Here is a 114,446-nt window from a genome sequence, read left to right as displayed (position 1 = left end):
CCGCCGCCCCCACGCGCCGCCGGCGGAGCGGTACCGGTCTGTCGGCGATGCTGCTGCCGGAGCTCCAGAGCCTGGCCGCTTCGCTCGGCATCTCGGGCACCGCTCGCATGCGCAAGGGCGAGCTGATCAGTGCCATCACCGAGCGGCAGCAGGGCGGCGCCGCGGCCGGAACCCCTCGACCGCGAGCCGAGGTGGCGGCTGCGTCCGCTCCCGCCCGTGAGGAGGTGCACGCGGAGGTCCGTGAGGAGCGGGCCGAGGCACGCCCCGCCGAGCAGGCGCCGGCCGCCGAGGTGACCGAGGGTCGCACCCGTGGTCGCCGCAGCCGGGCCGCCGCCGCGACCACCGAGGCGCGACCGGCTGAGGCGCCGGCGACCTCGCCGGCTACCGAGGCGCGGCCGGCCGAGACGACGCGCGCCGAGGAGGCGCCCGCCGAGACCGGCGACCGGGCCGAGCGCGGTGAGCGCAACGAGGGCCGGGGCCGTGAGCGCGGCGGTGACCGGGCCGAGCGTGGCGGCGAGCGGGCCGAGCGTGGCGGCGAGCGGGCCGAGCGTGGCGAGCGCGGCGGTGACCGGGGCGAGCGCGGTGAGCGCAACGACCGTGGTGACCGCAACGACCGTGGTGACCGCGCCGACCGCAACGACCGGGGCGACCGCAACGACCGGGGCGACCGCGCCGAGCGCAACGACCGGAACGAGCGCGGCGACCGGGGCGGCGACCGCAACGACCGCAACGACCGGGGTGACCGCAACGACCGTGGTCAGCGCGCCGAGCGGGACAACGACGGCGACGACGACGAGGGCGGCGGCCGGCGGGGCCGGCGCAGCCGGTTCCGGGACCGTCGTCGCGGTCGCGGCGAGCGGGGCGAGGGCGACAGCGGTGGCGGCCGCGAGCCGCAGGTCGGCGAGGACGACGTGCTCGTCCCGGTGGCCGGCATCATCGACGTGCTCGACAACTACGCCTTCGTCCGGACCACCGGCTACCTGGCCGGCCCGAACGACGTGTACGTCTCGATGTCCCAGATCAAGAAGTACGGCCTGCGCCGAGGTGACGCGATCACCGGCGCCGTGCGGGCCGCGCGGGACGGCGAGCAGCGGCGCGACAAGTACAACCCGCTGGTCCGGCTGGACACCATCAACGGGATGGAGCCGGACGAGGCGAAGCGCCGGCCGGAGTTCTACAAGCTCACGCCGCTCTACCCGCAGGAGCGCCTGCGGCTGGAGACCGAGCCGCACATCCTCACCACCCGGGTGATCGACCTGGTCATGCCGATCGGCAAGGGCCAGCGGGCGCTCATCGTGTCGCCGCCGAAGGCCGGTAAGACGATGGTGCTGCAGGCGATCGCGAACGCGATCACCCGCAACAACCCGGAGTGCCACCTGATGGTGGTGCTGGTCGACGAGCGGCCGGAAGAGGTCACCGACATGCAGCGGTCGGTGAAGGGCGAGGTCATCGCGGCCACGTTCGACCGTCCGCCGCAGGACCACACCACCGTGGCGGAGCTGGCGATCGAACGGGCGAAGCGCCTGGTCGAGCTGGGGCACGACGTGGTCGTGCTGCTCGACTCGGTGACCCGGCTCGGGCGGTCGTACAACCTGGCGGCGCCGGCCAGCGGCCGGATCATGTCGGGTGGTATCGACTCCACCGCGCTCTACCCGCCCAAGCGCTTCCTCGGCGCGGCGCGCAACATCGAGAACGGCGGCTCGCTGACCATTCTCGCCACCGCGCTGGTGGAGACCGGGTCCATGGCGGACACGGTCATCTTCGAGGAGTTCAAGGGCACGGGTAACGCCGAGCTGAAGCTGGACCGGAAGATCGCCGACAAGCGGGTCTTCCCGGCGATCGACATCAACCCCTCCGGCACCCGCAAGGAGGAGGTCCTGCTCGCGCCGGAGGAGCTGGCGATCATCCACAAGCTCCGCAAGGTGCTGCACTCGCTGGACTCGCAGGCGGCGCTCGACCTCCTGCTGGACCGGCTCAAGCAGTCCCGCACCAACATCGAGTTCCTGATGCAGATCGCGAAGTCCACTCCGGGCGAGTGAGCTGACGGATCCGGCGAACGAGGGGCACGGCCGCATCGGCCGTGCCCCTCGTCGCGTGCCGGGCGGCCGACCGTGAAGTTTTTCTACGGTTAAGCCGTGAGGTATTGAAACTTCTATTCACCCTCGGGTTGACTGTCGTCCATGCGAACCCGCAGTCGACCCGCCCAGCTCGCCGGCGTCCTGCTGCTGACGCCGTTGCTGACCCTCACCGCGTCGCCGCCCTCCGCCGCAACGGCCGCGCCGCCGGTCGTCGCACCGTCGGCCGCCACCGCCGCTGAGGACGCGCCACGCGCCTCGTCCCGCCCCGACTCCGCCGTCGCGCTCGCCGGTGTCGAACCGGCCGGCGGCCTGGAGACCGCCAAGACCACCCGGCCGGTCGCGCCCGGCCTCGACCTGACCTCCTTCGACAGGTACGACGCGGCCGGCTGGCTGCGCGCCGACGCCCTCACCGCCGACCTGGCCGGCGGGCTCACAGTGGACTACGTGAACTCCGGCGAGGTCACCAAGGACGAGCCGCTGCGCGCCGCGGTGGACCGGTCCCGTGCCGTCGCGGCGGTCAACGGCGACTTCTTCGACATCAACAACTCCGGTGCCGCCCAGGGCGTCGGCGTCCGCTCCGGCGAGCTGGTGCAGTCGCCGGTCGCCGGGCACCCCAACGCCGTCGGGATCAGTGCCCAGGGCATCGGCCGGATCGTCCAGGTCGGCTTCGAGGGCACCGCGGCGCTGCCCGCCGGGCCGGTGCCGCTCACCCAGTTCAACAACATGGTGCAGCGCGACGGCGTGGGCGTGTTCACGCCGCTCTGGGGGTCGTACACCCGCCAGCGGGCGGTGGAGGGCGCGGCCCGGACGGTCGAGGTGACACTGACCGGCGGCCGGGTGGCGAGCGTGGCCGCCACGGCGGGCGAGGGGCCGATCCCGGCCGGCAGCACCGTGCTGCTCGCCCGCGAGGCCGGCGCCGACGCGCTCGCCGCGCTGCGTCCCGGCGACGCGGTGGACCTGACCTGGCGGCCACGGGCCTCCGACGGCGGTGACCTGCGCGCCGCGGTGGGCGGCGGCAACGTCCTGGTCCGCGACGGCGTCGTGCAGAGCATCGCCGACCAGTCGCTCGCTCCGCGTACCGCTGTCGGTTTCTCCGCCGACGGCCGCAAGATGATCATGATGACGGTGGACGGGCGGCAGGTGGACAGCCGGGGCGTCACGCAGACCGAGATGGGCCGCATGATGGCCGAGCTGGGCGCCGCGAACGCGCTCAACCTCGACGGCGGCGGCTCCTCCACGCTGCTCGCCCGGGAGCCGGGCGCGGCCACGGTCCAGGTGGAGAACAGCCCCTCCGACGGCAGCGAGCGGCCGGTGCCCAACGGGCTCGCCGTCTACGCCCCGAAGGGCAGCGGCCGGCTCACCGGCTACTGGCTGGAGACCGCCAGCGACCCGACCGCCGCACCCGGTGTCGCGCCGGTGCGCGGCGGCCGGCCGGACCGGGTCTTCCCCGGCCTCACCCGCCGGCTCACCGCCGCCGGATACGACGAGACGTACGGCCCGGCCGCCGGCGAGCCGCGCTGGCACGCCACCCACGGCCGGGTGGACGGCGACGGCGTGTTCCGGGCCGTCGTCCCCGGCCGCAGCACGGTCACGGCCGCCCGCGGCCGGGCCCGGGGCAGCATCGAGCTGACAGTGCTCGGCCCGCTGGCGCGCATCGACGGCACCGTCGACCGGGTAGGCCTGGACCGGGCCGGTGACAGCGGTGTGTTCGGCGTCGTCGGCTACGACGCCGAGGGCAACACCGCACCGATCGAGCCGGCCGACCTGAAGCTGGAGTACGACAGCGACCTGCTCGCCGTCACCCCCACCGCCGACGGCAACCTGTCCGTCAAGGCGCTCGCCGCGACCGGCTCGGCGCTGGTCACCGCGCGGGTCGGCAACCGCAGCACGGTCCTGCCGGTGACGGTCGGGCTCACCGACGTTCCGGTGGCCGGATTCGACGACGCCGCGTCCTGGAAGTTCAGCCAGGCCCGAGCCTCCGGGTCGGTCGCCCCGGCCGAGGGGCACACCGGCGGCGGGCTGCTGATGTCGTACGACTTCAGCCAGTCCACCGGCACCCGGGCCGCGTACGCCGACCCGCCCGCCTGGATCGACGTCCCCGGCCAGCCGCAGGCGTTCGGCATGTGGATCAAGGCGAACGGCACCGGCGAGTGGCCCAGCCTGCACCTGCACGACGCGCAGGACACCCAGTTCGTGCTGCGCGGCCCGTACCTGGACTGGACCGGCTGGAAGTACGTCGAGTTCGCCGTGCCGCCGGGCGTGCAGTACCCGGTGCGGGTGCGCCGGTTCTACGTGGCCGAGACCGACCCGGCCGAGCAGTACCGCAGCGAGTTGGTGATCGACGACCTGGTGGCCCGGGTGCCGCCGGACGTGCAGGCGCCGCCGGAGCCCAACCGCACCGACCGGGTGGTGGTCCGGGACGGCACTGTGGACGGCGCGCCCTGGCGCTTCGCGGTGCTCTCCGACGCCCAGTTCGTCGCCGCGAACCCGGACAGCGACCTGGTCGCCCAGGCCCGCCGTACGCTGCGCGAGGTCCGCGCCGCCCGGCCGGACTTCCTGATCATCAACGGTGACTTCGTGGACACCGCCTACCCGGCGGACTTCGCGCTGGCCAAGCGCCTCCTGGACGAGGAGCTGGACGGCGAGGTGCCGTACCACTACGTGCCGGGCAACCACGAGATCATGGGTGCGCCGATCGACAACTTCCGCAGCGTCTTCGGGGACACCTCGCGCGTCTTCGACCACCGGGGCACCCGGTTCCTGACGCTGAGCACCGCCACCGGCTCGCTGCGCGGGGGCGGGTTCGACCAGGTGGAGCTGCTGCGCCGGACGCTCGACGAGGCCGCCGCCGACCGCTCGGTCGGTTCGGTGGCGGTGTTCTTCCACCACCCGCCGCGCGACCCGAGCCCGGCCAGGGCCAGCCAGCTGGGCGATCGCAAGGAGGCGGCACTGGTCGAGCAGTGGCTGGCGGACTTCCAGCACCGCACCGGCAAGGGCGCGCTGATGGTCAACGGCCACGTCGGCACGTTCCACGCCGACCGGGTGGACGGCGTGCCGTACGTGATCAACGGCAACTCGGGCAAGGACCCGTCCACGCCGGCCTCGCTCGGCGGGTTCACCGGCTGGACCGAGTTCGGCGTGGACCCGGTGACGCCGAGGGAGGCCGAGCGGGCCCGCCGTGACCCGCTGGCCGAAGGACCGCGGTGGGTCAGCGCGGAGATGCACGCCCACGTCGACCGGCTCGCGCTGACCGCGCCCGCGCAGGTGCGCCGGGGAGCGTCAGTCGGCGTCACGGCCACGCTCACCCAGCCCAGCGGCCGGCAGGTGCCGGTGGCGGCACCGGTCAGCGCCGACTGGTCCGGCTCGCCGAACCTGCACATCGGTGGCGTGACGGGCGTACGACCGTGGCACGCGGCCTGGTTCGACCCGGTCACCGGCAAGCTCACCGCGTTGCGTCCGGGTGCCCAGGTGCAGTTGACGGTGACGGTGAACGGCGTGAAGGCCGAGGTGACGGTGACCACCACCACCGCCGCGGTGCAGGCGCCCGCTTCCTGACCCCGGGGCCGGGGCTCCTCACCTTCGGAGGAGCCCCGCCTCCGCCGGCCTCCGCCGGCCTCCGCCGGCCTCCGCCGGCCTCCGCCGGCCTCCGCCGGCCTCCGCCGGCCTCCGCCGGCCTCCGCCGGCCTCCGCCGGTCCCACCCGCCCTACCAGCCTCACCGGGCACCCGCCCTACCCGGCCCGCCCACCCTCCCGGCCACCCGCTGTTCCGGCCCTCCCGCACTTCTGGGCCCTCCGGGCCTTCCAGGCGTCCCGCCCTCCCGGCGTCCCCGCGTGCGCCGCCCCGCGCCGCCCGCCCGAGTGGAGCGCCATGGGTGTCAAAACGGTCCGCAGACACCCACGGCGCTCCACTCACCCGCGAATCCGTGGCACGCCTTCCGGCCCACCTGAATGGCCTGGACCCCCTGACCCAGTTGATCATGAGGTTGGCTGGGACAAAGGGGGCAGGAAGTGCCGTCAACTTCATGATCGCCCGGCCCGGCCCGGCCCGGCCCGGCCCGGCCCGGCCCGGCCCGGCCCGGCCCGGCCCGGCCCGGCCGCGCCGCGCCGCGCCGCGCCGCGCCGGGCCGCGGCGGGCGGGCCGGTGGGGGAGTGGGTGGGGTGGGGGTGGGAATGCTGACGGGTGGGCCGGCGTTGGGGGTGGCGGACCTCCTGTGCCGGGTGGAAGACGCCCGTGGCAGACTGGTCAATCGGCCACCGGTTCCGGTTCACGCCCGAGCCCGTCGTGACGACGGGGCGCACCGACGGCGACCCGGCGACCACCGACGAAAGGACCGAGGCGACATGAAGCCCAACATCCACCCGGAGTACGTGACCACCGAGGTCCGCTGCTCCTGCGGTAACACGTTCACGACCCGCAGCACCGCCAAGGGCGGCGCCATCAGCGTCGAGACCTGCAGCGCCTGCCACCCGTTCTACACCGGTAAGCAGCGCGTGCTGGACACCGCCGGCCGGGTCGCGAAGTTCCAGCAGAAGTACGCCAAGGTTCAGGCCAAGAAGGCCAAGTAGCTCCGTCGACGACGCCCGTGTCCGGCTTCTGCCGGGCGCGGGCGTTCGTCCGTTTGTGCCGGGTTCCATCTCCAAGGAGCATCCGCAGCATGAGCAGTGAGCGCCTGGCCGCCCTCCTCGACGAGTACGCCGAGCTGGAGCGGCGGCTGGCCGACCCGGCCATCCACGCCGACCAGGGCACCGCCCGGCGGGTCGGTCGTCGGTACGCCGAACTGGTCCCGCTGCACAAGGCGGCCGGTGAGCTGGAGCAGGCCCGCGCCGATCTGGCCGCCGCCCGGGAGCTGGCCGCCGAGGACGCGTCCTTCGCCGCCGAGGCGGACACCATCGCCGATTCCCTGCCGGCGCTGGAGGAGCGGCTCGCGGAACTGCTCATCCCGCGCGACCCGCACGACGCCAAGGACGTGATCGTGGAGATCAAGGCCGGCGAGGGCGGCGAGGAGTCGGCGCTGTTCGCCGGTGACCTGCTGCGGATGTACACCCGGTACGCCGAGCGGCACGGCTGGGTCACCGAGGTGATCGACGCGCAGGACTCCGATCTCGGCGGCGTCAAGGACGTCTCGCTGGCGATCAAGAGCAAGGGTGTGCCGGAGGGCGGCAACGGCGTCTGGTCCCGGCTCAAGTGGGAGGGCGGCGTGCACCGGGTGCAGCGCGTCCCGGTCACCGAGTCGCAGGGCCGGATCCACACCAGCGCCGCCGGTGTGCTGGTGCTGCCCGAGGCGGAGGACGTGGACGTCACCATCGACCCGAACGAGCTGCGCATCGACGTGTTCCGCTCGTCCGGTCCCGGTGGGCAGTCGGTGAACACCACCGACTCGGCGGTACGGATCACCCACGTGCCGACCGGCATCGTGGTCTCCTGCCAGAACGAGAAGTCGCAGTTGCAGAACCGGGAGCAGGCCATGCGTATCCTGCGCGCCCGCCTGCTGGCCGCCGCCCAGGAGCAGGCGGACGCGGCGGCGTCGGACGCCCGCAAGGCGCAGGTCCGCACCGTAGACCGGTCCGAGCGGATCCGCACCTACAACTTCCCGCAGAACCGGATCACCGATCACCGCATCGGTTACACCGCGTACAACCTCGACCTGGCGCTGGCCGGCGAACTGGACGGGGTGCTCGACGCGCTGGCCGAGGCGGATCGCGCGGCCCGGCTGGCCGGCGAGACCGAGCTGTCCCGCCGCTGACCGCTGAGGTGTTAAGCGGGGGCCCCTCCTCTACCGGAGGCGTTAACAGGGGGCCCCTCCTTACCGCTCAGCTTGCCCGCAACCGCGCCTTGGCGCGCAGCATCTCCCGGTCGGCCAGCTCGAACGCGGCGCCCAGCGCCTCCCGGACGCTGACAGTGGTGCTGCCGTCGACCTCGGCGAAGCCGATCGTCACCCCGACCGGCGTGCCCGGCACCAGGGACTCCCAGTCCTCGGTGCGGACGGCCGCCTCGATCCGGCGGGCCACCTCGACCGCCTCCGCCATGCCGGTGTCGGGCAGCACCACGACGAACTCGTCGCCGCCGTAGCGGGCCACGAAGTCGCCCCGCCGCATCACCCGGTTGATCACCCCGGCGACCCGTTGCAACACGAGGTCACCGGAGTGGTGGCCGTGGCGGGTGTTCACCGCCTTGAACCCGTCGAGGTCGCAGACGCCGATCACCACCCGCTCACCCCGGGACACCACAGCGCCCAGGTAGCGCTCCAACCGGCGCCGGTTGGGCAGGCCGGTGAGCGGGTCGGTGAGCGCCTCGCCCTCGTACCGGGCCGCCTCGCGGCGCATCTCCTCGTGGTCGATCCGGGCGGCGATGCCGTCGATGTAGACGTCCCGCAGCCGGTCGCTGCGCCGCGCCGCCAGCCGGAACGCGTGCCGGTCGGCCCGGTGCGCGCCCGCGTGGTCACCGGCGCGCGCCAGCGCCACGCTGCGCAGCCGGGGCGCCTCCGCCGCGCCGAGCGTCTCGTCGGACACCCGCAGCGAGTCCAGCCGGGTGACCGCCTCGATCGGACGGCCGGCGGCCACCGCGAGGCAGACCTGACCGAGCTGGCGCAGGTCGCGGGCGCGGGCGCTGTCGCCGCCGTGGCCGAGCAACCGGTTCGGGTCGGCGTCCCCGGCGGACTCCACCCGGTCGCCGAGCGCGGCCCGCCGGGCGGCGGCATAGCCGTACGCGGCCAGGCTGCTCGGGCGCAGGTTGCCGGCCCCGCCACCCCGGAGGAACCGGGCCAGGTCGCCGGCGACGTCGCGCAGCACCCGCAGGCAGCCGTCACTGTCGCCGTTGTGGTCGAGCGCGACCGCGTTGCGCAATCGGATCCCGGGGGCGGCGAACGTCTCCTCGGGGATGCCGACGCTGAGCCCGACCTCCCGGGCCCGCTCGATCGCGCCCAGAGCGTGGCCGTGGAAGCTCAGGTACGAGTACGCCATCGCCAGGTCGTGCCAGCCCCAGGCGGTGTCCCGGTCGGGGGTGTCGTCGGCGCTGAGCGCGCGAGCGGCCCGGACCAGGTGCATCACGCACCTGTCCAGCGCGCCCTGGTGGTGGGCGGCGAGCGCGGCCAGCGCGTTGAGGTGCCCGTGCAGGTAGGGCTCGGTCAGGTCGCGTACGGCGGCGGAGGCGTCCTCGACGGCCCGGGTGAACTCGGCGGTGCGGCCGAGATTGATCAGCGCGGACAGGCGTTGCACCAGCGCGTCGGCGCGGGCGTACGGGTCGTCGGTGGTGCGGATGACGCGGTCGAGCAGGGCGCACGCCTCCGCGGACCGGCTGGCCTCCTGCAGTGACCGAGCGCGGCGGAGAGCGTCAACCTGGTCCTCGACCTGGTCGAGCCAGCCCACTCGCGACCTCCCTGCGGTGTGCGCCCGGACGCACCCGCTCGTGAGGTGGGCCGCGACGCCTCATGATTATTGCGTGACCGCACTCCCGCAACACCCGTCCGAAGGGACAGAACGCGAACGCCCCTCGCTGGTGATCGCCCGGACGGCGCGCGCGCTCGCGGCGGCCGGTGTCGAGGCGCCCCGCACCGAGGCCGAGCAGCTCGCCGCGTACGTCCTGGAAGTGCCGCGGGGTCGGCTGGCGCTCGCCGACGGTTTCACCGCGGCGCAGCGCGACCGTCTGGACGCGCTCGTCGGGCGGCGGGTGACCCGCGAGCCGTTGCAGCACCTGCTCGGCTCGGCCGGTTTCCGGCACCTGGAGCTGGCCGTCGGGCCGGGCGTGTTCGTGCCCCGGCCGGAGACCGAGCTGCTGGCCGGCTGGGGGATCGAGCGCGCCCGGGAGCACGCCGCGCCGCTCGTGGTCGACCTGTGCAGCGGCTCCGGCGCGATCGCCCTCGCGGTGGCGCAGGAGGTGCCCGCGGCCCGGGTGGTGGCGGTGGAGCGGTCCCCGGCCGCGCTGACCTGGCTGCGGCGCAACGCGGCCGGCCGGGCCGCCGCCGGGGACCGGCCGGTCGAGGTGGTGGCCGCCGACGTGACCGATCCGGACCTGCTGGCCGATTTGGCCGGACGGGTCGACGTGCTGCTCTGCAACCCGCCGTACGTGCCGAGGTCCGTCACCGTGCCGCCGGAGGTGGCCGGGCACGACCCGGACGAGGCGGTGTTCGGCGGCGCGGACGGACTGGACGTGATCCGGCCGGTGGTCAGCCGGGCCGCCGCGTTGCTGCGCCCGGGCGGCGCGATCGGCATCGAGCACGACGACACGCACGCGGCGGCGGTGCCGGCGCTGCTGCGCGGCGACGGCCGCTACGACCGGGTGCGGGAGCACCGGGACCTCGCCGGGCGGCCCCGCTGGGCGAGCGCGTCCCGGCGGGCGGACGGCACCCACGCCGAGCCCGCCCGGGCGTGGCAGACTGACTCCTCGTGATGCTCTACGACTGTCGGTCGCCCGCCGACCGGGACCGCGGCATCGCCGCTGCCATCGAGGCGGTCAAGAACGGGGAACTCGTCGTCCTGCCGACCGACACGGTCTACGGCATCGGGGCGGACGCCTTCACCCCGTACGCGGTGAAGGCCCTGGCGGACACCAAGGGTGGCGCCCGGCAGGCGCCCCCGGTGCTCATCGGTTCCCGGCACACGCTCGACGGCCTGGTCTTCTCGCTGCCCGGCGCGGCCCGCGACCTGGTCGAGGCGTTCTGGCCCGGTGCGCTGACCATCGTGGTGGAGCACTCGCCGAGCCTGGCCTGGGATCTGGGCGACAGCAGCGGCACGGTGGCGGTGCGGATGCCGCTGCACCCGGTCGCGCTGGAGGTGCTGCGGGAGACCGGGCCGATGGCCGTGGCCTCGGCCAACAAGATCGGCCAGCCCGCCGCGCTAACCGCCGAGGAGGCGCGCGACCAGCTCGGCTACGGAGTCCGGGCGTACCTGGAGGCCGGGCCTGCGGTCGACCCGGTGCCGAGCACAATCGTCGACCTGACCGGCGACGTGCCGCGGGTGCTGCGCGAGGGCGCGGTGACGCTGGCGAAGCTGCGCGAGGTCGTGCCGGACATCCTCGACGAGCGGGGGGTCTGAGTGCCGCCCTTCACCGTCCTGCACGTCTGCATGGGCAACATCTGCCGGTCACCGATGGCCGAGCGGCTGCTGCTGCTCGCGGTCCGGGAGCGGCTGGCCCGCCTCGACGTCGACCCGGCCGGGTCGGACGCGCTCGTGCACAGCCACAGCGCCGGCACCGGCGGCTGGCACGCGGGGGAGGAGATGAACCCGCCCGCCGCCCGGCAGGTGATCTCGCGCGGCGGTGACACCGAGGGCTTCGCCGCCCGGCGGCTGCGCTCCGACCTGATCGACGCCGCCGATTTGGTGCTCACCGCCACTGCCGACCAGCAGGAGTACGTGGTGGCGTTGCGGCCCGACGCCGCCGCGCGCACGTTCGTCCTCGGTGAGTTCGGCCGCCTGCTCGGCGGGCTGGACCGGTCCGCACTGCCGGCTGCCGAGCCGACGCCGGACGCCGTGTACGCGCGCGGCGTCGCCCTCGTCGCGGCCGCCGACGCGGCCCGGCAAGACGCCTCCGCGCTGCCCACCGACGACCTGGACGACCCGTGGGGCCGGGGCGACCAGTGCTTCAGCCGGGTCGCCGACGAGATCGAGGAGACGGTGCAGCCGCTGGCTGCCGTCCTGTTCCCCTGATCGTGGTTCATCCTTCCTCGCGAACTTCCTGCGCATTTCGCGGAAGGCGGGGGCGAAAGCGGCCGTTCCGGTCATTCTGAACTGGTCCGTACGGCCGGCTCCTGCGGGGAGAGCTGATGAACCGGGCCTATCTCGACAAGCTGTTCACCGTTGTGCTCGCCGGCGTGCTCGCCGGACTGGCCCTGGCCGCCGCCGCGCTGCCGGCCGCGCTGGTCTTCGGGCTCGGTGTGAAGAACCTGATGCCCTACACGGTGCTGCCGGAGGCGCTCAAGACGCCGCAGCCGGCGCAGCGCTCCAACCTGTACGCGAACGACGGGCGGACGCTGATCACCTCGTTCTACGTCGAGGACCGGGTGGACGTGCCGGTCGGCGAGGTGGCGCCGGTGATGCGCGACGCCATCGTGGCCGCCGAGGACGTGCGCTTCTACGAGCACCACGGCGTCGACGTGCGCGGCGTGGCGCGGGCGTTCACGGCCAATCGCCGCGAGGGCACCCGCCAGGGCGCGTCCACGCTGACCATGCAGTACGTGCGCAACGCGCTGGCCGGTGACCCCCGGCTGACCGAGGAGCAGCGGGCCGCCGCCACCGAGATCACCGTCGGGCGCAAGATCCGCGAGATGCGGTACGCGCTGACGCTGGAACGGCAGATCGGCAAGGACGAGATCCTCGGGCGCTACCTGAACATCGCCTACTTCGGCGCCGGGGCGTACGGCATCGCCGCCGCCAGCAAGCGTTACTTCTCCACCACGCCGGACCGCCTCACGCTGGCCCAGGCGGCGCTGCTCGCCGGGCTGGTCCGGTCCCCGGCCGACGACCCGATCAACGGCGACGCCGACGCGGCCCGGCAACGGCGGGCGTACGTGCTGGACCGGATGGTGGAGACCGGACGGGCGAGCGCCGCCGACGCCGAGGCGGCAAAGGCCACGGAACTGGCCCTCAAGCCCAACACCACACCGAACGACTGCGCCGCGGTGCCTGCCGACCACAACGACTGGGGCTTCTTCTGCGACTGGTTCACCCAGTGGTGGAACGCCCAGCCGGCGTTCGGCGAGAACGTCGACGAGCGGCAGCGGACGTTGCGCCGCGGCGGCTGGAAGATCGTGTCCTCGCTCGACCCGGATGTGCAGGCCAAGGCGAGCGAGCAGGTACGGGAGATCTATCCGGAGACGATCGCGCGGGCGGCGCCGACCGCCGTGGTGCAACCGGGCACCGGCCGGGTGCTGGCCATGGCGGTGAACCGCACCTACGGCACGGCCGCCAACCCGGCCGGGCAGCAGAACTACCCGAACACGGTCAACCAGCTGGTGGCCGGCGGTGGCGGCATCACCGGCTACCAGGCGGGCTCCACGTTCAAGCTGTTCGCGCTGCTGGCCGCGCTGGAGGCCGGGCTGCCGCTGGACACCGAGTTCGACGCCCCGCGCGTCTACGTGACGCAGTACCCGGTCGGCGCCGGCCCGGCGAGCTGCGGCGGCCGGTGGTGCCCGGAGAACGCCAACACCTACTGGATGGACGGCGACCGGGACATGTGGGACGCGTTCGGCCGGTCGGTGAACACGTACTTCGCGTGGCTGACCGAGCGCGTCGGCGCGGACCGGGTGGTCGAGATGGCCCAGCGGCTGGGCATCGTGTTCCGCGCCCCGGCGGACGCCCGGATGGCCCGCGAGGGCGCCGAGAGCTGGGGGCCGTTCACGCTCGGCGTCTCCGCCACCACGCCGCTGGACCTGGCCGGCGCGTACGCCGCCGTGGCCGCCGAGGGCACCTGGTGCCGGCCCACGCCGGTCACCTCGATCACCGACCCGGCCGGCCGGAAGGTGGCCGCCGGCAACACCGACTGCCGGCAGGTGCTCGACACCGAGGTCGCCCGCGCGGCGGCCGACGCCAGCCGCTGCCCGGTCGGCGACCAGTCGATGTACCGGCGCTGCGACGGCGGCACGGCCGAGGAACTGGCCCCGGGCCTGCGCCGGCCGGTGGCGGGCAAGACCGGCAGCTCGGAGCGGAACGCCACCGAGACGGTCGTCGCGTTCACCCCGCAGCTCTCCGTGGCGACGATCGCCGCGAACCCGGACGACCCCCGGGATGCGGTCGGCGGAGGCGTGCAGAAGCGGCAGATCGCCGCCGTGGGCCGTATCCTCGCGTGGTCGCTGCGCGACGAGCCGGTACGCGACTTCGTCCCGCCCGGCCAGGCCGTGGCCTTCCAGCGCACCAGTCCGCGAACCGGCAACTGACCTTCCTAACCGCCGGGGTGTTCGGCGCCTCGGGCTATGTTGCGGGCCATCCCGCCGAAGACGACCGCGTGGAACGGGGCGACCGAGGCCCAGTAGAGGTGGCCGGGCAGGCCGTGCGGGAGGAACACGGCGCGCTGGACGTAGCGGCTGCGGCCGTCCCCGGCCGGCTCGGCGCGCATCTCCAGCCAGGCCCGGCCGGGCAGCCGCATCTCGGCGCGCAGCCGCAGCAGCTCACCCGGGACGATCTCCTCGACCCGCCAGAAGTCCAGCGCCTCACCGACCTGGAGCCGGTGCGGGTCGCGCCGGCCCCGGCGCAGCCCGACGCCGCCGACCAGCCGGTCCATCCAGCCGCGCACCGACCAGGCCAGCGGGAACGAGTACCAGCCGTGCTCGCCGCCGACGCCCTCGATGACCCGCCACAGCGCGGACGGCGGCGCGTCCACCGTCCGCTCCCGCAAATCGGTGTAGGCGGTGCCGCCGGACCAGTGCGGGTCCGACGGCAGCGGCTCGGCGGGCGCGTCCGGCCCGCTCGCGTTCGACCAGCGCGTCTCCACCTGCGCGTCGCGCACCTTGTTCAGCGCCAGCGCGACCGCCTGGTCGAAGCCGATCAGACCGTCCGGCGGGTCCGGCACGTACTCGGCGATGTCGTGCTCGTGTGCCACCGCCTCGTGCACCAGGCTCTCCACCAGCGGCCTGGCGATCGCGTTCGGCACCGGCGTGATCAGGCCGACCCAGTGCGAGGAGAGCGACGGGGTGAGCGGACGTACCGGCAGGATGACCCGGCGCCGCAGCCCGGCGACCCGGGCGTAGCGCTGCATCATCTGCGCGAAGGTCAGCACGTCCGGACCGCCGATGTCGAAGGCCCGGTTGACGCCGGGCGGCAGGTGCGCGCAGCCGGCCAGGTAGCGCAGTACGTCCCGGACCGCGATCGGCTGGATCCGGTTGCGTACCCAGCGGGGGGTGACCATCGCCGGGAGCCGTTCGGTCAGGTAGCGCAGCATCTCGAACGAGGCCGAACCCGACCCGATGATCACGGCGGCGCGCAGCACCACCGTCGGCACGCCACTGTCCAGCAGGATCCGCGCCACCTCCGCCCGGGAGCGCAGGTGCGCCGAGGGCAGGCCGTCGCGCTCCGGCGGCTCCGGCCCGCCGAGATACACGATCCGGCGTACGCCCGCGGCGCGCGCCGCCTCGGCGAAGTTCGTCGCCGCCTCCCGGTCGGCCGTCTCGAAGCCGCGCTGGCCGAGCGAGTGGACCAGGTAGTACGCGACCTCCACGCCCTCGAACGCGGCCGGCAGCGTCTCCGGGCGGCGCAGGTCACCCTCGACGATCTCCGCCTCGGCCGCCCACGGCACGTCCCGCAGCCGCCCGGCGGTACGGGCCAGGCAGCGTACGGTGTGCCCCTCGGCCAGCAGCCGGGGCGCGAGGCGCCCGCCGATGTAGCCGGTCGCACCGGTGACGAGGCATCTCACGGCATCCAGTGTGCGGCTCCGTAGACTCCTTCGCTGTGGAGAACGCGAGGGACATCTTCTGGGGGCCGGACTTCCAGCAGCTCAGTACCGTCGACCCGGAGATCGCCGAGGTGGTGCTGGGTGAGCTGGACCGGCTGCGCGGCGGTCTGCAACTGATCGCCAGCGAGAACCTCACCTCACCGGCGGTGCTGGCCGCGCTCGGCTCCACGCTCACCAACAAGTACGCCGAGGGCTACCCGGGGCGGCGCTACTACGGCGGCTGCGCCGAGGTGGACCGGGCCGAGACGCTGGCCGTCTCCCGGGCGAAGGATCTGTTCGGCGCCGAGCACGCGAACGTCCAGCCGCACTCCGGGGCGAGCGCCAACCTGGCCGCGTACGCCGCCCTGGTGCAGCCGGGTGACACGGTGCTGGCCATGGACCTGCCGCACGGCGGGCACCTGACCCACGGCAGCCGGGTGAACTTCTCCGGCAAGTGGTTCCACCCGGTCGGCTACACGGTCCGGCCGGACAACGAGACGATCGACTACGACGAGGTACGCGACCTGGCCCGGGCGCACCGGCCCAAGCTGATCATCTGTGGCGCGACCGCGTACCCCCGGCTCATCGACTTCGCCCGGTTCCGGGAGATCGCCGACGAGGTCGGCGCGTACCTGATGGTGGACGCCGCGCACTTCATCGGCCTGGTCGCCGGTGGCGCGATCCCGTCCCCGGTGCCGTACGCCGACGTGGTCACCGCGACCACCCACAAGGTGCTGCGCGGCCCGCGCGGCGGCATGATCCTCTGCCGGGAGTCGCTCGCCGCGCGGATCGACAAGGCGGTCTTCCCGTTCACCCAGGGCGGTCCGCTGATGCACGCGGTCGCGGCCAAGGCGGTCGCGCTGCGCGAGGCCGCGCAGCCGGAGTTCCGCACGTACGCCGCCCAGGTGGTCACGAACGCGCGGGCGCTCGCCGACGGCCTGGCCGCCGACGGCCTGCGGCCGGTCTCCGGCGGCACCGACACCCACCTGGCGCTGCTGGACCTGCGGGAGGCGGGCGTGACCGGCGCCGAGGCCGAGGCCCGCTGCGAGGCCGCCGGCATCACCCTGAACAAGAACGCCATCCCGTACGACCCGCAGCCGCCGCTCGTCGCCTCCGGCATCCGGGTGGGTACGCCGAGCGTGACCACCCAGGGCATGCGCGAGGGGGAGATGGGCCGGATCGCGGGGCTGATCGCGCGTGCGGTACGCACCGATCCGGGTGCCCCCGGCGGCGCCGACACGCTGACCGCAGTGGCCCGTGAGGTCGCCGAGCTGGCCGCCGCCTTCCCGGCGTACCCCCGATGACCGCGCCACGGGCGGGTGAGCCCGGCGCGATCCGGGCCCGGCTGACCCACCTGCGGCTGCCGCTGCTGGCGTGCGCGGCGCTCGCGGTGGTGGGGGTGCCGGTGGCGGCGCTGCTGCGCGGGCCGACCGGTGCGGCCGGGTTCGCGGCCGGCGTGGCGCTGGTGATCGTCAGCTACCTGATCTCCAGCCTCTCGGTGGCCTGGGCGGACGCCGTCCACCCCAGGATGATCATGTCGGTCGGGCTGGTCACCTACGCCACCAAGATCGTGATTCTGGGCGTGGTGATGGCCGCCGTGGCGGCCACCGGCTGGCCCGGCCTGCCGGACATGGGCGTGGCCATCATCGCGGCCGTGGTGGTGTGGACCGGCGCCCACCTGACCTGGGCGATGAGGTCTCCACTGCCCACCTTCGAGCGTCGCGACGACATCGAGTGACTTCGCCGAATCGTGTCCGGTCCGGCGGGTGCCCTGACGGGCGCGACAGGAGTAACGTGGCGCGAGGTTGACGCGCCCGCAGCACGGCCCGCACGCTGTCCGCAGTGTGGGGGGTGCCGCACATCCCCGCGCGCCCCTGCTGATATTGTTCGCCACGTCATGGCCGATGACCCCCACTCCCACAAGTCCGACGAGCACTCGTCGGACGGCGTGGCGGGCGCCGTCGTGGGTTACCTTCTCGCCGGCATTCTGATGTGGGGTGGCCTCGGCTGGTTGGCGGAGCGGTTCCTCGGTCTGCCAGCCGGCATCGGGGTCGCCGTCGGCATGATGCTCGGCGCGGCCGGGGCGATCTACCTGATCATGAAGAGGCTCAGTGCCTGAGTTCCGGCACGCGCGGGTCTGTTGAGTGCGGAGGATGACACGGTGAGCGGACAGCTGGTCGTCGCCCAGGACCTTCCCTGGCCCCCCAGCGTCGGGGATTTCTACCCGCCGAACGTGGCCGGCCCCTGGGTCACCAAGTTCAGCATCATGATCTGGATCGCCGTCGCGCTGCTGATCATCTTCTTCGTGGCCGCGTACCGGAAGCCGAAGCTGGTGCCGGGCAAGGGCCAGTGGGCGGCCGAGGCGGTCTACGGGCTCGTCCGGGACAACATCGCCCGTGAGCAGATGGGTAACGCGGGCATCCGCTTCGCGCCCTACCTCACGGTGCTGTTCAGCTTCATCCTGCTGACCAACATCTTCAGCATCGTGCCCGGCCTGCAGATCTCGCCGAACTCGCACATCGCGTTCCCGATCGTGCTCGCCGCCATCTCGTACGTCATGTACAACTACGTCGGCGTCCGCAAGCACGGCCTCGGCAAGTACCTCAAGCAGAGCCTCATCCTGCCCGGCGTGCCGTGGCCGATGCACTTCCTGCTGATTCCGATCGAGTTCCTGCAGAACTTCGTCGTCCGGCCGGTCACCCTGGCACTGCGGCTCTTCGCCAACATGTTCGCCGGCCACCTGCTCCTGCTGGTCTTCACCGTCGGCGGCTTCGTGATGCTCGGGTCGAGCAGCGTCTTCGTTCAGGCGACCTCTGTCTTCTCCTTCGCGATGGCGATCGTGATGGCCTTCTTCGAGGCGCTGGTGGCGGTGCTGCAGGCATACGTCTTCGTCACGCTGAGCGCCAACTACATCGGCACGTCGCTGGCCGACGAGCACTGAGATCCGGCTCGGCGGGCACCCGGCCCGGCCAAGCATCTGGTACCGACCGCGTACACGTGAGCCCTCACGTGTGAACTAGGAGGAATACCCGCAATGAACGTTCTTGCCGAGATCGGTGGCAACGTCAACACCATCGGCTACGGCCTCGCCGCCATCGGCCCCGGTATCGGTGTGGCTCTGGTCTTCGCGGCCTACATCCAGTCGAGCGCTCGCCAGCCCGAGTCGGCCGGCTACAACCGCACCTGGCTGGTGCTGGGCTTCGCCCTGGTCGAGGCGCTGGCGCTGTTCGGCCTGGTGCTCGCCTTCGCCGTTAGCTGACGCGAGCTCTCCCGATCCGGAGGTCTGACATGTATCTCGCCGCCGAAGGCGCGCACAATCCGATCCTGCCGATCTGGCAGGAGATGGTCGTCGGAACGATCTCCTTCGCCCTGCTCGTCTTCGTCCTGCTGAAGTTCGTCATGCCCCGTATGGAGGCGATGTACCAGGCGCGGGTCGACGCGATCGAGGGTGGCATCAAGCGCGCCGAGGCGGCCCAGGCCGAGGCGAACCAGCTGCTCGAGCAGTACCGGGCCCAGCTCGCGGAGGCGCGTACCGACGCCGCCAAGATCCGCGACGACGCGCGGGCCGACGCCGACGGCATCCGCCAGGACATCCTCGCCAAGGCGCGTGAGGAGTCCGACCGGATCATCGCCGCCGGCAAGGAGCAGCTCGCCGCCGAGCGGGCCACCATCGTGCGCGAGCTGCGCACCGAGGTGGGCACCATCGCGGTGGACCTGGCCAGCAAGATCGTCGGTGAGTCGCTCGCCGACGAGGCGCGTCGCAAGGGCACCGTCGACCGGTTCCTGAGCGATCTCGAGAGCACGGGGGCCCGCTGATGCAGGCCGCCAGCCGGGAGTCGTACCGGACCGGGGCCGAACGCCTCGACGCGTACGTCCGCGGCGCGGAGCCGTCGGCGGTGGCCTCCACCGCCGACGACATCCTCTCCGTCGCCGCCCTGCTGCGGCGCGAGCCGCGGCTGCGCCGGGCGCTCTCCGACCCGGCCCGGGCCGGTGCCGATCGTGCCGGCCTGCTCGGCGACATGCTGGGCGGGCGGATCGGCGCGGAAGCGCTCGACCTGCTCACGTCGATGGTGTCCGGCCGCTGGTCGGTTCCGTCCGAGCTGCTCGACGGCGTCGAGCGCCTCGGCGTGGAGGCGCTGCTCGCCAGCGCCGACCTGGCCGGCGACCTGGGCGAGGTCGAGGACGAGCTGTTCCGCTTCGGGCAGGTCGTCTCCGGCTCCGCCGAGCTGTCCAACACGCTCTCCGACCCGATGGCCCCGGTGCAGCGGCGGGCCGAACTGGCCCAGCAGCTGCTCGCCGGCAAGGCCCAGCCGGTCACCATCCGCCTCGTCGAGACCGCGCTCGCCGGTTTCGGGGGGCGCTCCTTCACCGGTGCGCTCACCCGGCTGGTCGAGCTGGCCGCCGACCGGCGGGACCGTCAGGTCGCGTACGTGACCGTGGCGGCCCCGCTGACCGAGGAGGAGGAGCGACGCCTCGGTGTCCGCCTCTCCCAGATGTACGGTCGGGAGGTGTCCGTCAAGCAGACGGTCGACCCCGACTTGCTCGGCGGAGTGCGCGTACGAGTCGGATCCGACCTGTACGACGGGACCGTCCTGCGCCGCCTCAACGAGACCCGCAACGCGCTCGCCAAGCGCTGAGCCCTGATTCGTCGCCACCGGACCGGTCGGTACCAGGTATCCCGGGCCCTGAGATACTTAAGGAAGCAGAGGATGGCCGAGCTGACCATCTCGACGGAGGAGATCCGCGGCGCCCTGGAGCGCTACGTCTCCTCCTACACGGCCGACGTCTCCCGCGAGGAGGTCGGCACCGTCGCCGACGCCGGTGACGGCATCGCCCACGTCGAGGGTCTTCCCTCGACCATGACCAACGAGCTCCTGGAGTTCGAGGACGGCACGCTCGGCGTGGCGCTGAACCTCGACGTCCGGGAGATCGGTGTCGTCGTCCTCGGTGACTTCGGCGGGATCGAAGAGGGGCAGCGTGTCAAGCGCACCGGCCGGGTGCTGTCGGTGCCGGTCGGCGACGCGTTCCTCGGCCGCGTGGTGAACGCGCTCGGCGAGCCGATCGACGGCCTGGGCGACATCGCCAACGAGGGCTTCCGCGAGCTGGAGCTCCAGGCCCCGAACGTGATGTCCCGCAAGTCGGTCGACGAGCCGCTGCAGACCGGCATCAAGGCCGTCGACGCGATGACCCCGATCGGCCGTGGCCAGCGCCAGCTGATCATCGGTGACCGCAAGACCGGCAAGACCACCGTCGCCCTGGACACGATCCTCAACCAGCGCGAGAACTGGCGCTCCGGCGACCCGAAGAAGCAGGTCCGCTGCATCTACGTCGCCATCGGCCAGAAGGCCTCCACCATCGCCTCGATCAAGGGGACGCTGGAGGAGGCGGGCGCGATGGAGTACACCACCATCGTCGCATCCCCGGCCTCCGACCCGGCCGGCTTCAAGTACCTGGCGCCCTACACCGGCTCGTCCATCGGGCAGCACTGGATGTACGGCGGCAAGCACGTCCTGATCGTCTTCGACGACCTGAGCAAGCAGGCCGAGGCGTACCGCGCCGTGTCGCTGCTGCTGCGCCGCCCGCCGGGCCGTGAGGCCTACCCGGGTGACGTCTTCTACCTGCACTCGCGCCTGCTGGAGCGCTGCGCGAAGCTCTCCGACGAGCTGGGTGGCGGCTCGATGACCGGTCTGCCGATCATCGAGACCAAGGCGAACGACATCTCGGCGTTCATCCCGACCAATGTCATCTCCATCACCGACGGCCAGATCTTCCTCGAGACCGACCTGTTCAACCAGGGCGTCCGGCCGGCCATCAACGTCGGCACCTCGGTCTCCCGGGTCGGTGGCGCCGCGCAGGTGAAGCCGATGAAGAAGGTCGCCGGCTCGCTGCGGCTGAACCTGGCCCAGTACCGCGAGCTGGAGGCGTTCGCCGCCTTCGCCTCCGACCTGGACCGGGCCTCCCGGGCCCAGCTGGACCGCGGTTCCCGCCTGGTCGAGCTGCTCAAGCAGCCGAACTACTCGCCGTACCCGGTGCAGGAGCAGGTCGTCTCCGTCTGGGCCGGCACCGAGGGCAAGCTGGACGACGTCCCGGTCGGCGAGGTCCGCCGCTTCGAGTCGGAGTTCCTCCAGTACCTCCGGCACAAGCACGAGGGCATCCTGGCCGCGATCGCGGACAACAAGTGGGGCGACGACATCATCGCCTCGCTCGACTCGGCGATCGGCGAGTTCAAGCACCTCTTCCTGGGCAAGGAGGACGAGGTCCGGATCAACGAGGCGCCGGCCAAGCCGCTGGAGGGTGAGGAGTCCCGCGAGACGGTGACCCGCCTGCGCGACGGCGCCGACCGCCCGGACGAGAGCTGATCCGATGGCCGCCCAGGTACGCGTTCTCCGGCAGCGGATCCGTTCCGCCAAGGGGATGAAGAAGATCACCAAGGCGATGGAGCTCGTCGCGACGAGCCGCATCGCCAAGGCCCAGGCCAAGGTGGCGGCCTCGCTGCCGTACGCCGAGGCGATCACCGGCGTGCTGACGGCGCTGGCCTCGAACGCGCGGATCGACCACCCGCTGCTCACCCCGCGCGAGCGGGTGCGGCGGGCGGGCGTCCTGCTGGTCACGGCCGACCGGGGTCTGGCCGGTGGGTACAGCTCGAACGCGATCCGGACCGCCGAGTCGCTGATCGCCCGGCTGCGCGCCGACGGCAAGGAGCCGGTGCTCTACGTCATCGGCCGCAAGGGCGTGGCGTACTACCGGTTCCGCAGCCGGCAGATCGCCGGTAGCTGGACGGGCTTCTCGGAGCAGCCGACGTTCGCCGACGCCCGCGAGGTCGGTGACACGCTGATCAAGGCGTTCACCGCCGGCGCGGACGACACCGACGGTGACGCCGGTGCCGACGGGATCCTCGGCGTGGACGAGCTGCACATCGTCTACACCGAGTTCAAGTCCCTGATGACGCAGAACCCGGTGACCCGGATCATCGGCCCGATGCAGGTCGAGGACCGGCCGCGGACCGAGGGCGCACTTCCGGCGTACGAGTTCGAGCCGGAGCCGGAGTCGCTGCTCGACGCCCTGCTGCCGAAGTACATCAACACGCGGATCTTCGCGGCGTTGCTGGAGTCGGCGGCGAGCGAGTCGGCCGCGCGCCGGCGGGCGATGAAGAGCGCCACCGACAACGCCGAAGAGATGATCGAGAAGTACACGCGCGAGATGAACTCGGCCCGTCAGGCCGGGATCACCCAGGAGATCAGTGAGATCGTCGGCGGCGCGAACGCGCTGGCCGCGTCGGGAAGTGAAGTGTGATGACTGTATCCGCAGTTGAGACCAAGACGGCCACGGGTCGCGTGGTCCGGGTCATCGGCCCGGTCGTCGACGCCGAGTTCCCGCGCGACGCCATGCCGGAGCTGTTCAACGCCCTGCACGTCGACGTGACCCTCTCCGGCGGTGAGAAGACGCTGACCCTGGAGGTCGCCCAGCACCTGGGTGACAACCTGGTCCGCGCCATCTCGATGCAGCCGACCGACGGCCTGGTGCGCGGCACCGAGGTGCGCGACACCGGGGCGCCGATCAGCGTGCCGGTGGGCGACGCGGTCAAGGGCCACGTGTTCAACGCGATCGGCGAGTGCCTCAACCTCGCCGAGGGCGAGACGATCGACGCCGACGACCGGTGGGGCATCCACCGCAAGGCCCCGGCCTTCGCGGACCTGGAGCCGAAGACCGAGATGCTGGAGACCGGCATCAAGGTCATCGACCTGCTCGCGCCGTACGTCAAGGGCGGCAAGATCGGCCTGTTCGGCGGTGCCGGCGTGGGCAAGACGGTGCTCATCCAGGAGATGATCACCCGGGTGGCCCGGAACTTCGGTGGTACCTCGGTCTTCGCCGGCGTGGGTGAGCGCACCCGCGAGGGCAACGACCTCATCGCCGAGATGACCGAGTCGGGCGTCATCGACAAGACCGCGCTGGTCTACGGCCAGATGGACGAGCCGCCGGGCACCCGCCTGCGGGTCGCGCTGTCCGCGCTGACCATGGCGGAGTACTTCCGCGACGTGAAGAAGCAGGAGGTGCTGCTCTTCATCGACAACATCTTCCGCTTCACCCAGGCCGGTTCCGAGGTGTCCACGCTGCTCGGCCGCATGCCGAGCGCCGTGGGTTACCAGCCGACCCTGGCCGACGAGATGGGCGAGCTGCAGGAGCGGATCACCTCCGTCCGTGGCCAGGCCATCACCTCGATGCAGGCGATCTACGTGCCCGCCGACGACTACACCGACCCGGCGCCGGCCACCACGTTCGCCCACCTCGACGCGACCACCAACCTGGAGCGGTCGATCTCCGACAAGGGCATCTACCCGGCCGTGGACCCGCTGGCGTCCTCGTCCCGGATCCTCGCCCCGGAGTTCGTCGGCGAGGAGCACTTCGCCGTCGCCACCGAGGTGAAGCGGATCCTGCAGCGCTACAAGGACCTGCAGGACATCATCGCCATCCTCGGCATCGAGGAGCTCTCCGAGGAGGACAAGCTCACCGTCGGCCGTGCCCGCCGGATCGAGCGGTTCCTCTCGCAGAACACGTACGCGGCCGAGCAGTTCACCGGCGTCCCCGGCTCGACGGTCCCGATCGACGAGACCATCGACGCCTTCCGCCGGATCAGCGAGGGGGAGTTCGACCACTTCCCGGAGCAGGCGTTCTTCATGTGCGGCGGCCTGGAGGACCTCAAGGCCAAGGCCAAGGAGCTGATGGGTGAGGAGGGCTGAGAGCCCGCTCACACACACGAGGGCCGTCCCGGCGAAAGCCGGGGCGGCCTTCGCCTGTTAGGGGCACTGCGCTATCAGATGCCCGGTTCTCCAGCAAGCGGTTCGCCGGATCGCGCGTTACCGTTCCTGACACGACTTCACATCCCGGCTGTTGATCTCTGCAACCAGACGGACCTCCGCGCCCGTATCCCTACCGTGGGCGCGACGATTGGAGATGCTCGTGGGCGGTAAGGGCGGCGCGGATCGCGGAAAGCGGTCCATGTGGCGCGGCGTGCCCCGGTGGGCCCGTGTCTGCACGATCCTGGGCATCGTCATGGTGGTGCTCAGCGGTTCCGTGCTGATCGGCTCCCGCGCCCTGGTCGCCCGTTACGAGGGATCGGTCGGCAAGGCGGACCTCTTCGGTGACCAGGCCGCCGGCGCCAACGAGAAGAAGAGCGACATCAAGGGCCCGCTCAACATCCTGCTGGTCGGCGTGGACCCGCGTACGTCGACGGCCCGCCCGCTGGCCGACTCGATCATGGTGCTGCACGTGCCCGCCAGCATGGACCGGGGCTATCTCTTCTCGCTCCCGCGCGACCTGCGGGTGGACATCCCGGCCTTCCCCAAGGCCGACTACCCGGGTGCCAACGACCGGCTCAACGCGGCCATGTCGCACGGCAGCAACGTCCCCGGGCAGAACCCCAGCACCGCGCAGGGCTTCGAGCTGCTCGCCAAGACCGTGCAGGAGGTCACCGGCATCACGCGCTTCGACGCCGGCGCGATCATCAACTTCAGCGGCTTCAAGAAGATCGTCGACGCCATGGGCGGCGTCGACATGTACATCGAGCGGGAGGTGCGGTCCGAACACCTCCAGCCGGACGGCACGCCCCGCCAGCTCAGGCCCGGTGGCGGCGGCTACCTCGGGCCCCAGGCGGTGTACAAGAAGGGCAACGCCCACCTGGAGGGCTGGCAGGCACTCGACTACGTCAGGCAGCGCTACCCGAAGAACGGCGTGCCGGACAGCGACTACGGCCGGCAGCGGCACCAGCAGCAGTTCGTCAAGGCGATGGCGAGCCAGGCGTTCAGCGCCGACGTGGTGACCAACCCGGTCAAGCTGGACCGGGTGTTGCGCGCGGCCGGCAAGTCGCTGGTCTTCAACGGGCGCGGCAACAGCGTGGTGGACTTCGGGCTGGCGCTGAAGGACATCCGCCCCGACGCGATCGAGACGATCAAGCTGCCGGGTGGGGGGATCGGCACCGGCAGCAATTACCGGGGTGAGCAACTGCTCGAACCGGCCGAGGACTTCTTCACCGCGCTACGTGCCGAACAGCTCGACGCCTTCCTGCTGGAGCACCCCGACTTCATCCAGAAGGCCAAGTAGCCTGAGCGGGTGCGGGGCCGTGGTGGTCCGGCTCTCACCACCCGCGTTGGGTGGGCCGCAGGGGCGCGACTAGACTTTCGGCAACCCCGCCGCCGCAGCAAGGAGACAGCGTGGCACAGCAGCTTCACGTCGAGCTCGTAGCCGTCGAGGAGAAGGTCTGGACCGGCGAGGCCGAGATGGTCGTCGCGCGGACGACCGAGGGTGAGCTCGGTGTGCTGCCGGGGCACGCACCGCTGCTCGGCCAGCTCGCGGAGCCCAGCCAGGTACGCATCAAGCAGGCCGGTGGCCAGCAGGTCGCATTCGACGTACCCGGCGGCTTCCTGTCGGTGACCGCCGAGGGCGTCACGGTGCTCGCCGAGAGCGCAACCCCCGCCACCCCGGCCCGCTGAGCCGACCCGCCGATGGAGATCGTCGAAGGGTTCGGAATCGGCGTCGCGGTAGTCGTCGTCGCCATTCTGATCCTCTTCATCCGGCGGGCCCTGTTCACGCGTAGCGGTGGCATCATACGGCTGAGCGTCCGGGTCAACACGATCCTCGACGGTCGCGGCTGGTCACCCGGATTCGGTCGCTTCGTCGGCGACGAGCTCCGCTGGTATCGCATGTTCAGCTTCGCGCTGCGCCCCAAGCGGGTTCTCTCGCGTAAGGGGCTGGCGGTCGAGCGTCGCCGGCTGCCCGAGGGCCAGGAGCGCATGTCCATGCCGGCCGAGTGGGTCATCCTTCGCTGTACCAGCCACCACGCGCCGATCGAGATCGCCATGGCGCGATCCACGGTCACCGGATTCCTGTCCTGGCTCGAGGCCGCCCCTCCGGGGGCGGTCTCGCCGCGTCTGGCGTCCCAGGACTGGCCCGCCGCCTGAGCGCGCCCCGCACACTCCGCCCCACCCCTGTCGATCGCGAGCCCCTCTGTCGCCGATCTGGAGTTGTGGCGCCTCGGATGCCCGGTTAGCGCATTTGGCGAGGTGCCACAACTCCAGATCGGCGGGTTGGCCGAGGTTCGCGGGAGTTCTCGTCGGCCCGGCCGAGAGCCGTTCGGTGTCCCGCCGGTGCCGCCGCGTGATCTTGCACTTCGGTGCCCCGCAAACCACGCGAATGGGGTGTCCAGGGGGCGCGAACTGCAAGATCGCGTGGTGTGGGTGATGCTCCGGCGCTTCGGTCCCGCCCCTTGCGGGCTCGCTCGGTCCCGCCGGCCCGAGCCCGCGCGAGCCCGCCGGGCCGAGCCCGCCGGCTCGGTTCCGCTCGACCTGGCCGGTCCGACCGGGTCGATCATGAACTTGGCGGTGTCTGGTGTCCGTTTCGTCGCCGTCAACCTCATGATCGACGTTCTGCGGGGTGCCCGGGGAGGCCCTTTCGGCAGGTGATCAAGGAGTTTGGGTCCTCGGCGGCGCCGGGAACTGCCGCAAACTCCTTGATCACCCGGGGCGTGGGGTGCGGTGCCTCGGCTGGGCCCGGTCGGGGGTCGGGTGTGTGTGGGGGGGCTTGTGGGTGGTGTGTCGGGTTCGGGGGTGGTGGGCGGCACTGTGGGGGTGGAATCGGCGGCGGGTGGGTGGCGTTGTAACCGGGTGAACGGCCGAGCACCGCGGCGCCCTCAGCGGGCGGCATCCGCGAGGCCCCGGGAATGATCCCGGTCGGCTGGTCGTTGAACACGGTTCCGACGACGTGAACCCGCGCCGCTCGACGGTGGCGTGAGGCGCCCGGGAATGATGCCGGGTGGCGGGTCGTTGGACATGCTTCCGGCGCCGCGATGTGGCACCCCCTGCCTGCGTGTGCGGCCGGATCCCCCAGTCTTTCTGAGCGCCTGACGGTGCCCACGCATCCCGCCCCGGCGGGTGTGTCGACCCCCGAATGGAGCGTGTGTGATGAACACGATTCTGCGGAAGAGCGTTCTGGGTATTGCTGGTCTGGCTTTCACCGGTGGTGTGTTCGCCGGTCCGGTGGCCGCCCACGCGGCGGACACCACCGCCCACGCGGCCAAGCCGGTGAGCGTCTCGGTGCAGGGCGACAAGCTGGTCCCGCATGGTGTGCAGGGTGAGCAGTCGCGGATCGAGCTGAACGACGAGCAGGTCGCGAATGTGAAGGCGATCATCGCGGCGACGAAGAAGGCCGGGATGGACGAGCGTGCCGCGGTGGTGTCGATCGCGACGGCGTTGCAGGAGTCGAAGCTGGAGAACCTCGGTCACCTGGGTGACCGTAACGACCACGACTCGCAGGGCCTGTTCCAGCAGCGCCCGTCTAGCGGGTGGGGCACGGTGGAGCAGATCACCGACCCCGAGTACTCCACCACGGCGTTCCTGAAGGGTCTGAAGCAGGTCGACGGCTGGCAGGACATGCCGCTGACCAAGGCCGCCCAGACCGTCCAGGTCTCCGCCTACCCCGACCACTACGCCCAGTGGGAACAGCAGGCCGCCGACCTGGTCGCCGAACACTGGACCAAGTAAGACCCACAGCGAGACAGGCCGGCACCCCGACAACGGGGTGCCGGCCTTCACGCGTCTGCGACCAACTCGACCTCGTACCCCTGCCCGTCGGTCAGGTAGGCGGCGTAGCTGTCCGGGCCGCCAGCGTGCGGGTGCCGCTCCGGGAACAGCAGCGTCCAGCCGTACTCTCCGGCGGTAGTGACCAGGCGGTCGACGGCGGCCGGCGGGCCGGCGTGGAAGGCCAGGTGGTTCAGCCCGGGCGCGCGCCTGTCGTGGGTGCGGCCGGTGAGCGCGGGTGACTCCTCCAGCACGACGTAGGTCGCGTCGAGGCGCCAGGAGCGGCCTGCGGGCCAGTCCTGGTGCGGCGTCCAGCCCAGCTCACCGAGAAGCCAGCCCCAGGAACGACTGGCCGCCGCCAGGTCGGGTACCCAGACCTCCACGTGATGGAGGCCGCCGATGGTCAGCGCTTCCCGCCCGGCACCCATAGCACGTCGCCGTCCGGATTTGCCGTTCTTGACAGGATAAAGAGCAAATCGGAGAGCCGGTTGAGATACTTTGCCGGGAGGGGACTGGTCCGATCGGGGTCGTGTGCGACCAGCGCCCACGCCGCACGCTCGGCGCGCCGGGCGGTCGTCCGTGCCACGTGCAGCAGTGCCGCGCCCGCGGTGCCGCCGGGGAGGATGAAGGAGTCGAGCTTGCTCAGGCGCGCGTTGTACTCGTCGCACCAGCCCTCGAGGCGCTCGACGTACTCCTCGGTCACCCGCAGCGGCGGGTACTTCGGGTCCGGCTCCACCGGCGTCGCCAGGTCCGCGCCGACGTCGAACATGTCGTTCTGCACGGACTCCAGCACGGCCCGCAGCTCGTCCGAGAGCTGCCCCAGGGCGAGCGCGACGCCGATCGAGGCGTTGCACTCGTCCACGTCCGCGTACGCGGCGATGCGCGGATCAGTCTTCGGCACCTGCTCGTTGTTGCTCAGCCTGGTCATGCCGGCGTCGCCGGCCTTGGTGTAGATGCGCGTGAGGTGGACGGCCATGACGCACAGCCTACGGATACCGGACCTGACCATCCCAGCCCGGCCGAGTCCGGTGGGGCCGGGGGACGCGAGCGATCCGGCGCTCAGCGACGTCGACGTCATCCGGGTACGCGGCGACGCCCGGCTCGCCGGCACCGTGCACGTGGTGGGTGCGAAGAACTCCGCGCTGAAGCTGATGGCCGCCGCGTTGCTCGCGCCCGGCCGCAGCCTGATCACCAACGTGCCCCGGATCACCGACATCGCGATCATGGGCGAGGTGCTGCGGCGGCTCGGCTGCGGCGTACGCTTCGGCCCGGACGACCCGGTCGACCCGATGGTGGCCCAGGGCGGTGTGGAGCGGTCCCGGTCGGTGCTCATCGACGTGCCGGAGCGGCCCGGCGCGGAGGCCGACTACGACCTGGTCCGCCGGCTGCGCGCGTCGATCTGCGTGCTCGGCCCGCTGCTGGCCCGCCGAGGGTACGTCCGGGTGGCCCACCCCGGCGGCGACGCGATCGGCTCGCGCGGCCTGGACATGCACATCGCCGGGCTGGCCCGGATGGGCGCGGAGATCTCCGGTGAGCACGGCTTCGTCATCGCCGAGGCGCCGGGCGGGCTGCACGGCGCCGACATCGTGCTGGACTTCCCGAGCGTGGGCGCGACCGAGAACCTGGTCATGGCGGCGGTGCTGGCCCGGGGCGCCACGACGATCGACAACGCGGCCCGGGAGCCGGAGATCGTCGACATCTGCACGATGCTGAGCCGGATGGGCGCCCGCATCGAGGGGGCTGGCACGTCGACGCTGCACATCGTCGGCGTACCCGAGCTGCGGCCGGTCCGGCACGCCACCGTGGGGGACCGGATCGTGGCCGGCACCTGGGCGTTCGCCGCCGCGATGACCCGCGGCGACGTGACGGTGACCGGCCTGGACCCGGCGTACCTGGAGGTCGCGCTGGACAAGCTGGTCGCGGCCGGCGGCCTGGTGGAGACCCGGGGCGACGCCTTCCGAGTACGGATGGACGACCGCCCACGGGCGGTCGACGTGGTCACGCTGCCGTACCCGGGTTTCGCCACCGACCTGCTGCCGATGGCGATCGGGCTGGCGGCGGTCAGCGACGGCGGCTCGCTGATCACCGAGAACATCTTCGACGGCCGGTTCATGTTCGCCAACGAGATGATGCGGCTGGGTGCGGAGATCCGTACCGACGGCCACCACGCCCTGGTGTGCGGCCGGGAGCGGCTGTCCGGCGCCCCGGTACGCGCCACCGACATCCGGGCCGGCGCCGGCCTGATCATCGCCGGGCTCTGCGCCGACGGGCTGACCGAGGTCTCGCACGTGCACCACGTCGACCGGGGCTACCCGGACTTCGTGGCCGACCTGCGGGCGCTCGGCGTCGAGGTGGAGCGCGGCACCGCGCCGGAGGAACCGGACCTGGCCATCTGACGGCCGGGGCTTATCCCTCGTTAAGTAGGGTTCTGGCAGACGTTGCAGAACACGGCGAGGGAGAAGCAGATGGCGGGTCGACTCGCGGTCGTCGGTGCCGGGCTGATGGGCTCGGGCATCGCCCAGGTGGCGGCGCAGGCGGGCTGGCAGGTGACGCTGCGCGACATCGACGACGCGGCCACGAAGCGCGGTGTGGACGGCATCCGGAAGTCGCTGACGAAGTTCGCCGAGAAGGGCAAGATCGAGGCGTCCGACGTCGAGGCGACGCTGGGCCGGATCACCCCGACCACCGACCTGGAGGCCGCCGCCGACGCGGACATCGTGGTCGAGGCGGTCTTCGAGAAGATCGAGATCAAGCATGAGGTGTTCCGCGCGCTCGACAAGATCTGCAAGGCGGACGCGGTGCTGGCCACCAACACGTCGGCCATCCCGGTGACCCAGATCGCCACCGCCACCGAGCGCCCGGAGTCGGTCGTCGGCACGCACTTCTTCTCGCCGGTGCCGATGATGAAGCTGTGCGAGCTGGTACGCGGCTACAAGACCAGCGACGCGACGATGGACACGGTGAAGTCGTTCGCCGAGGGGATCGGCAAGACCGTGGTGGTGGTCAACCGGGACATCGCCGGTTTCGTCACCACCCGGCTGATCTGCGCGCTGGCGATGGAGGCGGTCAAGCTCGTCGAGTCCGGCGTGATCTCCGCCGAGGACCTGGACACCGCTTGCAAGCTGGGCTTCGGCCACGCCATGGGCCCGCTCGCCACAGTCGACCTGACCGGCGTGGACGTGCTGCTCAACGCCACCCGCAACATCTACACCGACACCGCCGACGAGAAGTTCTTCCCGCCGGAGCTGCTCCAGCGCATGGCCACCGCCGGCGACCTGGGCCGCAAGACCGGCCAGGGCTTCTACTCGTACTGACCGGCCCGTCCCGCCCCCGGCCCGCGCGGCCGGGGGCGGTTCACGGCTGCGGGCGGTTCAGGTGCGGGGCGGGCTGAGCGCGGCGCCGATCAGCGCGAACGCGTCCGGGAGGACGGTGCCCCAGTAGCCGAAGTTGTGCCGCCCGTCGGCCCAGGCGGCGCGTACCGGCTCCTCGGGCAGTGCCCGGGCCAGCGCCCGGACGTCCTTGAGGAAGTTGTCCTGCCGCCCGCACCAGAGCCCGACCGGGGTGCCGCGCAGTTTCTCCACGCCGGCGAAGACCGCGTCGCCGGGGCTCACCGCGGGGGAGAAGGCCGCCGCCATCCGCAGCCACCTCGGGTACGTCTCCGCGAGCAGCAACGCGCCGAAGCCCCCCATCGACCAGCCCCAAACAGCCAGCCGGCTGCTGTCGAACCCGCGCCGGGCGCACCAGGTGGGCACCTCCTCGCGCACCATCCGCTGCGGGTCGTCGTCACCGGCGGCGCGCCAGGACAGCCGTCCGCCGGTGGCGCCCGCGAGCGCGAACGGCGGGGCGCCCCGGCGTACCGCGTCGGTGAGGAAGCGGGCCAGCCCGAACCGGCCGTAGTCGCGCGGGGTGGCCGACGCGCCGTGCAGCACCAGGCAGACGGGCAGGCCGCGGCCGTCGCCGTAACCCTCGGGCACCGCCGTCCAGAAGTCCACCTCACGGCCGCGCGCGCCGGACGCGATACGGATGAGCCGCTCGTCGCCGGCCGGGGCGTCCGGCAGGGCCGGAGCCGGTCCCGGTCGAGGGCCGGCCAGTTGCCGGGCGGCCAGGCCGCCGACCAGGCCGACCCCGGCGATCCCGGCGGCGGCGGTCAGCACCGTCCGCCGGGTCAGCGTGTGTGCCATGCCGGCGAGTGTGCCACCTCGGGTTAGGAAGGGCCCCTTCTTAACGCGCACTGTTAATAGAGGGCCCTTCCTCTACCGGAGGCGTTAATAGGGGGCCCTTCCTTACACCTCAGCCGTCGCGCTTGGTGGTCCAGCGGAACGTGGTCAGGCAGAGCACCAGGCCGATGACACACCAGGCGCCCAGCACCAGCGCGACGGTGCCCAGCTCGAACGAGCCGCCCGGCTCCCGCGCGCCGAAGCTGTCCGGCAGGAACACCGCGCGCAGTCCCTGGCACATCCACTTCAGCGGGAAGATCGCCGCGACCTGCTGCATCCAGGTGGGCAGGCTGGTGAAGACGAAGAACACGCCGGAGATGAACTGGAGCACCAGCGCGACCGGCGTGACCACCGCCGAGCCGCTGCGGGCGGTGCGGGCCAGCGACGAGATTGCGATGCCGCACAGTGTGCAGGCGGTGACGCCGAGGACGGCGACCCAGGCGAACGTCAGCCACTTGCCGGTGGTCTGCGGCAGGTCCAGGTCGAACATCGCCACCGAGACGGCGAGCAGCAGCGCGGTCTCGGCGACGCCGATGACCACCACCATGATCACCTTGCCGGCGAACCAGACCCACTTCGGCATCGGCGTGCCGCGGTAGCGCTTGAGCACGCCCCGGTCCCGCTCGATCGGGATCCAGATGCCGAGGTTCTGGAAGCTCACGGTCATCAGGCCGGTCGCGATCATGCCGGTGATGAAGTACTGCGTGTAGCTGACCCCGGGCGCGATCTCGTCGCTGAAGATCGCCGCGAAGATCAGGATCATGATGATCGGGAAGCCCATCGTGAACACGACGGACTCCCGGCTGCGCAGGAACTGGGTGATCTCCAGCCGACCCTGGCGCATCGCCAGCGCGCCCGCGCCGGTCCGCCGCGCCGGGGTGGCGGCGACCGGGGCTACGGGCTTCGTCGTGGTGGTCATGAGTGTCCGATCATCCGCAGGTAGACGTCTTCCAGGGTCGGCCGGGTCACGGTCAGGCCGGGCACCTCGCCGCCGAAGCGCGCGGCCAGGTCGGCCACCAGCGCCGTCGGCGTCGCGGTCTCCGCCGAGGCCGGCGTCCCGTCGGGGGTACGCCAGGAGACGGTCGCCAGCGACTCCTGGCGGTTGCCGAGCGCGGTCGGCGGCGCGACCTCGATCACCCGCCCGGCGGCGATCACGCCGACCCGGTCGGCGAGCGCCTCGGCCTCGTCCAGGTAGTGGGTGGTGAGCACGATCGTGGTACCGGCGGCGGACAGGTCCCGGATCAGCTCCCAGAACTCGCGGCGGGCCTCCGGGTCGAAGCCGGTGGTCGGTTCGTCGAGGAAGAGCAGCTCGGGGCGGCCGATGATGCCGAGCGCCACGTCCAGGCGGCGCTTCTGCCCGCCGGAGAGCGTGTGCGTGCGCGCCTTGGCCTTGGCGCCCAGCCCGACCCGCTCGACCACCTTGTCCGGGTCGTCCGCGCCCGGGTAGAAGCCGGAGAAGTGCCGGACCACCTCGATGACGCTGAGCTCGTCGAACTCGCCGGTGCCCTGGAGCACGATGCCGACGCGGGAGCGCCAGCCGGCGTCGGGGTGGGCGGGGTCGGCACCGAGGACGCGTACCTCGCCGGCGTCGCGCTGCCGGTAGCCCTCCAGGATCTCGACCGTGGTGGTCTTGCCGGCGCCGTTCGGGCCGAGCAGGGCGAACACCTCGCCCCGGTGGACGTCCAGATCCACCCCGGCCACGGCGACGTTGCCGCCGTACGCCTTGCGCAGCCCTCGCACGGAAATCGCGAGCTCGTTCTCCATGACGTCAAGTGTGCGTCGTGCGGCGGCCCGTTCCGCTGCCGGGTCAGCTATATACGCGAGGTATACACCCGGTGTATTCTCTTGTCATGACGGTTCCCCTGACCCTGCTCGGGCTGCTCGAACGCGAACCGAGCCACGGCTACGACCTCAAGCGCGACTACGACACCTTCTTCGGGCGCGGCAAGCCGCTGCCGTACGGGCAGGTCTACTCGACGCTCAGCCGGCTCGCCCGCGACGGCAAGGTGGTGGTCGGCGATGTCGCTCCCGGTGCCGGTCCGGACCGCAAGCGCTACGTGATCACCGACGTGGGCGCCACCGAGGTGGAGCACTGGCTGACCGAGCCGGTCGAACCGGAACCGCACCTCCAGACCCTGCTGTTCACCAAGGTCGTGCTCGCGCTGATGCTCGACCGCCCGGCCGAGGAGTACCTGGACAGCCAGCGCGCCGCCCACCTGAGCCGGATGCGCGAGCTGACCGAGATCAAGCGCAACGGCGAGCTCGTCGACGTGATGCTCGCCGACCACGGCCTCTACCACCTGGAGGCGGACCTGCGGTGGATCGAGACGACAGGCGCCCGGCTGGACGCCCTGAGAAAGGCGGTACGGCGATGAGCCCGATGATCGAGGCCCGCGACGTCACGTACGCGTTCGGCGAGACACCGGCCCTGCGTGGCGCGAGCCTCGCCGTGGCGGCCGGCGAGGTGGTCGCCGTGATGGGACCGAGCGGCTCCGGAAAGTCGACGTTGCTGCACTGCCTGGCCGGCATCCTGCGCCCCGACTCCGGCGAGGTCCGGTTCGACGGCACCCGGATCGACACGCTCGGCGAGGCCGACCGCAGCGCGCTGCGCCGCGACAGCTTCGGCTTCGTCTTCCAGTTCGGGCAGCTCGTGCCGGAACTCACCGCGGCGGAGAACGTGGCGTTGCCGCTGCTGCTGCGCGGCGTCCGCCGCACTCCGGCGCTGCGCGCCGCCCGGGGTTGGTTCGAGCGGCTCGGCCTGGCCGGCCTGGAGCACCGCCGCTCCGGCGAGCTGTCCGGCGGGCAGGCCCAGCGGATCGCGCTGGCCCGCGGCCTGGTCGCCGAGCCCCGGGTGCTGTTCGCCGACGAGCCCACCGGCGCGCTCGACTCGCTCACGGGCGAGGAGGTGATGACGCTGCTGGTGGACGCCGCCCGCGAGCGGGGCACCACTGTCGTCCTCGTGACGCACGAGGCGCGCATCGCCGCGTACGCCGACCGGGAGGTCATGGTGCGGGACGGCCGGGTCCACGCCCCCGCCGGGGTCGGCTCGTGACCGGGCTGGCGCTGCGGCTCGCCGTCGCCGGTGGCCGGGAGGCGCTGCTCCGGCTGGTCGCCATCGCCGCCGCCGTTGCGGTGGGCACCGGGCTGCTGCTCACCACGCTCGCCGGCGTGCACGCCGCCGGCGCCCAGCTCACCCGCTACGCCTCGATGTACCCGCAGGAGACGGCCGACGGGGCCGCCGACCCGCTGCTGTGGTCCACCCGGACCGACTACTTCCGCGGCGACCAGATCGTCCGCGTCGACGTCGCCGCGACCGGCCCGGACGCGCCCACGCCGGTCGGCGTCCCCCGTACTCCCGGGCCCGGCGAGTTCTACGCCTCCCCGGCGCTGCGGCAGCTGCTGGCCGCCGCCCCCGCCGACCAGCTCGCCGACCGTTATCCGGGCCGGGATCTCGGCGCCGTCGGGCCGGCGGCGCTCACCTCGCCGGACACCCTGCTCGTCCTGGTCGGCGGCACCCCGGAGCAGGTGAGCAGGCTCGACCAGGTCCGGAAGATCACCCGGCTCGACGACAACAGCGCTCCGCTGCCGGGGGCGGCGGTCGACCTCATCCTCGGCGTGGTCGGGGGCGGGCTGCTGTTTCCCTTACTCGTCTTCATCGGTACGGCGACCCGGCTCGGCGCCGCCCGCCGCGAGCAGAGGTTCGCGGCCATGCGGCTGGTCGGGGCCACGCCCCGGCAGATCTCGGCGATCGCGGCCGTCGAGGCCGCGCTCGCGGCGGCGGCCGGCGCGGCGGCGGGCTTCGCGGTGTTCTTCGCGTTCCGCGGGCAGCTCGCCGGCATCCCGTTCACCGGCATGCCGTTCTTCCCGGACGACATGGCCCTCGGGGCGCCGGAGGCCCTCGTGGTGGCGCTCGGCGTGCCGGCGGGCGCGGCGGCCGCCGCCTGGATCGCCCTGCGCCGGGTCCGGATCTCCCCGCTCGGCGTCAACCGCCGGGTCACCCCGCGACCGCCCCGGGTGTACCGGCTGATCCCGCTCGCCCTCGGCCTGGCCGGGCTGGGATTCGCCCTGGTCTACCGGCCCCCCACGTCGGACGGTCAGACCGCGCTGTTCCTGCCCGCCCTGCTGCTGGTCATGGTCGGCCTGATCACGGGCGGCCCGTGGCTGACCATGGTCGGCGCCCGGGCGATGGCCGCCCGGGCCAGCCGGCCGGCCGCGCTGATCGCCGCGCGCCGGCTCGCCGACAACCCGGCCGCCGGGTTCCGGGCGGTGAGCGGGGTGATGCTCGCGCTGTTCGTCACGACGGTGGCCGTGGGCGTGATGGGGACGATCGCACACGAGCGCGGTCCGGCGCCCCGGGGTTCCCTGGAGGCCGGCCGGCTCTCGATGGTGCTGACGGACGACCCCCCGGTGCCCGGCACGCTGCTGGCCGACCTCGACGCGGTCCCAGGCGTACGCGACCCGCTGCTGGTGCGGGAGAACCCGGTGCGGGGCGTCGGCCGCGACTCCGGGGTGATCGCCTGCGCGGACATCCCGCCCGCCTACGGTCGGTGCGCCCCCGGGGCGGCCGTCGCCGAGGTGCCGCCGGGCCTGATCCCCTGGCGGGAGTCGGCCTCGGCCGACCGGGTATGGCCGTCGTCGTCGGTGGACCCGACCGCCCTCGCGGGGCTGCCGGCGAGTGAGGTGGCGGTGGACGCGGACGGTCCGGTCGCGGTCGAGCGGGCCCGCACGATCCTCGAAGCCGCCTTTCCCACCTTCTTCGTGGCGCCGAACGTGCCCGGCGACTTCGAGGCCGACTTCGCCGACACCATGCGGGGCTGGCAGCGGCTGGCCGACATCGTCGTGGTGGCCGGTCTCGCGCTCGCCGGGTGCAGCCTGGCGGTGGCGGTGGCGGCCGGTCTGAGTGAACGGAAGCGGCCGTTCAGCCTGCTGCGGCTCAGTGGCGCCCCGGTACGCCTGCTGCGCCGGGTGGTGGCCCTGGAGAGCACGGTGCCGCTGCTGACCGTGGTCGTGGTCGCGGTCGGGGCGGGACTGGTCGCCGCGCACCTGTTCCTGCGCGCGCAGATGGACTACGACCTGCGCGTGCCCGGGATCGGGTTCGCGGCGGTGGTGGCGCTGGGCGTGCTCGGCTGCCTCGCGGTCGTCGCCGCCACCCTGCCGCTGCTGGAACGGATCACCGGCCCGGAGACCGCCCGCAGCGAGTGACCCGCACGGTGGGCCGGCCGTGCGCCGGCCCACCGGTGGGGCCGTCGGGTTGTGTGGTTTTCCACACTCTCTTTTACTGAACGGTAACTTAAACTCCGGCCATGGACGACGCGATGCCGGGACGACTGCCGGAGCGGGACCGCCCGTGGGTGATGCGCACGTACGCCGGGCACTCCTCCGCCGCGGCCACCAACGCGCTCTTCCGCCGCAACCTGGCGAAGGGGCAGACCGGCCTGTCGGTCGCCTTCGACCTGCCCACCCAGACCGGGTACGACCCGGACCACGAGCTGGCCTCCGGCGAGGTGGGCCGGGTCGGCGTGCCGCTGTCGCACCTGGGCGACATGCGGGCGCTGTTCGAGGGCATCCCGCTCGCCGAGATGAACACCTCGATGACCATCAACGCCCCGGCGATGTGGCTGCTCGGCCTCTACGGCACCGTCGCCGCCGAGCAGGGCGCGGAGCTGAGCCGCTGCGCCGGCACCACGCAGAACGACATCATCAAGGAGTACCTGTCCCGGGGGACGTACATCTTCCCGCCGGCGGCGTCGCTGCGGCTGACCGCCGACGTGATCGCGTACACGCTGCGGGAGATGCCCCGGTGGAACCCGGTGAACATCTGCTCGTACCACCTCCAGGAGGCCGGCGCCACGCCGGTGCAGGAGGTCGGCTTCGCGCTGGCCACGGCCGTCGCCGTGCTGGACACCGTGCGCGACTCCGGCCAGGTGCCGGCCGAGCGGATGGGCGACGTGGTCCAGCGGATCTCGTTCTTCGTCAACGCCGGGGTGCGCTTCGTCGAGGAGATCGCCAAGATGCGCGCGTTCGGCGCGCTCTGGGACGAGATCACCCGCGACCGCTACGGCGTGGAGAACCCGAAGCAGCGCCGGTTCCGCTACGGCGTCCAGGTCAACTCCCTGGGCCTGACCGAGGCGCAGCCGGAGAACAACATCCAGCGCATCGTGCTGGAGATGCTGGGCGTCACGCTGTCCCGCGACGCCCGCGCCCGCGCCGTGCAGCTGCCCGCCTGGAACGAGGCGCTCGGCCTGCCCCGCCCGTGGGACCAGCAGTGGTCGCTGCGCATGCAGCAGGTGCTGGCGTACGAGTCGGACCTGCTGGAGTACCCGGACCTGTTCGCCGGCTCGCACGTGATGACCGCGCTGGTCGACGACATCGTCTCGGGTGCCCGCGTCGAGCTGGAGAAGGTCCTGGAGATGGGCGGTGTGGTGACCGCCGTCGAGTCCGGCTACCTCAAGAGCGCGCTGGTGGCCTCGCTCGCCGACCGGCGCCGCCGGATGGAGTCCGGCTCGGACGTGGTGGTCGGCGTCAACCGGTTCACCGAGACCGAGCCGTCCCCGCTCACAGCGGCCGGCGCCGAGGCGATCGAGCAGGTGGACCCGGCCGTCGAGGAGGCGGCCACCGACGGCGTACGCCGGTGGCGGGCCGACCGCGACGCGGCGGCGGTCGAGGCGGCGCTGGAGCGGCTGCGTGCCGACGCCGCCACCACGGCGAACCTGATGGCGGCGACGCTCGACTGCGTGCGGGCCGGGGTCACCACCGGCGAGTGGGCGGGCGCGCTGCGCCAGGTGTACGGCGAGTACCGCGCGCCGACCGGCCTGGCCGGGGCGGCCGGGGCAGCCGGTGACGCGACCCTCGCCGGGGTCCGCGAACGGGTCGTCGCGACCGCCCGGGAACTGGGCAGCGGCCGGCTGCGGCTGCTGGTCGGCAAGCCGGGGCTGGACGGGCACTCCAACGGCGCGGAGCAGATCGCGGTACGCGCCCGCGACGCCGGCTTCGAGGTGGTCTACCAGGGCATCCGGCTGACCGCCGGGCAGATCGTGGCGGCGGCCGTGGAGGAGGACGTCGACCTGGTCGGGCTCTCCGTGCTCTCCGGCTCGCACCTGGCCGCCGTGCCGGCGGTGCTGGACGGGCTGCGCGCGGCCGGGCGGGGCGACCTGCCGGTGGTGGTGGGCGGGATCATCCCGGCCGCCGACGCGCAGGCGCTGCGGACCGCCGGGGTGGCCCGGGTGTTCACGCCGAAGGACTTCGCGCTCACCGGCATCATCGACGAGCTGGTCACCGTGATCCGCGAGGCGAACGCGCTGGAGTGAAAGGAAGGGCCCCCTCTTAACGCCTCCGGTAGGGAAGGGGCCCCTTCTTAACACCCGCTGGCGCGCGGCTCAGCGGCTCTCGTAGGTCATGCAGTCGGCCATGTCCATGTCGGGGCCGACGGTGATGGCCGGAGCGCGACACTCCAGGTCGGAGTTGTGCCGGCAGTCGGCGCGTGAGCACGCGCCGACCTGGGCGACCAACTGGTCGAGGCCGCCGCGCACCGGCATCTCCACGAACGTGTGGCAGTGGGCGTGGTCGCTGCTGCCGATCGTGATGGCGAAGGCGTGGCAGTCGTTCGTGTGGTTGTAGGCGCAGGACCTGACGGCGCACTCCTGGACCCGGGGCATCTCCAACGACGCGGTCATCTCCCGTACCTCCTTGGGTTTCTTGCCCCGATTTTAGAGGTTTCGAGAGTCGGTGCGGGTCAGACGCGGAAGCCCGCCGCGCGCGCGGCGGCGCGCTCCCGCCGCCGCTCCCGGCGGCGGCGGAACAGCCAGGGTACGAAGAACACCAGGGCGACCAGGAACACCAGGACCAGCACCGGCAGCAGCAGCGCCACCACCGACATCACCACGCTCGTCGCGTCCTCGGCGGTGCTGGCGACCGGCGCGCCCACCCCGGCCGTGGTCGCGTTGATGACCGGCCGGGCGGCGGCCTTGAGCAGGTGCACGCCGAGCGCGATGAGCACACCGACCACCACCGGCACCCACTGGTGCGTGGAGAAGAACGTGTCCGGGTCGCTCACGGTGACCGTCTCGGAGCCGGCGCCCGCGCCGAACGCGAGCCCGCCGGCGGTCGGCCGCACCACCGTCTGCACCACGTCGTTGACGTGGTCGACCACCGGCACCTTGTCGGCCACCATTTCGACCGCGAGCAGGACCGCGAGGATGAGCACCACCCAGCCGTTGCCGAGCCACTGCCAGCCGCTCGGCAGCTCGACCAGGTCGGTGTAGCGGGACAGCAGGCCCATCAAGAGGAGCGGAATGTAGGCGTTCAGGCCCGCCGAGGCGGCCAGGCCGGAACCGGTGAGGACTTCGAGCACGATCTCAATATGGCACCGGTACGCCAGTGGCGCTCGTCGGCGTCCGCCGGGGCCTCGGCTACCCTCGGCGGGTGCGGTTGGTGATTGCGAAGTGCTCGGTGGACTATGTCGGACGGCTCTCGGCCCACCTGCCCCCGGCGACCCGGTTGCTCATGGTGAAGGCGGACGGGTCGGTGTCGATCCACGCCGACGACCGGGCCTACAAGCCGTTGAACTGGATGAGCCCGCCCTGTCGGCTGGAGGAGGCCCCCGGCGTCTGGCGGGTGGTGAACAAGGCCGGCGAGGAGCTGCGCATCACCCTGGAGGAGATCTTCCAGGACACCTCGTACGAGCTGGGCGTCGATCCGGGCCTGCGCAAGGACGGCGTCGAGGCGCACCTCCAGGAGCTGCTCGCCGCGAACCCGGGGACGCTGGGGGAGGGCTTCACACTGGTCCGGCGGGAGTACATGACCGCGATCGGCCCGGTCGACCTGCTCTGCCGGGACGCGGTCGGCGGCGCGGTGGCGGTCGAGGTGAAGCGGCGCGGCGAGATCGACGGCGTCGAGCAGCTCACCCGCTACCTGGAGCTGATGAACCGCGATCCGCTGCTCGCGCCGGTCACCGGCGTGTTCGCGGCACAGGAGATCAAGCCGCAGGCCCGGGTGCTCGCCACCGACCGGGGCATCCGCTGCGTGGTGGTCGACTACGACAAGCTGCGCGGCATCGAGCGCGACGAGCTGACGCTGTTCTGAGGCGCCGCCTCAGCGGCCCCGGCCGTACATCAGCTTGGCGATCTTGACGATGCGGGCGACGTCGGCCGGGGTGCGCTCGAACGTCATCGCCGGCAGCAGCGACCGGGCCCGGCGGCGGGTGACCGACTTGGGCCGGCCGAACTCGCGCAGGCCCTCCTCGCCGTGGATGCGGCCGAAGCCGGACTCGCCGGTGCCGCCGAACGGCAGCGTCGACATGCCGGCGAACGTCAGTGCCGAGTTGACCGAGGCCATCCCGGAGCGCAGCCGCCGCGCCACCGCCACCGCCCGCGCCCGGCCGAAGACCGAACCCCCGAGCCCGTACGGCAGCGCGTTGGCCCGCTCGACCGCCTCGTCCACGTCGCGGACGCGGTTGACCACGAGCGTCGGGCCGAACGTCTCCTCCTGCACGGCGGCCGAGTCCTCCGGCACGTCGACCAGGACCGTCGGGTGCACGTAGGGCGGCTGGACCGCCTCCGGGCCGCCGAGCACCGCCCGGCCGCCCCGGTCGATCGCGTCGTCGATGTGCCGGCGGATGACATCGATCTGCGACGGCATGGTGATCGGGCCGAGGTCGGACCCGTCGGCGCCGACGGTGAGCCGGCCGGCCTTCGCCACCACCTTCTCCACGAAGGCGTCGAAGACCTGGTCGACCGCGTAGACCCGCTCGATGCCGATGCACGTCTGGCCGGCGTTTGTCAGCCCGCCCCACACGCACGCCTCCGCCGCGGCGTCCAGGTCGGCGTCGGTGTCCACGATCATCGCGTCCTTGCCGCCGGCCTCCAGCAGCACCGGCGTGAGCGTCTCGGCGCAGGCGGCCATCACCCGCTTCCCGGTCGCGGTCGAGCCGGTGAACGCGACCTTGCCGACCCCGGAGCGGCACAGCGCCGCGCCGACCGCGCCGAAGCCGTGCACCACCTGGAACACCGGCTGCTCCGGCACCACCTCGGCGAACCGGTCGACCAGCCACTGACCGACCGCGGGGGTGTACTCGCTCGGCTTGAAGACCACGGCGTTGCCGGCGGCGAGCGCGTACGCGACGGAGCCGATCGGCGTGAAGACCGGGTAGTTCCACGGGCCGATCACGCCGACCACGCCGTACGGCTGGTATTCGAGGTGACCGGTGAACTCGGCGAGGATCAGACGGGAGCGGACCCGGCGCGGCCCGAGCACCCGCCGGGCGTTGCGGGCCGCCCAGTCGATGTGCTCCAGCGCGGTGAGGATCTCCACCACCGCGTCACCGACCGGCTTGCCGCCCTCGGTGTGCATCAGGTCGGCCAGTTCCTCGATCCGCCGGGCGAGCACGCCGCGCCAGCGCTGGAGGCGGTCCCGCCGGTCGGCGAAACCGAGCCCGGCCCACCAGTCGCCGGCCTCCCGGGCGCGGTCGACCGCGGCACGCACGTCCGCCTCGGCGGCCACCGGGAATCTGCCTGCCTCGGCGCCGGTGGCCGGGCTGGTCGACACCAGCAGACCTTCGGAGATGAGCGGGGCGCCCGGCACATGTACAGCGGTCATGGCCGAAGTCTAGACCCGAGGATTACTCGCCGGTAGGTGTCGAACGCGCCGTACGCTGCGCGGACGATCAGCCGTCGCATCGACGGAAGTGCCGTCCGAAACGGCGAACGGGAGATGACCGGCCGGGGTCGCGGGGGTGACCGCGCGGGGGTGCAAGCCACTACGGTGAGGTGGCAGGCTGACGCCGCGGGGCGATGTGGGGTGGAGGTCGACTGTCCATGGAGGAGCATCCTGAGCTGATGCCGTTGCTGACGGTGTCGGGCGGGGCGATGCGGGGGCTCACGTTCCGGGTCGGCCAGGAGGCACAGGTGATCGGCCGGGCGCCGACCGCCGACATCGTGCTCGCCGACCCGCACCTGAGCCGGCGGCACGCCACCGTGCGGGCCACCCCGGAGGGGGTGCTGCTCACCGACCTCGGCTCGACCAACGGCACCTGGCTCAACGACACCCGGGTCACCGGTAGCGTGGCCATCGCCGACGGCGACGTGGTCCGGCTGGGCCGTACCGACCTGCGCCTCTACGACCCGGGTGTGGCCCGGACCGATCCGGTCGGGATGAGCTTCGGTGCGCTCCGCCGCGACCAGCGGCCCACCCTGCCGCTGCCGGTTCCCGGGCCGCGCCAGCCGATCGAGGCGCGCGAGGCGCAGCCGGCCGACGCCCGCTAGACCTCGGGCATCCGCTGGGTTCTCGGGGCCGCTGAGCACGGCACTCGGCTGGACCCGCACGGCTGCTCACCGTCGGCGCCCGCCGGGCTTCGAGGCCGCGCTGGGCCCCGGGGCCGCTGGTTCCGGCACCCGCTGACCCCGCACGCCCGCGCTGACCCCGCCCCCCGCCCCCCGCCCCCGCCCCCGCCCCCGGCCCCGCCGCCCCCTCCCCGGCCCCGCCCATTCGCGGTGATCAAGGAGTTTGGGCACGGAAACGACTCCCGCGATGACGCAAATCCTTGATCACCGCCGCCGAAGCGCCTGCGGAGGGTGGGCGGGGCCGGATGGGCGCTCCCAGGCCCGGTCGATCATGAAGTTGGCGGCGTTCTGCGTCCGGTTTGTCGCCGCCAACTTCATGATCGACGCGGTGAGGAGTGGGTGGGGTGGTGCGTGCGGGCCATGGCGAGCCGGGCTGGGCGGCCACGTTCGGGTGGGGTGCTGTGGCGGTGGGGTACATGGACCGGGGGCGGGGGCGCGTGCCAGCATGCGCGGATGCGCAGCGAACGGCTCACGGTCCAGGCCAACGGCATCACCCAGGCGGTCCGCGTGGCCGGTCCACCGGACGGCGTGCCGGTGCTGCTGGTGCACGGCAACGTCTCCTCCTCCGCGTTCTGGGAGCCGCTGCTGGCCCGGCTCCCGGAGACGCTGCGGGTGGTCGCCCCCGACCTGCGCGGGTACGGCGAGACCGACACCGCGCCGGTCGACGCCACCCGAGGGCTGGATGACTTCGCCGACGACGTGGCCGCGCTGCTGGACGCCCCGGAGCTGTTCCCGTCCGGCGCCCGGCCGGTGGTGGCCGGGCACTCGCTGGGCGGTGGCGTCGCGATGCGGCTTCTCGTCGGCCACCCGGATCGGGTGGCGGGACTGCTGCTGGAGGCGCCGGTGTCCCCGTACGGCTTCGGCGGCACCCGGGATCTCGACGGCACCCCCACCACGCCCGACTTCGCCGGCACCGGCGCCGGAGGTGCGAACCCGGACTTCGTGGCCCGCCTCGCCGCCGGTGACCGGGGCGCGGACGGTCCGACCAGCCCGCGCTCGGTGCTGCGCGCCGCGTACGTGGCCGACCCCGCCGCGCTCGGCGACGACGAGGACCTGCTGCTGGGGAGCATGCTGACCACCGCCACCGGGGACGACAACTACCCGGGCACGGCTGTCGCCTCGGCCCACTGGCCGGGGACCGCCGCCGGGGGGCGCGGCGTGCTCAACGCGCTGGCCCCGGCCCACTTCCGGCTCGCCGACGAGCTGGTCGCCGTGCCGCTCAAGCCGCCGGTGACCTGGGTACGCGGCGACGCCGACGTGATCGTCTCGGACACCTCGCTGTTCGACCTGGCGTACCTCGGTCAGCTCGGTGTGGTGCCCGGCTGGCCCGGCGAGGCTCAGTGCCCGCCGCAGCCGATGGTGGGGCAGACCCGCGCGGTGCTGGACCGGTACGCGGCGGCCGGCGGGACGTACCGGGAGGTGGTGCTGCCCGGCTGCGGGCACAGCCCGCACCTGGAACGGCCGGCGGAGTTCGTCGCCGAGCTGCTGGCGCTGGCCGGGGAGAACGCCGCCGGGTGAGGCGCGGTGCGTGAAATATCCCACGGCGTCTCGACAACACAGCGTCACGTGGCAGACTCCGGCGCATAACCTTAGCGGCCGTTCATGTCGCGGACGGCGGAGTCGAGCCAGGGGAGGCCGGTCGTGGCGCGGGAGTTCACCAGGGTGGGCGTGGTGGGTCTGGGCACCATGGGTGCCGGCATCGTGGAGGTGTTCGCCCGCAACGGCCTCGACGTCACGGCTGTCGAGATCTCCGACGCTGCGCTGGAGCGCGGCCGGGCCACGCTCACCGGCTCCACCGACCGGGCCGTGGCCAAGGGCAAGCTCGCCGAGGCCGAGCGGGACGCCCTGATGGCGCGGGTCGACTTCCGGGTCGGGCTGGACGCGCTGCACGACGTGGACCTGGTGATCGAGGCGGTGCCCGAGCACCTGGACCTCAAGCAGCGGATCTTCGCCGAGCTGGACCGGGTCTGCAAGCCCGAGGCGATCCTCGCCACCAACACGTCCTCGTTGAGCGTCACCGAGATCTCCGTCGCCACCACCCGGCCAAACCAGGTCATCGGCATCCACTTCTTCAACCCGGCCCCGGTGATGAAGCTGGTCGAGGTGGTCCGCACGGTGGTCACCTCCGCCGACGTGGTCGCCGACGTGGAGGCGCTCTGCGAGCGGCTCGGCAAGGTCGACGTGACGATCAGCGACCGGGCCGGCTTCATCGCCAACGCGCTGCTGTTCGGCTACCTGAACCACGCGGTCGGCATGTTCGAGGCCCGATACGCCACCCGCGAGGACATCGACGCCGCCATGAAGCTCGGCTGCGGCCTGCCGATGGGCCCGCTCGCGCTGATGGACCTGATCGGCCTGGACACCGCCTACGAGATCCTCGACACCATGTACCGGCGCGGCGGCCGGGACCGGCGGCACGCCCCGGCCCCGCTGCTCAAGCAGATGGTCACCGCCGGTCTGCTGGGCCGTAAGTCCGGTCGCGGCTTCTACACCTACGAGCGGCCGGGCTCGCCGAAGGTCGTACCCGACGAGTTCACGCCACTCGCCGCGGACGCCGCGCTCGCCGACGGCGCCCGCGCTATCGCGAAGGTCGGCGTGGTCGGCTCCGGCACCATGGCCACCGGCATCATCGAGGTGTTCGCCAAGGCCGGGTACGAGGTCGTCTCGGTGACCCGGGGCGCGGAGAAGTCCGCGAAGGTCTGCGAGGCGGTCAAGACCTCGCTGAACAAGGGCGTGGTACGGGGCAAACTCAGCGAGACCGACCGGGACGACGCCCTCGGCCGGATCACCTGGTCCGCGACGCTTGAGCACCTGGCCGACGTCGACCTGGTGGTCGAGGCCGTGATCGAGGAGCTGAGCGTCAAGAAGGCGCTGTTCGCCAGCCTCGACGAGATCTGCAAGCCCGGCGTCGTGCTCGCCACCACCACCTCGTCGCTGCCGGTGATCGACGTGGCGATGGCGACCCAGCGTCCCGCCGACGTGGTCGGCCTGCACTTCTTCAACCCGGCGCCGATCATGCCGCTGGTGGAGATCGTGCAGACCATCCGTACCTCCGCCGAGACGTCGGCCACCGCCCGCGCGGTCTGCGCGAAGCTCGGCAAGACCGGAGTGGTCTGCGGCGACCGGTCCGGCTTCATCGTCAACGCGCTGCTGTTCCCGTACCTGAACGACGCGGTGAAGATGCTGGAGGCCAGCTACTCGACCGCCGACGACATCGACTACGCGATGAAGCTCGGCTGCGGCTACCCGATGGGCCCGTTCGAGCTGCTCGACGTGGTCGGCCTGGACGTCTCGCTGGCCATCCAGCGGGAGCTGTACCTGGAGCTGCGCGAGCCCGGCTTCGCCCCGGCGCCGTTGCTGGAGCACCTGGTCACGGCCGGCTACCTGGGCCGCAAGTCCGGCCGCGGGTTCCGCGACCACACCCGGCGCTGACCCCGGTCAACGCCCGGCGCCGATGACGGCGTCTTGGAGGGTGTGACCTTCGAGGAGTACGTCGGCAGCCGAGGCCCGGCGCTGTTGCGGCTGGCCCGGCTGCTCACCGGCGACGCGCACCGCGCCGAGGACCTGACCCAGGACGTGCTGGCGCGCGCGTATGTGCACTGGCGGAAGATCGCCCGGGTCGACCGGCCCGACGTGTACGTGCGCCGGATGCTCGTCAACGCGAACACGTCCTGGTGGCGGCGGCGGTCCAGCCGCGAGCTGGCGGTGGACACGTTCGCGGACCGGCCCGAGCGAGGCGACCTCGGTGGCGAGGCGGCCGACCGGGACGAGATGTGGCGGCTGATCCGCGCCCTCCCGGACCGCCAGCGCGCCGTGCTGGTGCTGCGCTACTACGAGGATCTGGACGACGCCACGATCGCCCAGATCCTCGGCTGCTCCCCGGTCACCGTCCGCACCCACGCGATGCGGGCGCTCGCCCACCTCCGGGAGCGCTGCGGCGTCCCGATGACCAAGGGGAGCCGGCCGTGACCGACCTCGACCAGCGGATCACCTCGGCGCTGCGGGAGCACGCCGAAGGGGAGATCGACACCGGACGCCTGTTGCGCCGCTCCCGTGCGCTCGGCCGGCGCCGGCAGGTACGCCGCAGAGCCACCGCCGGGACCGCACTTGCCCTGGTCGGCGTGCTCGGTCTCACCGGTGCGATACGTGCGGACGTGGGCGGGCTGGCCGGGCGGATGCCCTGGACGGCCGCGACGCCGGAGGTGGCGCCACCGCCGGTGCCGCCGCTCGCCGACGGGGCGCCCGGGGCGCTTCAGCGTCCCGATCTGGTGGGTACCGACCCCCGGACGCTGCACCTGGGGCTGGACACCGGCCGGGCCCGCTACCTGGGCTGGTCCGTCCACAGCTCCAACCGGGTCGAGTCGATCCGGTTCAGCGTCGGCGGTGGTCAGCCGGTCCTGATCGAGGTGAGCCCGCAGGCCCAGGCCCTAGACGACGCCCAGGTCCTCGGCTTCTCCGAGGACACGGTCCCGGGCGCGGTCGCCTTCGACGGGTCGACGCTGCGGGTAGGCGAGGCACCGGGCGGACTGGTCACGTGGTGGCGACCGGCGCCTGGCCTCTATGCCAGGGCAGCCATGCTCGGCAGTGACCAGGCCACCCTGAAGCGGGCGGTCGACGCGGTGCGGTGGGACGAGGCCCGGCGGTGCGGCGGGCCGGTGCGGCTGACCACGCTGCCGGCGAACGCGGCGGTGACGGGATGCTCGGTGGACGCGGCCGCCTTCCCGAAGGGCCTCACGGCTCAGCTCACCGTGTTCCGGGCGCCGTCCTCGACCATGTGGATGCGGTTGATCCATGGTCCGGATACGGCGGGGGACACGGGCCGCGGCAGCAACCGCGACCTGGAGGGCCGTCCGGGCTTCCTGTATCCGGACGGAACCCGGCTGGAACTGCTCGGCCTGCCCCAGGGGCGGTTGACGGTCGACTTCGCCTGGCCCTTCCCGGGCGACCGGCCCGCGGGCCAGGTGGACTTCACCGAGACCGATGCGGCGACAGTGCTCGCCGGGGCGGAGGTGGCGAAGGACCTCACCCGTCCGCAGACCTGGCCCTGATCGGCCACCACGAGCGAGATCTTGGTACGGAACGGCCCCGGGAAGGGCGCATCCGTACCAAGATCGCTCGGGTTCGGGGCACCGGCGGTGGGGTGGGGAGGGGCCGTAGGCTGGGATCGTGAGTCCCCGTCGAAACCGGGCCCGCCGGGAGGAAAGCCCCGGCCTGGACGCCGAGCGTGCCCGCCACGGCGTACCGACCGTGCAGCAGTGGCGCGACGGCGACTGGCAGATACGCGCGATCAGCGGCGGCGCATCCGTCAAGACGTACCGCTGTCCCGGCTGTGACCAGGAGATCCGCCCCGGCGTGGCGCACCTGGTGGCCTGGCCGGCCGACGACCGGGGCGACCTGACCGACCGCCGGCACTGGCACTCCGGCTGCTGGCGGGCCCGGGACCGGCGCGGGCCCAACCTCCAGCGCGGCCGGGGCGCCCCGCGCTACGGCTGAGCGATCTGGATCACCAGGTTCCCGTCCCAGTGGGCGGCGGGGCCGCCGACACGGGAGACTGGCAGGCGTGAGCACTCCGATTCGCGCGTCGTCGATCCTGCCCGGCCGCCGGGAGGACATCGAGCTGCACACCGCCGACGGGCTGACGCTCGTCGGAGAGCTGGCCCGGCCGCTGGACCGCGAACCGGCCGCCACGCTCGTCTGCCTGCACCCGCTGCCCACCCACGGCGGGATGATGGACAGCCACGTGTTCCGCAAGGCGGCCTGGCGGCTGCCCGCGCTGGCCGGCCTGGCCGTGCTCCGGTTCAACACGCGGGGGACCAGCAGCGTCCGCGGCACCAGCGAGGGGGCGTTCGACGGGGCGGTCGGGGAGAAGTTCGACGTGGCCGCCGCGATCGAGTACGCCGAGTTCCACGAGCTGCCGGAAATCTGGCTGGTCGGGTGGTCGTTCGGCACCGACCTGGCGCTGAAGTACGGCTGCGACCCGGCGGTGGCGGGCGCGATCCTGCTCTCCCCGCCGCTGCGCTACTCCGCCCCGGAGGATCTGGCGGTCTGGGCCGAGACGGGCAAGCCGCTCACCGCGCTGGTGCCCGAGTTCGACGACTACCTGCGGCCGGAGGAGGCCCGGGAGCGGTTCGCCGCCGTGCCGCAGGCCGAGGTGGTGGGCGTGGACGGCGCCAAGCACCTGTGGGTCGGCGAGGCGGAGAAGGTGCTGGACGAGATCGTCCGGCGCGTCGCCCCCGGCGTACCGCTGCCGCTGCCGACCACCTGGGACGGCCCGATGGAGACCGGCGACGTCAGCGCGTACGCCGACCGCACGGTCGCCGCGTTCGCCGACACCCCGGTGCCCGGCCCGGCCCAGCGACGCGCGGAGTAGCCGCTTCAGCGGGCGTCCTGGCGGGGTAGCACCACCTCGCGCAGGATCAGCTGCACCGCGGCCACGGTGGGGATCGCGATGAGCGCGCCCACCACGCCCAGCAGCGCCACCCCGAGCAGTGCGGCGAGCAACGCCGCCACCTCGTTGACCGACACCGCCCGGCGCATGATCTTCGGATAGATCAGGTAGTTCTCGACCTGCTGGTAGAGCACGAAGAACACCAGGCAGGCGATGCCCACCGGCAGGTCCGTGGCGAGCCCGACGAGCGTCACCACCACCGCGCCCAGCGTCGCGCCGATCTGCGGGATCAGGTCGGTCACCGCGACCACCACCGCGAGCGCGAACGGGTACGGCAGGCCGACCGCCAGCGCGAACACGAACGTGGTCACCCCGGCCAGCACCGCGATGGCGAGCGCGCCGACCATGTACGCGCCGACCCGGGTGAGGATCTCGTCGCCGATCAGCCGGACCCGCTGCCGGCGCGAGCGCGGCACCAGCGCGTACCCGAGTTCGCGCAGCTTGTCGAAGTACGCCAGGAAGTAGATCGTCAGCACCAGCACGGTGAGCAGGCGGAAGATCGTCCCGAAGACCAGCTGTGCCCCACCGAGCACCCCGCCGAGCGCCCGCCCGATCGTGTCCGCGTTCGCCGCCGCCTGGACCCGTTCCATCACGTCGTAGCGGACCACGAGGTCGTTGACAGTGGGATTGCGGCGCAGCTCCTCGACATACCCGGGCAGCTGCTGGACGAACTGGCCGGACTGGGTCACCACCGGCGGCACCAGCGCCAGCAGCCCGCCGACGATCAGCAGCAGCAGGGTGAGCGTCACGACCGCGACCGCCAGGCCGCGCGGCAGGCCCCACCTGCGCAGCCGGACCACCGCCGGGTGCAGGCCGACCGCGAGGAACAGCGCGATCACCACCAGCACCAGGATGCCGGCGGCGTTGCGGATGCCAAGGAACAGCGCGTACGCGAGCAGCACGCCGAGCGCGCCGGTGAACCCGACCAGGAAGGCGCTGCGCCGTAGCGGGCGGCCCGGCACGCCGAACCGGCCGCTCGGCTCGAACTCGCCCGGCTCGACGTCGGCGGGCGGCCCGCTGCTCGTGCCGGTGCCGGTCCGCGTGTGCTCCGCGGTGCGCGTGGTCTCACTCGCGGTGCCCGTGGTGTCGCCTGCGGGCTTCACGTCGCCGGTGGGGAAGCCGGAGGTGTTCATGTCCGCGGCTTCGTCGTCCCGGGCGGCGGAACCCTCCTGTGACACCCGTGCCTCCCCGCTGCCCGGCTCGCCCGCCGGTGCCGTCCACGCCCGCCGGTGCCGTCCCCGCCCGCCGTGCCGTTCACACCTGCCGGTGCCGTCCACGGCCCTCTGCCCGCAGGGTAGTCGCCGCCGTCCGCCCCGACCATCCCACCACCACCTCCCGCCGGGCCGTCCCGCCGGGCCGCCCTGGCACGGGTCGCCCGTCAGTTCGGGGAGGTGATGTGGTCCGGGTGGGTGGGATGCCGCCACTTCGCCGACGTGGCGCTGGGGACCGCCAGGTCGGGGAGGTGGTGTGGTCCGGGTGGGGCGGATGCCACCACCTCCCCGGATCCGTCGCGGCGGTGGATCAGTCCTTGTCGACCGTCACCGTGCTGGGCTTGGCGCTGCGCTCGTCGGTGGTCGGCTTGGTCGGGCGCTTGCCGTTCTCACCGGTGCTGGTGATCTTCGTCGGGGTGGCGCCCCGGCCGCCCTCGCCCGGTACGGCCGCCACAGTGGGCTCCCCGTCGACGCCCGCTCCGCCAGAAGAGTCCATAGTGGTCACCGGCTCGCCGACCGGCTTCGCCCTGCCCGCGTCGGCGGGCTCGCCGTCACCCGTGGCCGGGCCGGCGCCGTTCGGGACCGCGGTGGCGGTGCCCTTCGCGGCCACCGGCGCACCGCCGCCGGCCGGGATGTCGCCGACGGTCTCCGCGCCGCTGGTGACCGGTGTGCCCTCGTCCGCCGGCTTGCTGTCGGCCGTGGACCGGCCGGTGGAGGCGGCGGCGAGGTCGTCCGGATCGACAGGGGTGGCCGCGATGCCCGCCGCGTCGGCGTCGCGCCGCAGGTCGGTGAGGCGGCCTTGCAGGTCGTCGGACTCCTGCCGCGACTTCCAGGTCTCGGTACGCAGGTCGGCCAGCTCCTGCTGGGCCTTGGCGATCTCCAGCATCACTCCGGCGAGCTGCTGCCGGCCGGCCGCCACCTCCTGCTGGGTGGCGGCCAGGTGCTGCTGCGTGGTGGCGAGGTGCTGCTGGGTCGTGGCCGCGTACTCCTCGAACTGGCGGCGCGAGGCCGCGACGTGCTCGTCGGCCTTGCGTCGCTGCGCGGTGGCGTCCGCCTCGGCGCGGCGCAGCAGCTCGGCGGCCTCCAGCTCGGCCTGCTGCCGCATGCTCAGCGCGTCGGCCTCGGCGGCCTGCCGGATGCCGGCGGCGGTGCGCTCGATCTCGTCGCGCCGCGTGGTGTACGCCTGCTCCAGCTCCTCCTGCCGCCTGGTGTGCTGCTTGTCCAGCTCGTCGCGGCGCTTGGCGAACTCCTGCTCGGCGGCGGCCCGGCGCTGGGCCAGCTCCTTCTCCGCGCCGTCCCGCCGCTCGGCGACCTCCTTCTCCACCCCGGCCCGCCACGCGCCCAGCTCCTGCTGCGTCTGCGCGCGGGACTGCTGCACGTACGCCTCGGTCTCGGTGCGCATGCGCTGCACGTACGCCTCGACCTCGGCGCGGTTGCGCTTGCCGGCCTCCGCGGCCTCGGTGGTGAGCCGGTTGGCCTCGGTGCGGGCCCGGCCGCGGGTGGCCTTGGCGGTCTCCTCCGCGTCGTCCACGATCTTCTTGGCCTCGGCCAGCGCCTTGGCGTGCGTGGCCCGGCCGGCCTCGGCGGCGGCGTCGGTGAGCCGCTTGGCCTCCTGCTGGCCCTTGGCGTGCACCTCCTTGGCGGCCTCGCGGAGCTGGCTCGCCTCCTGCTGGGCCTTGGCCAGCGTCTCCTTGGCGGCCTCGCGCAGCCGCGCGGCCTCCTGCTGGGCCCGGGCGTGGATCTCCTTGGCGGTGTCGCGGAGCTGGGTGGCCTCCTGCTGGGCCTTCGCCAGCGCGTCCTGGGCGGTCCGGCGCAGCTTCTCGGCCTCGTCCTGGGCGGCCGTCCGCAGCTTGGCCGACTCGTCCTGCGCGGCCTTGCGCAGCTTGGCCGACTCGTCCTTGGCGGCCTTGAGCGTGGCCTCGGCCTCGGCCTTGCGGCCGGCGGTGTGCCGCTCCTCCTCGGCCCGGCGGGCGGCCAGCGCGATCTCGAAGTCCTTGAGCGCCTGGTTGGCCTGCTCCCGGGCCTCCTCGACGATGTGCTCGGCGGCGGCGCGGCGGGCCTCGATCTCCTCGTTGGCGGCGGCCAGGATCTCGTCGGCCTGTTCCTCGGCCATGGTGAGGATCTGCTCGACACGCGGACCCAGGTGCCGGAACGACGCCCGGTCCACCACCGCCGCCTGCTTGCGCACCTGGGCCAGGTCGCGCTGGAGCACCTCGACCTGACCGGCCAGCTTGTGGATCTGGGTGTACGCCTGTTCCCGCTCGGTGGTCAACGCCGCGATCTCGTGCTCCGCGCGAGCGACGTAGCGGTCGACCTGCCGTTTCTCGTATCCCCGCAGGGCGGACTCGAAGCTGGGCTCCGTCGTCACGTCCCCGCCGAGCGCGAACAGTTCCTCGCCGTGCGACATGCCCCCATCCTCACACGCATCCGGCTCTGCTGGGGCGATACGGACGCCCCTTCTGGGACCTACTTCACCCTCCTGACGAAACGGGCCGCACAAGCATGACGGCGCGGGGTGACACCGGTGACCCGGTGTCACCCCGCGCCGTGGCTCATGCCCCCGACAGCGGGTGTTTCGGTCAGCCGGCGGACTCGGCCGTCACCTTCTGCCCGGAGGCGTCGGCCTTCGGCGCCTCGGCCTTGCCGCCGGCCGGCACGCCCGGCACGATGCCGGCCAGACCGGACAGCATCTGCCCGAGCTGCGAGGTGACCGCGTCCTTCTGGCGGGTCAGGTCCTCGACCTCGCGGCGGGCCGCCTGCGTGGTCAGCTCGGCCTCGGTACGGGCCTCGTTGAGCACCCGCTGCGCCTCGGTGCGCGCCTCGTTGAGCGTCTTGTCGGCCAGTGCCTTGGCCTTGTCGACGGTCTCGTTGGCGGTGCGCTCGGACTCGACCCGGCGGGCCTCGGCCCGCTGCTCGATCTCCTTGGCGCGCTCCTGCGCGGCACGGGCCCGCTGCTCGGCCTCGTTGACCAGCTTCTGGGTCTGCGCGACCTGGGCGGCGTGCCGCTCCGACTCCTCGCGCTCGGCCTTCTCCCGCCGCTCGGCGAGCTGGAGTTCCAGGGCCTGGAGGTCCTTGTCGCGCTTGTCGCGCGCATCGGTGAGCAGCTTGGTCGCCTCGGCCCGCTTCTCCTCGGCCTCCCGGGCGGCCTTGGCCCGCTGCTGGGTGATCTCCCGCTCGGCGGTGGCGCGCAGCGTGGCGACCTCGCGCTCGACAGTCGACTTCAGCTCGGCCACCTCGTGCGCGGTGACCGTACGCAGCTGCTTGGTCTCCCGGTCGGCGTCGGCGCGCAGCGTGTCGGCCTCGCGGCGGGCCTGCACCCGGACCTCGGCGGCCTCGCGCTCGGCGGCGGTGCGGACGCTGCCGGCCTCGCGCTCGGCGGTCGCCTTCATGGCGGCGGCCTCGGCGCGTGCCTTGTCGGTGATCTCACGCGCCTCGAGGCGGGCGGCGGAGAGGATGCCCTCCGACTCGCGCTTGGCCTCGTTGCGGTGGTCGTTGGCCTGCTCCTCGGCCAGCCGCAGGATCTGCTCGACGCGAGTGCCCAGGCCGGAGAGCGTCGGCCGGCTGTTCTCCTCGAGCTGCTTGTTGGTCTCGGTGAGCTTCTGCTCCAGCGCGCTCTGGCGCTGCTCGGCCTGCCGCAGGCGGCGCTGCGCGTCGTTCATCCGCTGCTCGGCCTCGGCGCGGGCCTGCTCGGACTGGCTCAGGGCGGCGCTGAGGCGGCCGATGAAGTCGTCGACCTGGTTGGTGTTGTAACCACGCAGGCCAACGGTGAAATCGGGCTGTGAGTTCGCGTTATCGAAGAACGCAAGAGGGGAGGACTGCTGCTGGGGCATTGGGACATACTGGCAGACGCCCCAGGGTGGTTCGCAAGAGCGGTGGGCACCTTTCGCGTCCTGTTTACATGGTCAACTGCGCCGTCCGGTGAGACCGGACCAATAGGCGATCTTGGCAGCTCCCGGGCGGGTGGGGCGGGTCGGGCTTCTGCAGGGAAGGCGGCGCACAAAGGGCCGCGGGTCGGCACCCGCGGCCCTTTGTGCGTACGCCGGTCGAATGGCGCCCCGGTCAACCGGAAAGGCAATCCGGGGCGGCCGTACGGTCAGTGACCGCGGAACCGGTTGATGGCGCTTTCGTGGCGCGAACGCATCTCGGTGTCCCGGACGCCGAGCCCGTCGGCGGGGGCGAGGCACCGCACGCCGACCTTGCCCTGGTGCGCGTTGCGGTGCACCTCGTACGCGGCCTGGCCGGTCTGCTCCAGCGCGTACGTCTTCGACACGGTCGGGTGCACCTTGCCCAGCGCGACCAGCCGGTTGGCCTGCCACGCCTCGTGGTAGTTGGCGAAGTGGCTGCCGACGATCCGCTTGAGGTGCATCCACAGGTAGCGGTTGTCGTACTGGTGGTTGAAGCCGCTGGTGGAGGCGCAGGTGACGATCGTGCCGCCCTTCTTGGCGACGTAGACGCTGGCGCCGAACGTCTCCCGGCCCGGGTGCTCGAAGACGATGTCCGGGTCCTCGCCGCCGGTCAGCTCGCGGATGCGCTCACCGAAGCGGCGCCACTCGTCCTGGTCCTGGGTCTGCTCGTCGGACCAGAACCGGAACCCCTCGGCGGTGCGGTCGATGACCAGCTCGGCGCCCATCTTCCGGCACAGCTCGGCCTTCTCCGGCGAGGAGACCACGCAGACCGGGATCGCGCCGCCGTTGAGCGCCATCTGGGTCGCGTACCCGCCGAGGCCGCCGGAGGCGCCCCAGATCAGCACCACGTCGCCCTGCTTCATGTTCGCGCCGTGGTGTGAGACGAGCTGCCGGTACGCGGTGGAGTTGACCAGCCCGGGGCTGGCCGCCTCCTCCCAGCTCAGGTGGCGCGGCTTCGGCATCAGCTGGTTGGCCTTGACCACCGCCAGCTCGGCCAGGCCGCCGAAGTTGGTCTCGAAGCCCCAGATCCGCTGCTGCGGGTCGAGCATCGTGTCGTCGTGGCCGGCGGAGTCCTCCAGCTCGACCGAGAGGCAGTGCGCGACCACCTCGTCGCCGGCCTTCCACTTGGTCACGCCGGGTCCGGTGCGCAGCACCACGCCGGCGGCGTCCGAGCCGACCACGTGGTATGGCAGGTCGTGGCGGCGGGTCAGCTCGGAGAGCCGGCCGTACCGCTGGAGGAACTTGAAGGTGGGCAGCGGCTCGAAGATGCTCGTCCACACCGTGTTGTAGTTGATCGCGCTGGCCATCACGGCGACGAGCGCCTCACCCGGACCCAGCTCGGGGGTGGGCACCTCCTGCACGTGCAGCGCCTTGCGCGGGTCCTTGTCGCGGGTGGCCATGCCGTCGAACATGCGGGTGTCCTCGGCACGCACCACCACGCCCCGGTAGCTCTCCGGCACGGGCAGGCCGGCGAGGCCGGCGAGCTCCCGCTCCGGCTGCGACGAACCCTCCGCCGCCATGATCGCTTCGAGGATGTCCTGCACGGTGACCTCCCGTTTGTCCGCACCCGCACACCGCGGGCAGGGGTGCTGCCATCGTCGGCGCCGGTGCGACGGGACCGCCATGTCGGCAATCGACACATTCGGCACCGGTCGCCGCTGCTGTTCGGGCGGACGTTACTGAACGGTAGCTAAAGCGGGAACCCCTGTGTGAAAAACTGCATCCGCCGATGCGTGGAGGTGTCCGTGGGAACGTGCAAGTGCGCACTGCCGCGCGCGCTCCCACTTGTTAGGAAGGGCCCCTTCTTAACAGACGTCTGTTAAGAAGGGGCCCTTCCTTACATGTCAGGCGGGCTGGACCAGCTCGATCAGCACACCGCCGGCGTCCTTGGGGTGCACGAAGTTGACCCGGGAGTCCGAGGTGCCGCGCCGCGGGGCGTCGTAGAGCAGCCGTACGCCGCGCTCGCGCAGCGCCGCGCAGGCCACGTCGATGTCCGCCACCGTGTACGCGACCTGCTGGATGCCGGGACCGCGCTTGTCCAGGAACTTGCCGATCGTGGTGTCCGGGGACAGCGGGGCGAGCAGCTGCACCATGCCGCCGGAGGCGTCCGGCCCGACCGCGAGCATCGCCTCGCGTACGCCCTGCTCGGCGTTGGTCTCGGTGTGCACGCAGCGCATCCCGAACGTGCGCTGGTAGAAGTCGATCGCGGCGTCCAGGTCGGCCACGGCGATCCCGACGTGGTCGATGCGGCGCAGGCCGATGTCTGTGACAAACTCGGCAGCGGGCTCGACGGGGGAGTTCTCAGCCATGACGCTAGTCTGACCGAACAATCGTTAAGGCGTACAGGTCGGCACCCCCTCGGAGGCAGGCAATGGCTTCGGTGATCGTCAGCGGCGCGCGGACCCCCATGGGGCGCCTGCTGGGCAACCTCAAGGACCTCCCCGCGACCAGGCTCGGTGGCATCGCGATCAAGGCGGCCCTGGAGCGCGCCGGCGTCGCGCCCGAGCAGGTCCAGTACGTGATCATGGGCCAGGTGCTCCAGGCCGGCGCCGGGCAGATCCCGGCCCGGCAGGCGGCCGTCGAGGCCGGCATCCCGATGTCCACCCCGGCGCTGACCATCAACAAGGTCTGCCTCTCCGGGCTGGACGCGATCGCGCTCGCCGACCAGCTCATCCGGGCCGGTGAGTTCGACATCGTGGTGGCCGGCGGCATGGAGTCGATGACCAACGCCCCGCACCTGCTGCTCGGTCAGCGCTCCGGCTACAAGTACGGCGACGTGACGGTCAAGGACCACATGGCCCTCGACGGTCTCACCGACGCCTGGGACTGCTGCTCGATGGGTGAGTCCACCGAGCGGCACGGCGCGAAGCACGGCATCACCCGTGAGGAGCAGGACGCGTTCGCCGCGGCCAGCCACCAGCGTGCCGCCGCCGCGCAGAAGAACGGCCACTTCGGCGACGAGATCACCCCGGTGGTCATCCCGCAGCGCAAGGGCGACCCGCTGGTGATCAGCGAGGACGAGGGCATCCGCCCGGACACCACCGCCGAGTCGCTCGGCAAGCTGCGTCCCGCCTTCACCAAGGACGGCACCATCACCGCCGGCAGCTCCTCGCCGATCTCCGACGGCGCCGCCGCCGTGGTCGTGATGAGCAAGGCGAAGGCCAAGGAACTGGGCCTCACCTGGCTGGCCGAGGTCGGCGCGCACGGCAACGTGGCCGGCCCGGACAACTCCCTGCACTCGCAGCCGTCGAACGCGATCAACCACGCACTGAAGAAGGGCGGCCTGAGCATCGAGGATCTCGACCTCATCGAGATCAACGAGGCGTTCGCGGCGGTGGGCATCCAGTCGACCCGTGACCTCGGGATCAGCGCCGACAAGGTGAACGTCAACGGCGGCGCGATCGCGCTCGGCCACCCGATCGGCATGTCCGGCGCCCGTCTCGTCCTCACGCTCGCGATGGAGCTGAAGCGGCGCGGCGGCGGCACCGGCGCGGCGGCGCTCTGCGGCGGTGGCGGGCAGGGCGACGCGCTGATCATCCACGTACCGAACGGCGCCGAGAGCTGATCACCTTGAACGATGCACGCAACGCCCCGGCGGCGGCCTCCGGACCGGTGCGCCGCAGCCGGGACGTACCCATGCTTGTCGAGCGGGCCCGCGCGGGTGACCCCCGCGCGGTGGCCCGGCTGATCACCCTGGTCGAGTCCGGCGACGAGGTGCTGCCGCAGGTGGCGGCGGCGCTCGCGCCGTACGCCGGGAACGCCCAGGTGGTCGGCCTGACCGGTTCGCCCGGCGTGGGCAAGTCGACCACCACGAACGAGCTGGTACGCGCGCTGCGGGCACGCGGTCACCGGGTCGGCGTGCTGGCGATCGACCCGTCCAGCCCGTTCACCGGCGGCGCGATCCTCGGCGACCGGGTCCGGATGCAGGACCACGCGACCGACCCGGGCGTCTACATCCGCTCGATGTCCAGCCGGGGCCACCTGGGCGGGCTCTCCGCGGCGACGCCGCAGGCGGTGCGGGTGCTGGAGGGTGCCGGCTGCGACGTGGTGCTCGTCGAGACCGTCGGTGTCGGGCAGGCCGAGGTGGAGGTGGCCTCGCTGGCCGACACCACGCTCGTGCTGCTCGCGCCCGGCATGGGCGACGCGATCCAGGCGGTCAAGGCCGGCATCCTGGAGATCGCCGACGTCTTCGTGGTCAACAAGGCCGACCGGGACGGCGCGGACGCCACCGTCCGCGACATCCAGGGCATGATCGCGCTCGGCGAGCGCGGGCCGGGCGAGTGGCGTCCGCAGGTGGTTCGCTCGATCGCCGCCCGCGCCGAGGGCATCGACGACATCGCCGCCGCGATCGACAAGCACCGCGAATGGCTGGAGCGCCACGGCGAGCTGCGCCGCCGCCGGGAGGCGCGGGCCGCCGCCGAGATCGAGGCCATCGCGCTGGGCGTGCTGCGCGCCCGGATCGGCTCACTGCGCGACGGTACGCAGCTCCCGACGCTCGCGGCCAAGGTGGCCGAGGGAGCAGTCGACCCGTACGCCGCAGCCGACGAGCTGCTCTCCCAGCTCGGCTCCTGACCCGCGCTTGCCCCCTCTCTCCTCTCCTCTCCTCGACCGCGTTGATCTTGCAGTTTCGGCCCCGGGAAAGCCTGCTTCACGGCTTTTGTCGGGGCCGCAACTCCATGATCGACGGTGGATGTACGCTCCCCCCGGGACGAGGGAGGGTGGAGCGCGTGGAGCATGACGCTACTCAGGAGCTGCGGGTGCCGGCGGGCGGGAGCACTTCGGTCTCGGACGAGGTGGTCGAGAAGATCGCGGTGGCCGCCGCGAAGTCGGTGCCCGGGGTGGCCGAACTGGGCGGCGACATCGCCCGCTTCTTCAACGCGGTGCTCGACCGGGTCGGGCTGGACCAGGTCGGGGACGCGCGGCGCGGCTGCTCGGCGCACGTCACCGACGGGTCGGCAGTGGTCAACCTCGTCCTCGTGATCGACGCCGGGTACCCGGTGCCGCAGGTGACGGACGAGGTGCGGGCCGCGGTGGCGTCCGCCATCGAGGCGTACGGACTGCGGGCCGCCGAGATCAACATCCGGGTCGACGACGTGGCGATGGGTTCAGCGGCCTCCGTCTGAAAACCGTAGATCTTGGTACGAGAGCGCCCCCCGAAGGGCCTCCCCGTACCAAGATCTCTTGGCGCGCGGCTCAGTCGTGCGCCGGACGGGTCAGCTCCACCTCGTAGCCGGGCAGCTCGACCGGGTGGCGCTGGACCTGGCCGACGTCTACCGGGCGCTCGGCGTCAGCCGAGAGGAGACCGCGCGGGTCCGGGACGCCTGGCCGGTGCCGTACGCCTGGCCCGGGGCGTCGCCCGCTGGTCGGGCGTGCTCGCCCAGGCCGACCCCGGGCGAGACCACCGTCTCGGCCGAGGACGAGCAGGGCGTACGCCATCGGGTCTTCGGCGATCTGTGGATGGGCGACGGCCGGCGCTGCCTGCTGCGGGCCGACCACGACGGCCCGTGCGCCCGCCGGCTGCTGCTGTGCCTGTCGGACCGTTCGGGCGCGGCGGGGCCGTGGCTCAGACCGTGTGGCGGTCGGCCAGTGTCAGCGCCTCGTCGAGGATCGCCAGGCCCGCCTTGGCCTCCGTCTCCGACACGGTGCACGGAGGCACCACATGGATCCGGTTGAAGTTCGCGAACGCGACCAGGCCGCCGCGCTTGCACGCGGCCAGCACCTCGTTCATCTCCGGTGACGACGACCCGTACGGCGCCAGCGGCTCCTTCGTCTCGCGGTCGCGTACCAGCTCCAGCGCCCAGAACACGCCGAGCCCGCGTACGTCCCCGACGCTCGGGTGCCGGTCGGCGAGTTCGCGCAGCCCCGGGCCCAGCACTTCGGCGCCGATCGTGGCGGCGTTCTCGACGATCCGCTCGTCCCGCATCACGTTGATGGTCGCGACGGCGGCGGCGGTGGCCAGCGGGTGACCGGAGTAGGTGAGGCCGCCGGGGTAGGCGCGGGTGGCGAACGTCTCGGCCACGTGCTCGGCGATCACCACCCCACCGAGCGGGACGTAACCGGAGTTCACGCCCTTGGCGAAGGTGATCAGGTCGGGGGTCACGCCGTAGTGGTCCAGCGCGAACCAGGCGCCGGTACGCCCGAAGCCCGCCATCACCTCGTCGGCGATGTAGAGGATGCCGTGCCTGTCGCACAGCTCCCGTACGCCCGCGAGGAAGCCCGGCGGCGGCGGCATGACGCCGGCGGTGCCCGGGACCGTCTCCAGCACGATCGCCGCGATGGTGGACGGGCCCTCCATCTCCACCACACGTTCGAGGTGGCGCAGCGCGAGCCTGCACTCCTCTTCCTCGGTCGTCGCGCCGAACTCCGACCGGTAGAGGAACGGGCCGAAGAAGCGCACCACCCCGGCGGTGCCGTTGTCGCTGGGCCAGCGGCGCGGGTCGCCGGTGAGGTTCACCGCGGTCTGGGTGCCGCCGTGGTAGCTGCGGTACTGCGACAGCACCTTCGGCCGGCCGGTGTGCAGCCGGGCCATCCGGACGGCGTGCTCGATCGCGTCCGCGCCGCCGTTGGTGAAGAACACCTTGGAAAGGCCCGCCGGGGTCAGCTCGGTGATCAGCCGGGCCGCCTCGCCGCGGGCGTCGTTGGCGTACGACGGCGCGATCGTGCACAGCTTGGCGGCCTGCTCCTGGATCGCCGCTACCACGACCGGGTGCTGGTGGCCGATGTTGGTGTTGACGAGCTGCGACGAGAAGTCCAGGTAGCGGTTCCCGTCGCCGTCCCAGAAGTGCGAGCCCTCGGCCCGCTCGACCACCATCGGATCGAGCAACGACTGGGCGGACCAGGAGTGGAAGACGTGCGCGCGGTCGAGTTCGTAGGTGCGCTGTGCGCTGGTGCTCATCGGTCTCCCTCCGCTGCTCAGACGTTCTCGGGGAAGCCGAGGTTGATCCCGCCGTGGCTGGGGTCGAGCCACCGGGAGGTGACGACCTTGCCGCGGGTGAAGAAGTGCACGCCCTCGGCGCCGTGGGCGTGCGAGTCGCCGAAGAGGCTGTCCTTCCAGCCGCCGAAGGAGTAGTAGGCCATCGGCACCGGAATCGGCACGTTGACGCCGACCATGCCGACCTCCACCTCGTTCTGGTAGCGACGCGCGGCGCCGCCGTCGTTGGTGAAGATGGCCGTCCCGTTGCCGTACCGGTTGGCGTTCACCAGCGCGAGCGCCTCGTCGTAGCTGCCGACGCGCACCACCGACAGCACCGGCCCGAAGATCTCGTCGGTGTACACGCTCATCTCCGGCGACACCCGGTCCAGCAGGCTCGGCCCGAGCCAGAACCCGGACCCGTCGCCGTCGACCCGTACCTCGCGGCCGTCCACCACCAGTTCCGCGCCCGCCTCGACGCCCGCGTCGAGGTACGACGCGACCCGGTCGCGGTGCTCCCTGGTGACCAGCGGACCGATGTCGCAGGAGCGCCGCCCGTCACCGACCTTCAGCGTGGCGATGCGCTCGCGGATCCGGGCCACCAGGTCGTCGGCGACGGGCTCGACCACCACCAGGGCCGAGATCGCCATGCACCGCTCGCCGGCCGAGCCGAACCCGGCGTTGACCGCCGCGTCGGCGGCCAGGTCCAGGTCGGCGTCCGGCAGCACCACCATGTGGTTCTTCGCGCCGCCGAGGGCCTGGACGCGCTTGCCGTTGCGGGTGCCGGTCTCGTACACGTAGCGGGCGATCGGCGTGGAGCCGACGAACGACACCGCCTTGACCTCGGGGTGCTCCAGCAGCCGGTCCACGGCGACCTTGTCGCCGTGCACGACGTTGAACACGCCCGCGGGCAGGCCGGCCTGCTCCCACAGCCGGGCCACGAGCAGCGACGCGGACGGGTCCTTCTCGCTGGGCTTGAGCACGACCGTGTTGCCCGCCGCGACGGCGACGGGCACGAACCACATCGGGACCATCACCGGAAAGTTGAACGGTGAGATGACGGCGCAGACGCCGATCGGCTGGCGGATCGAGTAGACGTCCACGTGCGTGGACACGCCCTCGGAGTAGCCGCCCTTGAGCAGGTGCGGGATCCCGCAGGCGAACTCGACGACCTCCAGGCCGCGGGTCACCTCGCCGAGAGCGTCCGAGACGACCTTGCCGTGCTCGGCCGTGATCAGCTCGGCCAGCTCCTGCTTGTGCTGGTCGACCAGCTCCCGGAACGCGAACAGCACCTGGGTGCGCCTGGTCAGCGACGAGGTCCGCCAGGAGGCGAACGCGGCGGCGGCCGAGGCGACCGCCTGGTCCACCTCGTCGACCGAGGCCAGCGGCACCTCCGTCCGGACCGCGCCCAGCGCCGGATCGTAGACCGGGGCCGTACGCTCGGTGACGCCGGCGAACGGCTTGCCGTCGATCCAGTGGGTTACCCGCTCCAGCGGGACGGGAGCGGGCGCGGTGCCGGGCGCTGTCTGGGTCATGCCCGGGATCATCTGCGCTTGCCCAGGTCCGGGCAATGGACACTGTGTCGTTCCCGTCCGCCGGAAGCGCACATACTGTGCGCCGGAGGAGAGGGGGAGAGGCTCCGATGCCCATGACGGTCCGCGACGTGCTCGAACTGCCGGCCTTGCAGCAGGCCGGGCCGCGCGTCCTGGCGGGCCGGGACCGGCTGGACGCGCCGGTGCGCTGGGTGCACGTCGCCGAGATCCCCGAGATCGCCGACCTGCTGCGGGGCGGCGAGCTGGTCCTGACCACCGGGATCGGCCTGCCCCCGGACGACGACGGGCTGCGCCGGTGGATCGACGGCCTGGCGGCCGTCGGGGTGGCGGGTGTGGTGGTCGAGCTGGGCCGCCGGTTCGGCGGCACGCTGCCGGCCGGGCTGGTCGAGCACGCCCGCAGCCGGAACCTGCCCCTCATCGCGCTGCGGCGCGAGATGCGGTTCGTCGCAGTCACCGAGGTCGTCCACTCGGTGATCGTCGAGGAGCAGACGGCCGACCTGCTCGCGAAGGACGAGATCCACCGCATCTTCACCGAGCTGTCGGTGGAGGGCGCCGAGCCCCGGCAGGTGCTCCGCGAGGTCACCCGCCTGTCCCGGCGCCCCGCCGTGCTGGAGAACCTCGCCCACCAGGTGCTGGCGTACGAGACCGGTCCGCTGACCGCCGAGGAGCTGCTCGACCGCTGGGAGACCCGTTCCCGCGCGGTCGAGGTCGCGTCCGGCACCGGCTATGAGCCGCGCTCGGGCTGGCTGGTGACGAGCGTCGAGGCGCGCGGCAACCGGTGGGGGCGGCTCGTGCTGCTGTGCGACCAGGAGCCACCGGCCCGGACCCGGGTGCTGCTGGAACGCGCCGCGTCCACCATCGCGCTGAACCAGCTCGTCGCCCGGGACTCGTCGTCGGTCGAGCGGCAGGCGCGCAGCAGCCTGCTGCTGAGCATCGTCAACCACTCGGCGCCCACCCGGGACGTGGCGCTGCGGGCGCGCGGGCTCGGCGTGGTCCTGGAGCAGCGGCGGCTGCTCGGCGTCGTGGTCCGGCGGCGCCGGCCGGCCCCGGGCGCCGGTGCCGGCGGGAACGCGAGCCGGCGGGAACTGCTCGACGCGGTGGAGACGGCGGTACGCGAGTGCGGGCTCGCCGCGCTCGCCGGCGACGTGGACGAGGCGGCCGGCGGTACCGGTGTCACGCTCCTCGTCGCGCTCGACGAGTCCGGTTCCGACGAGGCCGCGCTGGGAAGCCTGTCCGCCGCGCTCACCCGGGCGGGCCACCGGGCCGGATCGGACGTCGTGGTCGCCGCCGGATCGGTGGTCCGGACGCTCGACCTGGCCCGGCGCTCACTGGCCGAGGCGGCGCAGGTGGCCGACGCGACTGTGCACACCGCCGAGCCGCGCCCGTTCTACCGGCTGCACGACGTCCGCCTCCGGGGCCTGCTGTACCTGCTGCGCGACGACGTGCGCCTGCAGACGTTCGTCGAGCGCGAGCTGGGCCCGCTGCTCTCCTACGATCAGCGCCACGGCACGAACCACGTCGCGCTGCTGGAGACATACCTCGTGGAGGGGCGCAACAAGCGGCGCGCGGCGGACGCCATGTCGGTGTCGCGGTCGGCGCTGTACCAGCGGCTGGAGCTGATCGAGCGGGTGCTCGGCGTCGACCTGGAGTCGAGCGAGCGGCGCCTGTCGCTGCACGTGGCGCTCACCGCGCGGGACGTCATGCGCGCCGGCGGACCCGAGCCCACCGGCTGACCCCGTCGTGGAGGCGGCGCGTCGGGTTACCGGCCGGTACGCGAGCCCTTAATGATCGTTCAGGAACTCGCTCTACACTCGGACCTGGGACGACGACTTGAGAAGGAGCTCCGCGCATGGACGCTGACGAGATCGCCGCCGGTCGGGCCCGCTGGCAGGCCCGCTACGACGCCGCCCGCAAGCGCGACGCGGACTTCACCACGCTGTCCGGACTGCCGGTCGAGCCGGTGTACGGCCCGCCGGAGGACACCACGTACCCCGGGTTCGAGCGGATCGGCTGGCCGGGCGAGTTCCCGTACACCAGGGGTCTGTATCCGACCGGCTACCGCGGGCGGACCTGGACCATCAGGCAGTTCGCCGGCTTCGGCAACGCCCGGCAGACAAACGAGCGCTACAAGATGATCCTCGGCGCGGGCGGCGGCGGTCTGTCAGTCGCCTTCGACATGCCGACGCTGATGGGCCGCGACTCGGACGACCCGCAGTCGCTCGGCGAGGTCGGCCACTGCGGTGTCGCGGTGGACTCGGCGGCCGACATGGAGGTGCTGTTCGACGGCATCGACCTGGCCGGCGTGACCACCTCGATGACCATCTCCGGTCCGGCCGTGCCGGTCTTCTGCATGTACCTGGTCGCCGCCGAACGGCAGGGCGCCGACCTGTCCACGCTGGACGGAACGCTCCAGACGGACATCTTCAAGGAGTACATCGCGCAGAAGGAGTGGCTGTTCGACCCCGAGCCGCACCTGCGCCTCATCGGCGACCTGATGGAGTACTGCGCGCGGGAGATCCCCCGGTACAAGCCGCTGTCCGTCTCCGGCTACCACATCCGCGAGGCCGGCTCGACCGCCGCGCAGGAGCTGGCGTACACGCTCGCCGACGGCTTCGGGTACGTCGAACTGGGCCTGTCGCGCGGGCTGGACGTGAACACGTTCGCCCCCGGCCTGAGCTTCTTCTTCGACTCCCACGTGGACTTCTTCGAGGAGATCGCGAAGTTCCGCGCCGCCCGCCGGATCTGGGCCCGCTGGCTGCGCGACGTGTACGGCGCGACCAGCGAGAAGGCCCAGTGGCTGCGGTTCCACACGCAGACCGCCGGGGTGTCGCTGACCGCCCAGCAGCCGGTGAACAACGTGGTCCGCACCGCCGTGGAGGCCCTGGCCGCGGTGCTCGGCGGCACCAACTCGCTGCACACGAACGCCCTCGACGAGACGCTCGCCCTGCCCACCGACGAGTCGGCCGAGATCGCCCTGCGTACCCAGCAGGTGCTGATGGAGGAGACCGGAGTGGTCAACGTGGCCGACCCGCTCGGCGGCTCCTGGTACGTCGAGGCGCTCACCGACCGGATCGAGGCCGAGGCGGAGGAGATCTTCGCCCGGATCAAGCAGCTCGGCGGCGAGGGCCCGCACACCATCGGCCCGATGACCTCCGGCATCCTGCGCGGCATCGAGGACGGCTGGTTCACCGGGCACATCGCCGAGTCCGCCTTCGTCTACCAGCAGGCGCTGGAGAAGGGCGACAAGAGGATCGTCGGCGTCAACTGCCACACCGGCACCGTCGCCAAGGACCTGGAGATCCTGCGCATCTCGCACGAGGTGGAGCTGGAGCAGCGCCGGGTGCTGACCGAGCGCAAGTCGGCCCGCGACGACGCCGCCGTCACCGCCGCCGTACAGCGGATGGTCGAGGTCTCCCGGACCGGCGAGAACATGATCCCCGCCATGCTCGACGCGGTCCGCGCCGAGGCCACGCTCGGCGAGATCTGCGACGCCCTCCGCACCGAGTGGGGCGTCTACCGCGAGCCCGCCCGCTTCTGACCCCCGCTTCTGCAAGGAAGGGCCCCTTCTTAACACGCGTTGTTAAGAAGGGGCCCTTCCTCTACCGCAGGCGTTAACAGGGGGCCCTTCCTTGCACGGGCTGAGCAGGTGGGAGAGTGGCGACTGTCGCCGTCGCGGCTGGTCGGAGATCCGTGGCGCACGTGCGAGACTAGATAACCATGAGCGACCCACGGATCACCTCGTCGATCTTCACCCGCGGCGCGGTCGACCTCAGCGCGCTGCGCACCCCCGCACCGGCCGACACCTCCTCCGCCACACCGTCCCAGGGCGCTGGGCCGACCGGGCTGCCGGGCAGCCCCGCCGGCTCCGCCGCCGTGATCGACGTGACCGAGGCGAACATCCAGTCCGAGGTGCTCGAACGCTCGCTCACCACACCGGTAGTGGTCTTCTTCGGCGCCGCCGGCTACCCGGAGAGCGACCAGTTCGCCCCGGTGCTGGAGCGGCTGGCCGCCGAGGGCGGCGGAGCGTGGCTGCTGGCCCGGGTCGACGTGCAGCAGCAGCCGCGGCTCGCGCAGATGTTCCAGCTCCAGACGCTGCCCACCACGTACGCCATCGTCGGCGGGCGCCCGATCGACGCCTTCCCCGGCCCGGTGCCGGAGTCGCAGTTGCGACAGTGGCTCCAGGCGGTCCTCAAGGCCGGTGGCGTCACAGTCGCCGAGCCGGAGGACCCGCGCCTCGACGCCGCCGACGACGCGCTGATGAGCGGTGACCTCGACGCGGCCGAGGCGGCGTACCGGAAGATCCTGGCCGAGTCGCCCGCGGACGCGGCGGCGGAGGCGGGCCTGGCGCAGGTCGGGCTGGCCCGCCGGGTCGCAGGCGCCGACCCGCAGGGCGCCCTGGACGCCGCGGCCGCCGCCCCCGACGACGTGGACGCCCAGCTGCTCGCCGCCGACATCGAGGTGCTCAGCGGCCTCGCCGACCAGGCGTACAAGCGGCTGGTCGGCCTGGTCCGGCGCACCGCCGGGGACGACCGGGACCGGGTCCGCCAGCACCTGCTCGGCCTGTTCACCATCGCCGGCCCGGACGACCCCGCCGTGGCCTCCGCCCGACGCGCCCTGGCCAGCGCGCTGTTCTGAGTCAACCCGCGCGGGCCGGCGCACCGCCGGCCCGCCCGACCGCCGAGGACGGGAGCCCATGATGCGCCGGATCGCCGTCCTCGACGCGCCGACGAACCTCGGACTGCGTCCGCCCACCGCGAGCTCCGTCCCCGGGTGCGCCAAGGCGCCGGGCGCGCTGCGCGACCACGGCCTGCTCGCCCGGCTGCGGGCCCGCGACGCCGGCTGCCTCACCCCGCCCCGGTACGACCCGGGAGACTGGCGGCCCGGCGACGGCGTCTGCCACGCGCCGGAGATCTCCGCGTACTCGGCGGCGCTCGCCGACCGGATCGGCGCGATCATCGACCGGGGTGAGTTCCCGCTGGTGCTCGGCGGTGACTGCTCGGTGCTGCTCGGCTCGGCGCTGGCCATGCACCGCCTCGGCGAGGCGGTCGGCGGGCGGATCGGGCTGGTCTTCGTCGACGGCCACTCCGACTTCCGGCACCCCGGCAACGCCTCCTACGTCGGTGCCGCCGCCGGGGAGGATCTTGCCCTGGTCACCGGCCGGGGGCAGCCCGACCTGGCCGCGATCGAGGGCCGCCGGCCGTACTTCCGGGACATCGACGTGGTGGTGCTCGGCATCCGCGCGCAGGACGAGTACCGGCTCGACCTCCAGGCCGCCGGCATCACCACCCGACCGGTGCCGGCGTTGCGCGCCGAGGGCGCGGCCCGTACCGCCCAGTGGGCGCACGAGCAGCTCGTCGACTGCGCCGGCTACTGGGTGCACATCGACGTGGACGTGCTCGACCCGGCGGTGATGCCCGCCGTGGACGCGCCCGACCCGGGCGGCATCGCCTTCGCCGAGCTGGAGATCCTGCTCGCCGGGCTGGTCGACACGCCGCACTGCCTCGGCGTCGAGCTGACGGTCTTCGACCCCGACTACGACCCGGACGGGGCGTACGCGGCCGAGATCGTCAACACCGTGGTGGCCGGGCTCGCCCCGGTTGCCGCGCCGGGCGCCGTGCCGCCCCGGCTGCTGCCGGCCGGGCCGGTCACACCGGCGCCCCGCGCCGCCGACAGCCGGCCCGAGCCCGAGCCGCTGCCCGCCCCGGCGGCCGTGCCGGCACCGGCGGTCGCGGTCGAGCCGATCGGCCCCGACCCGACCGCCGACGACGACCTCGGCGACGACCGGATCGGGCCGGGCCTGCTGCGCCGCGCCCCCGCCGGAGACGAGCCGGACCCGGCCCGCTCCGGCATCGACATCGCCTGACCGGTACGCCTCAGCTCGCGGCCAGACCGCGCAGGAACTTCTCGGCGATCGGCGCCGCGACCTTCGAACCCGCACCACCCTGCTCCACGAAGACGGCGAAGGCGACGTCTCCCTGCCAGCCGACGAACCAGGCGTGCGTGTGCGCCGGGTTGTTGTCGTACTCCGCGGTGCCGGTCTTGCCGTGCACCGGCTCGCCCGGCACGTCCGCCAGCGCGCTGCCGCTGCCCGCGGTGACCACTCCGCGCATCATCGACTTCAGCGCCGTCACCGACTCCGGCTTGAGCGCCTCGCCGGCTGGCGCGGGCTTGGCCGGCGCCGGGTCGAGCAGCAGCTTGGGCTGCTCGAACCTGCCCCGGGCCACCGCCGCCGTGGCGCTCGCCATCGCCAGCGGGCTCACCAGCGTGGTGCCCTGGCCGATCGCGGCGGCGGCCTGTTCGGTGGCCGAGCCGTTGGCGGAGATCTTGCCGGTGAACGCGTCGGTGCCGAGATCCCACGCGGCCTCCAGGCCGAGCGTACGGCCGGCCTGCGCCAGCCCGTCGGGGCCGAGCTTCGGCGCCAGCGCGATGAACGCGGTGTTGCACGACTTGGCGAAGTCGGTGGCGAACGGCACCGAGCCCAGCTCGAAGTTGTCCGAGTTCTTGAAGACCCGGCCCTCGACTGTCGACGTCTTCGGGCAGTCCACAGTCGTCTGCGGCGTCACCGCGCCCCGGTCGAGCAGGCCGAGCGCGCTGACCATCTTGAACGTCGAGCCGGGCGGCACCTGGGCGGTGAAGGCGAGGTTCCCGCCCGCCGCGCCCGGGCCGTTCGCGGCGGCCAGCACGGCGCCGTCGCTGATCCGCACGGCGACCAGGGCGGACCGGCGGGTCTGCCCGCGCAACGCGGCGTCAGCGGCGTTCTGGGTGGCCGCGTCGAGTGTGGTCTTCACCGGCTGCCCGGGCTTCGGGTCGGCGCGGAACAGTTCCGTGCCGGTCGGCTCCACCGTGCCGTCCGGTGTGGTCCGCTCGGTGATCACGGTGACGCCGGGGACGCCGCGCAGCCGCTCGTCGTACCGGCCCTGGAGACCGCCGTGGCCGACCAGGTCGCCGCGCGCGTACCGCTCGGGGTGGGCCTGGAGGTCGTCGGCGGTGGCCTGGTCGACCGAGCCGAGCAGCGCCCGGGCGAACTCGCGGGTCGGGGCCAGCATGAGCTGCTCGGAGACGAACCGGGTGCCGGGCAGTTCGTAGATGCGCGGCTTGATCTGCCGGTACGCCTCGTCGCGCAACGTCACCACCTCGACGCGCCCGTCCGGCTTCGCCGCCTTCATCCGCTTCGGCAGGTCGCCCAGGTCGACCGGCGGGGTGAGCGCCGGCCGGATCGCCCTGAACGCGGCGTCCAGCTTCCGGACCAGGCCGGGGACGTCGTCGACCTCGCCGGGGACGACCTGCACCCGGACCACCGGGCGCGGCGCGACGATCGGCTGACCGGCCGCGTCCAGCACACCGGCGCGTTGCGCCGGCTCCCGCCGCAGCGCGATCTTGTCACCGCTCTCCAGCTTCTCGTGCACCACCGACGGCTCCCAGATCACCTGCCACTTGTCGTCGCCGCCGCGCTTGAGGCGTACCGGATTCTCGTAGGCCCAGGTGCCGCCGCCGGGCAGCGCCCAGCTCACCTTGACGCGGGCGGTGGCGACGTCCCCCTTGGTGGTGATGTCGCCGGTGCGGGCCAGCTCCGGCGGGTTGGCCGCGAGCGCGCCGGCGAGCGCCTGGATCTGCTTGGTCACCTCGGCGGCGGGCACCCGCCCGCCGGTCGGCTCGACGAAGCCGATCGCCCGGAGGTCGCCGGTACGCCAGCCGCCGAGGAACGTCTCGACGGCCGTCTCGGGGCCGTCGTCCCCGGAGCATCCGGTCAGCGCGCCGGCCGTGACCAGGACGGCGGCCAGCGCCGCGAGGACGCGGTGACGGGTGTGGCGGCGGGGGCGGACGGGGTACGACACAGGCATGAAGCAGTCCCTCCGGTGCTCAACTGCCCTGCACGCTAGTACGGCCCGGCGTTCCCCACCGCCCCGCCACGGCCTCCGGCAGCGCCAGAAGCGGCGTGTGACAGTGTGATGAACATCGCCAGTCGGGGTACTCCGCGATCGGCCGACCACGGGCCCGCAACGGGTGAAAGGACAGAGTCCCGATCCGGACGTCCGGCCAGTGGTCCGCCGCGGGAGGTACCACGCGGTAGGGCCTAGGCTGGGCGGCAGAGTGACCCACAACGCGGTGGGTCGAGGGGAGTGGCACCGATGGACCGGCGTCCGGCGATCAAACCGGGACCCGACCTCCGGCAGGCTGACACCGGCCGGGACGACGACAGCTTCGATTCGGCGACCGACGGAGACGGTTTCAGCCGTCTCGACACAGGAGTGACCGGGATGACCGGTTCCAGCATCGACACCCTCTACGACCTGGGCCTGCCTGCGCAGGCACTGGCCGACGAGTCGGAGGACGCCGAGCTGGACGAGCCCGTCCCCAACGCGGAGCGGCTGGTTGCCCAGGCGGTCGCGCTCGCCGGCGACGACCACGACGCGGCCACACTCGTGGACCGCTTCTGGCGGTTCGCGCCGGACGAGGAGCTGATCGGCTTCACCGCCGAGGAGATGCTGGAGGCGGCCCGGGCCCATCGGGATCTGGCCCAGCAGCGGGTGCCGGGCGAGCTGAAGCTCCGCATCCACGAGCCGGACGCCGAACAGCACCACACGGTCGTCGAGATCGTCACCGACGACATGCCGTTCCTGGTCGACTCCGTGACCGCCCTGCTGAACTCCCGCCACCTCGACGTGCACCTGCTGGTGCACCCCCTGGTCGTGGTGCGGCGCGAGCCGCTGGGCCGGCTCACCGAGGTCTCGGCGGACGTGGAACCGGACGACGCCATCGCCGGGGACCTGGTCGAGAGCTGGATGCGGATCGAGATCGACCCGGTCCGCGACCCGGCCGAGCGGGAGACGCTGCGGCGCGAATTGCAGCGGGTGCTCACCGACGTGCGCGAGGCGGTCGAGGACTGGCCGAAGATGCGGCAGCGGGCCCTCGCGCTCGCCGACGAGCTGGCCGCCGCCCGGACGTCGGACAACCGCCCGCCGGTGCCGGAGAAGGACATCACCGACTCGGTGGAGCTGCTGCGCTGGCTGGCGCACGACCACTTCACGTTCCTCGGCTACCGGGAGTACCGCCTGGTCCACACCGACGGCGCGCGCGGCGGGCAGGCCCTGGAGGCGGTGCTGGGCACCGGGCTGGGCATCCTGCGGTCCGACTCGCCGGAGGCCCGGTCGCTGAACTCGATGACGCCCGAGGCGCACGAGAAGGTGCTGGAGAAGCGCCTGCTCATCATCACCAAGGCCAACTCGCGTGCCACGGTGCACCGCTCGGCGTACCTCGACTACATCGGCTTCAAGATCTTCAACGAGGCCGGCGAGGTGGTCGGGGAGCGGCGCTTCCTGGGCCTGTTCTCCACCGCCGCTTACCGGACCAGCGTGCAGGAGCTGCCGGTGGTCCGGCGCAAGGTCGCCGAGGTGCTCGACCGCTCGGGCCTGAGCCTGCGCAGCCACTCCGGCAAGGACCTGTTGCAGATCCTGGAGACCTACCCGCGCGACGAACTGTTCCAGATCAAGACCGACGACCTGTACCACGCGGTGATCGGCGTGCTGCGGATGGCGGGCCGCCGGCAACTGCGGGTGTTCCTGCGCCGCGACGCGTACGGGCGGTTCATCTCCTGCCTGATCTACCTGCCGCGGGACCGGTTCACCACGCAGAACCGGCTGCGCATGCAGGACATCCTGCTGCGCGAGCTGAACGGCGTCGGCGTCGACTACACCACGCGGGTGACCGAGTCGATGCTGGCCCGGGTGCACTTCATCGTGCGTACCGACCCGAACGACCCGCCCGGCGACATCGACGCCGACCTGCTCGCCGAGGAGCTGGCCGACGCGACCCGGCTCTGGGACGACGACTACCGGCTGGTGCTGGAACGCAAGCTCGGCGACGAGCAGGCCAAGCACCTGTTCGCCCGGTACGCCGACGCGTTCCCGGAGGGCTACAAGGACGGGCACACGCCGTACGAGGCGATGAAGGACCTGGCGAAGCTGGAGCTGCTGGAGGAGCCCGGCCAGCTGGAGATGCACCTGTTCCGCAAGCAGGCGCCACCGCGTCCGTACGCCGCCCGCGCCGCCGACGCCGACGACGCGATGGACGTGCGGTTCAAGGTCTACCGGTACGGCGAGCCGATGATGCTCTCCGCCGTGCTGCCGGTGCTGCACTCGCTCGGCGTGAAGGTGGTCGACGAGCACCCGTACGAGGTGGAGCGCGTCGACGGCCGGATCTGGCTCTACGACTTCGGTCTGGAGCTGCCCGAGCGGCACCAGGACCTGGCCGAGGTGCGCCCGCACGTGGAGAACGCCTTCGCCGCCGCCTGGCGGGGCGAGGCCGAGGTGGACGGCTTCAACGAGCTGGTGCTCCGGGCCGGGCTCACCTGGCGGCAGGTCGTCGTGCTGCGCGCGTACGCGAAGTACCTGCGCCAGGCCGGCACCGTGTTCTCCCAGGAGTACATGGAGCAGACGTTCATCGCGTACCCGCAGATCGCCGGACTGCTGGTGAAGCTGTTCGAGACCCGGTTCGCCCCGGGCGCGACCACGCTCGACGAGCGCCGGCAGCGCAGCGGCGAGCTGGTCGACGCGATCGCCGAGGCCCTGGACGAGGTGGCCAGCCTCGACCAGGACCGCATCCTGCGGTCGTACCTGACGTTGATCCAGGCCACGCTGCGTACCAGCTTCTACCAGAAGCCGGTGGGCGGGCGGCCCAAGGCGTACGTGGCGTTCAAGCTCGACCCGCAGGCCATCCCGGACCTGCCGGCCCCGCGACCCAAGTTCGAGATCTTCGTCTACTCGCCCCGGTTCGAGGGCGTGCACCTGCGCTACGGGCCGGTGGCCCGCGGCGGCCTGCGCTGGTCCGACCGGCGCGAGGACTTCCGGACCGAGGTCCTCGGCCTGGTCAAGGCGCAGATGGTGAAGAACGCGGTGATCGTGCCGGTCGGCGCCAAGGGTGGCTTCGTGCTCAAGCAGAAGCCGGGCGACCGGGACGAGGCGGTGATCTGCTACAAGGAGTTCATCTCCGCGCTGCTCGACGTCACCGACAACATCGTCAGCGGCGAGATCGTGCCGCCTGAGGACGTGGTCCGGCACGACGGCGACGACCCGTACCTGGTGGTGGCCGCCGACAAGGGCACCGCGACGTTCTCCGACATCGCCAACGAGATCTCCGAGGCGCACAGCTTCTGGCTGGGCGACGCGTTCGCCTCCGGCGGCTCGGCCGGCTACGACCACAAGAAGATGGGCATCACCGCCCGGGGCGCCTGGGAGTCCGTCAAGCGGCACTTCCGGGAACTGGGGCACGACACCCAGACGCAGGACTTCACAGTGGCCGGCGTCGGTGACATGTCCGGCGACGTGTTCGGCAACGGGATGCTGCTGTCGCAGCACATCCGTCTGGTGGCCGCGTTCGACCACCGGCACATCTTCCTGGACCCGGATCCGGACTCGGCCCGGTCCTTCGCCGAACGCAAGCGGCTGTTCGACATGCCCCGCTCGTCGTGGGAGGACTACGACCGCGAGCTGATCTCCGAAGGCGGCGGGATCTACCCGCGTACCGCGAAGTCGGTGCCGGTCTCGCCGCAGGTCCGCGCGGTGCTCGGCCTCGACGGGGGCGTCACTCAGCTCAGCCCGCAGGAGCTGATGAAGGCGATCCTCACCGCGCCGGTCGACCTGTTCTGGAACGGCGGCATCGGCACCTACGTCAAGGCGTCCAGCCAGACCAACGCCGAGGTGGGGGACAAGTCCAACGACGCCATCCGGGTGGACGGCAAGGGCCTGCGCTGCCGGGTGGTCGGCGAGGGCGGCAACCTGGGCTTCACCCAGCAGGGCCGGATCGAGTACGCCTCGACCGGCGGCCGCATCTACACCGACTTCATCGACAACGCCGCCGGTGTGGACTGCTCCGACCACGAGGTCAACATCAAGATCCTGCTCAACACGGCTGTGGCCGACGGTGAGCTGGACCGGCCGGAGCGCGACGAGCTGCTGGCCCAGATGACCGACGAGGTCGCCGATCTGGTGCTGCGGGACAACTACGACCAGGCTCGGGCACTCAACAACGCCCAGGCCCAGGCCGCCTCGCTGCTGCCGGTGCACCGGCGGATGATCAACGAGTTGGAGCGGTCCGGCGCGCTGGACCGGGCGCTGGAGGCGCTGCCCTCGGACGAGGAACTGGCGGTCCGCACCGAGAGCGGGCTGACCGCGCCGGAGTTCGCGGTGCTGCTCGCGTACGTCAAGATCGTGCTGGAGCGCGAGATCGTCGGCGAGGGCCTGGCGGACGAGGAGTGGACGACCGAGGTCCTGGTCAACTACTTCCCGACGCCGCTGCGGCAGCGCTTCGCCGAGCGGATGGGCCGGCACCGGCTGCGCCGGGACATCGTCACCACCGTCCTGGTCAACGAGGCGATCAACCGGGGCGGCATCTCGTTCGTCTTCCGGGTGGTCGAGGAGACGGCGGCGTCCGCGGCCGACGTGCTCCGGGCGTACGTGGTGGTCCGCGAGGTGTTCGGCCTGCGCGACCTGTGGGACGCGGTCGAGGCGCTGGACAACAAGGTCTCGCCCGAGTTGCAGACCGCCGTCTACCTGGACACCCGGCGGCTGCTCGACCGCGCGGTGCGCTGGCTGGTCACCAACCGGCGGTCGCCGATCGACGTGCCGGCGGAGATCTCCCGCCTGCGTGACGGCGTGGCCCGGCTCCTGCCGGATCTGGAGCACCGGTTCTGGGGCACCGAGCGGGAGGCCATCGCGGCGCACATCGAGTCGCTGGTCGGCCGCGGGCTGCCGCGTGACCTGGCCGAGCAGGCGACCCGCCTGATGTACAGCTTCGGCCTGCTGGACATCGTCGAGACGGCGCAGGGCACCGGGCGGGACGTGAGCGAGGTGGCCTCGGTCTACTTCGTGCTCTCCGACCGGTTCCGGGTCGACGCGCTGCTGTCGAAGATCTCCCTGCTGCCCCGCGAGGACCGGTGGCAGACCCTGGCCCGGATGGCGCTGCGCTACGACCTGTACGCCGCGCTCGCCGCGCTCACCGCGGAGGTGCTCGGGTCGACGCCCGAGGACGTACCGCCGGTGGAGCGGGTGCAGGAGTGGGAGCAGGCGAACGCCACCTCGATCCACCGGGCGCACCGGGCGATGGGGGAGTTCGACGAGTCCCGCGCCGACCTGTCCGCGCTGTCGGTGCTGCTGCGCCAGATCCGTACCCTGGTCCGGACCTCGGCGGCGGCCTGACCGCTGACGCGCACGTGGCCCGGTGGTCGGTTCCCCGACCACCGGGCCACTGCCGTCTGGGCCCTCAGCTCGTCATCGGGGCGTAGACGACGATGTTGTTCAGGTAGCTCCCGGCCGTCCGGTCGAACACCCCGCCGCAGGTCACCACGCGCAGGGTGGGCACGTCCGACGGCCCGTAGACCTGCGCGGCGGGAAAGGCGGTCTTCGGGTACGACCCGACCTCCCGCACAGTGAACGTAGCGGACGCGCCGTCCTGCCGGGTGACCACGATCGTGTCGCCGGGCACCAGCGCGCCGAGGTTGAAGAACACCGCCGGGCCGAGCTGGGCGGAGTCGACGTGACCCACGATCACCGCGTTGCCGGCCTCGCCCGGGCTGGCGCCCGGTGAGTACCAGCCGGCTTTCATGGCCTGGTCCAGCGGGGGCACCTGGACCGTGCCGTCCGGGTTCGTGCCGAGGGACATGATCGGCGCCTGCACCCCGATGCGGGGGATCGAGATGGTGACCGGCGCCGACCGGGGGAGCGGGGCCGGGGCGGGGCCGGTGGCGCCCGCCGCGCCCAGGGCTCCCGGCGTCGCCGGGCCGTTGCCGCCCCCGGCGGCGTCCGCCGTCGGCTGGCCGGTGCTGCCGGGTGCCGGCTGGCCGGCGGCGTCCGGCCCTTCGGTGTCCGGGCCGGTGGCGATTCCGGCCGGGTCGGCTTGCGGTTCGGTGGTGACGGGGGCGGCCTGCGAGATCGGCTGCGGCGGTGACGACGGCGGGACGGTCCGGACGGACGCGCCGATCAGACCGGCCCCGGCCATGGCGAGCAGGACGACGACGGCCGTGCCGGCGGCACGCCACGGACTTCCGTGACGGCCGCCGGCCCGGGTCGTCGTCCGGTCAGACCAGGCCACCGGCCCGCCGCCGGCGCAGCAGCACCAGGCCGCCCAGCGCCGCGGCGCCGATCATGCCCGCGCCGCCGGTGGCGAGGTTGCGGTCCACGCCGGTGCTCGTCATGCCGCCGTCGCCGCCGTCGACGCCACCGCGCGGCAGGACCACCAGCTCGCCCTCACCGCAGGTGCCCCGCAGCTCGTACCGGCCCGGCCGGGCGTCGTGCGAGACGGTGGCCTCGCCGTAGTAGACGAAGTCCTTCCCGTGCTCCCAGCCGTCCTTGCCGTAGTCGCGCTCGGCGTCCTTGCCGTAGTCACCCTTGTCGTCCTGCCAGGCGCCTCCGCTCGCCTGCCAGTCGTCCTTGCCGTACGCGTCCTTGCCGTACGCGTCCTTGCCGTACGCGTCCTTGCCGTACGCGTCCTTGCCGTACGCGTCCTTGCCGTACGCGTCCTTGCCGTACGCGTCCTTGCCGTACGCGTCCTTGCCGTACGCGTCCTTGCCGTACGCGTCCTTGCCGTACGCGTCCTTGCCGTACGCGTCCTTGCCGTACGCGTCCTTGCCGTACGCGTCCTTGCCGTACGCGTCCTTGCCGTACGCGTCCTTGCCGTACGCGTCCTTGCCGTACGCGTCCTTGCCGTCGGAGCCGTGCGCGTCCTTGGTCCAGTCCGGCGCGCCCCGGTGCTCCTTCTCCCAGCCCGGCTCGGCATCCTGGCCGTACTCGTCGTGCCCCTGCCAGTCGCCCGGGTCGACGGCCGTGCCGGCGCCCGCGCCGCCCGGCTGTGGCTGTCCTTGCGGCTGACCGGCGGGCGGCTGGTTCGCCGGAGGCTGCGGCATGCCGTCGCCACCCGGCCCGTCGCCACCCGGTCCGTTGCCGCCGGGACCGTTGCCGTCCGGGCCGTGCCCGTCGCCGCCCGGCTCGCCTCGACCGTCGGGGCCATTGCCGTGGTCGTCCTTGCCGTCGGGGCCCTTGCCGTGGTTGTCCTTGCCGTGGTCGTCCTTGCCGTCCGGGCCCTTGTCGTCCCAGCCCCAGTCCTGGTCGCCGTCCCAGTCGCCGCCGCGGTCGGCCCAGTCGCCGTGCTCGCCGTGCTCGCCGTCGCGGGCCGGGTGCAGGTCGACCTTGCCGGTCACCTTCGACCAGACGGTGGCGTGCTTCTGCGGCTCGGAGCAGATCGCGAGCAGCTCGACGGTGTCCCCCGCCTTCACCACGTGCGGCTTGGCGACGACCTTGCCTTCGTCGTGCCCGCCCGCGTAGGCCATCCCCGGGGTGAACGCGAGAAGGCCGGCTCCGCCGAGGGCGGCGCCCGCGACCACCTTCCCGAGCATCTTCTTAGCCATGACCAGCGTCTCCATCCCTGTTCGTCCTGAGCCCGACGTCAGTCGAGCTAAGGCCGACGTTAGACCTTTTCGCGACTTATCCGGGGAAAGATTCGCTTTTAGGGATTTGCCGATGTTGGGGCAGGTCCGCGTCCTACCTGACGCCGCGCGCCGATCCGCCTCCCTTCGCCTCCGCCGCGACGCCGGTCCCGCTCGTGCGGCACTGGCGGATCTGACCGTGCCCGTCCCGTTGTGCCCTGACCGCGCGGCTTCGCCGTCGATGGCCGACGAGGCGCGGCGGTAGGGTGGGCGCCGGGCGCATCGAGCCATTGCCATGGAAGCGCTCCCATGCAAGAATCGCTGCACGCGGTTCGGGGAGCCACACCGCGAGCTCAGACGTCGAGGGCAGCCGGCACCACCGGCCGACGTCCGGCTCCATCGGCCGGTCCTGCGGACCGGTCGGCACCACCACCCCACAACGCCCGTCCGGGTCGGGCGTCCCCCGAAAAATCCCGTGGCGTGCACGGTCGTTCCCGCAGGACGACCGCCGCCGCCATGTGCGCCGGGCCGTACGCGGATCCGGTCTCGCCCAAGGAGATCAGTGGCATGAATCTGTGGAGAAGGCTGTCCGGCCGGAACCGGACGCTTGCGCTCACCGGCGCCGGCGTCCTGGTAGCCGGTGGACTGGTGACCCTCCCGGTCACCGCGGCGCAGGCCGCCACCCAGTGCAGCGTGACCTACACGACCAGCGACTGGCCGGGTGGATTCACCGGCAGCGTGACGATCAGGAACATCGGTGACGCGCTCAGCTCGTGGAACCTCGGCTTCACCTTCCCGAACAGCTCGCAGCGGGTGGTGAACGGCTGGTCCGCGCGGTGGTCGCAGAGCGGCCAGAACGTCACCGCGCAGAACGAGTCGTACAACGGGTCGCTCGCCAGCGGCGCCAGCACCACCATCGGCTTCAACGGCTCCTGGAGCGGCAGCAACCCCAAGCCGACCCAGTTCACGCTCAACGGCACCGTGTGCAACGGCGGCACGCCGCCCACCAGCACCCCGCCGACCAGCACGCCGCCCACGAGCACCCCGCCGACCAGCACGCCGCCGACGTCGACCCCGCCGACCTCGACGCCGCCGACCACCACCCCGCCGCCGGGGCAGAAGGTGGACAACCCGTACGTCGGGGTGAAGGGGTACGTGAACCCGGAGTGGAAGGCCAAGGCCGAGTCGGTGGCCGGCGGTAACCGGGTGTCGAACAACCCGACCGCGGTCTGGCTGGACCGGATCGCCGCCATCAACGGCACCCCGGACAGCAGCTCCAACGGTGCGATGGGCGTGCGGGACCACCTGGACGAGGCGCTCGCCCAGGGTGCCGGTTACATCCAGTTCGTCATCTACAACCTGCCCGGCCGCGACTGTGCGGCGCTCGCCTCCAACGGTGAGCTGGGCCCGGACGAGCTGCCCAAGTACAAGGCCGAGTACATCGACCCGATCGCCGCGATCCAGGCCGACCCCAAGTACCGGAACCTGCGCATCGTCAACATCATCGAGATCGACTCGCTGCCCAACCTGGTGACCAACACCTCGGGCAACCCGGGCGGCACGGTCATGTGTGACACCGTGAAGGCCAACGGCGCGTACGTGAACGGTGTCGGCTACGCCCTGGCGAAGCTGGGCTCGATCGGCAACGTCTACAACTACATCGACGCCGCCCACCACGGCTGGATCGGCTGGGACAGCAACTTCGGCCCGGTCGCCGACCAGCTCAAGGCCGCCGCCGTCGCGTCCGGCAGCACCGTCGCCAACGTGCACGGCTTCATCGTCAACACGGCGAACTACTCCGCCCTGAAGGAGCCGTACGTCAAGGTCACCGACTCGGTGAACGGCCAGACCGTACGGCAGTCCAAGTGGATCGACTGGAACCAGTACGTCGACGAGCTGTCGTTCGCCCAGGCGTTCCGGCAGAAGCTGGTCTCGGTCGGCTTCGAAAGCAACATCGGCATGCTGATCGACACCTCCCGTAACGGGTGGGGCGGCGCCGCCCGGCCCACCGGCCCGGGCCCGATGACCAGCGTGGACGCGTACGTCAACGGCGGCCGGGTCGACCGCCGGATCCACGCCGGCAACTGGTGCAACCAGGCCGGTGCGGGTCTCGGCGAGCGGCCGCGGGCCAATCCGGAGCCGGGGATCGACGCCTACGTCTGGGTGAAGCCCCCGGGCGAGTCGGACGGCTCCAGCAAGGAGATCCCGAACAACGAGGGCAAGGGCTTCGACCGGATGTGCGACCCGACGTACACCGGCAACGCCCGCAACGGCAACAGCATGTCCGGCGCCCTGCCGGACGCGCCGATCTCCGGCGCCTGGTTCCCGGCCCAGTTCCAGCAGCTCATGCAGAACGCCTACCCGGCGCTCTCCTGAGCCGCGGTGCGGACCACCCGCGGCGGCGGGAGTGAGGCACCGCCGCGCGGGTTCCCCGGGCCCCTGGTCGACGCCCACGTCGGCCAGGGGCCCTCGCCGTTCCGGTGTCAGGGAACGGTGCGCTCGATGGCCGCCCGGCCCAGCTCGGCCAGGTCGCGGCGGGCCCGCTCCAGGTTCTCCGGCGTCACGTCCTGCCCCCGGGCCTGCACCAGGTCCTCCGGATCCCAGGGCTGCTCGGCCCCGGTACGGATGTCGTCCGGGGCGGCGCCGGTGCCGGTGCCGGTCGCGCCGGTCCCGGCCGCGTACGGGTCACCGATGAGGTTCGGCGACCCGGTGTCGGGCACCGCGCCGTCGGGCTCGGTGAAGACGGGGTTGTCCGGGTCGGTGCCGCCGCTGCGCAACTGGGGCACCGTGCTGTCGTCGTCCACCGCCGCGGCCACCTCGGGGGTCTCCTCCAGCGGCCGCTCGCCACCGCGGTCACGATCGGTCATGCTGCTGCCCTCCTGTCCCTTCGCGTGATCGGAGTCGCGTACCCGGTGCGGGCCGCGCCATGCGGGCGGAGAGGGCGTCAGGACTCGTCGCGCTGCGGCTCCGGCGCCTCGGTCGGGCGCAGCCGCTGCCACAGCAGCATCAGCAGGCCGAACACCAGCATCGCCGCGCCGGCCCACAGGTTGATCCGCACGCCCTGTTGCGAGGTTCCATGCCTGCTGTTCGGTTCCGGGTTCCGGGCATGCGGAAGCCCCGGCCGGGTCACCGGCCGGGGCTTCGCGGTGGTCTCAGCGGCCCAGCACGCGGTCCAGGAAGTCGCGGTAGCCGCGCACGGCCACCCGGAGCTGCTCGGTGTCGGTGGAGCCGGACTCCTGCCAGGCGCCGAGCCGGGTGCGCTGCTCGCGCAGGGCCGTGGAGAGCGCCTCGATCGCCTCCTCGACCAGCGACTCCGCCTCGCCGACCGCGGCGCGCGGGTCGTCCACGAAGCGCAACTGCACGTCGCGCCAGCGGTCCCGGAAGCCCTGGGCGGCCTCGGGCGCGAACAGCGTCGCCGCGTCGGCCGGTACCGCGCCGGGCGCCGGCCGGTCCGCCCCGCCCAGCGTCGTGCCGGCCGCCCCGGCGGCTGCCGCGGTGGCGGTGTCCGGATCGACCCGGTCGTGCCGCGGGTCGGCGTCGTCGGCGGCAGGAACGGGCTCGGCGTCCGGGTCTACCAGGCCCGGCTCGGCGCTGCCGTACCCGACCGCGCCGTCGGTCACCGCGTCGTCCCGGACGGCGGCGTCTCCGTCGCCGGTGGCGCCGGTGTGCTCGGCGTCCCAGCGGTCGCGGTCGTGCAGGCGGTCCCCGGCCGTCGGGTCGGCCCGCTCGTCGTCCAGCGGGTCGGTGCGGCCCGGCGCGCCGTCGCCCGGCACCGCGGTGTCCTCGTCGCGCGCGTCGCGCTCGTCCTGCGGACGACCGCTCGCCAGGGCCGAGGCGGCGACCGCGTCGCCCACCGTGGCCGCACCGAACGCCGTCGGCAGCGGCGCCGGCTCGTGGAACGGGCGACGCCCGTCGTCGTCGGTGGGGTCGGCCGCGTCGCGCAGCTCCCCGGCCTCGTAGGCGCGGGTCTCGTCGACCTCGGCGTCGCGCCGGTCGTCGGCGACCGCCGGGTCGTCGAAGCTGCCCCGGTCGTCCAGCGCGTCCTCGGGCACGTCGGCCCGGTCGGCGTCGCGCCGAGCGGGGTCGGAGTGCTCACCCGGCTGCGGCACCGGCACCGGTGCGGACCGGACGGCCTCGGGGTGGTCCTGCGTGACCTGCTGTTCCTCCTGGCGCATGGCGGCGGCCTCCTCAGCGGCTCGGGACGTCGTGGTCGTGGTCGGGGTGGCGCTGCTCCGGCTGCTGCGGAGCGACCGGATCCTCACCGAGCAGGTCGGCGAAGAGGGCCCGGTAGTGTACGAGCGCCTGCCGGAGGTCCTCGGTGCCGGCCTCACCGCGCTCGTTGCGCTGCCGGATCTCGTGGGCGTCGCGGTAGTGGGTGAGCGTGCGGGCGTGCTCGACGGAGAGGTGGGCGATCTGGTCCGAGAAGTCCCCGGTGGGGTATCCGCGCTCGGCGATCAGGCTGCTCACCAGCTCGTCGGCCTCGCCGACGGTCTCCGCGGGGGAGTCGACGAAGCGCACCTGGAGTTCCTCCCAGGCGGCGGCGTAACGGGCCCGGGACTCCGGGCTCAGCGGGGTCAGCTCCAGCTCGGCGTGCCGGCGCTCGCGTTCCCGCAGCTCCCGCTCGGCGGCACTGCGGCTGTCCTGCTCGGCGACGGCCCGGTCGTACTCGGGGCCGAAGCGCTGCCGCAGCGCCCGGCGGCGGCTGGCGACCACGGCGACCGCGACGAGCGCGGCGATGACGGCGACGACGATGACTATGACGACTACCTGGGTGGACGACATGGCTCCTCCTTCGCACGCTGGTATTCCCTCGCGCGGGTGATCGCCAATCCCGTTGTGCGGCACTTTCCGCCCCGGCCGGGAAAAAGGCGCACTGCGGCGGCCGGCGTCCGGTGCCGGGCCGATGTCCGGCTGAGGCCCTCCTGCCCGTCTCGGACCGTAGTGAGAGCCGAGACGGCCGGTAGTGCATCCGCCCCGGATTACGTATCCTGCCCAAGGCGTCCGGGCCGGGGCCCGGCGTCGTGGCCGGCGAACGTGACGGCCGCTGCCGGCGCCACCGAGCGACACCTTCCCGGGCGAGGTCTGATTGAACACCCGTGACTGGCCGATCCGCGCCAAGCTGACCGCGCTGGTCATCGGCCCGGTGACCGGGCTGCTGGCGCTGTGGATCTTCGCCACCACGCTCACGTTCGGGCCCGCGCTCGACCTGCTCTCCGCGCGTACCCTCCTCTACGACCTGGGCCGCCCGGGCGAGGCCGTGGTGACGGAGCTGCAACGGGAGCGCCGGCTGTCGGTGGTCCAGCTCGCCGGGGACCGCGCCCTCCCCGAGCTGACCGAGCAACGGGTACGCACCGACGACGCGATCGTCGAGCTGCGCCGCAAGGTCGGCGGCGGGGACCTGCGCGACGTCGCCGACGCCCAGCTCGACAACCGGCTCGACCAACTGGTCTCGGCGCTCGACGCGCTGCCCGCCGGGCGGGCCTTCATCGACGACCGGAAGGTCGACCGGGCCGGCGCCGTCGGGCTCTACAGCGGGATGGTCGCCTCCGCGTTCCAGGCGTTCGGCGCCATGGCGGCGCTGCCCGACGCGCAGCTCAACCGGGAGGCGACGGCGCTCACCGCGCTGGGCCGCTCCCGGGAACTGCTCGGCCAGGCCGACGCGCTGCTGGCCGGCGCCGTCACCGCCGGCCGGTACGCCGACGGCGAGCACGAGCAACTGGTACGCACAGTCGAGAACCAGCGCTTCCTGGCCGAGATGGCGGTCGCCGACCTGCCGCCCGCCGAACGGACCGCGTACCAGCGGATGACCGAGGGCGCCGGATTCCTCCAGCTGCGTGCGCTCCAGGACAGCCTGATCCGCTCGCCCGCGCTGCCCGCCCGGTTCGACATGCGGGCGTGGGACACCGGTCACGCCGAAGTCTGGCAGAGCCTGCGCGACTTCGAGCTGCGCGGCGCGGACGCCCTCGCCGAGCGGTCGGTGCCGATGGCCGCCCGGATCCTCGTCCAGCTCGCCGCCGCCGGTGTGCTGGGCCTGCTCGCGATCGTGGTGTGTGTGCTGGTGGCGTTGCGGGTCGGCCGGTCGCTGGCGCAACGGCTGACCGGCGTGCGCGCCGCCGCGACCGAGGTCGCCGAGCGCCGGCTGCCCGACGTCGTCGCGCGGCTGCGCCGGGGCGAGGAGGTCGACGTCGCCCGGGAGGCGCCCGAGCTGGACCACGGCGGCGACGAGATCGGCCAGGTGGCGCGCGCCTTCAACGAGGTGCGCCGGACCGCTGTGCGCGCGGCAGTCGACGAGGTCACGCTGCGCCGGGGCTTCAACGAGGTGATCCTCAACCTCGCCCGCCGCAGCCAGGGACTGGTGCACCGGCAGTTGGCGCTGCTGGACCGGCTGGAACGGCGTACCGAGGATCCGGACGAGCTGGCCGGGCTGTTCCAGGTCGACCACCTGGCGACGCGGCTGCGGCGGCACGCCGAGGATCTGGTCATCCTCGCCGGGGCCGCGCCCGGACGGGGCTGGCGCCGTCCGGTCGCCGCCGTCGACGTGATGCGCGGCGCGATCTCCGAGGTCGAGGCGTACGACCGGGTCGACGTGGGCGAGGTGGCGCCGGCCGGGGTGCTGGGCCGGGCCGTCGGCGACGTGATCCACCTGCTCGCCGAGCTGATCGAGAACGCCACCACGTTCTCGCCGCCCGGTACCCGGGTGGACGTCGCCGGCCGGAGTGTCCCGGGCGGCTACACCATCGAGATCACCGACCGGGGGCTGGGCATGTCCGCGCCGGCCCTGGCCGAGGCCAACCGCAAGCTGGCCGAGCCGCCGGAGTTCGACCCGGCCGGCAGTGCCCGGCTGGGGCTGTTCGTGGTGGCGCGCCTGGCCGCCCGGCACGGCGTACGGGTGGAGCTGCGGCCGTCCCGCCCGGCCGGGATCGTCGCCGCGGTGCTCGTACCGTCGGAACTGATCACCGACGAGCCGCCGGTGGGCGCGGACGCCTCCGCCGGGCCGGAGCGGCGGCGCCTGGCCAAGGTGACCCGGCTGACCACCGTGCCCCGGCCGGGGCGGCCGACCCGGCCGGGCCGGGACCGGTCGGAGAACACGGTGGTGCCGTTGCAGGCGGCGCGCGCCTCGACTGTGGAACCACCCGCCGACGGCGACGGCCTGCCCCGCCGGATCCGCCGCCGCGGCGCGACCGCTCGCCCCCGCGCGGCGATCGCCGACACCCCGGCCCACCGCACCCCGGAGGAGGCCCGCCGGGCCATGTCCGCGTTGCAGGCCGGCACCGCGCGCGGACGCCGGGACGGCTCGCGCGCCGCCGGACCCGATCCGGCCGCCCCTGCCACCGGACCGCGCGACACAGGTACACCGTCCACCACCGCGGGGCCGGACGTGAAGCCCGCCCCGCCGGCGCCGGACCAACGAACCGCGACTGAGAGGGACGCCTAGTGGTGCACACGACGCGGCAGAACGCCGATCTCGACTGGTTGCTCGACGACCTGGTGGAGCGTGTCCCCGCCGCCCGCCAGGCGGTGGTGCTCTCGGCGGACGGGCTCCTGCTCGGCGCCTCCACCGACCAGGACCGCACCGACGCGGAACACCTCTGCGCGCTGGCGTCCGGCTTCTCCGGGCTGGCCAAGGGCGCCACCCGGCATCTGAGCGGCGGCGCGGTCCGCCAGACGGTGGTGGAGATGGAGTCGGCCTACCTGTTCGTGACCGCCGCCGGCCAGGGCGCCTGCCTCGCGGTGGCGAGTGACGCCGACGCCGACATCGGCCTGGTGGCGTACGAGATGGCGATGCTCGTCATCCGGGTCGGGGAGAACCTGGCCGCGCCGAGCCGGGTGGCGGGGGAGCGGACCGATGCGCGCTGAGTCGCCGGGGCCCCAGCACGAGTGGCTGGACGCCGACGCGGGGCCGGTGGTGCGTCCGTACACGCTCACCGGGGGCCGGGTGCGCCCACCCGTCGACGGCTTCGACCTGCTGGCGTTCGTGCTCGCCACCCCCGGAGCGGAACCGGCCGGGACGCCCGGTCTCCAGCCGGAGCACCGCCGCCTGATCGAGCTGGCCCGGCGGCCGAAGGCCGTGGCCGACCTCGCCGCCGACCTGGACCTCGCCGTGGGCGTGGTCCGGGTGCTGCTCGGCGACCTTCTCGCCCATGGGCTCGTCGCGGTGCACCGGCCACCGGCCACCGCGTACCTGCCCGACGACAACATCCTCAAGGCGGTGGTCAGTGGACTCCGTGCGCTATGACCGGGAGCCGGGGGCGCCGCAGGTGCCGCTGGCTTTGAAGATCCTCATCGCCGGCGGCTTCGGCGCCGGAAAGACGACGCTGGTCAGCGCGTTGAGTGAGGTCCGGCCGTTGCAGACCGAGGAGGTCCTGACCGGGGCCGGCCTCGGCACCGACGACGTCTCCGGCGTCGAGCAGAAGTCGACGACGACGGTGGCGATGGACTTCGGCCGGATCACCATCAACGACGACCTCCAGGTCTACCTGTTCGGCACCCCGGGGCAGGACCGGTTCTGGTTCCTCTGGGACGAGCTGGCGTTCGGCGCGCTCGGTGCGGTGGTGCTCGCCGACACCCGCCGGCTGGCCGACTGCTTCCCCTCGATCGACTACTTCGAGCAGCGGGGCATCCCGTTCGTGGTGGGCGTCAACTGCTTCGAGGGTTCCCGCCGGTTCGGCCTGGAGGCGGTCCGTGACGCTCTGGACCTGGACCCGGACGTCCCGCTCGTGCTCTGCGACGCCCGGGACCGGCAGTCCGGCAAGCTGGTGCTGATCTCGCTCGTCGAGCACGTGGCGCGCCAGCGCGGCGAGCCGGTGCCGGTGGGCTGAGCACGCGTGCCCGATCCGTGGCCCCTTGTGGGACTGACCGGGCGCGCCACCGGGAAGCCTCTGGTTGGATCGCAGTCAGGACCGACGAGAGGTGGGAGCGGTGACCGGGCAGGACGAGATCGTCCACATCGGCGGCTACACGGCGGAGACGGGCGGACGGGCCGAGGGCGTCGTGGCGGCCCGGCGGGACCGGGCGACCGGGGAACTGACCCCGCTGGGCGTCGTGGCGGTCACCCCGTCGCCGTCGTTCCTGGTGCGGCATCCGGCGCTGCCGGTGCTGTACGGGTGCAACGAGCTGCCCGACGGGCTGGTGAGCGCGTTCCGGGTGGCCCCGGACGGCGGCCTCACGCCGCTGGGCGTCCGCGAGACCGGTGGCGCGGAGCCGTGCCACCTGGCGGTCGCCCCGGACGGGCGGCACCTGTTCGTGGCGAACTACGGCGGCGGCAGCGTGGCGGTGTTCGGCCTGGACGCCGACGGCGTGCCCGGGGAGCGCACCGACCTGGTCCGGCACTCCGGGCACGGTGCCGACCCACGGCGGCAGGAGCACGCGCACTGCCACATGGTCTCGCCCGACCCGGCCGGTGGCGGGCTGCTCGCGGTGGACCTGGGCACCGACTCCGTCTACCGGTACGAGGTCGACGCGTCCACCGGCCGGCTCACCGAGCGGGAGCCGCGGCTGCGGACGGCAGCCGGGGCCGGGCCCCGGCACCTGGCCCGGCACCCGGACGGGCGGCGCTGCTGGCTCGTCGGCGAACTGGACGCCACTGTCACCGCGTACGAGCTGACGCCGGACGGCCCGCGGCAGTCGACGCGTGTCGACGCCAGCGGGCGGACCGGGCACGTCCAGCCCTCCGAGGTGGCCGTCGGGCCCGGCGGGCGTTTCCTCTACGTCGGCAACCGCGGGGTGGGCACGGTCGCGGTCTTCGCCCTCGACGGCCCCGCGCCGGAGCTGGTGGCCGAGGTCGACACCGGCGGCGAGTGGCCCCGGCACTTCGCGTTCGCCGGTGAGCACCTGTACGTGGCCGACGAGCGGGCCGACATGATCAGGATCTTCCGGGTGGATCCGGCCGGCGGGGTGCCCGAGCCGGTGGGGGAGCCGGTGCCGGTGGCGAGCCCGACGTGCGTCCGGCCGTGACCGGACGGTCACGGATAGGCAGTCCGAAGTGGATCGGCATCACCATAGATGACTGACTGGTAACTTAGCGTATGGGTTAGGCGATCAACTGTTTCTGCTGCGTAACTTTCGTCCGAACGGTTGTGGTGGTAACCCCACGAGGTACGCAAGATGGTCACCGTGTCTGGCCGCCATCGCATGCGTTCTCACCTCCGCGGAGCAGGTGCCGCCGCCGTGGCAACCGCTCTGGTCGCCGTCGTAGCCGGCTCCTGGTTCGGCTACCGACAGCTGGCCGGCCCGAACTGTTCGGGCCGGATCGAGCTGTCGGTGGCGGCCGCCCCGGAGATCGCCCCCGCGGTGCGCGCCGCCGCCGACCAGTGGGTCTCCGACGGCGCGGCGGTGGGCGGAACCTGCATCGCGGTGAACGTCTCCTCGTCCGAGCCGGTCGAGGTGGCCGCCGCGGTGGCGAGCAAGCACGGCGCCACGCTCGCCGGCGTCGGGCAGGCCAGCGGCACCGCCGTCACCCCCGACGTCTGGGTGCCGGACTCCTCGACCTGGCTGGTCCGGCTCAAGAGCGGCGGGGCCAGCGCGTTCGCCCCGACCAACGGCGCCTCGATCGCGCGCAGCCCGGTCGTGGTGGCGCTGCCCGAGCCGGTGGCCTCGCGCATCGGGTGGCCGGACAAGGAGCTCCGCTGGTCCGACCTGCTGACCCAGGTCACCGCCAGCAAGCCGCTGCGGGCCGGGATCGTCGAGCCGACCCAGGACGCGGCCGGCCTGTCCGGCCTGCTGTCGCTGACCGCGGCGGCCAGCTCCACCGGTGAGGCCGGCTCGCCGAAGGCGCAGGAGGCGATGGTCGGTGCGCTGCGTGCGCTGGCGACCAACCGTTCCTCGCTGCGGCAGGACCTCCTCGCGCGGTTCCCGCGCTCGTCCGACCCGACGGCGATCGCCAACGGGCTGGGGGCGGCGGCGCTGTCCGAGGAGGACGTGATCGCCTACAACAGCACCAAGCCGCCGATCCGGCTCGCCGCGCTCTACCTGGAGCCGGCGCCGATCCCGCTGGACTACCCGTTCGCGGTGCTGCCCGGCATCGAGCCGACCAAGGCCTCCGCCGCTCGCGTCCTCTTCGAGGTGCTGCGTACGCCGGGCTTCAAAGACCGGCTCGCCTCGCGGGCGCTGCGCGCGCCGGACGGCAACTGGGGCCGGGGTTTCCAGGCCCCGACCGGTGCGCCGAGCCCGGCCAACGGCGGCGCGAGCCAGGTGCCGCCGTCGGGTCAGGGTGGCGCCGCCGACCTCGACCCCGGTGCCATCTCGACCGCCACCACGACCTGGTCGGTGGCCACCCAGTCGGGCCGGATGCTCTGCGTCATCGACGTCTCCGGCTCGATGAAGAAGCCGGTCGCGACCGCCAACGGCGCCAGCCGGGAGCAGGTCACCGTCGCCGCCGCGAGCCAGGGCCTCGGGCTGTTCGACGACTCCTGGTCGATCGGACTCTGGACGTTCTCCACCAACCTCCAGGGCTCGCAGGACTGGAGCGAGCTGGTCGGAATAAAGCCTCTGTCCAGCAACCGCGGTTCGCTCCAGCGCGGCCTGGCCTCGATCAGGCCCTCCAGCGGCAACACCGGCCTGTACGACACGATGCTCGCGGCGTACCAAAAGGTGCAGCAGGACTGGGAGCCGGGCAAGGTCAACTCGATCGTGCTGTTCACCGACGGCAAGAACGAGGACGACGACGGCATCTCGCAGAAGGCGCTGCTGGACCGGCTGAACAAGCTGAAGGACGACGAGCAGCCGGTCCAGGTCATCATCATCGGCATCGGGACCGAGGTGAACCGGGCCGAGCTGGAGTCCATCACCAAGGTCACCGGCGGCGGTGCCTTCGTCACCACCGACCCCAGCAAGATCGGCGAGATCTTCCTCCGGGCGATCGCGCTGCGGCCGCCCGCCCCCCGCTGACCCGAAGCTCAGCGCTAGTCTTCCGCCGTACCGGAAATCCGGTACGGCGGAAGGCTTCCCGGGTCAAGACACGGGAGGTGAACTGACGGTAATGCGTCCGAATCAATCGGTAACCATAATTGTCAGGCATGATGACCGGGTTGCCTCGACCGCAGGCTCCACACCGGAGCCGGGCGGGACGGGGCGGTCCTGAGCGAAGTGGGGAGGGCCGGTGACCTCGGCGACGCTGTTGACCCCTGCCACGTCGTCGCGACCCGGTGGTGAACGCCCCGGCAAGACGACGCGAGCCGCGGAGCGGGCCTACATCCAGGTCCTGGTGGTGCTGGACACCGCCGTGCTCGCCGTGGCCATCCTGGTCGGTTACCTGGCCCGGTTCGGCGACGAGGAACCGACCGGGTCCGAGATCCCGTACGTGGTGGTCGCCCCGGCGCTCCTGCTGGTCTGGCTCGTCTCGCTCAAGGCGATGCGGTGCTACGACGACCAGGTGCTCGGCTACGGCGCCGACGAGTACCGCCGGGTCAGCGCCGCCAGCCTGCGACTCGCCGGCGGCATCGCCATCGCCGGGTACATCGCCGACGTCGGCGTCTCCCGGGGCTTCCTGGCCATCTCCTTCGCGGTCGGCACGATCGGCCTGGAGGTGGCGCGGTTCGCGGCCCGCAAGCGGCTGCACCGGGCCCGCGACCGGGGCGCCGGCTGGTCCCGCAAGGTGCTCGTGGTGGGCGACACCGCGCACGTGCTGGAGTTGGTACACACGCTGCGCCGGGAACCGTACGCCGGCTACCAGGTGGTCGGCGCGTGCATCCCGGACGCGCTGCTCGCCCCGGTGCCGCAGCGGTTGGGCGACGTGCCGGTGGTGGGCAGCTTCCGGGGCATCCCGGAGGCGGCCACCGCGATCGGAGCCGACACGGTGGCGGTCACCGCCTCCGGCGAGCTGACCGCAACCCGGCTGCGCCGCCTCGGCTGGCAGCTGGAGGGCACCGGCGTCGACCTGGTGGTGGCACCGGCGCTCACCGACGTGGCCGGTCCGCGCATCCACACCCGTCCGGTCGCCGGCCTGCCGCTGATCCACGTCGAGGCGCCCGAGTTCCGCGGCGCCCGCAAGCTGGTCAAGGGCTTCGTCGACCGGTCGATCTCGCTGATCGCCCTGCTCGTGCTGGCGCCGCTGCTGACCGTGATCGCGCTGGCCATCAAGATCGACAGTCGTGGTCCGGTGCTGTTCCGGCAGACCCGGGTGGGTCAGGGCGGCGAGGAGTTCGGCGTCTTCAAGTTCCGCACCATGGTGGTCAACGCCGACGCCCTGCTCGCCGAGCTGGCCGCGCGCAACGAGACCGACGGCCTGATGTTCAAGATGCGCGACGACCCGCGCGTCACCCGGGTCGGCCGGCTGCTGCGCAAGTGGTCGCTGGACGAGCTGCCCCAGCTCGCCAACGTGCTGCTCGGCCAGATGAGCCTGGTCGGCCCGCGCCCGCCGCTGCCGTCCGAGGTGGCCCGCTACGACGGCGACGTGGCACGCCGGCTGCTGGTCAAGCCCGGCATGACCGGCCTCTGGCAGGTCAGCGGCCGGTCGGATCTGAGCTGGGAGGACGGCATCCGGCTCGACCTCTACTACGTGGAGAACTGGTCGCTCGCCGCCGATCTGACCATCCTCTGGAAGACGTTCGGCGCGGTGGTCAACAGCCGCGGCGCGTACTGAGGAGGCCGGGTCAGGCCTGCGGCCCCAGCCAGTCCAGGCAGACCACCACCGCGTCGTCCACCAGGTCACCCGCGACGAAGGCCCGCACGTCACCGATCAGCGACCGGACCGCGTCCAGCGGCTCCATCGGCCCGGTCCGGCGCAGGAACCGGTCCAGCGCCGCCTCGCCGTAGCGCACCCGCTCGGTGGTGGCGTCGATCACGCCGTCGCTGACCACGAAGAGCCGGTCCTCGCGCTCCAGCCGGAACCGCTGCGGGCGGTAGTCGGTGCCCTCGAACATGCCGAGCGGGAACTGCTCGTCCAGTTCCTGCTCGGACACCTCGCCGGCACGCAGCCGTAGCAGCCGGGGCGAACCGGCGTCGACCACGGTCAGCTCGCCGGTGGCCAGGTCCAGCTCGATCAGGAGCACCGACACGTGCTGTGCGCCCCGGTACTGCGCGTAGATCGCCTGGTCGGCCAGCGCGGCCTGGTCGGCCAGGTCGAGCCCGGCCCGGCGCGCGTTGCGCAGCGCGTACGTGGCCAGCGAGGCGAGCAGCGCCGCGGCCACCCCCTCGCCGAAGCCGTTCAGCACCGCCAGCCAGAGCCGGTGACCGTCGTCGGACCAGTCGAAGCTGTCCCCGCGCACCGCGTACGCCGGCTCCAGCTGCCCGGCCAGGCTGAACGACGGCCGGATCCGGCTGCGTCCGGGCAGCAGCTCCCACTGCATCTCGGCGGCCAGCGTGAGACGCCTGCTGCGCCGGGCCGTGCGGTAGATGTCGGTGGTCGGCATGACCGCGCTCAGCTCGTGCCCGAGCACTGTGGCGATCGTGTCCAGCTCCCGGCGGGCGTGCGGGTCGGCGGGCACCGGCGATACCTGCAGCACGCCCCGGCGTTCGCCGCGCATGCCCACCGGGAACCAGCCGACGCCGTCGGCGATCACCGGCTCCTGGTGGTCGAAGGCGCGCCAGGCCGGGTGGCCCGGGCCGGTGACCGCCGGGCCGTCATCCAGCGGCAGTAGTTCGGCGAGCCGGTAGTCGACCTGGTAGAGCTCGGTGCGGGTGACGCCGTACGTGCGCGCCAGCTCGGCGGCGAGCCGGTCCACGATGAGATCCGTCGGCGCCTCGGTCAGGATCCGGCGCGCGAGGCCCTCCGCTTCGCTCATCTTTGCTCCTTTGCACAGGTCGCCGGGCAGATCAGGGGAGTAGTCTCGGGCCCACCATGACCGAAGAGCGCAATCCCCGGGGACCTGAAACGAGTATGTCCGCCGCCCTGGACGAGGCGGCAGGCACCCTGCTCGCCGTCTGGGAGGCCGCCCGGGAGCGCACCACCAGCCGGGTGTCGAGTGCCCAGCTACGCGCGATCATGGTCGTCGAGCAGTATGACGGCATCAACCTCCGCCGGCTCGCCACGCTCACCGACATGTTGCTCTCCTCCGCCAGCCGGCTGTGCGACCGGCTGGTCGCGGCCGGGATGCTGGAACGCGAGCCGGGCCGCTACGACCGGCGGGAGATCGCGCTGCACCTCACGCCCGCCGCCGTCCGGCTCCTCGCCGAGCTGCGTGCCGACCGGCGGCACCGGCTGGAGCGGATCCTGGCCGGGATGAGCCCGGAGGGCCGGGCCGCGCTGGTACGCGGCATGCGCGAGTTCGACGAGGTGGGCCGCCGCGGCGAGGCCACGGTGGCGGAGGGCTGGCCGATGCTGCAACCCTCCGGGGAACGGATCGGCGACCCCGCCCGGCCGTCCGGCGAGCCTCCGGTGGCCCGTACCGCCTGACTCAGCCGGCCCGGCCGGGACCGTCCGGCGCGCCCTCGCGGGCGGCCCGCAACCGGGCCACCACCCGGGGATGCTCGGTGAGCGCCCGCTCCAGCGTGCCGAGCACCTCGTCCAGCAGCGCCCGGCCGCCCCGGGACGTCAGCGCCTCCTCCTGCCACCCGACGAAGTCACGCAGCAGCCGGTCGTCGTCCACCCGCACGGCCGCGATCAGCGCGTCCACCAGGTGCGCGATGCCGGCGGCGACGTCCTCGGCGCTCTCCTGCGGCGGGTCGACCGCGGCGAGCGCGAGCCGGACCAGCTCACGCCGCCGGTGCAGCACCGCCACGTACGCGTCGTCGGGCGGGGGCGGCGGCGCGCCGGTGTGCGCGGCCGACAACGGCCGTTCCAGCAGCGCCACCGCGTCCCGGGCGCTGGCGCCCCAGCCCGCCGCGCCGATCGCGGTGGCCCACCGGCCGTCCGGGCCGAAGCCGGGTCCACCGGCCAGCACCGGCACCCCGGCGGCGCGGCTGGCCTCCACCATCCGCGCCGCCCGGACGAGCCGGTTCGGCTGCACGCAGCTGAGCAGCACCGCGTCCGGGCCGGTCTGGTGCAGGTAGGAGACCAGATGCCGGGCCGGCACGCTGGCGCCGAGGAACGTCACCCGCCAGCCCGCCGCCCGGACCACCTCGGTGACGATGCGGGCGGCCAGCGCGTGCCACTCGCCCTCGACGCAGGCCATCACCACGTGCCCGCGCCGCGGCGGGCCGGTCGTCGCGCCCAGCGCGTCCACCACGTGCTCGCTGACGTGGGTGGCGGCGTGCTCCTGGGCGATGCTCCACGAGCCGGTGAGCCAGCGCAGGCCGACCTCCCGCTGCGCCACCGCGACCAGGTCGACCAGGACGTCCGCGACCGAGAAACCGTCGGCCAGCAGGCCGCGTGCCAGCGCCACAGCGCCGGCCCGGTCGGCGGCGTCCAGGTGGCCGAGGTACGCGGCGAGCGTGTCCGGCCCGATCCGGCGCCCGGCCGCGGGGGTGGGACGGTCAGGCGGCGGCGTCACCCGGCCGCCACGGCGAGCATGGCGATGTCGTCGTGCGGTTGCCCGTCCAGCCACTCGTCGACGAGCTGGAGCACCCGGTCGACGAGTGCGGCGGGTGGTAGCCCGGCGCCGGTGGCGAGCGCCTGACGCAACCGGGTGTCGCCGAACATGGCCGGCTCGGTCGGGCCGCCCCGGGCCTCGGTAACCCCGTCGGTGTACGCCAGCAGCAGGTCACCCGGCGCCAGCCGCACCTCGGCGTCGGCGAACCGGGCGTCGGCGAGCGCGCCCACCGGCATGCCGCCGACCCGGACAGTCTCGACGCCACCGCCGGCGCGGACGACGAGCGGAGCGGGATGCCCGCCACCTGCCACCCGGATCAGCAGCCCGCCGTCCGGCTCGCGGCGCAGCGCGCCGAGCAGGAGCGTGGTGAACTGGGCCCGGCGGGCCGCGTCGGGAGCGTCCAGCAGCGCCCGGTTGAGCAGCTCCAGCAGCTCCCGGGGGTGTTGCTCGACCAGGCGCAGGGTCTGCAGCGACTGGCGGACCCGGCCGGTCAGCACGGCCGCGCCGACGCCCTTGCCGCAGACGTCGCCGAGCGCGAACAGGCCGCCGTCGCCGGTGGGGAACAGGTCGTAGAAGTCGCCGCCGATGCGCAGGCTGTCCCCGGCGGCGCGATAACCGCCGGCCAGAGTCATCCCGGGCAGGCGGGGCAGCGCCGGCGGAAGCAGGCTGTTCTGGAGCACCCGGGCCAGGTGGGCCTGCTCGCCGTACAGCTCGGCCGCGGCGAGCGCGGCACCGGCCCGGCCGGCGAACTCCCGGGCCAGGCCGATCTCCCGCTTGTCGAAACCCGGCCGCTCCCGGCGGCGGGCCAGCACCAGCGCGCCGGCCGGACCGCCCGCGCTGGGCATCGGGCTGATCAACACGGTGCCCGGGCGGCCGAACCCGGCGGGCAGCACCTCGGCCAGGTCGGCCAGCTCGGCGTCCAGCCAGGGACTCGGCTCGGTGAGGTCGCCTTCCAGCGCCTCGACCAGGCCGGGGACGGACTCCACAGTCGGCCAGCCGGCCAGGCCGGTGACCGGGCCGGAATCACCGGTGGCGTACCGGATCCAGTGCGGCTGGTCCTCGGCGGGCGGAGGCGGGCGGTGCACCACGACCGCCGCGTCGGCCAGGTAGGGCACCGGCAGCGTCACCGCGGTACGCAGCGTCTGCTCGCGGTGCAGGGACAGCCCGAGCCGGCTGCCCGCCTCGGCGAGGAACGCGGTGCGCGACCGTTCGGCCAGCAGCGCGTCGGTGCGCGCGTGTTCCTCGGTGACGTCGCGGACGTACCAGGCGCTGCGGTCGTCGGCGAGGGGACGTCGCAGGCCGCGCAGCCGCCGGCCGTGGTGTTCGGTCTCGAAGGACTCCGACCCGGCGCCTGCCGCGTCGGCCAGCGCCGGCACCCGGCACGCGGCCAGGTCGACGCCGGGCGCCACCTCGGGGAGCAGGTCGGCGGCCATCGTGTTGACGAGCGTCACCACGCCTGCGTGGTCGACCGTCACGACCGCCTCGGCGAGCCCGTCCAGCAGCTCCCGAGCCAGGTGGTCGTCAGCTGGCAACGCGGCCCCGGCAACCCGCCGGGGCCGTCTCCGCGAGGCGTGTCCACCGCCGCTGACCGGCCCTGCGACACCGCCCCGGCGCGCGGCGGTCACCTCCGGTGGCCGGGCGCTTCGGTCGGTCGACCCGTGCGCATGCTGTCGGTGCACTCCTCGCTCGACGGACATGTTGCCTGACGGCAAGCGTACCGAGCGCAGGCACGGAACGCCCGTCGAGGATCATCCCGGGTCAGCCGGTCCGGGCCAGCCACCCCACCGGCCGGTCGACGATCCGCCGGACCACCGAGCCGGCTCCGCCGACCGCCGCGGACTGCGCCCCGAGCACGGCCGGGCGCACCGTGACCGGCGCCCAGGCGGCGGTGAGTACCCGCCGGGAGACCTCCGCCTCCACCGACGGCCGCAGCCAGGGCGCGAGCCGGGCGTATCCGCCACCGAGCACCACGGTGTCCAGATCCAGCAGGTTCACCACGCCTGCCACCGCCACCCCGAGGGCGACGCCGGCGTCGGCCAGGGCGGTCAGCGCGGCCGGGTCACCGGCCTCGGCCAAATCGGCGAGCCGGGTGGCCGCCGTGTCCGCCGGCAGTTCCGCGCCGGGCAGCCCGGCGGCGGCCAGGATCGCCTCCTGGCCCGCGTACCGCTCCAGGCAACCCTGGCCACCGCAGCGGCACGGCCGTCCCTGCGGCTGCACCGGGAAGTGACCGATCTCTCCGCTCCAGCCGCGCGCGCCCCGGTAGAGCGCGCCGTCGAGCACGATCCCGGCGCCGATGCCGATCTCGCCGGTGACGTGCAGGAAGCTGCGCGGGCCGGCCGGGCCCGCGTACAACTCGCCCAGCGCGGCCAGGTTCGCCTCGTTGTCGACCACCAGCGGCGGCACCCCGTCGACCGGCTCGGCCAGCGGGTGCCCGGCGAGCAGCGCCGGCACGTCCACGTCCCGCCAGCCCAGGTTCGGCGCGAGCCGGACGAGGCCGCCGTCGCCCACCAGGCCGGGCACGGCGAGCGCCGCACCGGCCAGGGTCAGCCCGTCGCGTACGGCGGCCGCGCGCGCCTCGGCGGCCAGCGCGGCGAGCCGGGCGAGCGCGTCGGCTGGGGAGACCGGGCGCAGGTCGGCGCGGCGGACCAGATGGTGCCGGACCGCGCCGGTCAGGTCGACGACGCAGGCCGCCAGGTAGTCGACGTTCACCTCCAGGCCGAGCCCGGCCGGGCCGTCGGAGGCGAGCACCAGGCCCCGGGCCGGGCGGCCCGCACCGGTACGCGGTTCCGGCTCGGCCTCGGCGACCAGCCGCCCGGCGATCAGGTCGTCCACGACGGCGGAGACGGTGGCCCGGGTCAGGCCGGTGCCGGCGGCGATCCCGGCGCGCGAGGGCGGCCGGTCGGCGGCGGCGATCCGCCGGAGCACCACCGCGAGGTTCAACTCGCGCAGGCTGCCCTGCCGGACCGCCCCGGCCGTGCTGGTGCTTGTCACCTCTTGACACTGCCACATCGTCGCCATTTAATTCAACCGCTGAACAAATCGCGGACGACACCACCACCTGGAGGTCTGCCATGGCACCCCGCCCCACCCCCGCGGACAAGTTCTCCTTCGGCCTCTGGACGGTGGGCTGGCCGGCCCGTGACCCGTTCGGTGACGCCACCCGGCCCGAGCTGGACGCCGTCGAGGCGGTGCACCGGCTCGCCGAGCTGGGCGCGTACGGCATCACCTTCCACGACGACGACCTGGTCCCGTTCGGCGCGGACGCCGCCACCCGCGACGCCCGGCTGAGCCGCTTCCGCAAGGCCCTCGACGAGACCGGCCTGGTCGTGCCGATGGTCACCACCAACCTGTTCACCCACCCGGTGTTCAAGGACGGCGGCTTCACCAGCAACGACCGCGACGTGCGCCGGTACGCACTGCGCAAGGTGCTGCGCAACATCGACCTGGCCGCCGAGCTGGGCGCCAAGACGTTCGTCATGTGGGGCGGCCGGGAGGGCGCCGAGTACGACGTGGCGAAGGACGTCCAGGCCGCGCTCGACCGCTACCGCGAAGGAGTCGACCTGCTCTGCGAGTACGTCGTCGACAACGGCTACGACCTGCGCTTCGCCCTGGAGCCCAAGCCGAACGAGCCGCGCGGCGACATCCTGCTGCCCACCGTCGGCCACGCGCTCGGCTTCATCTCCACGCTGGCCCGCCCGGAGATGGTCGGGCTCAACCCGGAGGTCGGGCACGAGCAGATGGCCGGCCTGAACTTCGCCCACGGCATCGCCCAGGCGCTCTGGCAGGGCAAGCTGTTCCACATCGACCTCAACGGCCAGCGCGGCATCAAGTACGACCAGGACCTGGTCTTCGGCCACGGCGACCTGCTCAACGCATTCGCCCTGGTCGACCTGCTGGAGCACGGCGGCCCGAACGGCGGCCCGGCCTACGACGGCCCGCGCCACTTCGACTACAAGCCGTCCCGCACCGAGGACATGACCGGCGTGTGGGCCTCCGCCGAGGCGAACATGCGGACGTACCTGCTGCTCAAGGAGCGGGCCGCGGCGTTCCGCGCCGACCCGGAGGTGGTCGAGGCGCTCGCCGCCGCCCGGGTGGCCGAGCTGGCCACCCCGACGCTCGACCCCGGCGAGGGCTACCGCGAGCTGCTGGCCGACCGGACCGCGTTCGAGGAGTTCGACCCGGATGCCGCCGGGGCGAAGGGCTTCGGCTTCGTCCGGCTCAACCAGCTCGCCGTCGAGCACGTGCTCGGCGCGCGCTGAGGCGGGCCGCCATGCCGCTCGTCGCGGGGGTCGACTCGTCGACCCAGTCCTGCAAAGTGGTCGTCCGGGACGCGGAGACCGGCGCGCTGGTCCGGCAGGGCCGCGCGCCGCACCCGCCCGGCACCGAGGTCGACCCGTACGCCTGGTGGGAGGCCCTGCGGGCGGCGGTCGCCGAGGCCGGTGGCCTGGCCGACGTGGCCGCCGTCTCGGTCGGCGGCCAGCAGCACGGCATGGTCTGCCTGGACACCTCCGGTGAGGTGGTCCGCCCGGCGCTGCTGTGGAACGACACCCGTTCCGCCGACGCGGCCCGGGATCTGGTCGAGGAGGCCGGCGGCGGGGAGACCGGCCGCCGGTTCTGGGCCGAGGCGACCGGCGCGGTGCCGGTGGCCAGCTTCACCGCGACGAAGCTGCGCTGGCTGGCCCGGCACGAGCCGGACAACGCCGACCGGGTGGCCGCCGTCTGCCTGCCGCACGACTGGCTCACCTGGCGGCTCGCGGGCGCTCCCGGCCTGGACGCGCTGCGCACCGACCGGGGGGACGCCAGCGGCACCGGCTACTGGTCGCCGCGCACCGGCGAGTACCGGCTGGACCTGCTGGAGCGGGCCTTCGGCCGGCGCCCGAAGGTGCCGGTCGTGCTCGGCCCGGCCGAGGTGGCCGGGCACCTCGACCCGGCGGTGCTCGGCGGCGGCGCCGCGTCCGGCGCGGGCCCGTCCGGAGGCCCGGTCCCCGGGCCGATCCTGCTCGGGCCGGGCACCGGGGACAACGCCGCCGCCGCGCTCGGCGCCGGGGCCGGTCCGGGCGACGTGGTCGTCTCGATCGGCACCTCCGGCACCGTCTTCGCGGTGGCGGACACCCCTGCCGCCGACGCCGGCGGCGCGGTGGCCGGATTCGCCGACGCGACCGGCCGGTTCCTGCCGCTCGTGTGCACGCTCAACGCGGCCCGGGTGCTGGACGCCGCCGCGACGCTGCTCGGCGTCGACCTCGACCGGCTCGGCGAGCTGGCCCTGTCCGCCCCGCCCGGCGCGGACGGGCTGGTGCTGGTGCCGTACCTGGAGGGGGAGCGGACGCCGGACCGGCCGCACGCCACCGGCGAGCTGACGGGCCTGACGCTGGGGACGTCGACCCCGGCGCACCTGGCCCGGGCCGCCGTCGAGGGCATGCTCTGCGGGCTGGCCGACGGCCTCGACGCGCTCATCGCGCAGGGTGCCCGCGCCGACCGGATCATCCTGGTCGGCGGCGGCGCCCGATCCGAGGCCGTGCGCCGGATCGCGCCGCAGGTCTTCGGCCGCCCGGTGGTGGTGCCGCCGCCGGGCGAGTACGTCGCCGACGGCGCGGCCCGGCAGGCCGCCTGGGTGGTGCTCGGTGGCGACACCCCGCCCGCCTGGTCGATCGGCGACACCGAGGAGTACACGGGCGCCCCGGTCCCCGCCATCCGCGAGCGCTACGCCCACGCCCGGGGGTAAGGAAGGGCCCCTTCTTAACGCCTGCGGTAGAGGAGGGGCCCCTTCTTAACAGGCGCGTCGGCCGGGGGCGGTGTCCCGGATCCGGCCCGCACCTGATTGGCTGCCCTGCATGAAGGGCACGAGGACCTCTCGGCGCGGGAACGCGGCACACCGGCTCTACAGCGTCGTGGTCTTCGTGGTGCTCGCCTCGCTGGACAACGTGGCGATCGGCCTGGTACCCCCGCTGTACGGGCCGATCTCCGCCGCGCTCGACGTCCCGCAGCGGATGCTCGGCCTGGTCACCGCCGTCAGCTTCCTGGTCAGCGCGATAGCGGCGGTGGGCTGGGCGTACGTGGGGGACCGCACCAACCGCAAGCCGCTGCTGATGGTCGGCACGCTGCTCTGGGCGGCCGGCACCGGGGGCAGCGCGCTCGCCGGGGGGTACGCGACGTTCCTGACCGCGCAGTTCGTCGGCGCGGTCGGGCTCGGCGCGGTGGGCTCGGTCGGCTTCTCGGTGGTCACCGATTTGATCTCACCGCGCCGCCGTGGCCTGGTGATGAGCTTCTGGGGGCTGTCCCAGGGCGTCGGCACGCTGGCCGGGACGCTGCTCGGCGGCGTGCTCGGCGCGACCGACTGGCGGCGGCCGTTCCTGCTGCTGACCGGCGTGGGCCTGGTCGCCACCGTGGCGTACCTGTTCACCTACGACATCCGGCGCGGGCAGAGCGAACCGGAGCTGGCCGGAGCGATCGACGCCGGGAACGAGTACGACTACCGGATCAGCCGCGCCGACCTGCCCCGGATCCTGGCCCGCCGGACCAACCGCTGGCTGATCCTGCAGGGGCTCACCGCCCAGGCCGCGTTCGGCTCGCTGGTCTGGCTGCCGGTGCTGTTCAGTGAGCGGGCGCAGGCGCAGGGCTACTCACCTGCCACGGCCGTGGTGGTGGGCAGCGTCTTCGCCACCCTGTTCCAGCTCGGCGGCGTGCTGTCCATCGTGGGCGGTCTGGTGGGTGACGCGCTGCAGCGGCGTACGCCCAGCGGCCGGGCCACGGTCGCGGCCGTCGGCATCCTCGCGGCGCTGCCGTTCTACCTGGTCCTGTTCTTCGTGCCGATCCGCATCGACGTGCCCGACGGCGCCGGCTCCGGCGCGGTGGTGACGGCCGTGCTGTCCAGCGTGCTGACCGAGCCGTCGGTGGGGCTGAGCCTGCTCACCGCCGTGGTGGCGCTGGCGCTGACGTCGGCGAACTCGCCGAACTGGTTCGCCCTGATCGCCGACGTGAACCCGCCCGAGCACCGGGGCACCGTCTACAGCCTGGGCAACCTGGTCAACGGCGTCGGCCGGGCGGCGGGCAACGGGCTGGTCGGGGTGGCGTTCGCCGGGTTGCGGGCGGCCTTCCCGCCGCCGCTGAACTACGCGGTGGGGCTGGCCGCGTTCCAGCTCTTCTTCATTCCGACCGGAATCATGTACTGGCTGGCCGCCCGAACGTCGCCGCGGGACATCGCGCAGGTGCACGACCTGCTGCACGCCCGCGCCGACCGTCTGGAAGGAAGGGCCCCTTCTTAACAGTGAGTGTTAAGAAGGGGCCCCTCCTCTACCGGAGGCGTTAATAGGGGGCCCTTCCTTACACCCGGAACCAGACCGTGACATCCGTCGGGACCGCGGCGTTGTCCAGCGGGGCGCTCGACACCAGCACCTGGGCGCCGGCCGGCAGCGACACCGGGTCGGCGCCGAAGTTGGTCAGCACGGTGAGATCGCCGCTGGTGAACGTGAGCACCTCGTCGCCGGAGGTCAGGAACCGCAGCGGGCCCCGGGCCAGCGCGTGCTCGCGGCGCAGCCGCAGCGCGGTCCGGTACAGCTCGTACGTCGAGCCGGGCACGCCGCGCTGCCGGTCCAGCGCGTACTCGGCCCAGACCGGCGGCTGGGGCAGCCAGCTCGCGTCGGTCGGCCCGAAGCCGTACGACGGGGCGTCGGCCTCCCACGGGATCGGCACCCGGCAGCCGTCCCGGCCGCGCTCGGTGTGCCCGCTGCGCTTCCAGGTCGGGTCCTGCCGGGCCTCGTCGGGCAGCGTGGTGTGCTCCGGCAGCCCCAGTTCCTCACCCTGGTAGAGGTAGGCGGAGCCGGGCAGCGCGAGCATCAGCAGGCTGGCCGCCCGCGCCCGGCGCAGGCCCAGCGCGGCGTCCGGCTGCGGGTCGTCCACGCCGACGCCGTTGGCCCGGCCGCCGGCGGTGCCGAGCCCGAGCCGGGAGGCGTGCCGGACCACGTCGTGGTTGGACAGCACCCAGGTGGTCGGTGCGCCGACCGCGTCGGTGGCCTCCAGCGAACGGGTGATCACCGCGTACTGGGCCGGTGCGCTCCACGCGGCCAGCAGGTACTCGAAGTTGAACGCCTGGTGCATCTCGTCCGGGCGCACGTACCGGGCCAGCCGCTCGGCCGGCTCCACCCACGCCTCGGCGACGAGGATCCGCTCCCCGGGGTACGAGTCGAGCACGCGCCGCCACTCCCGGTAGATCTCGTGCACGCCGTCCTGGTCCCACATCGGCGGGCGTGGCTTGTCCACCTCGCTGCCGGAGAGGATCTCCTGCGGTTCCTGCCAGTCGGCGAGGTCGGCCTGCTTGATCAGGCCGTGCGCCACGTCCACCCGGAAGCCGTCCACGCCCCGGTCCAGCCAGAAGCGCAGCACGTCGAGGAACTCCTCGCGTACCTGGGGGTTGTCCCAGTTGAGGTCGGGCTGGCCGGAGTCGAACAGGTGCAGGTACCACTGCCCGTCGGGCAGCCGGGTCCAGGCGGGGCCGCCGAACACGCTCACCCAGTCGTTCGGCGGCTCGGCGCCGTCCGGGCCCCTGCCGTCGCGGATGACGTAGCGCTGCCGATCCGGGCTGCCCGGCGGGGCGGCGACCGCTGCTTCGAACCAGCGGTGCGCGGACGAGGTGTGGTTGGGCACCAGGTCGACGATCACCCGCAGCCCCCGGGCCTTCGCCTCGGCGATCAGCTTGTCGGCGTCGGCGAGCGTGCCGAACAGCGGGTCGACGTCGCGGTAGTCGGACACGTCGTACCCGGCGTCGGCCTGCGGGGACGGGTAGAACGGGGACAGCCAGACCGCGTCGACTCCCAGCTCGGCGAGGTGGTCGAGCCGGGACGTGATGCCCGGCAGGTCGCCGATCCCGTCGCCGTCGGAGTCGGCGAACGAGCGCGGGTAGACCTGGTAGATGACCGCCTCGGTCCACCAGCCGGTGCCCGGGGCCTGCTGCGTCGCGTCGGTGTTCAGCGCCTTACTCCTGTCTTGCGGGACGAGCGAGTTCGTTCAGTGTGCCCGGGGTGGCGCGGTCGATTCGCGCACCACCAGGCGAGTGGGCAGGATCACCGGGGGCGGTGTCCCGTCGTCGGTGTCGGCGCCGCGCGGCGCGGGCACCAGGCCCGGGTACGGCTCGGTGGCCCGTACGCCGAGCGGGTCGAGCAGGATGCGGGCGGCGAGCAGCCCCTGCTCGGCGGCCGGCTGGGCGATCGTCGAGAGCCCGAGCACGCCGGCCAGGTCGTGGTCGTCGACGCCCATCACGCTCACGTCCTGTGGCACCCGCAGCCCGGCGTCGCGCAGCGCGGTGATCGCGCCCATCGCCATCTCGTCGCAGGCGGCGAAGATGGCGGTCGGCGGCTCGCCCCGGGCCAGCAGCTCGGCGGTGGCCCGGGTGCCCCCGTCGATGGTGAACCGCGACTCGACGTCGAGGCTCGGGTCGGGCCGCAGCCCGGCGGCCCGTAACGCCTCCTGGTAGCCGCGCCGCCGGTCCAGGTGGGTGGTGAAGGCCAGTTCGTCGTCCGGGTCGCCGGAGATGTGCGCGATCCGGGTGTGGCCGAGGTCGAGCAGGTGGCGGGTGGCGGTGCGGGCGGCGGCCACGTCGTCGATCCGGACGCAGGGCCAGCCGGGCACCTCGCTGCCGGAGCTGATCGTCACGCCCGGCAGGTCCAGCTTCGTCAGCGCTTGCACGTCGGCCGCGCGCAGCGGAGTCGCGACCAGGATGATCGCGTCCACGCGCTTGTGCAGGCTCGCCGTGCGCAGCACCCGCCGCCGGGTCTGCTCCCGGCCGCCGAGGTTGTAGAGCAGCAGGTCGTAGCCGCTGTCCTGGAGCAGTTCCTCGACCGCCTCGACCACGGTGCCGAAGAACCACCTGGTGATCCGGGGCACCACCACCGCCACCGTGCCGGTCCGGCCGCCGGCCAGCCGGCTCGCGCTGGGCGACACCGCGTACTGGAGCTGTTCGGCGGCGGCGAGCACGCGGCGGCGGGTCGCGGCCGAGACCGTCGGCAGGCCCCGCAGCGCCCGGGAGACGGTGGCCGTGGAGACCCCGGCCAGACGGGCGACGTCGTCAATCCTGGTCATCGTGAGCTCCCCGCTGTGACCCGCGCCCCGCCGCCGGCCGTGCCGGCGGCGGGGCGCCGGATCAGCCCTTGACGCTGCCGGCGAGCAGACCTCGCACGAAGAAGCGCTGGAGGGACAGGAACACGATGAGCGGTACGACGATCGACACGAACGCGCCGGCCGTCAGCCGTTGCCACTCGTTGCCCCGGGTGCCGGCCAGCTCCGCGAGCCGGACGGTCAGCGGGGCGGTCTCGTCGCCGCCGCCGGCGAAGATCAGCGCGACCAGCAGGTCGTTCCAGACCCAGAGGAACTGGAAGATGCCGAACGCCGCCAGCGCGGGCATGATCAGCGGCAGCACGATGGTGCGGAAGATCTTCGGGTGGGTGGCCCCGTCGACCCGGGCCGCCTCCATCAGGTCGCCGGGAAGCTGCGAGATGAAGTTGTGCAGCAGGAACACGGCGAACGGAAGCGCGAAACAGGTGTGCGCGAACCACACCTGGGCGAACTTCTGCTCGTCGACCAGATCCCACGCGGGGAGGATCTGCACCCCGGCGATGCTGACGCCGGTGGAGAAGAAGCGCAGCAGCGGCACCAGGGCCATCTGCAACGGCACGATCTGGAGCGCGAAGATCCCGATGTAGACCCAGTCCCGCCCCTTGAAGTTCATCCACGCCAGCGCGTACGCGGCGAGCGACGCGAAGGCCAGCGGGAAGAGCACCGAGGGGATGGTGATCGCCAGGGAGTTGATGAAGTAGCTGGCCAGCTGCCCGGACGAGCCGGAGCTGAACAGCACCTCCTGGTAGTTCTCCAGCGTGATCTGCGGGTTGGTGAAGAACGTCCACCACCCGGTGGTCTTGATCTCGTTCTCCGGCCGGAGCGAGGAGATGAACAGGCCGAAGGTCGGAATCGTCCAGAGCACCGCGATCACGATCGACACGAGCGTGGCGGTACGGCTGTTCAGGCGCTTGCGCACCCGGGCGCCCCGGGTGGTCGGTTCGGTGGCCTGGGCGCCGACTCCGACGGTGGGCGTGGCGGTGGTCATCTCAGCCCTCCCGCTGCTTGCGCAGGTTGCGGATCTGGTAGATCACGATCGGGATCACCAGGACGAACAGGAACACCGCCAGCGCCGAGCCCTGCCCGTTCTCCTGGTAGCGGAACGCCTGGTTGTACATCTCGGTCGCGATGACGTTCGTGTCGTAGTTGCCGTTGGTGGCGGTCCGGACGATGTCGAAGACCTTGAGCGTGGCGATGGAGATCGTCACCACCACGACGATCAGCGCCGGCCGGATGCTCGGGACGGTGATCCGCCAGAACATCTGCCACGCGGTGGTGCCGTCCAACCGGGCCGCCTCGACGATGTCGGCCGGGATGGCCTTGATCGCGGCGGAGAGCACCACCATCGCGAAGCCGGCCTGGATCCACACCATGATCACGATCAGCAGGAACGTGTTGAGCGGCGAGTTCAGCAGCCACTGCTTCGGTTCGCCGCCCAGGCTCACCATGATCTGGTTGAGCAGGCCGATCTGGTCGCCGACGCCCCGGAAGGCGTAGACGAACTTCCAGATGATGGCGGCGCCGACGAACGAGATCGCCATCGGCAGGAAGATCAGGGACTTGGCCACGGCCTCCAGCCGGGCCTTGTCCACCAGGACCGCGTAGATCAGGCCGAACGCGGTGGCCACCAGCGGCACCAGCAGCACCCAGATCAGCGTGTTGATCAAAACCCGGACGATCGAGTCCTCGGCGAACATCCAGCGGTAGTTGGCCAGGCCCACCCAGTCGTTGCTGCCGGAGTCCATGAAGGAGAGCAGCGTGGTGCGGACGGCGGGGACCACCAGCCCGACGGCGAGCAGCAGCAGCGTCGGCAACAGGAAGAAGAACGCGAACGCACCCTCGCCCTGCTTGCGGCGGCGTGGCAGCGGCGCGCCGCTCGCCGAGGCCGCGACGAGCTGCGCCTCCCGGCGCCGGGCGAAGTACGACGGCACCACGTCGAGGAGCAGGAGCAGCCCGCCCACCACCGCGACGAAGGCGATCAGCCCGTACATCAGCATGAGGAACTTCGGCTGCTCCGCCGCGAAGTCGAACTCCATCGACCCTCCCTCAAGGGTTCGGCTAGCAGAGGTGGCCCGGTCCGCTGGCGCGGACCGGGCCACCTGCTAGATCACTTCCAGCTGCCCTCGATGTCGTTCAGGACGGTGGTGGTGTCCTTGCCGTTGATCCAGGCCACCATGCCCTTCCAGAAGGTGCCGGCGCCGACAGCGGCCGGCATCAGGTCCGAGCCGTCGAAGCGGAAGACCGTCTTCTCGTCCTGGAGGATGCCCACGGAGAGCTTGTCCACGGGGTTCGGGACGTTGTTCAGGTCCAGCTTCTTGTTCGCGGAGACCCAGTCACCGATCTTGGCGCGGCTGTTGGCGTACTCGCCGGAGGCCAGGTAGGTCTGCACCGCCTGGACCTCGGGGCGGTCGGCGAAGGCCGCGACGAACTCGCCGCCACCCAGGACCGGCTTGCCCTTCGACGGGTCGATGGCCGGGAAGTAGAACGCGAAGACGTCGCCGTCCTCGGCCACCTTGGTGCCCTCGGGCCACTGGTTGGCGTAGAAGGACGCCTGGCGGTGCAGCGCGCACTTGCCGGTGGTGACGGGCGTGCCGGCCTCCTGGAACGAGGTGGTGGCGATGCTCTTCACGCCGCCGAAGCCGCCGTTGACGTACTTCTCGTTCTTGAGGATGGTGCCGGCCCGGTTGAGCGCGTCGGCCACCTGCGGGTCGTTGAACGGGATCTCGTGGGTGGTCCACTTGTCGTAGACCTCCGGGCCGCCGGTACGCAGCAGCACGTCCTCGATCCAGTCGGTGGCCGGCCAGCCGGTGGCGTCACCGGACTCGATGCCGGCGCACCACGGCTTGGTGCCGCTCGCAGCGATCTGGTCGGAGAGCTTGATCATGTCATCCCACGTGGTGGGGACCGTCCAGCCCTTCTCCTTGAAGGTCTTCGGCGAGTACCACACGAAGGACTTCACGTTCGAGCCGAGCGGAGCGCCGTAGAGCTGGCCGTTGACGGTGCTGTACTTCAGCCAGTCGGCGGAGTAGTTCTGCTCGGCCATCGCCTTGGTGTCGGCGCCGACCGGCTTGAGCTTGCCCGAGTCGACGAACCGCTTCAGCAGACCGGGCTGCGGGATGAAGGCGAGGTCGGGGGCGTTGCCGCCGTCGACCCGCACGGGCAGCTGGGCCTCGAACTCGCCGGAGCCCTCGTGGTCGATCTCGATGCCGGTGCAGTCCTCGAACTCCTTCCAGGACTGCTGGAGGCGCTCGTCCTCGATGTCACGGATCGAGGAGTAGATGGTCACCTTCTTGCCGTCGTGACCGTCGTACTTCTCGTATGCGCCGCACTCGGCCGAGCCCGCGTTGCTGCTGTTCTTGTCGTCGCCGGTGCCGCAGGCGGCGACGCCGAGCGCCAGCCCCAGGACGCCGGCGACCGCGAGCGCCTGGCGCGATCTGGCAAACGCCATGCCGATCTCCTTCCTTGCCGGCGCGTGAAGGGATCGAACCCGCGCCGGTCCGATGGTCGTCTTCACATGTAAGCGCTTGCATCGTGTCGGGTCCACCCCTGGCCGGACACGGCCCGGTAACAATCCCGAAACCCCGGGCGCCGATGGTGGGTGCGCTCCCACGAAACTTCCCGGGAACGGAACTTTCTGTCAGGATGTCCGCATCAAATTGAAGACTTTCAACATTGGAGGCAGTGGATGCGTAAGCGATGGCTCGCCCTCGGGGCGAGCGCCGCGGTCCTGGCGGCGACCCTCGTGCCGGCCGCGCCGGCGATGGCCGCCCCGACGTTCAAGGTTCCGTTCCCGTGCAACCAGTCCTGGTCCGGCCAGACCCGGACCAACCACAGCCCGGCCAACGCGATCGACTTCAACCGCACCGACGACCTGGGTGACCCGGTGGTCGCCAGCGCGCCCGGCACCGTCGACGTGGTGACCAACCTCGGCGACACCAGCTACGGCAAGTACGTCCGGATCAACCACGGTGGCGGCTGGACGACCTACTACGCCCACCTGAACGCCTTCAACGTCTCGGTCGGTCAGACCGTCGGCTACGGCCGGGTGATCGGCTACGTCGGCACGACCGGCGGCTCCACCGGCCCGCACCTGCACTACGAGCAGCGGTCGAGCGGCAGCGCCGTCAAGATCAAGTTTAACGGTGCGCAGGCGCTCTACTGGGGCACGAAAACCTACAAGAGCGACAACGGCTGCGGCGGGGCGAACACCGGCGAGGGCACCGTCAACACGGCCGGCTCCCCGCTGACGGTCCGCTCCGGCCCCGGTACCGGGTACAGCTCGGTCGGCACGGTGGCCGACGGCGCGAAGGTGACCATCCAGTGCCAGACCAGCGGCACCAGCGTCACCGGCACGTACGGCACCAGCTCGATCTGGGACCGGATCGGCTCCGGCCGGTTCATCTCCGACGCGTACGTCTACACCGGCTACGACGGCTACATCCCGGGCGTACCCCGCTGCTGAGCCCGGCCGGCGCGGGGGCGAGCGGCCCCCGCGCCCGTGCCGGTCAGGAGTTCAGCCGCCACACCGCGAGGTTCAGCGCGGACGCGAACGTCACCCAGGCCCAGTACGGCAGCATCAGCAGCGTGGCCGGCCGGGAGATGCGCCGGAACAGGGCCACCGTCACGCCGATCGCCAGCCACATCAGCACGATCTCGGCGAACGCCAGCCCGTACGCCCCGGCGCCGAAGAACAGCGGGGTCCAGATCGCGTTCAGCACGAGCTGCACGACCCAGGCCCAGACCGCCGGGCCGAACCCGGCCCGGCGCCAGACCAGCCAGCCGGCGATCGCGATGAGCACGTAGAGGACGGTCCAGACCGGGCCGAACAGCCACGACGGCGGCGCCCAGGCGGGCTGCTCCAGGCTCTGGTACTCGGCGGAGGTCCCCTGGACGCCCAGCCCCCCGATCGCGGCGGCGGCGAAGGTGGCGGCGCCGAAGCCGAGCAGCGCCAACCACTGGCGAGCCCCGGTGGTGCGCCGGGTGAAGGTCTGCGACATCTCCATGGTCGAGATGTTTCCGCTCGACCGCCCCGGCAAACGCCCGGCGGCGGCCCCTCCCGGACGCGTGAGAAAAGCCGGGGTCACCCGGCCCGGACGTTCCGGTCCGGCAGGACGGAACGCCCGGGCCCCGGCGACCCCGGCGGGTATGAGAACCGCGGTTAATTGAAGATGCTGACGCCACCCGGGCCGACCAGCAGGCCGACGACGATGAGGACGATGCCCCAGAGGATCTGCCGACGGAACAGGGCGAGAATTCCGGCGACCACCAGTACGACTGCGAGAATCCAGAGAATCAGCTCCATGTCGGCTGGATACCCGGACGTCCCGTACCGGAAACCTCCTCACCGTCAGTCGAGCTGATCACCGCCCAGGTGGAAGACGCTGTACGCCTGTTTGATCACCGGGTGGGCCACGTTGCGGACCCGGACCCCGCCCGGTGTGGTGCCGCGCTCGGTGCCGTGATGGGCGTGCCCGTGCAGCGCCAGGGCGGTGGGTGCGGAGTCGATCGCCTGGCCGAGCTGGTAGCAGCCGAGGAACGGGTAGATCTCCAGCGGCTCGCCGGCGAGCGTGTCCGGCACGGGGGAGTAGTGGGTGAGCGCGACGAGCGCGTCGCACTCCAGCGAGAGCAGCGCGTCGGCGAGCGAGTCGGCGCTCTCCCGGGTGGTCCGCACGAACGCCTTCATCTCCGGCTCGCCGAAGTCGCTGGCGCACCGTCCGGCGAAACCGCCGCCGAACCCCTTCACGCCGGCCACCCCGAGCCGTCCACCGGGGGTGTCCACGACCGTGCCGGTGCCCTCCAGCACCGTGATCCCGGCGTCCTCCAGCACCTTCACCACCTGCGGCACCTCGTCGCACTGGTGGTCGTGGTTGCCGAGCACGGTGATCACCGGTACGCCGAGGTCCCCGAACTCCCGGGCCACGCACCTCGCCTCGGCCTCGGTGCCGTGCCGGGTCAGGTCACCCGCGAGCAGCAGCACGTCGGCGCAGCCGGGCAGCTCCTCCAGGGCCGGGCGGAACCGGCCCACCACGTCCTCGTCCAGATGCACGTCGCCCACGGCGGCGATCCGGATCACCATCGAACCTCCCTCACGGCAGTTCCTCGACCTGGGTGGGCGCCTGCGTGCGGATCACCCCGATGTCGCTCGTCACGGGGGTGTCCGGGAAGCGCTCGGCCACCCGCCGCAGGATCTCCTCCCGCCGGTGCGGGCTCTCCACCTCGCCGTAGAGCACCAGCCCGTTCTCCCGCCGCACCACGGTGATGCCCTGCTCGGCCACGGTCGGGTCCTCGGCCAGCATGCTCTGGATCTCCGCCTCGACGTACTCGTCGGGGGGAACGTCGCCGGACAGTCCGGTCACAGGGTCTCCCTTCCGCCGGGCGCGCCGCCGGGCAGCACGTCCAGCCGGTCCAGCAGCACCAGGAACGCCTCCGCGTACGGCGAGTGCTGCGTCTCCTTCCGTACCCGTTCCCAGTCGATCTGTTCCCGCAGCGATCGGGCCAGCGGCAGGGCCCGGGCGAAGTCGCAGTAGTGCTGGGAGAAGCTGAGCAGCTTGTGCACCATGAGCTGGCTGGCCGAGAGCACCGGCATGTGGATCGCGTCGACCGGGCGCACGATCGTGTCGGCGAACGTCTCCGCGGTCACGGGCGTCTCCACCGGCCGGTGGATGAGGTCCACCATCCGGTCCTCGTCGTAGACCTTGACCAGCCAGTCCTCCGGCGGGCGCTCGGCGGTGAAGCCGGCCTCGACCAGCGCCTCCAGGGCCCGGTCGACGTCCGCCTCGCGGAGCAGGAAGTCCACGTCGTGGTCGCTGGAGTGACCGCCGTGCGCGTACACCGCGAAGCTGCCACCGAGCGCGAACGGGATCTCGGACTGTTTGAGCACGGCGGCGACCTTCTTCAGCGTGTGCACCAGGGTCTCGTCCCCGCGCTCGGCCATCTGCGGCTCCCTCGTCGTCAAAATGGGGGGTGGGACCACGATGCGTACCCGGCGGACGCTCCGGTCACACCTGTTGCGGCGCGATCGGCCCGCCAGGGCAGGAAAGCGACATACGGGCTCGCGTGAGCGTCGGTCGGATAACCTCGGGAGGGTGGCCAGCTCACTGCGGACGCGGCGGGGCAGGGCCCGACTGCGCGCCGTCGCCCTGATCGGCATCGACGGCTCAGGCAAGACCACCCAGGCCCACCGGCTCGCCCAGGCGCTCACCGCCGCCGGCCGCCCCGCCACGTACCACCGCAACGCCGGTGGCCGCCGCTGGCTCGGCCGCATCGCCCAGCGGTTCGGCCGTCCGGACGCGCAGCGGCTCGTCGGGCGCGACGGCCTGCTCGTCGTCGAGTCGGTGCTGCGATGGCTGGCCATCGCGCTCGCGCTGCTCAGCTGCGTGGTGACCGGTCGCACGGCGGTCATGGACAGGTGGTCCGCCTGCCAGTACGCCAGCATCCGGGCGCACGGCGGGCAGCGGTGGGAGCGGCTGGCCCGGGCCGGGTACCGGATCTTCCCGGCGCCCCGGGTGACGTTCCTGCTCACCGTCGAGCCCGCCGAGGCGTACCGGCGGATCGAGCGGCGCGGCACCGACCACGAGACCATGGAGTGGCTGACCGCCGCGGCCGCCGCGTACCGGGGCCTGCCGGAGTACGGCAGCTTCGTGGTGGTGGACGGCAACGGCCCGCCGGAGGAGGTGGCCCGCCGGATCCGGGCGCACCTGAGCGAGTGGCTGCCCGACGACCCGGCCGCCGGTCCCGGCCCGGCTCCGGCCGGCCCGCGACGCCCGGCCGGTGGCGCCGGGCGGGACGGTCCGGTGCCGGTTCAGGCCCGCCCGTAGACCGGGATGCTCGCGCCGCTGGTGGGCGCGGACTCGGGGGAGGCCAGGAAGCGGATCACCTCGGCGATCTCGGCCGGCGGCACCCAGCGGCCGTGGTCGGCTTCGGGCTGGGCGGCGCGGTTGGCCGGGGTGTCGATGACGCTCGGCAGCACCGTGTTGCACCGCACGCCGCGCTGCCGGTACTCGACCGCGACCGTCTCGGCGAACGCCCGTACCGCGGCCTTGGCGGTGGCGTAGCCGGAGGCGCCGGGGAACGGCGAGACCGCCGCCCGGGCCGAGACGCAGACGACCGCGCCGTCGCCGGACGCCATGAGGTGCGGCAGCGCCGCGTGGGTGACCAGGTACGTCGGGCGCAGGTTGAGCCGCAGCATCCGCTCGAAGTCGTCGACCGGGGTCTCGTGCACCAGGCCGCCTGCGGCGTACCCGCCGACGAGGTTGACCAACGCGCGCAGCGGCGCGTCCGCCTCGGCGGTCGCGGCCCCGACCGCCCGCGCGGCCCCCTCGGGCGTCAGCAGGTCGGCCACGACCCGGACCGGGCCGTCGCCCGCTCCGGGCTCCCGCTGGGGTACGACCACCCGCCAGCCGGCGTCGAGGAAGGCGGCGGTGACCGCGCCGCCGAGTCCACCCGTGCCTCCGGTCACCAGCACCGTGCGTTCCGTCATGGACACACGCTAGCCAACCGCCCCGGCGGCGCAGCGGTGGGCCGTCCGGCCCGTCCGGCCGAGGCCGACCGGGCAGACCGGGCCGCGCGACGGCGGATCGGCACGTCGGGCGGCAGGAGTGACTCGACCGGAGCGGTTGAGGTGGTGGGGCTGCGACAATGGGATCCTTGGCCCGGAGGGCGGGCGCGGAAGACGGTAAATTTCCCGATACGCAGTGTCATGGTTGACGCTCACGCGGTGTGAAAGTAAGTTTCATCCGTGGCGAAGAGTCCGAAGATTTCTGCGAGTCACGAGCCCGGTGGACTGATCGTCCACATCAGCGGCCTCCTGCCCTCGCTGTCCCCGGCCGAACAGCGGGTGGCCCGGCTGGTCGTCGCCGATCCGGCGGACGCGGCTCGGCGTACGATCACCGACCTCGCCACCGCCGCCGAGACGTCCGAGGCGACAGTGATCCGCTT

At 72.8% G+C, this 114,446-nt stretch carries 96 protein-coding genes and 2 pseudogenes (2 of these 98 only partly in view); 60 read left to right on the top strand and 38 right to left on the bottom strand.

From position 1 onward, the window contains the following. The 4 genes from rho to prfA form a co-directional block, all read left to right on the top strand. Positions 1 to 2,039, top strand: the 3' portion of a protein-coding gene (gene rho, locus KSK32_RS05940) for a transcription termination factor Rho (protein WP_216929293.1). It extends 58 nt beyond the left edge of the window; only the last 2,039 of its 2,097 coding nucleotides appear in the window; its start codon lies beyond the left edge, outside the window; the stop codon is at positions 2,037 to 2,039. A gap of 141 nt (positions 2,040 to 2,180) precedes the next feature. After that, positions 2,181 to 5,633 (top strand): phosphodiester glycosidase family protein, encoded by a 3,453-nt coding sequence (locus KSK32_RS05935; RefSeq protein ID WP_216929291.1) that lies wholly within the window; start codon positions 2,181 to 2,183, stop codon positions 5,631 to 5,633. Between the two features lie 786 nt (positions 5,634 to 6,419). After that, entirely contained in the window at positions 6,420 to 6,644 is a 225-nt protein-coding gene (gene rpmE / locus KSK32_RS05930) for a 50S ribosomal protein L31 (protein WP_013288272.1), read from the top strand. An 89-nt stretch (positions 6,645 to 6,733) separates the two neighbouring features. Beyond that, entirely contained in the window at positions 6,734 to 7,822 is a 1,089-nt protein-coding gene (gene prfA, locus KSK32_RS05925; RefSeq protein ID WP_018784855.1) for a peptide chain release factor 1, read from the top strand. A 67-nt stretch (positions 7,823 to 7,889) separates the two neighbouring features. Here prfA and KSK32_RS05920 read toward each other — a convergent pair whose 3' ends face one another. Next, a complete protein-coding gene (locus tag KSK32_RS05920; RefSeq protein WP_216929288.1) occupies positions 7,890 to 9,443 on the bottom strand; it encodes a GGDEF domain-containing protein in 1,554 nt (517 codons plus the stop codon). A gap of 130 nt (positions 9,444 to 9,573) precedes the next feature. Between KSK32_RS05920 and prmC the strand changes: the two genes are divergently transcribed. The 4 genes from prmC to KSK32_RS05900 all read left to right on the top strand — a co-directional run bounded on the left by prmC (position 9,574) and on the right by KSK32_RS05900 (position 13,945). Continuing rightward, positions 9,574 to 10,464: a peptide chain release factor N(5)-glutamine methyltransferase gene (prmC, locus tag KSK32_RS05915; RefSeq protein ID WP_374226741.1), complete on the top strand. Its 891-nt coding sequence runs from the start codon at positions 9,574 to 9,576 to the stop codon at positions 10,462 to 10,464. Then, positions 10,464 to 11,108, top strand: a complete 645-nt coding sequence (locus KSK32_RS05910; protein WP_013288268.1) for an L-threonylcarbamoyladenylate synthase — start codon at positions 10,464 to 10,466, stop codon at positions 11,106 to 11,108. The genes prmC and KSK32_RS05910 overlap by 1 nt, the downstream gene beginning before the upstream one ends. Continuing rightward, positions 11,109 to 11,720, top strand: coding sequence for a phosphotyrosine protein phosphatase (locus KSK32_RS05905; protein WP_216929284.1), 612 nt, complete (start codon positions 11,109 to 11,111; stop codon positions 11,718 to 11,720). It abuts the gene before it with no gap. A gap of 116 nt (positions 11,721 to 11,836) precedes the next feature. Continuing rightward, on the top strand, positions 11,837 to 13,945 hold the full coding sequence (locus KSK32_RS05900; RefSeq protein WP_216929282.1) for a transglycosylase domain-containing protein: 2,109 nt from the start codon (positions 11,837 to 11,839) through the stop codon (positions 13,943 to 13,945). A 5-nt stretch (positions 13,946 to 13,950) separates the two neighbouring features. Here KSK32_RS05900 and KSK32_RS05895 read toward each other — a convergent pair whose 3' ends face one another. Beyond that, positions 13,951 to 15,417, bottom strand: a complete 1,467-nt coding sequence (locus KSK32_RS05895) for an SDR family oxidoreductase (RefSeq protein ID WP_216929279.1) — start codon at positions 15,415 to 15,417, stop codon at positions 13,951 to 13,953. 35 nt (positions 15,418 to 15,452) lie between these two features. Between KSK32_RS05895 and glyA the strand changes: the two genes are divergently transcribed. The 14 genes from glyA to KSK32_RS05825 all read left to right on the top strand — a co-directional run bounded on the left by glyA (position 15,453) and on the right by KSK32_RS05825 (position 27,968). After that, positions 15,453 to 16,739 carry a serine hydroxymethyltransferase gene (gene glyA, locus KSK32_RS05890; RefSeq protein WP_216929277.1) on the top strand — a complete coding sequence of 429 codons (1,287 nt, stop codon included), beginning with the start codon at positions 15,453 to 15,455 and terminating at the stop codon, positions 16,737 to 16,739. Continuing rightward, complete coding sequence (locus KSK32_RS05885; protein ID WP_216929276.1) at positions 16,736 to 17,173, top strand: hypothetical protein; 438 nt, start codon at positions 16,736 to 16,738, stop codon at positions 17,171 to 17,173. The genes glyA and KSK32_RS05885 overlap by 4 nt, the downstream gene beginning before the upstream one ends. Before the next feature lie 159 nt (positions 17,174 to 17,332). Further along, positions 17,333 to 17,554 (top strand): hypothetical protein, encoded by a 222-nt coding sequence (locus KSK32_RS05880; protein ID WP_216929274.1) that lies wholly within the window; start codon positions 17,333 to 17,335, stop codon positions 17,552 to 17,554. Between the two features lie 42 nt (positions 17,555 to 17,596). Continuing rightward, positions 17,597 to 18,376 (top strand): F0F1 ATP synthase subunit A, encoded by a 780-nt coding sequence (gene atpB, locus KSK32_RS05875; protein ID WP_030504732.1) that lies wholly within the window; start codon positions 17,597 to 17,599, stop codon positions 18,374 to 18,376. Between the two features lie 93 nt (positions 18,377 to 18,469). Next, positions 18,470 to 18,694, top strand: a complete 225-nt coding sequence (gene atpE / locus KSK32_RS05870) for an ATP synthase F0 subunit C (RefSeq protein WP_018789141.1) — start codon at positions 18,470 to 18,472, stop codon at positions 18,692 to 18,694. A 29-nt stretch (positions 18,695 to 18,723) separates the two neighbouring features. After that, positions 18,724 to 19,251 (top strand): F0F1 ATP synthase subunit B, encoded by a 528-nt coding sequence (locus KSK32_RS05865; protein ID WP_018789140.1) that lies wholly within the window; start codon positions 18,724 to 18,726, stop codon positions 19,249 to 19,251. After that, positions 19,251 to 20,072, top strand: a complete 822-nt coding sequence (locus KSK32_RS05860; protein ID WP_216929272.1) for a F0F1 ATP synthase subunit delta — start codon at positions 19,251 to 19,253, stop codon at positions 20,070 to 20,072. The genes KSK32_RS05865 and KSK32_RS05860 overlap by 1 nt, the downstream gene beginning before the upstream one ends. A gap of 72 nt (positions 20,073 to 20,144) precedes the next feature. Beyond that, the gene (gene atpA / locus KSK32_RS05855) at positions 20,145 to 21,794 is read left to right on the top strand and encodes a F0F1 ATP synthase subunit alpha (RefSeq protein ID WP_216929269.1); all 1,650 of its coding nucleotides are present in this window, start codon (positions 20,145 to 20,147) and stop codon (positions 21,792 to 21,794) included. A gap of 4 nt (positions 21,795 to 21,798) precedes the next feature. After that, positions 21,799 to 22,728: a F0F1 ATP synthase subunit gamma gene (locus KSK32_RS05850; RefSeq protein WP_018789137.1), complete on the top strand. Its 930-nt coding sequence runs from the start codon at positions 21,799 to 21,801 to the stop codon at positions 22,726 to 22,728. Then, positions 22,728 to 24,173 carry a F0F1 ATP synthase subunit beta gene (gene atpD, locus KSK32_RS05845; RefSeq protein ID WP_216929262.1) on the top strand — a complete coding sequence of 482 codons (1,446 nt, stop codon included), beginning with the start codon at positions 22,728 to 22,730 and terminating at the stop codon, positions 24,171 to 24,173. Before KSK32_RS05850 ends, atpD begins: the two co-directional genes overlap by 1 nt. Positions 24,174 to 24,387: 214 nt before the next feature. Then, entirely contained in the window at positions 24,388 to 25,533 is a 1,146-nt protein-coding gene (locus tag KSK32_RS05840; RefSeq protein ID WP_216929260.1) for an LCP family protein, read from the top strand. A gap of 110 nt (positions 25,534 to 25,643) precedes the next feature. Next, positions 25,644 to 25,922 (top strand): F0F1 ATP synthase subunit epsilon, encoded by a 279-nt coding sequence (locus KSK32_RS05835; protein ID WP_018789134.1) that lies wholly within the window; start codon positions 25,644 to 25,646, stop codon positions 25,920 to 25,922. A gap of 12 nt (positions 25,923 to 25,934) precedes the next feature. Further along, positions 25,935 to 26,390: a DUF2550 domain-containing protein gene (locus KSK32_RS05830; RefSeq protein ID WP_216929258.1), complete on the top strand. Its 456-nt coding sequence runs from the start codon at positions 25,935 to 25,937 to the stop codon at positions 26,388 to 26,390. A gap of 999 nt (positions 26,391 to 27,389) precedes the next feature. Next, on the top strand, positions 27,390 to 27,968 hold the full coding sequence (locus tag KSK32_RS05825) for a hypothetical protein (protein WP_216929256.1): 579 nt from the start codon (positions 27,390 to 27,392) through the stop codon (positions 27,966 to 27,968). Between the two features lie 47 nt (positions 27,969 to 28,015). On the opposite strand, the gene KSK32_RS05820 is transcribed toward KSK32_RS05825, so the two are convergent. Then, entirely contained in the window at positions 28,016 to 28,432 is a 417-nt protein-coding gene (locus KSK32_RS05820; RefSeq protein ID WP_216929255.1) for a VOC family protein, read from the bottom strand. Continuing rightward, positions 28,408 to 28,980 (bottom strand): cob(I)yrinic acid a,c-diamide adenosyltransferase, encoded by a 573-nt coding sequence (locus tag KSK32_RS05815; protein ID WP_013475364.1) that lies wholly within the window; start codon positions 28,978 to 28,980, stop codon positions 28,408 to 28,410. Before KSK32_RS05815 ends, KSK32_RS05820 begins: the two co-directional genes overlap by 25 nt. Between KSK32_RS05815 and murA the strand changes: the two genes are divergently transcribed. Both murA and KSK32_RS05805 read left to right on the top strand, forming a co-directional pair. Further along, positions 28,979 to 30,400: a UDP-N-acetylglucosamine 1-carboxyvinyltransferase gene (gene murA, locus KSK32_RS05810; RefSeq protein WP_216929253.1), complete on the top strand. Its 1,422-nt coding sequence runs from the start codon at positions 28,979 to 28,981 to the stop codon at positions 30,398 to 30,400. The genes KSK32_RS05815 and murA overlap by 2 nt on opposite strands. Before the next feature lie 69 nt (positions 30,401 to 30,469). Continuing rightward, positions 30,470 to 31,318 carry a 3-hydroxyacyl-CoA dehydrogenase family protein gene (locus KSK32_RS05805; protein ID WP_135241796.1) on the top strand — a complete coding sequence of 283 codons (849 nt, stop codon included), beginning with the start codon at positions 30,470 to 30,472 and terminating at the stop codon, positions 31,316 to 31,318. Positions 31,319 to 31,375: 57 nt separating this feature from the next. Here the strand turns inward: KSK32_RS05805 and KSK32_RS05800 are convergent, their stop codons facing one another. The 3 genes from KSK32_RS05800 to KSK32_RS05790 form a co-directional block, all read right to left on the bottom strand. After that, positions 31,376 to 32,185 carry an alpha/beta hydrolase family protein gene (locus KSK32_RS05800; RefSeq protein ID WP_216929251.1) on the bottom strand — a complete coding sequence of 270 codons (810 nt, stop codon included), beginning with the start codon at positions 32,183 to 32,185 and terminating at the stop codon, positions 31,376 to 31,378. A gap of 109 nt (positions 32,186 to 32,294) precedes the next feature. After that, positions 32,295 to 33,140 carry an ABC transporter permease gene (locus tag KSK32_RS05795; protein WP_216929250.1) on the bottom strand — a complete coding sequence of 282 codons (846 nt, stop codon included), beginning with the start codon at positions 33,138 to 33,140 and terminating at the stop codon, positions 32,295 to 32,297. Continuing rightward, entirely contained in the window at positions 33,137 to 33,985 is an 849-nt protein-coding gene (locus tag KSK32_RS05790) for an ABC transporter ATP-binding protein (RefSeq protein ID WP_216929248.1), read from the bottom strand. The genes KSK32_RS05795 and KSK32_RS05790 overlap by 4 nt, the downstream gene beginning before the upstream one ends. An 86-nt stretch (positions 33,986 to 34,071) precedes the next feature. On the opposite strand from KSK32_RS05790, the gene KSK32_RS05785 reads away from it, so the two are divergent. From KSK32_RS05785 to KSK32_RS05770, 4 genes are all read left to right on the top strand, one after another. Beyond that, the gene (locus tag KSK32_RS05785; protein WP_216929246.1) at positions 34,072 to 34,596 is read left to right on the top strand and encodes a PadR family transcriptional regulator; all 525 of its coding nucleotides are present in this window, start codon (positions 34,072 to 34,074) and stop codon (positions 34,594 to 34,596) included. Beyond that, entirely contained in the window at positions 34,593 to 35,273 is a 681-nt protein-coding gene (locus KSK32_RS05780; protein WP_216929239.1) for an ABC transporter ATP-binding protein, read from the top strand. Before KSK32_RS05785 ends, KSK32_RS05780 begins: the two co-directional genes overlap by 4 nt. After that, positions 35,270 to 37,423, top strand: a complete 2,154-nt coding sequence (locus KSK32_RS05775; protein ID WP_216929237.1) for an FtsX-like permease family protein — start codon at positions 35,270 to 35,272, stop codon at positions 37,421 to 37,423. Before KSK32_RS05780 ends, KSK32_RS05775 begins: the two co-directional genes overlap by 4 nt. 101 nt (positions 37,424 to 37,524) lie before the next feature. Beyond that, positions 37,525 to 39,528, top strand: coding sequence for a protein meaA (locus KSK32_RS05770; RefSeq protein ID WP_216929236.1), 2,004 nt, complete (start codon positions 37,525 to 37,527; stop codon positions 39,526 to 39,528). A 69-nt stretch (positions 39,529 to 39,597) separates the two neighbouring features. Here the strand turns inward: KSK32_RS05770 and KSK32_RS05765 are convergent, their stop codons facing one another. Further along, the gene (locus KSK32_RS05765; RefSeq protein ID WP_216929234.1) at positions 39,598 to 39,894 is read right to left on the bottom strand and encodes a DUF1540 domain-containing protein; all 297 of its coding nucleotides are present in this window, start codon (positions 39,892 to 39,894) and stop codon (positions 39,598 to 39,600) included. Between the two features lie 59 nt (positions 39,895 to 39,953). Further along, positions 39,954 to 40,571, bottom strand: coding sequence for a DUF4126 domain-containing protein (locus KSK32_RS05760; protein WP_216929232.1), 618 nt, complete (start codon positions 40,569 to 40,571; stop codon positions 39,954 to 39,956). Between the two features lie 71 nt (positions 40,572 to 40,642). Between KSK32_RS05760 and nucS the strand changes: the two genes are divergently transcribed. After that, a complete protein-coding gene (gene nucS, locus KSK32_RS05755) occupies positions 40,643 to 41,302 on the top strand; it encodes an endonuclease NucS (RefSeq protein ID WP_216929230.1) in 660 nt (219 codons plus the stop codon). A gap of 9 nt (positions 41,303 to 41,311) precedes the next feature. Here nucS and KSK32_RS05750 read toward each other — a convergent pair whose 3' ends face one another. Then, positions 41,312 to 42,814, bottom strand: a complete 1,503-nt coding sequence (locus KSK32_RS05750; RefSeq protein ID WP_216929228.1) for an aldehyde dehydrogenase family protein — start codon at positions 42,812 to 42,814, stop codon at positions 41,312 to 41,314. Between the two features lie 218 nt (positions 42,815 to 43,032). Here KSK32_RS05750 and KSK32_RS05745 point away from each other — a divergent pair, with 218 nt between their 5' ends. The 7 genes from KSK32_RS05745 to KSK32_RS05715 all read left to right on the top strand — a co-directional run bounded on the left by KSK32_RS05745 (position 43,033) and on the right by KSK32_RS05715 (position 49,927). Then, positions 43,033 to 43,479, top strand: coding sequence for an FHA domain-containing protein (locus KSK32_RS05745; protein WP_216929226.1), 447 nt, complete (start codon positions 43,033 to 43,035; stop codon positions 43,477 to 43,479). A gap of 531 nt (positions 43,480 to 44,010) precedes the next feature. After that, positions 44,011 to 45,075 (top strand): alpha/beta hydrolase, encoded by a 1,065-nt coding sequence (locus KSK32_RS05740; RefSeq protein WP_216929224.1) that lies wholly within the window; start codon positions 44,011 to 44,013, stop codon positions 45,073 to 45,075. Positions 45,076 to 45,198: 123 nt separating this feature from the next. After that, a complete protein-coding gene (locus tag KSK32_RS05735; protein ID WP_216929222.1) occupies positions 45,199 to 46,989 on the top strand; it encodes a 3-hydroxyacyl-CoA dehydrogenase family protein in 1,791 nt (596 codons plus the stop codon). A gap of 42 nt (positions 46,990 to 47,031) precedes the next feature. Then, positions 47,032 to 47,526: a SigE family RNA polymerase sigma factor gene (locus KSK32_RS05730; protein WP_216935840.1), complete on the top strand. Its 495-nt coding sequence runs from the start codon at positions 47,032 to 47,034 to the stop codon at positions 47,524 to 47,526. Next, positions 47,523 to 48,605: a hypothetical protein gene (locus KSK32_RS05725; protein WP_216929220.1), complete on the top strand. Its 1,083-nt coding sequence runs from the start codon at positions 47,523 to 47,525 to the stop codon at positions 48,603 to 48,605. Before KSK32_RS05730 ends, KSK32_RS05725 begins: the two co-directional genes overlap by 4 nt. A gap of 118 nt (positions 48,606 to 48,723) precedes the next feature. Next, positions 48,724 to 49,050, top strand: coding sequence for a hypothetical protein (locus tag KSK32_RS05720; protein WP_216929219.1), 327 nt, complete (start codon positions 48,724 to 48,726; stop codon positions 49,048 to 49,050). 67 nt (positions 49,051 to 49,117) lie between these two features. After that, on the top strand, positions 49,118 to 49,927 hold the full coding sequence (locus KSK32_RS05715; protein WP_216929217.1) for an alpha/beta hydrolase: 810 nt from the start codon (positions 49,118 to 49,120) through the stop codon (positions 49,925 to 49,927). 5 nt (positions 49,928 to 49,932) lie between these two features. Here the strand turns inward: KSK32_RS05715 and KSK32_RS05710 are convergent, their stop codons facing one another. The 5 genes from KSK32_RS05710 to mce form a co-directional block, all read right to left on the bottom strand. After that, a complete protein-coding gene (locus KSK32_RS05710) occupies positions 49,933 to 51,138 on the bottom strand; it encodes an AI-2E family transporter (protein ID WP_254187552.1) in 1,206 nt (401 codons plus the stop codon). Positions 51,139 to 51,526: 388 nt separating this feature from the next. Next, positions 51,527 to 53,623, bottom strand: coding sequence for a hypothetical protein (locus KSK32_RS05705; protein WP_216929208.1), 2,097 nt, complete (start codon positions 53,621 to 53,623; stop codon positions 51,527 to 51,529). 172 nt (positions 53,624 to 53,795) lie between these two features. Continuing rightward, entirely contained in the window at positions 53,796 to 55,046 is a 1,251-nt protein-coding gene (locus tag KSK32_RS05700) for a DivIVA domain-containing protein (protein WP_216929206.1), read from the bottom strand. A gap of 263 nt (positions 55,047 to 55,309) precedes the next feature. After that, positions 55,310 to 56,665 carry a crotonyl-CoA carboxylase/reductase gene (ccrA, locus tag KSK32_RS05695; protein WP_216929205.1) on the bottom strand — a complete coding sequence of 452 codons (1,356 nt, stop codon included), beginning with the start codon at positions 56,663 to 56,665 and terminating at the stop codon, positions 55,310 to 55,312. Positions 56,666 to 56,965: 300 nt separating this feature from the next. After that, positions 56,966 to 57,430, bottom strand: coding sequence for a methylmalonyl-CoA epimerase (mce, locus tag KSK32_RS05690; protein ID WP_030271412.1), 465 nt, complete (start codon positions 57,428 to 57,430; stop codon positions 56,966 to 56,968). Between the two features lie 62 nt (positions 57,431 to 57,492). On the opposite strand from mce, the gene KSK32_RS05685 reads away from it, so the two are divergent. The 4 genes and pseudogenes from KSK32_RS05685 to KSK32_RS33205 form a co-directional block, all read left to right on the top strand. After that, positions 57,493 to 58,686, top strand: a complete 1,194-nt coding sequence (locus tag KSK32_RS05685; RefSeq protein WP_216929203.1) for an acetyl-CoA C-acetyltransferase — start codon at positions 57,493 to 57,495, stop codon at positions 58,684 to 58,686. Between the two features lie 5 nt (positions 58,687 to 58,691). Further along, positions 58,692 to 59,693: a methylmalonyl Co-A mutase-associated GTPase MeaB gene (meaB, locus tag KSK32_RS05680; RefSeq protein WP_216929200.1), complete on the top strand. Its 1,002-nt coding sequence runs from the start codon at positions 58,692 to 58,694 to the stop codon at positions 59,691 to 59,693. 155 nt (positions 59,694 to 59,848) lie between these two features. Further along, complete coding sequence (locus tag KSK32_RS05675) at positions 59,849 to 60,244, top strand: Asp23/Gls24 family envelope stress response protein (RefSeq protein WP_216929198.1); 396 nt, start codon at positions 59,849 to 59,851, stop codon at positions 60,242 to 60,244. A gap of 198 nt (positions 60,245 to 60,442) precedes the next feature. Continuing rightward, positions 60,443 to 60,641, top strand: a pseudogene (locus KSK32_RS33205) (hypothetical protein); the annotation flags it as partial. Positions 60,642 to 60,684: 43 nt separating this feature from the next. On the opposite strand, the gene KSK32_RS05670 reads toward KSK32_RS33205, so the two are convergent. Both KSK32_RS05670 and KSK32_RS05665 read right to left on the bottom strand, forming a co-directional pair. Continuing rightward, positions 60,685 to 62,016, bottom strand: a complete 1,332-nt coding sequence (locus KSK32_RS05670) for an aspartate aminotransferase family protein (RefSeq protein ID WP_216929196.1) — start codon at positions 62,014 to 62,016, stop codon at positions 60,685 to 60,687. Between the two features lie 17 nt (positions 62,017 to 62,033). Beyond that, positions 62,034 to 63,566 carry a CoA-acylating methylmalonate-semialdehyde dehydrogenase gene (locus tag KSK32_RS05665; RefSeq protein WP_374226693.1) on the bottom strand — a complete coding sequence of 511 codons (1,533 nt, stop codon included), beginning with the start codon at positions 63,564 to 63,566 and terminating at the stop codon, positions 62,034 to 62,036. A 107-nt stretch (positions 63,567 to 63,673) separates the two neighbouring features. On the opposite strand from KSK32_RS05665, the gene KSK32_RS05660 reads away from it, so the two are divergent. From KSK32_RS05660 to KSK32_RS05645, 4 genes are all read left to right on the top strand, one after another. Further along, complete coding sequence (locus tag KSK32_RS05660; RefSeq protein ID WP_216929194.1) at positions 63,674 to 65,317, top strand: PucR family transcriptional regulator ligand-binding domain-containing protein; 1,644 nt, start codon at positions 63,674 to 63,676, stop codon at positions 65,315 to 65,317. Positions 65,318 to 65,433: 116 nt separating this feature from the next. Further along, the gene (locus KSK32_RS05655) at positions 65,434 to 67,122 is read left to right on the top strand and encodes a methylmalonyl-CoA mutase (RefSeq protein WP_216929192.1); all 1,689 of its coding nucleotides are present in this window, start codon (positions 65,434 to 65,436) and stop codon (positions 67,120 to 67,122) included. A gap of 179 nt (positions 67,123 to 67,301) precedes the next feature. Next, entirely contained in the window at positions 67,302 to 68,219 is a 918-nt protein-coding gene (locus tag KSK32_RS05650; RefSeq protein WP_216929191.1) for a tetratricopeptide repeat protein, read from the top strand. 58 nt (positions 68,220 to 68,277) lie between these two features. Beyond that, positions 68,278 to 69,447 (top strand): arginase family protein, encoded by a 1,170-nt coding sequence (locus KSK32_RS05645; protein WP_216929189.1) that lies wholly within the window; start codon positions 68,278 to 68,280, stop codon positions 69,445 to 69,447. A 10-nt stretch (positions 69,448 to 69,457) separates the two neighbouring features. On the opposite strand, the gene KSK32_RS05640 is transcribed toward KSK32_RS05645, so the two are convergent. Further along, positions 69,458 to 71,425 carry a penicillin-binding transpeptidase domain-containing protein gene (locus tag KSK32_RS05640; RefSeq protein WP_216929187.1) on the bottom strand — a complete coding sequence of 656 codons (1,968 nt, stop codon included), beginning with the start codon at positions 71,423 to 71,425 and terminating at the stop codon, positions 69,458 to 69,460. A 288-nt stretch (positions 71,426 to 71,713) separates the two neighbouring features. On the opposite strand from KSK32_RS05640, the gene KSK32_RS05635 reads away from it, so the two are divergent. Next, complete coding sequence (locus KSK32_RS05635; RefSeq protein ID WP_216929185.1) at positions 71,714 to 76,777, top strand: NAD-glutamate dehydrogenase; 5,064 nt, start codon at positions 71,714 to 71,716, stop codon at positions 76,775 to 76,777. A gap of 64 nt (positions 76,778 to 76,841) precedes the next feature. Here KSK32_RS05635 and KSK32_RS05630 read toward each other — a convergent pair whose 3' ends face one another. Then, on the bottom strand, positions 76,842 to 77,576 hold the full coding sequence (locus KSK32_RS05630) for a class F sortase (protein WP_254186952.1): 735 nt from the start codon (positions 77,574 to 77,576) through the stop codon (positions 76,842 to 76,844). Between the two features lie 79 nt (positions 77,577 to 77,655). Then, on the bottom strand, positions 77,656 to 78,996 hold the full coding sequence (locus KSK32_RS05625; RefSeq protein WP_216929181.1) for a pentapeptide MXKDX repeat protein: 1,341 nt from the start codon (positions 78,994 to 78,996) through the stop codon (positions 77,656 to 77,658). 570 nt (positions 78,997 to 79,566) lie between these two features. Between KSK32_RS05625 and KSK32_RS05620 the strand changes: the two genes are divergently transcribed. Continuing rightward, positions 79,567 to 81,375 carry a glycoside hydrolase family 6 protein gene (locus KSK32_RS05620; protein WP_216929179.1) on the top strand — a complete coding sequence of 603 codons (1,809 nt, stop codon included), beginning with the start codon at positions 79,567 to 79,569 and terminating at the stop codon, positions 81,373 to 81,375. Positions 81,376 to 81,482: 107 nt separating this feature from the next. Here the strand turns inward: KSK32_RS05620 and KSK32_RS05615 are convergent, their stop codons facing one another. From KSK32_RS05615 to KSK32_RS05605, 3 genes are all read right to left on the bottom strand, one after another. After that, a complete protein-coding gene (locus KSK32_RS05615; protein ID WP_135241748.1) occupies positions 81,483 to 81,866 on the bottom strand; it encodes a hypothetical protein in 384 nt (127 codons plus the stop codon). Positions 81,867 to 82,151: 285 nt separating this feature from the next. After that, complete coding sequence (locus KSK32_RS05610; RefSeq protein ID WP_216929178.1) at positions 82,152 to 83,174, bottom strand: hypothetical protein; 1,023 nt, start codon at positions 83,172 to 83,174, stop codon at positions 82,152 to 82,154. Between the two features lie 13 nt (positions 83,175 to 83,187). Then, on the bottom strand, positions 83,188 to 83,781 hold the full coding sequence (locus tag KSK32_RS05605; RefSeq protein ID WP_216929176.1) for a hypothetical protein: 594 nt from the start codon (positions 83,779 to 83,781) through the stop codon (positions 83,188 to 83,190). A 304-nt stretch (positions 83,782 to 84,085) separates the two neighbouring features. Here KSK32_RS05605 and KSK32_RS05600 point away from each other — a divergent pair, with 304 nt between their 5' ends. The 7 genes from KSK32_RS05600 (at position 84,086) to KSK32_RS05570 (ending at position 92,578) form a co-directional block, all read left to right on the top strand. Further along, on the top strand, positions 84,086 to 86,434 hold the full coding sequence (locus KSK32_RS05600; protein ID WP_216929174.1) for a nitrate- and nitrite sensing domain-containing protein: 2,349 nt from the start codon (positions 84,086 to 84,088) through the stop codon (positions 86,432 to 86,434). Further along, complete coding sequence (locus KSK32_RS05595; RefSeq protein WP_216929172.1) at positions 86,434 to 86,856, top strand: roadblock/LC7 domain-containing protein; 423 nt, start codon at positions 86,434 to 86,436, stop codon at positions 86,854 to 86,856. Before KSK32_RS05600 ends, KSK32_RS05595 begins: the two co-directional genes overlap by 1 nt. Next, positions 86,846 to 87,235, top strand: coding sequence for a DUF742 domain-containing protein (locus tag KSK32_RS05590; RefSeq protein ID WP_216929170.1), 390 nt, complete (start codon positions 86,846 to 86,848; stop codon positions 87,233 to 87,235). The genes KSK32_RS05595 and KSK32_RS05590 overlap by 11 nt, the downstream gene beginning before the upstream one ends. Then, on the top strand, positions 87,216 to 87,818 hold the full coding sequence (locus tag KSK32_RS05585; RefSeq protein WP_128137837.1) for an ATP/GTP-binding protein: 603 nt from the start codon (positions 87,216 to 87,218) through the stop codon (positions 87,816 to 87,818). The genes KSK32_RS05590 and KSK32_RS05585 overlap by 20 nt, the downstream gene beginning before the upstream one ends. A gap of 100 nt (positions 87,819 to 87,918) precedes the next feature. Beyond that, positions 87,919 to 88,953 (top strand): lactonase family protein, encoded by a 1,035-nt coding sequence (locus tag KSK32_RS05580; protein WP_216929168.1) that lies wholly within the window; start codon positions 87,919 to 87,921, stop codon positions 88,951 to 88,953. Between the two features lie 177 nt (positions 88,954 to 89,130). After that, on the top strand, positions 89,131 to 90,885 hold the full coding sequence (locus KSK32_RS05575) for a substrate-binding domain-containing protein (protein ID WP_216929167.1): 1,755 nt from the start codon (positions 89,131 to 89,133) through the stop codon (positions 90,883 to 90,885). A gap of 211 nt (positions 90,886 to 91,096) precedes the next feature. Further along, complete coding sequence (locus KSK32_RS05570; protein WP_216929165.1) at positions 91,097 to 92,578, top strand: sugar transferase; 1,482 nt, start codon at positions 91,097 to 91,099, stop codon at positions 92,576 to 92,578. Positions 92,579 to 92,588: 10 nt separating this feature from the next. On the opposite strand, the gene KSK32_RS05565 is transcribed toward KSK32_RS05570, so the two are convergent. Beyond that, complete coding sequence (locus KSK32_RS05565) at positions 92,589 to 93,719, bottom strand: PP2C family protein-serine/threonine phosphatase (protein ID WP_216929163.1); 1,131 nt, start codon at positions 93,717 to 93,719, stop codon at positions 92,589 to 92,591. A gap of 95 nt (positions 93,720 to 93,814) precedes the next feature. On the opposite strand from KSK32_RS05565, the gene KSK32_RS05560 reads away from it, so the two are divergent. Next, positions 93,815 to 94,330: a MarR family winged helix-turn-helix transcriptional regulator gene (locus KSK32_RS05560; protein ID WP_216929161.1), complete on the top strand. Its 516-nt coding sequence runs from the start codon at positions 93,815 to 93,817 to the stop codon at positions 94,328 to 94,330. Position 94,331: 1 nt separating this feature from the next. Here the strand turns inward: KSK32_RS05560 and KSK32_RS05555 are convergent, their stop codons facing one another. The 3 genes from KSK32_RS05555 to KSK32_RS05545 all read right to left on the bottom strand — a co-directional run bounded on the left by KSK32_RS05555 (position 94,332) and on the right by KSK32_RS05545 (position 98,423). After that, positions 94,332 to 95,366 carry a B12-binding domain-containing protein gene (locus KSK32_RS05555; protein ID WP_216929159.1) on the bottom strand — a complete coding sequence of 345 codons (1,035 nt, stop codon included), beginning with the start codon at positions 95,364 to 95,366 and terminating at the stop codon, positions 94,332 to 94,334. Next, positions 95,363 to 96,937, bottom strand: coding sequence for a PP2C family protein-serine/threonine phosphatase (locus KSK32_RS05550; RefSeq protein ID WP_254186950.1), 1,575 nt, complete (start codon positions 96,935 to 96,937; stop codon positions 95,363 to 95,365). Before KSK32_RS05550 ends, KSK32_RS05555 begins: the two co-directional genes overlap by 4 nt. Positions 96,938 to 97,163: 226 nt before the next feature. Next, complete coding sequence (locus tag KSK32_RS05545) at positions 97,164 to 98,423, bottom strand: ROK family protein (RefSeq protein WP_216929150.1); 1,260 nt, start codon at positions 98,421 to 98,423, stop codon at positions 97,164 to 97,166. Between the two features lie 53 nt (positions 98,424 to 98,476). Between KSK32_RS05545 and xylA the strand changes: the two genes are divergently transcribed. The 3 genes from xylA (at position 98,477) to KSK32_RS05530 (ending at position 102,667) form a co-directional block, all read left to right on the top strand. Continuing rightward, positions 98,477 to 99,664, top strand: a complete 1,188-nt coding sequence (xylA, locus tag KSK32_RS05540) for a xylose isomerase (RefSeq protein WP_216929148.1) — start codon at positions 98,477 to 98,479, stop codon at positions 99,662 to 99,664. Between the two features lie 11 nt (positions 99,665 to 99,675). Then, on the top strand, positions 99,676 to 101,127 hold the full coding sequence (xylB, locus tag KSK32_RS05535; RefSeq protein ID WP_216929146.1) for a xylulokinase: 1,452 nt from the start codon (positions 99,676 to 99,678) through the stop codon (positions 101,125 to 101,127). 109 nt (positions 101,128 to 101,236) lie between these two features. After that, positions 101,237 to 102,667, top strand: coding sequence for an MFS transporter (locus KSK32_RS05530; RefSeq protein WP_216929144.1), 1,431 nt, complete (start codon positions 101,237 to 101,239; stop codon positions 102,665 to 102,667). Positions 102,668 to 102,725: 58 nt separating this feature from the next. Here the strand turns inward: KSK32_RS05530 and KSK32_RS05525 are convergent, their stop codons facing one another. From KSK32_RS05525 to KSK32_RS05505, 5 genes are all read right to left on the bottom strand, one after another. Further along, positions 102,726 to 104,369 (bottom strand): glycoside hydrolase family 13 protein, encoded by a 1,644-nt coding sequence (locus KSK32_RS05525; protein WP_216935829.1) that lies wholly within the window; start codon positions 104,367 to 104,369, stop codon positions 102,726 to 102,728. Positions 104,370 to 104,405: 36 nt separating this feature from the next. Next, on the bottom strand, positions 104,406 to 105,476 hold the full coding sequence (locus KSK32_RS05520) for a LacI family DNA-binding transcriptional regulator (RefSeq protein WP_216929142.1): 1,071 nt from the start codon (positions 105,474 to 105,476) through the stop codon (positions 104,406 to 104,408). 61 nt (positions 105,477 to 105,537) lie between these two features. Continuing rightward, complete coding sequence (locus tag KSK32_RS05515) at positions 105,538 to 106,497, bottom strand: carbohydrate ABC transporter permease (protein ID WP_018787002.1); 960 nt, start codon at positions 106,495 to 106,497, stop codon at positions 105,538 to 105,540. Between the two features lies 1 nt (position 106,498). Further along, positions 106,499 to 107,545: a carbohydrate ABC transporter permease gene (locus KSK32_RS05510; protein ID WP_216929140.1), complete on the bottom strand. Its 1,047-nt coding sequence runs from the start codon at positions 107,543 to 107,545 to the stop codon at positions 106,499 to 106,501. 71 nt (positions 107,546 to 107,616) lie between these two features. Then, positions 107,617 to 108,957 (bottom strand): ABC transporter substrate-binding protein, encoded by a 1,341-nt coding sequence (locus KSK32_RS05505; protein WP_216929138.1) that lies wholly within the window; start codon positions 108,955 to 108,957, stop codon positions 107,617 to 107,619. A 237-nt stretch (positions 108,958 to 109,194) separates the two neighbouring features. Here KSK32_RS05505 and KSK32_RS05500 point away from each other — a divergent pair, with 237 nt between their 5' ends. Continuing rightward, positions 109,195 to 109,971 (top strand): M23 family metallopeptidase, encoded by a 777-nt coding sequence (locus KSK32_RS05500; protein WP_216929136.1) that lies wholly within the window; start codon positions 109,195 to 109,197, stop codon positions 109,969 to 109,971. Between the two features lie 43 nt (positions 109,972 to 110,014). On the opposite strand, the gene KSK32_RS05495 is transcribed toward KSK32_RS05500, so the two are convergent. The 5 genes and pseudogenes from KSK32_RS05495 to KSK32_RS05475 form a co-directional block, all read right to left on the bottom strand. Continuing rightward, a complete protein-coding gene (locus tag KSK32_RS05495; protein WP_216929135.1) occupies positions 110,015 to 110,512 on the bottom strand; it encodes a TspO/MBR family protein in 498 nt (165 codons plus the stop codon). Positions 110,513 to 110,667: 155 nt separating this feature from the next. Continuing rightward, entirely contained in the window at positions 110,668 to 110,811 is a 144-nt protein-coding gene (locus KSK32_RS05490; RefSeq protein WP_007464364.1) for a GPGG-motif small membrane protein, read from the bottom strand. Then, positions 110,802 to 111,585: pseudogene (locus KSK32_RS05485) on the bottom strand (metallophosphoesterase). The gene KSK32_RS05490 and the pseudogene KSK32_RS05485 overlap by 10 nt, the downstream one beginning before the upstream one ends. A gap of 10 nt (positions 111,586 to 111,595) precedes the next feature. Further along, positions 111,596 to 111,805: a hypothetical protein gene (locus KSK32_RS05480; protein WP_225853111.1), complete on the bottom strand. Its 210-nt coding sequence runs from the start codon at positions 111,803 to 111,805 to the stop codon at positions 111,596 to 111,598. A 56-nt stretch (positions 111,806 to 111,861) separates the two neighbouring features. Continuing rightward, positions 111,862 to 112,443, bottom strand: a complete 582-nt coding sequence (locus tag KSK32_RS05475; protein WP_091422918.1) for a nucleotidyltransferase — start codon at positions 112,441 to 112,443, stop codon at positions 111,862 to 111,864. A 151-nt stretch (positions 112,444 to 112,594) separates the two neighbouring features. Between KSK32_RS05475 and KSK32_RS05470 the strand changes: the two genes are divergently transcribed. After that, positions 112,595 to 113,326: a dTMP kinase gene (locus tag KSK32_RS05470; protein WP_216929112.1), complete on the top strand. Its 732-nt coding sequence runs from the start codon at positions 112,595 to 112,597 to the stop codon at positions 113,324 to 113,326. Here the strand turns inward: KSK32_RS05470 and KSK32_RS05465 are convergent. Beyond that, positions 113,311 to 113,988: an SDR family NAD(P)-dependent oxidoreductase gene (locus KSK32_RS05465; protein ID WP_216929110.1), complete on the bottom strand. Its 678-nt coding sequence runs from the start codon at positions 113,986 to 113,988 to the stop codon at positions 113,311 to 113,313. The genes KSK32_RS05470 and KSK32_RS05465 overlap by 16 nt on opposite strands. A 258-nt stretch (positions 113,989 to 114,246) precedes the next feature. On the opposite strand from KSK32_RS05465, the gene KSK32_RS05460 reads away from it, so the two are divergent. Further along, on the top strand, positions 114,247 to 114,446 hold the start of the coding sequence (locus KSK32_RS05460) for a MurR/RpiR family transcriptional regulator (RefSeq protein WP_216929104.1). 715 nt of this gene lie beyond the right edge of the window; the window shows 200 of its 915 coding nt (coding positions 1-200); the start codon lies at positions 114,247 to 114,249; the stop codon falls past the right edge of the window.

Source organism: Micromonospora sp. WMMB482, from assembly GCF_019038635.1.
Classification (GTDB): domain Bacteria; phylum Actinomycetota; class Actinomycetes; order Mycobacteriales; family Micromonosporaceae; genus Micromonospora; species Micromonospora marina.
The sequence above is the reverse complement of the archived record's forward strand: the minus strand, read 5'-3'. Positions and strand labels throughout refer to the sequence as shown.

Excerpts from the sequence above, each read along its gene's own strand:
- KSK32_RS05645 (WP_216929189.1), top strand. The coding sequence starts at position 68,278 with ATGATGCGCCGGATCGCCGTCCTCGACGCGCCGACGAACCTCGGACTG.
- KSK32_RS05685 (WP_216929203.1), top strand. The coding sequence starts at position 57,493 with ATGGCTTCGGTGATCGTCAGCGGCGCGCGGACCCCCATGGGGCGCCTG.
- KSK32_RS05795 (WP_216929250.1), bottom strand. The coding sequence starts at position 33,140 with ATGACCACCACGACGAAGCCCGTAGCCCCGGTCGCCGCCACCCCGGCG.
- KSK32_RS05660 (WP_216929194.1), top strand. The coding sequence starts at position 63,674 with ATGCCCATGACGGTCCGCGACGTGCTCGAACTGCCGGCCTTGCAGCAG.
- KSK32_RS05475 (WP_091422918.1), bottom strand. The coding sequence starts at position 112,443 with ATGGCCGAGCGCGGGGACGAGACCCTGGTGCACACGCTGAAGAAGGTC.
- KSK32_RS05780 (WP_216929239.1), top strand. The coding sequence starts at position 34,593 with ATGAGCCCGATGATCGAGGCCCGCGACGTCACGTACGCGTTCGGCGAG.
- KSK32_RS05860 (WP_216929272.1), top strand. The coding sequence starts at position 19,251 with ATGCAGGCCGCCAGCCGGGAGTCGTACCGGACCGGGGCCGAACGCCTC.
- KSK32_RS05840 (WP_216929260.1), top strand. The coding sequence starts at position 24,388 with ATGCTCGTGGGCGGTAAGGGCGGCGCGGATCGCGGAAAGCGGTCCATG.
- KSK32_RS05800 (WP_216929251.1), bottom strand. The coding sequence starts at position 32,185 with ATGGCACACACGCTGACCCGGCGGACGGTGCTGACCGCCGCCGCCGGG.
- KSK32_RS05785 (WP_216929246.1), top strand. The coding sequence starts at position 34,072 with ATGACGGTTCCCCTGACCCTGCTCGGGCTGCTCGAACGCGAACCGAGC.
- KSK32_RS05655 (WP_216929192.1), top strand. The coding sequence starts at position 65,434 with ATGGACGCTGACGAGATCGCCGCCGGTCGGGCCCGCTGGCAGGCCCGC.
- atpE (WP_018789141.1), top strand. The coding sequence starts at position 18,470 with ATGAACGTTCTTGCCGAGATCGGTGGCAACGTCAACACCATCGGCTAC.
- KSK32_RS05630 (WP_254186952.1), bottom strand. The coding sequence starts at position 77,576 with ATGGCCGGGGCCGGTCTGATCGGCGCGTCCGTCCGGACCGTCCCGCCG.
- KSK32_RS05865 (WP_018789140.1), top strand. The coding sequence starts at position 18,724 with ATGTATCTCGCCGCCGAAGGCGCGCACAATCCGATCCTGCCGATCTGG.
- KSK32_RS05850 (WP_018789137.1), top strand. The coding sequence starts at position 21,799 with ATGGCCGCCCAGGTACGCGTTCTCCGGCAGCGGATCCGTTCCGCCAAG.
- KSK32_RS05565 (WP_216929163.1), bottom strand. The coding sequence starts at position 93,719 with ATGAGCGAAGCGGAGGGCCTCGCGCGCCGGATCCTGACCGAGGCGCCG.
- KSK32_RS05820 (WP_216929255.1), bottom strand. The coding sequence starts at position 28,432 with ATGGGTGCCGGGCGGGAAGCGCTGACCATCGGCGGCCTCCATCACGTG.
- KSK32_RS05900 (WP_216929282.1), top strand. The coding sequence starts at position 11,837 with ATGAACCGGGCCTATCTCGACAAGCTGTTCACCGTTGTGCTCGCCGGC.
- murA (WP_216929253.1), top strand. The coding sequence starts at position 28,979 with ATGACGCACAGCCTACGGATACCGGACCTGACCATCCCAGCCCGGCCG.
- KSK32_RS05495 (WP_216929135.1), bottom strand. The coding sequence starts at position 110,512 with ATGGAGATGTCGCAGACCTTCACCCGGCGCACCACCGGGGCTCGCCAG.
- KSK32_RS05770 (WP_216929236.1), top strand. The coding sequence starts at position 37,525 with ATGGACGACGCGATGCCGGGACGACTGCCGGAGCGGGACCGCCCGTGG.
- KSK32_RS05615 (WP_135241748.1), bottom strand. The coding sequence starts at position 81,866 with ATGACCGATCGTGACCGCGGTGGCGAGCGGCCGCTGGAGGAGACCCCC.
- KSK32_RS05910 (WP_013288268.1), top strand. The coding sequence starts at position 10,464 with ATGCTCTACGACTGTCGGTCGCCCGCCGACCGGGACCGCGGCATCGCC.
- KSK32_RS05935 (WP_216929291.1), top strand. The coding sequence starts at position 2,181 with ATGCGAACCCGCAGTCGACCCGCCCAGCTCGCCGGCGTCCTGCTGCTG.
- xylB (WP_216929146.1), top strand. The coding sequence starts at position 99,676 with ATGCCGCTCGTCGCGGGGGTCGACTCGTCGACCCAGTCCTGCAAAGTG.
- KSK32_RS05740 (WP_216929224.1), top strand. The coding sequence starts at position 44,011 with ATGCGCAGCGAACGGCTCACGGTCCAGGCCAACGGCATCACCCAGGCG.
- KSK32_RS05635 (WP_216929185.1), top strand. The coding sequence starts at position 71,714 with ATGGACCGGCGTCCGGCGATCAAACCGGGACCCGACCTCCGGCAGGCT.
- KSK32_RS05750 (WP_216929228.1), bottom strand. The coding sequence starts at position 42,814 with ATGACCGCTGTACATGTGCCGGGCGCCCCGCTCATCTCCGAAGGTCTG.
- KSK32_RS05515 (WP_018787002.1), bottom strand. The coding sequence starts at position 106,497 with ATGACCACCGCCACGCCCACCGTCGGAGTCGGCGCCCAGGCCACCGAA.
- xylA (WP_216929148.1), top strand. The coding sequence starts at position 98,477 with ATGGCACCCCGCCCCACCCCCGCGGACAAGTTCTCCTTCGGCCTCTGG.
- KSK32_RS05545 (WP_216929150.1), bottom strand. The coding sequence starts at position 98,423 with ATGGCGACGATGTGGCAGTGTCAAGAGGTGACAAGCACCAGCACGGCC.
- KSK32_RS05530 (WP_216929144.1), top strand. The coding sequence starts at position 101,237 with ATGAAGGGCACGAGGACCTCTCGGCGCGGGAACGCGGCACACCGGCTC.
- KSK32_RS05575 (WP_216929167.1), top strand. The coding sequence starts at position 89,131 with ATGCGTTCTCACCTCCGCGGAGCAGGTGCCGCCGCCGTGGCAACCGCT.
- KSK32_RS05815 (WP_013475364.1), bottom strand. The coding sequence starts at position 28,980 with ATGGCCGTCCACCTCACGCGCATCTACACCAAGGCCGGCGACGCCGGC.
- KSK32_RS05605 (WP_216929176.1), bottom strand. The coding sequence starts at position 83,781 with ATGTCGTCCACCCAGGTAGTCGTCATAGTCATCGTCGTCGCCGTCATC.
- mce (WP_030271412.1), bottom strand. The coding sequence starts at position 57,430 with ATGGCTGAGAACTCCCCCGTCGAGCCCGCTGCCGAGTTTGTCACAGAC.
- KSK32_RS05590 (WP_216929170.1), top strand. The coding sequence starts at position 86,846 with ATGCGCGCTGAGTCGCCGGGGCCCCAGCACGAGTGGCTGGACGCCGAC.
- KSK32_RS05640 (WP_216929187.1), bottom strand. The coding sequence starts at position 71,425 with ATGCCTGTGTCGTACCCCGTCCGCCCCCGCCGCCACACCCGTCACCGC.
- KSK32_RS05505 (WP_216929138.1), bottom strand. The coding sequence starts at position 108,957 with ATGGCGTTTGCCAGATCGCGCCAGGCGCTCGCGGTCGCCGGCGTCCTG.
- KSK32_RS05610 (WP_216929178.1), bottom strand. The coding sequence starts at position 83,174 with ATGCGCCAGGAGGAACAGCAGGTCACGCAGGACCACCCCGAGGCCGTC.
- KSK32_RS05465 (WP_216929110.1), bottom strand. The coding sequence starts at position 113,988 with ATGACGGAACGCACGGTGCTGGTGACCGGAGGCACGGGTGGACTCGGC.
- KSK32_RS05520 (WP_216929142.1), bottom strand. The coding sequence starts at position 105,476 with ATGACCAGGATTGACGACGTCGCCCGTCTGGCCGGGGTCTCCACGGCC.
- KSK32_RS05665 (WP_374226693.1), bottom strand. The coding sequence starts at position 63,566 with ATGACCCAGACAGCGCCCGGCACCGCGCCCGCTCCCGTCCCGCTGGAG.
- KSK32_RS05650 (WP_216929191.1), top strand. The coding sequence starts at position 67,302 with ATGAGCGACCCACGGATCACCTCGTCGATCTTCACCCGCGGCGCGGTC.
- KSK32_RS05880 (WP_216929274.1), top strand. The coding sequence starts at position 17,333 with ATGGCCGATGACCCCCACTCCCACAAGTCCGACGAGCACTCGTCGGAC.
- KSK32_RS05700 (WP_216929206.1), bottom strand. The coding sequence starts at position 55,046 with ATGCCCCAGCAGCAGTCCTCCCCTCTTGCGTTCTTCGATAACGCGAAC.
- KSK32_RS05490 (WP_007464364.1), bottom strand. The coding sequence starts at position 110,811 with ATGGAGCTGATTCTCTGGATTCTCGCAGTCGTACTGGTGGTCGCCGGA.
- KSK32_RS05790 (WP_216929248.1), bottom strand. The coding sequence starts at position 33,985 with ATGGAGAACGAGCTCGCGATTTCCGTGCGAGGGCTGCGCAAGGCGTAC.
- KSK32_RS05500 (WP_216929136.1), top strand. The coding sequence starts at position 109,195 with ATGCGTAAGCGATGGCTCGCCCTCGGGGCGAGCGCCGCGGTCCTGGCG.
- KSK32_RS05705 (WP_216929208.1), bottom strand. The coding sequence starts at position 53,623 with ATGTCGCACGGCGAGGAACTGTTCGCGCTCGGCGGGGACGTGACGACG.
- KSK32_RS05830 (WP_216929258.1), top strand. The coding sequence starts at position 25,935 with ATGGAGATCGTCGAAGGGTTCGGAATCGGCGTCGCGGTAGTCGTCGTC.
- KSK32_RS05825 (WP_216929256.1), top strand. The coding sequence starts at position 27,390 with ATGAACACGATTCTGCGGAAGAGCGTTCTGGGTATTGCTGGTCTGGCT.
- KSK32_RS05510 (WP_216929140.1), bottom strand. The coding sequence starts at position 107,545 with ATGGAGTTCGACTTCGCGGCGGAGCAGCCGAAGTTCCTCATGCTGATG.
- prfA (WP_018784855.1), top strand. The coding sequence starts at position 6,734 with ATGAGCAGTGAGCGCCTGGCCGCCCTCCTCGACGAGTACGCCGAGCTG.
- atpA (WP_216929269.1), top strand. The coding sequence starts at position 20,145 with ATGGCCGAGCTGACCATCTCGACGGAGGAGATCCGCGGCGCCCTGGAG.
- KSK32_RS05805 (WP_135241796.1), top strand. The coding sequence starts at position 30,470 with ATGGCGGGTCGACTCGCGGTCGTCGGTGCCGGGCTGATGGGCTCGGGC.
- rpmE (WP_013288272.1), top strand. The coding sequence starts at position 6,420 with ATGAAGCCCAACATCCACCCGGAGTACGTGACCACCGAGGTCCGCTGC.
- KSK32_RS05620 (WP_216929179.1), top strand. The coding sequence starts at position 79,567 with ATGAATCTGTGGAGAAGGCTGTCCGGCCGGAACCGGACGCTTGCGCTC.
- atpD (WP_216929262.1), top strand. The coding sequence starts at position 22,728 with ATGACTGTATCCGCAGTTGAGACCAAGACGGCCACGGGTCGCGTGGTC.
- KSK32_RS05625 (WP_216929181.1), bottom strand. The coding sequence starts at position 78,996 with ATGGAGACGCTGGTCATGGCTAAGAAGATGCTCGGGAAGGTGGTCGCG.
- KSK32_RS05885 (WP_216929276.1), top strand. The coding sequence starts at position 16,736 with ATGACCGCGCCACGGGCGGGTGAGCCCGGCGCGATCCGGGCCCGGCTG.
- KSK32_RS05480 (WP_225853111.1), bottom strand. The coding sequence starts at position 111,805 with ATGCTGGCCGAGGACCCGACCGTGGCCGAGCAGGGCATCACCGTGGTG.
- KSK32_RS05745 (WP_216929226.1), top strand. The coding sequence starts at position 43,033 with ATGGAGGAGCATCCTGAGCTGATGCCGTTGCTGACGGTGTCGGGCGGG.
- KSK32_RS05710 (WP_254187552.1), bottom strand. The coding sequence starts at position 51,138 with ATGAACACCTCCGGCTTCCCCACCGGCGACGTGAAGCCCGCAGGCGAC.
- KSK32_RS05765 (WP_216929234.1), bottom strand. The coding sequence starts at position 39,894 with ATGACCGCGTCGTTGGAGATGCCCCGGGTCCAGGAGTGCGCCGTCAGG.
- KSK32_RS05670 (WP_216929196.1), bottom strand. The coding sequence starts at position 62,016 with ATGAGCACCAGCGCACAGCGCACCTACGAACTCGACCGCGCGCACGTC.
- KSK32_RS05560 (WP_216929161.1), top strand. The coding sequence starts at position 93,815 with ATGTCCGCCGCCCTGGACGAGGCGGCAGGCACCCTGCTCGCCGTCTGG.